The 115,343-nt window shown below is 35.7% G+C and carries 103 protein-coding genes, 2 tRNA genes and 1 riboswitch (1 of these 106 running past the window's edge); of the genes, 55 read left to right on the forward strand and 50 right to left on the reverse strand.

Annotated elements, in window-relative coordinates:
* Positions 1-167: 167 nt before the first annotated feature.
* The 24 genes from serS to ACTCAF_RS00975 all read left to right on the forward strand — a co-directional run bounded on the left by serS (position 168) and on the right by ACTCAF_RS00975 (position 21,941).
* Positions 168-1,433 (forward strand): serine--tRNA ligase, encoded by a 1,266-nt coding sequence (gene serS, locus ACTCAF_RS00860; RefSeq protein WP_463061413.1) that lies wholly within the window; start codon positions 168-170, stop codon positions 1,431-1,433.
* 19 nt (positions 1,434-1,452) lie between these two features.
* Positions 1,453-2,106 carry an SAM-dependent methyltransferase gene (locus ACTCAF_RS00865; RefSeq protein WP_463061414.1) on the forward strand — a complete coding sequence of 218 codons (654 nt, stop codon included), beginning with the start codon at positions 1,453-1,455 and terminating at the stop codon, positions 2,104-2,106.
* On the forward strand, positions 2,099-2,539 hold the full coding sequence (locus ACTCAF_RS00870) for a DMT family transporter (protein ID WP_463061415.1): 441 nt from the start codon (positions 2,099-2,101) through the stop codon (positions 2,537-2,539). The genes ACTCAF_RS00865 and ACTCAF_RS00870 overlap by 8 nt, the downstream gene beginning before the upstream one ends.
* A gap of 1 nt (position 2,540) precedes the next feature.
* Complete coding sequence (locus ACTCAF_RS00875; protein WP_463061416.1) at positions 2,541-3,134, forward strand: MarC family protein; 594 nt, start codon at positions 2,541-2,543, stop codon at positions 3,132-3,134.
* Between the two features lie 169 nt (positions 3,135-3,303).
* A tRNA-Met gene (locus tag ACTCAF_RS00880) sits at positions 3,304-3,380 on the forward strand.
* A 26-nt stretch (positions 3,381-3,406) separates the two neighbouring features.
* Positions 3,407-3,480: transfer RNA gene (locus tag ACTCAF_RS00885), tRNA-Met, on the forward strand.
* 142 nt (positions 3,481-3,622) lie between these two features.
* Positions 3,623-4,687, forward strand: a complete 1,065-nt coding sequence (gene buk / locus ACTCAF_RS00890) for a butyrate kinase (RefSeq protein WP_463061417.1) — start codon at positions 3,623-3,625, stop codon at positions 4,685-4,687.
* Positions 4,688-6,169 carry a phosphate acyltransferase gene (locus ACTCAF_RS00895; RefSeq protein ID WP_463061418.1) on the forward strand — a complete coding sequence of 494 codons (1,482 nt, stop codon included), beginning with the start codon at positions 4,688-4,690 and terminating at the stop codon, positions 6,167-6,169. It abuts the gene before it with no gap.
* A 116-nt stretch (positions 6,170-6,285) separates the two neighbouring features.
* Positions 6,286-6,651 carry an ArsR/SmtB family transcription factor gene (locus tag ACTCAF_RS00900; RefSeq protein ID WP_463061419.1) on the forward strand — a complete coding sequence of 122 codons (366 nt, stop codon included), beginning with the start codon at positions 6,286-6,288 and terminating at the stop codon, positions 6,649-6,651.
* On the forward strand, positions 6,644-7,990 hold the full coding sequence (locus ACTCAF_RS00905; protein ID WP_463061420.1) for an NOL1/NOP2/sun family putative RNA methylase: 1,347 nt from the start codon (positions 6,644-6,646) through the stop codon (positions 7,988-7,990). Before ACTCAF_RS00900 ends, ACTCAF_RS00905 begins: the two co-directional genes overlap by 8 nt.
* A 3-nt stretch (positions 7,991-7,993) precedes the next feature.
* Positions 7,994-9,274: a GGDEF domain-containing response regulator gene (locus ACTCAF_RS00910; RefSeq protein WP_463061421.1), complete on the forward strand. Its 1,281-nt coding sequence runs from the start codon at positions 7,994-7,996 to the stop codon at positions 9,272-9,274.
* Between the two features lie 16 nt (positions 9,275-9,290).
* Positions 9,291-10,355, forward strand: a complete 1,065-nt coding sequence (locus ACTCAF_RS00915) for a BMP family ABC transporter substrate-binding protein (protein WP_463061422.1) — start codon at positions 9,291-9,293, stop codon at positions 10,353-10,355.
* A 46-nt stretch (positions 10,356-10,401) separates the two neighbouring features.
* On the forward strand, positions 10,402-11,907 hold the full coding sequence (locus ACTCAF_RS00920; protein ID WP_463061423.1) for an ABC transporter ATP-binding protein: 1,506 nt from the start codon (positions 10,402-10,404) through the stop codon (positions 11,905-11,907).
* On the forward strand, positions 11,904-12,965 hold the full coding sequence (locus ACTCAF_RS00925) for an ABC transporter permease (RefSeq protein WP_463061424.1): 1,062 nt from the start codon (positions 11,904-11,906) through the stop codon (positions 12,963-12,965). The genes ACTCAF_RS00920 and ACTCAF_RS00925 overlap by 4 nt, the downstream gene beginning before the upstream one ends.
* A complete protein-coding gene (locus ACTCAF_RS00930) occupies positions 12,962-13,882 on the forward strand; it encodes an ABC transporter permease (RefSeq protein WP_463061425.1) in 921 nt (306 codons plus the stop codon). Before ACTCAF_RS00925 ends, ACTCAF_RS00930 begins: the two co-directional genes overlap by 4 nt.
* On the forward strand, positions 13,882-14,412 hold the full coding sequence (locus ACTCAF_RS00935; protein ID WP_463061426.1) for a phosphoribosyltransferase family protein: 531 nt from the start codon (positions 13,882-13,884) through the stop codon (positions 14,410-14,412). The genes ACTCAF_RS00930 and ACTCAF_RS00935 overlap by 1 nt, the downstream gene beginning before the upstream one ends.
* Positions 14,405-15,928: a sensor histidine kinase gene (locus ACTCAF_RS00940; RefSeq protein WP_463061427.1), complete on the forward strand. Its 1,524-nt coding sequence runs from the start codon at positions 14,405-14,407 to the stop codon at positions 15,926-15,928. The genes ACTCAF_RS00935 and ACTCAF_RS00940 overlap by 8 nt, the downstream gene beginning before the upstream one ends.
* A 12-nt stretch (positions 15,929-15,940) precedes the next feature.
* Positions 15,941-16,651, forward strand: coding sequence for a glycosyltransferase family 2 protein (locus ACTCAF_RS00945; protein WP_463061428.1), 711 nt, complete (start codon positions 15,941-15,943; stop codon positions 16,649-16,651).
* Positions 16,648-16,926 (forward strand): lipid-A-disaccharide synthase N-terminal domain-containing protein, encoded by a 279-nt coding sequence (locus tag ACTCAF_RS00950; RefSeq protein WP_463061429.1) that lies wholly within the window; start codon positions 16,648-16,650, stop codon positions 16,924-16,926. Before ACTCAF_RS00945 ends, ACTCAF_RS00950 begins: the two co-directional genes overlap by 4 nt.
* Positions 16,919-18,511, forward strand: a complete 1,593-nt coding sequence (locus tag ACTCAF_RS00955; protein ID WP_463061430.1) for an ArnT family glycosyltransferase — start codon at positions 16,919-16,921, stop codon at positions 18,509-18,511. The genes ACTCAF_RS00950 and ACTCAF_RS00955 overlap by 8 nt, the downstream gene beginning before the upstream one ends.
* Before the next feature lie 231 nt (positions 18,512-18,742).
* Positions 18,743-19,096, forward strand: coding sequence for a succinate dehydrogenase, cytochrome b556 subunit (locus ACTCAF_RS00960; RefSeq protein ID WP_463061431.1), 354 nt, complete (start codon positions 18,743-18,745; stop codon positions 19,094-19,096).
* 12 nt (positions 19,097-19,108) lie between these two features.
* On the forward strand, positions 19,109-19,426 hold the full coding sequence (locus ACTCAF_RS00965) for a succinate dehydrogenase, hydrophobic membrane anchor protein (protein WP_463061432.1): 318 nt from the start codon (positions 19,109-19,111) through the stop codon (positions 19,424-19,426).
* A gap of 21 nt (positions 19,427-19,447) precedes the next feature.
* Positions 19,448-21,217, forward strand: coding sequence for a succinate dehydrogenase flavoprotein subunit (gene sdhA / locus ACTCAF_RS00970; protein ID WP_463061433.1), 1,770 nt, complete (start codon positions 19,448-19,450; stop codon positions 21,215-21,217).
* A gap of 13 nt (positions 21,218-21,230) precedes the next feature.
* Positions 21,231-21,941 carry a succinate dehydrogenase iron-sulfur subunit gene (locus tag ACTCAF_RS00975; RefSeq protein WP_463061434.1) on the forward strand — a complete coding sequence of 237 codons (711 nt, stop codon included), beginning with the start codon at positions 21,231-21,233 and terminating at the stop codon, positions 21,939-21,941.
* A 24-nt stretch (positions 21,942-21,965) separates the two neighbouring features.
* Here ACTCAF_RS00975 and ACTCAF_RS00980 read toward each other — a convergent pair whose 3' ends face one another.
* The 10 genes from ACTCAF_RS00980 to acnB all read right to left on the reverse strand — a co-directional run bounded on the left by ACTCAF_RS00980 (position 21,966) and on the right by acnB (position 33,341).
* Positions 21,966-22,280 carry a succinate dehydrogenase assembly factor 2 gene (locus ACTCAF_RS00980; RefSeq protein WP_463061435.1) on the reverse strand — a complete coding sequence of 105 codons (315 nt, stop codon included), beginning with the start codon at positions 22,278-22,280 and terminating at the stop codon, positions 21,966-21,968.
* A gap of 47 nt (positions 22,281-22,327) precedes the next feature.
* Entirely contained in the window at positions 22,328-22,867 is a 540-nt protein-coding gene (locus ACTCAF_RS00985) for a 2-oxoacid:acceptor oxidoreductase family protein (RefSeq protein ID WP_463061436.1), read from the reverse strand.
* Positions 22,868-22,876: 9 nt separating this feature from the next.
* Complete coding sequence (locus ACTCAF_RS00990; RefSeq protein ID WP_463061437.1) at positions 22,877-23,686, reverse strand: 2-oxoacid:ferredoxin oxidoreductase subunit beta; 810 nt, start codon at positions 23,684-23,686, stop codon at positions 22,877-22,879.
* The gene (locus ACTCAF_RS00995; protein ID WP_463061438.1) at positions 23,687-24,823 is read right to left on the reverse strand and encodes a 2-oxoacid:acceptor oxidoreductase subunit alpha; all 1,137 of its coding nucleotides are present in this window, start codon (positions 24,821-24,823) and stop codon (positions 23,687-23,689) included.
* Positions 24,824-24,840: 17 nt separating this feature from the next.
* A complete protein-coding gene (locus ACTCAF_RS01000) occupies positions 24,841-25,044 on the reverse strand; it encodes a 4Fe-4S dicluster domain-containing protein (RefSeq protein ID WP_463061439.1) in 204 nt (67 codons plus the stop codon).
* A 13-nt stretch (positions 25,045-25,057) separates the two neighbouring features.
* Positions 25,058-25,927 carry a succinate--CoA ligase subunit alpha gene (gene sucD / locus ACTCAF_RS01005; RefSeq protein WP_463061440.1) on the reverse strand — a complete coding sequence of 290 codons (870 nt, stop codon included), beginning with the start codon at positions 25,925-25,927 and terminating at the stop codon, positions 25,058-25,060.
* 3 nt (positions 25,928-25,930) lie between these two features.
* Positions 25,931-27,106: an ADP-forming succinate--CoA ligase subunit beta gene (sucC, locus tag ACTCAF_RS01010; protein ID WP_463061441.1), complete on the reverse strand. Its 1,176-nt coding sequence runs from the start codon at positions 27,104-27,106 to the stop codon at positions 25,931-25,933.
* A gap of 147 nt (positions 27,107-27,253) precedes the next feature.
* Positions 27,254-28,228 (reverse strand): malate dehydrogenase, encoded by a 975-nt coding sequence (gene mdh / locus ACTCAF_RS01015; protein WP_463061442.1) that lies wholly within the window; start codon positions 28,226-28,228, stop codon positions 27,254-27,256.
* 82 nt (positions 28,229-28,310) lie between these two features.
* Positions 28,311-30,533 carry an NADP-dependent isocitrate dehydrogenase gene (locus ACTCAF_RS01020; RefSeq protein WP_463061522.1) on the reverse strand — a complete coding sequence of 741 codons (2,223 nt, stop codon included), beginning with the start codon at positions 30,531-30,533 and terminating at the stop codon, positions 28,311-28,313.
* Positions 30,534-30,800: 267 nt separating this feature from the next.
* On the reverse strand, positions 30,801-33,341 hold the full coding sequence (gene acnB, locus ACTCAF_RS01025) for a bifunctional aconitate hydratase 2/2-methylisocitrate dehydratase (RefSeq protein ID WP_463061443.1): 2,541 nt from the start codon (positions 33,339-33,341) through the stop codon (positions 30,801-30,803).
* A 265-nt stretch (positions 33,342-33,606) separates the two neighbouring features.
* Between acnB and ACTCAF_RS01030 the strand changes: the two genes are divergently transcribed.
* Positions 33,607-35,223, forward strand: a complete 1,617-nt coding sequence (locus tag ACTCAF_RS01030; RefSeq protein WP_463061444.1) for a fumarate hydratase — start codon at positions 33,607-33,609, stop codon at positions 35,221-35,223.
* A 53-nt stretch (positions 35,224-35,276) separates the two neighbouring features.
* Here the strand turns inward: ACTCAF_RS01030 and ACTCAF_RS01035 are convergent, their stop codons facing one another.
* From ACTCAF_RS01035 to thiC, 4 genes are all read right to left on the reverse strand, one after another.
* Positions 35,277-35,807, reverse strand: a complete 531-nt coding sequence (locus tag ACTCAF_RS01035; protein WP_463061445.1) for a hypothetical protein — start codon at positions 35,805-35,807, stop codon at positions 35,277-35,279.
* Between the two features lie 119 nt (positions 35,808-35,926).
* A complete protein-coding gene (thiL, locus tag ACTCAF_RS01040; protein WP_463061446.1) occupies positions 35,927-36,844 on the reverse strand; it encodes a thiamine-phosphate kinase in 918 nt (305 codons plus the stop codon).
* A complete protein-coding gene (gene thiE, locus ACTCAF_RS01045; RefSeq protein WP_463061447.1) occupies positions 36,837-37,478 on the reverse strand; it encodes a thiamine phosphate synthase in 642 nt (213 codons plus the stop codon). The genes thiL and thiE overlap by 8 nt, the downstream gene beginning before the upstream one ends.
* Complete coding sequence (gene thiC / locus ACTCAF_RS01050) at positions 37,451-38,716, reverse strand: phosphomethylpyrimidine synthase ThiC (protein ID WP_463061448.1); 1,266 nt, start codon at positions 38,714-38,716, stop codon at positions 37,451-37,453. The genes thiE and thiC overlap by 28 nt, the downstream gene beginning before the upstream one ends.
* A gap of 60 nt (positions 38,717-38,776) precedes the next feature.
* Positions 38,777-38,867: riboswitch (TPP riboswitch) on the reverse strand.
* 164 nt (positions 38,868-39,031) lie between these two features.
* Here thiC and ACTCAF_RS01055 point away from each other — a divergent pair.
* On the forward strand, positions 39,032-40,321 hold the full coding sequence (locus tag ACTCAF_RS01055) for a 4Fe-4S binding protein (protein ID WP_463061449.1): 1,290 nt from the start codon (positions 39,032-39,034) through the stop codon (positions 40,319-40,321).
* Complete coding sequence (locus tag ACTCAF_RS01060) at positions 40,318-40,701, forward strand: hypothetical protein (protein ID WP_463061450.1); 384 nt, start codon at positions 40,318-40,320, stop codon at positions 40,699-40,701. The genes ACTCAF_RS01055 and ACTCAF_RS01060 overlap by 4 nt, the downstream gene beginning before the upstream one ends.
* Here the strand turns inward: ACTCAF_RS01060 and amrA are convergent.
* Positions 40,698-41,261, reverse strand: coding sequence for an AmmeMemoRadiSam system protein A (gene amrA, locus ACTCAF_RS01065; protein WP_463061451.1), 564 nt, complete (start codon positions 41,259-41,261; stop codon positions 40,698-40,700). The genes ACTCAF_RS01060 and amrA overlap by 4 nt on opposite strands.
* Positions 41,262-41,483: 222 nt before the next feature.
* A complete protein-coding gene (locus tag ACTCAF_RS01070; RefSeq protein ID WP_463061452.1) occupies positions 41,484-42,482 on the reverse strand; it encodes a GGDEF domain-containing protein in 999 nt (332 codons plus the stop codon).
* Between the two features lie 132 nt (positions 42,483-42,614).
* Here ACTCAF_RS01070 and ACTCAF_RS01075 point away from each other — a divergent pair, with 132 nt between their 5' ends.
* From ACTCAF_RS01075 to ACTCAF_RS01115, 9 genes are read left to right on the forward strand one after another with little or no spacing between them, the layout of a single operon-like run.
* Positions 42,615-43,430, forward strand: coding sequence for a sulfite exporter TauE/SafE family protein (locus ACTCAF_RS01075; RefSeq protein ID WP_463061453.1), 816 nt, complete (start codon positions 42,615-42,617; stop codon positions 43,428-43,430).
* Positions 43,430-43,765 (forward strand): DUF1634 domain-containing protein, encoded by a 336-nt coding sequence (locus ACTCAF_RS01080; protein WP_463061454.1) that lies wholly within the window; start codon positions 43,430-43,432, stop codon positions 43,763-43,765. Before ACTCAF_RS01075 ends, ACTCAF_RS01080 begins: the two co-directional genes overlap by 1 nt.
* 48 nt (positions 43,766-43,813) lie before the next feature.
* Complete coding sequence (locus ACTCAF_RS01085) at positions 43,814-44,374, forward strand: TetR/AcrR family transcriptional regulator (protein WP_463061455.1); 561 nt, start codon at positions 43,814-43,816, stop codon at positions 44,372-44,374.
* Positions 44,371-45,654, forward strand: a complete 1,284-nt coding sequence (locus tag ACTCAF_RS01090) for a TolC family protein (RefSeq protein WP_463061456.1) — start codon at positions 44,371-44,373, stop codon at positions 45,652-45,654. The genes ACTCAF_RS01085 and ACTCAF_RS01090 overlap by 4 nt, the downstream gene beginning before the upstream one ends.
* A gap of 4 nt (positions 45,655-45,658) precedes the next feature.
* Positions 45,659-46,786 (forward strand): HlyD family secretion protein, encoded by a 1,128-nt coding sequence (locus ACTCAF_RS01095; protein WP_463061457.1) that lies wholly within the window; start codon positions 45,659-45,661, stop codon positions 46,784-46,786.
* A gap of 5 nt (positions 46,787-46,791) precedes the next feature.
* The gene (locus ACTCAF_RS01100; protein WP_463061458.1) at positions 46,792-48,372 is read left to right on the forward strand and encodes a DHA2 family efflux MFS transporter permease subunit; all 1,581 of its coding nucleotides are present in this window, start codon (positions 46,792-46,794) and stop codon (positions 48,370-48,372) included.
* Positions 48,362-49,120, forward strand: a complete 759-nt coding sequence (gene hisF / locus ACTCAF_RS01105; protein ID WP_463061459.1) for an imidazole glycerol phosphate synthase subunit HisF — start codon at positions 48,362-48,364, stop codon at positions 49,118-49,120. Before ACTCAF_RS01100 ends, hisF begins: the two co-directional genes overlap by 11 nt.
* 1 nt (position 49,121) lies before the next feature.
* The gene (hisE, locus tag ACTCAF_RS01110; RefSeq protein ID WP_463061460.1) at positions 49,122-49,406 is read left to right on the forward strand and encodes a phosphoribosyl-ATP diphosphatase; all 285 of its coding nucleotides are present in this window, start codon (positions 49,122-49,124) and stop codon (positions 49,404-49,406) included.
* Entirely contained in the window at positions 49,381-50,127 is a 747-nt protein-coding gene (locus tag ACTCAF_RS01115) for a Rossmann-like domain-containing protein (RefSeq protein ID WP_463061461.1), read from the forward strand. The genes hisE and ACTCAF_RS01115 overlap by 26 nt, the downstream gene beginning before the upstream one ends.
* Here ACTCAF_RS01115 and ACTCAF_RS01120 read toward each other — a convergent pair.
* The 11 genes from ACTCAF_RS01120 to proV form a co-directional block, all read right to left on the reverse strand.
* Positions 50,117-50,494, reverse strand: coding sequence for a response regulator (locus ACTCAF_RS01120; RefSeq protein ID WP_463061462.1), 378 nt, complete (start codon positions 50,492-50,494; stop codon positions 50,117-50,119). The two genes, ACTCAF_RS01115 and ACTCAF_RS01120, sit on opposite strands and share 11 nt — an antisense overlap.
* 30 nt (positions 50,495-50,524) lie before the next feature.
* Entirely contained in the window at positions 50,525-51,955 is a 1,431-nt protein-coding gene (locus ACTCAF_RS01125; protein ID WP_463061463.1) for a two-component system sensor histidine kinase NtrB, read from the reverse strand.
* 41 nt (positions 51,956-51,996) lie between these two features.
* A complete protein-coding gene (locus tag ACTCAF_RS01130) occupies positions 51,997-52,500 on the reverse strand; it encodes a hypothetical protein (protein WP_463061464.1) in 504 nt (167 codons plus the stop codon).
* Between the two features lie 9 nt (positions 52,501-52,509).
* Entirely contained in the window at positions 52,510-53,112 is a 603-nt protein-coding gene (locus ACTCAF_RS01135; protein ID WP_463061465.1) for a recombination-associated protein RdgC, read from the reverse strand.
* A 35-nt stretch (positions 53,113-53,147) separates the two neighbouring features.
* Positions 53,148-55,775, reverse strand: coding sequence for a pyruvate, phosphate dikinase (gene ppdK, locus ACTCAF_RS01140; protein ID WP_463061466.1), 2,628 nt, complete (start codon positions 55,773-55,775; stop codon positions 53,148-53,150).
* Between the two features lie 25 nt (positions 55,776-55,800).
* Positions 55,801-57,861 carry a glycine--tRNA ligase subunit beta gene (glyS, locus tag ACTCAF_RS01145; protein WP_463061467.1) on the reverse strand — a complete coding sequence of 687 codons (2,061 nt, stop codon included), beginning with the start codon at positions 57,859-57,861 and terminating at the stop codon, positions 55,801-55,803.
* A 179-nt stretch (positions 57,862-58,040) separates the two neighbouring features.
* A complete protein-coding gene (gene leuD, locus ACTCAF_RS01150; protein ID WP_463061468.1) occupies positions 58,041-58,643 on the reverse strand; it encodes a 3-isopropylmalate dehydratase small subunit in 603 nt (200 codons plus the stop codon).
* Positions 58,644-58,653: 10 nt separating this feature from the next.
* Positions 58,654-60,045, reverse strand: a complete 1,392-nt coding sequence (gene leuC, locus ACTCAF_RS01155; RefSeq protein WP_463061469.1) for a 3-isopropylmalate dehydratase large subunit — start codon at positions 60,043-60,045, stop codon at positions 58,654-58,656.
* Positions 60,046-60,188: 143 nt separating this feature from the next.
* On the reverse strand, positions 60,189-61,211 hold the full coding sequence (gene proX / locus ACTCAF_RS01160; RefSeq protein WP_463061470.1) for a glycine betaine/L-proline ABC transporter substrate-binding protein ProX: 1,023 nt from the start codon (positions 61,209-61,211) through the stop codon (positions 60,189-60,191).
* Between the two features lie 13 nt (positions 61,212-61,224).
* Positions 61,225-62,055, reverse strand: coding sequence for an ABC transporter permease (locus ACTCAF_RS01165; protein WP_463061471.1), 831 nt, complete (start codon positions 62,053-62,055; stop codon positions 61,225-61,227).
* Positions 62,048-63,274, reverse strand: coding sequence for a glycine betaine/L-proline ABC transporter ATP-binding protein ProV (gene proV / locus ACTCAF_RS01170; RefSeq protein ID WP_463061472.1), 1,227 nt, complete (start codon positions 63,272-63,274; stop codon positions 62,048-62,050). Before proV ends, ACTCAF_RS01165 begins: the two co-directional genes overlap by 8 nt.
* 227 nt (positions 63,275-63,501) lie before the next feature.
* Here proV and ACTCAF_RS01175 point away from each other — a divergent pair, with 227 nt between their 5' ends.
* From ACTCAF_RS01175 to ACTCAF_RS01185, 3 genes are read left to right on the forward strand one after another with little or no spacing between them, the layout of a single operon-like run.
* Positions 63,502-66,108, forward strand: a complete 2,607-nt coding sequence (locus tag ACTCAF_RS01175) for a tetratricopeptide repeat protein (RefSeq protein ID WP_463061473.1) — start codon at positions 63,502-63,504, stop codon at positions 66,106-66,108.
* Positions 66,081-67,199, forward strand: coding sequence for an ATP-binding protein (locus ACTCAF_RS01180; protein WP_463061474.1), 1,119 nt, complete (start codon positions 66,081-66,083; stop codon positions 67,197-67,199). The genes ACTCAF_RS01175 and ACTCAF_RS01180 overlap by 28 nt, the downstream gene beginning before the upstream one ends.
* 10 nt (positions 67,200-67,209) lie before the next feature.
* A complete protein-coding gene (locus ACTCAF_RS01185) occupies positions 67,210-68,616 on the forward strand; it encodes a sigma-54-dependent transcriptional regulator (RefSeq protein WP_463061475.1) in 1,407 nt (468 codons plus the stop codon).
* Positions 68,617-68,658: 42 nt separating this feature from the next.
* Here the strand turns inward: ACTCAF_RS01185 and ACTCAF_RS01190 are convergent, their stop codons facing one another.
* From ACTCAF_RS01190 to ACTCAF_RS01210, 5 genes are all read right to left on the reverse strand, one after another.
* The gene (locus ACTCAF_RS01190) at positions 68,659-69,477 is read right to left on the reverse strand and encodes a c-type heme family protein (RefSeq protein WP_463061476.1); all 819 of its coding nucleotides are present in this window, start codon (positions 69,475-69,477) and stop codon (positions 68,659-68,661) included.
* 24 nt (positions 69,478-69,501) lie between these two features.
* Positions 69,502-69,978: a hypothetical protein gene (locus tag ACTCAF_RS01195; RefSeq protein WP_463061477.1), complete on the reverse strand. Its 477-nt coding sequence runs from the start codon at positions 69,976-69,978 to the stop codon at positions 69,502-69,504.
* Positions 69,979-70,059: 81 nt separating this feature from the next.
* Positions 70,060-71,883 carry a sugar phosphorylase gene (locus ACTCAF_RS01200; RefSeq protein WP_463061478.1) on the reverse strand — a complete coding sequence of 608 codons (1,824 nt, stop codon included), beginning with the start codon at positions 71,881-71,883 and terminating at the stop codon, positions 70,060-70,062.
* A gap of 19 nt (positions 71,884-71,902) precedes the next feature.
* Positions 71,903-72,250 carry an STAS domain-containing protein gene (locus ACTCAF_RS01205; protein WP_242819459.1) on the reverse strand — a complete coding sequence of 116 codons (348 nt, stop codon included), beginning with the start codon at positions 72,248-72,250 and terminating at the stop codon, positions 71,903-71,905.
* 170 nt (positions 72,251-72,420) lie between these two features.
* Positions 72,421-72,564 (reverse strand): hypothetical protein, encoded by a 144-nt coding sequence (locus tag ACTCAF_RS01210; RefSeq protein WP_463061525.1) that lies wholly within the window; start codon positions 72,562-72,564, stop codon positions 72,421-72,423.
* Between ACTCAF_RS01210 and lnt the strand changes: the two genes are divergently transcribed.
* From lnt to truA, 5 genes are all read left to right on the forward strand, one after another.
* On the forward strand, positions 72,509-73,882 hold the full coding sequence (gene lnt / locus ACTCAF_RS01215; protein ID WP_463061523.1) for an apolipoprotein N-acyltransferase: 1,374 nt from the start codon (positions 72,509-72,511) through the stop codon (positions 73,880-73,882). The genes ACTCAF_RS01210 and lnt overlap by 56 nt on opposite strands.
* 73 nt (positions 73,883-73,955) lie before the next feature.
* A complete protein-coding gene (locus ACTCAF_RS01220) occupies positions 73,956-74,174 on the forward strand; it encodes a twin-arginine translocase TatA/TatE family subunit (protein ID WP_242819461.1) in 219 nt (72 codons plus the stop codon).
* 163 nt (positions 74,175-74,337) lie between these two features.
* Positions 74,338-75,180, forward strand: coding sequence for a DUF1786 family protein (locus ACTCAF_RS01225; RefSeq protein ID WP_463061479.1), 843 nt, complete (start codon positions 74,338-74,340; stop codon positions 75,178-75,180).
* A complete protein-coding gene (locus tag ACTCAF_RS01230; protein ID WP_242819463.1) occupies positions 75,177-75,911 on the forward strand; it encodes an energy-coupling factor transporter transmembrane component T family protein in 735 nt (244 codons plus the stop codon). The genes ACTCAF_RS01225 and ACTCAF_RS01230 overlap by 4 nt, the downstream gene beginning before the upstream one ends.
* Complete coding sequence (gene truA / locus ACTCAF_RS01235) at positions 75,892-76,638, forward strand: tRNA pseudouridine(38-40) synthase TruA (protein ID WP_242819464.1); 747 nt, start codon at positions 75,892-75,894, stop codon at positions 76,636-76,638. The genes ACTCAF_RS01230 and truA overlap by 20 nt, the downstream gene beginning before the upstream one ends.
* Positions 76,639-76,640: 2 nt before the next feature.
* On the opposite strand, the gene ACTCAF_RS01240 is transcribed toward truA, so the two are convergent.
* Positions 76,641-76,874 carry a hypothetical protein gene (locus tag ACTCAF_RS01240; RefSeq protein ID WP_242819465.1) on the reverse strand — a complete coding sequence of 78 codons (234 nt, stop codon included), beginning with the start codon at positions 76,872-76,874 and terminating at the stop codon, positions 76,641-76,643.
* Between the two features lie 147 nt (positions 76,875-77,021).
* On the opposite strand from ACTCAF_RS01240, the gene ACTCAF_RS01245 reads away from it, so the two are divergent.
* Genes ACTCAF_RS01245 through dapB form a run of 4 tightly spaced genes read left to right on the forward strand, consistent with a single transcriptional unit; the run spans position 77,022 to position 79,999 of the window.
* The gene (locus ACTCAF_RS01245) at positions 77,022-77,498 is read left to right on the forward strand and encodes a hydrogenase maturation protease (RefSeq protein ID WP_463061480.1); all 477 of its coding nucleotides are present in this window, start codon (positions 77,022-77,024) and stop codon (positions 77,496-77,498) included.
* 1 nt (position 77,499) lies between these two features.
* On the forward strand, positions 77,500-78,291 hold the full coding sequence (gene dapF, locus ACTCAF_RS01250) for a diaminopimelate epimerase (RefSeq protein WP_463061481.1): 792 nt from the start codon (positions 77,500-77,502) through the stop codon (positions 78,289-78,291).
* A gap of 15 nt (positions 78,292-78,306) precedes the next feature.
* Positions 78,307-79,188, forward strand: coding sequence for a 4-hydroxy-tetrahydrodipicolinate synthase (gene dapA / locus ACTCAF_RS01255; protein ID WP_463061482.1), 882 nt, complete (start codon positions 78,307-78,309; stop codon positions 79,186-79,188).
* A 10-nt stretch (positions 79,189-79,198) separates the two neighbouring features.
* A complete protein-coding gene (dapB, locus tag ACTCAF_RS01260; protein ID WP_463061483.1) occupies positions 79,199-79,999 on the forward strand; it encodes a 4-hydroxy-tetrahydrodipicolinate reductase in 801 nt (266 codons plus the stop codon).
* Between the two features lie 28 nt (positions 80,000-80,027).
* On the opposite strand, the gene ilvD is transcribed toward dapB, so the two are convergent.
* Entirely contained in the window at positions 80,028-81,860 is a 1,833-nt protein-coding gene (ilvD, locus tag ACTCAF_RS01265; RefSeq protein ID WP_463061484.1) for a dihydroxy-acid dehydratase, read from the reverse strand.
* A gap of 171 nt (positions 81,861-82,031) precedes the next feature.
* Here ilvD and ACTCAF_RS01270 point away from each other — a divergent pair, with 171 nt between their 5' ends.
* From ACTCAF_RS01270 to ACTCAF_RS01295, 6 genes are read left to right on the forward strand one after another with little or no spacing between them, the layout of a single operon-like run.
* Entirely contained in the window at positions 82,032-82,484 is a 453-nt protein-coding gene (locus ACTCAF_RS01270; protein ID WP_463061485.1) for a hypothetical protein, read from the forward strand.
* On the forward strand, positions 82,465-84,633 hold the full coding sequence (locus ACTCAF_RS01275; protein ID WP_463061486.1) for a methyl-accepting chemotaxis protein: 2,169 nt from the start codon (positions 82,465-82,467) through the stop codon (positions 84,631-84,633). The genes ACTCAF_RS01270 and ACTCAF_RS01275 overlap by 20 nt, the downstream gene beginning before the upstream one ends.
* Complete coding sequence (locus ACTCAF_RS01280) at positions 84,633-86,561, forward strand: hybrid sensor histidine kinase/response regulator (protein ID WP_463061487.1); 1,929 nt, start codon at positions 84,633-84,635, stop codon at positions 86,559-86,561. Before ACTCAF_RS01275 ends, ACTCAF_RS01280 begins: the two co-directional genes overlap by 1 nt.
* A complete protein-coding gene (locus tag ACTCAF_RS01285) occupies positions 86,558-87,568 on the forward strand; it encodes a chemotaxis protein CheB (protein WP_463061488.1) in 1,011 nt (336 codons plus the stop codon). The genes ACTCAF_RS01280 and ACTCAF_RS01285 overlap by 4 nt, the downstream gene beginning before the upstream one ends.
* The gene (locus tag ACTCAF_RS01290; protein WP_463061489.1) at positions 87,568-88,959 is read left to right on the forward strand and encodes a hypothetical protein; all 1,392 of its coding nucleotides are present in this window, start codon (positions 87,568-87,570) and stop codon (positions 88,957-88,959) included. Before ACTCAF_RS01285 ends, ACTCAF_RS01290 begins: the two co-directional genes overlap by 1 nt.
* Before the next feature lie 3 nt (positions 88,960-88,962).
* A complete protein-coding gene (locus ACTCAF_RS01295; RefSeq protein ID WP_463061490.1) occupies positions 88,963-90,339 on the forward strand; it encodes a CheR family methyltransferase in 1,377 nt (458 codons plus the stop codon).
* A gap of 42 nt (positions 90,340-90,381) precedes the next feature.
* Here ACTCAF_RS01295 and ACTCAF_RS01300 read toward each other — a convergent pair whose 3' ends face one another.
* From ACTCAF_RS01300 to ACTCAF_RS01375, 16 genes are all read right to left on the reverse strand, one after another.
* A complete protein-coding gene (locus tag ACTCAF_RS01300; RefSeq protein ID WP_463061491.1) occupies positions 90,382-90,675 on the reverse strand; it encodes a hypothetical protein in 294 nt (97 codons plus the stop codon).
* A gap of 70 nt (positions 90,676-90,745) precedes the next feature.
* Positions 90,746-92,209 carry an Asp-tRNA(Asn)/Glu-tRNA(Gln) amidotransferase subunit GatA gene (gatA, locus tag ACTCAF_RS01305; RefSeq protein ID WP_463061492.1) on the reverse strand — a complete coding sequence of 488 codons (1,464 nt, stop codon included), beginning with the start codon at positions 92,207-92,209 and terminating at the stop codon, positions 90,746-90,748.
* Between the two features lie 11 nt (positions 92,210-92,220).
* Positions 92,221-92,514 (reverse strand): Asp-tRNA(Asn)/Glu-tRNA(Gln) amidotransferase subunit GatC, encoded by a 294-nt coding sequence (gene gatC, locus ACTCAF_RS01310; RefSeq protein WP_463061493.1) that lies wholly within the window; start codon positions 92,512-92,514, stop codon positions 92,221-92,223.
* Between the two features lie 44 nt (positions 92,515-92,558).
* A complete protein-coding gene (locus tag ACTCAF_RS01315; RefSeq protein WP_463061494.1) occupies positions 92,559-94,613 on the reverse strand; it encodes an ATP-dependent helicase in 2,055 nt (684 codons plus the stop codon).
* Positions 94,603-96,345 carry a chloride channel protein gene (locus ACTCAF_RS01320; protein WP_463061495.1) on the reverse strand — a complete coding sequence of 581 codons (1,743 nt, stop codon included), beginning with the start codon at positions 96,343-96,345 and terminating at the stop codon, positions 94,603-94,605. Before ACTCAF_RS01320 ends, ACTCAF_RS01315 begins: the two co-directional genes overlap by 11 nt.
* A 100-nt stretch (positions 96,346-96,445) precedes the next feature.
* Positions 96,446-96,580, reverse strand: coding sequence for a hypothetical protein (locus tag ACTCAF_RS01325; RefSeq protein ID WP_463061496.1), 135 nt, complete (start codon positions 96,578-96,580; stop codon positions 96,446-96,448).
* Between the two features lie 140 nt (positions 96,581-96,720).
* Entirely contained in the window at positions 96,721-97,314 is a 594-nt protein-coding gene (locus ACTCAF_RS01330) for a peroxiredoxin (RefSeq protein WP_463061497.1), read from the reverse strand.
* A 93-nt stretch (positions 97,315-97,407) separates the two neighbouring features.
* Positions 97,408-99,891, reverse strand: a complete 2,484-nt coding sequence (locus ACTCAF_RS01335) for a BamA/TamA family outer membrane protein (protein ID WP_463061498.1) — start codon at positions 99,889-99,891, stop codon at positions 97,408-97,410.
* Complete coding sequence (locus ACTCAF_RS01340) at positions 99,860-103,201, reverse strand: translocation/assembly module TamB domain-containing protein (protein WP_463061499.1); 3,342 nt, start codon at positions 103,199-103,201, stop codon at positions 99,860-99,862. The genes ACTCAF_RS01335 and ACTCAF_RS01340 overlap by 32 nt, the downstream gene beginning before the upstream one ends.
* On the reverse strand, positions 103,201-104,847 hold the full coding sequence (locus tag ACTCAF_RS01345; protein WP_463061500.1) for an N-acetylmuramoyl-L-alanine amidase: 1,647 nt from the start codon (positions 104,845-104,847) through the stop codon (positions 103,201-103,203). Before ACTCAF_RS01345 ends, ACTCAF_RS01340 begins: the two co-directional genes overlap by 1 nt.
* Before the next feature lie 3 nt (positions 104,848-104,850).
* The gene (gene uvrA, locus ACTCAF_RS01350) at positions 104,851-107,652 is read right to left on the reverse strand and encodes an excinuclease ABC subunit UvrA (RefSeq protein WP_463061501.1); all 2,802 of its coding nucleotides are present in this window, start codon (positions 107,650-107,652) and stop codon (positions 104,851-104,853) included.
* Positions 107,642-109,177, reverse strand: coding sequence for a DUF342 domain-containing protein (locus ACTCAF_RS01355; protein WP_463061502.1), 1,536 nt, complete (start codon positions 109,175-109,177; stop codon positions 107,642-107,644). The genes uvrA and ACTCAF_RS01355 overlap by 11 nt, the downstream gene beginning before the upstream one ends.
* A complete protein-coding gene (locus tag ACTCAF_RS01360; protein WP_463061503.1) occupies positions 109,170-110,267 on the reverse strand; it encodes an ATP-binding protein in 1,098 nt (365 codons plus the stop codon). Before ACTCAF_RS01360 ends, ACTCAF_RS01355 begins: the two co-directional genes overlap by 8 nt.
* Positions 110,268-110,312: 45 nt before the next feature.
* Positions 110,313-111,353: a cyclic dehypoxanthinyl futalosine synthase gene (gene mqnC / locus ACTCAF_RS01365; protein ID WP_463061504.1), complete on the reverse strand. Its 1,041-nt coding sequence runs from the start codon at positions 111,351-111,353 to the stop codon at positions 110,313-110,315.
* Complete coding sequence (locus ACTCAF_RS01370) at positions 111,334-112,020, reverse strand: metal-dependent hydrolase (RefSeq protein WP_463061505.1); 687 nt, start codon at positions 112,018-112,020, stop codon at positions 111,334-111,336. Before ACTCAF_RS01370 ends, mqnC begins: the two co-directional genes overlap by 20 nt.
* Before the next feature lie 145 nt (positions 112,021-112,165).
* Positions 112,166-113,470, reverse strand: coding sequence for a pyridoxal phosphate-dependent aminotransferase (locus ACTCAF_RS01375; protein ID WP_463061506.1), 1,305 nt, complete (start codon positions 113,468-113,470; stop codon positions 112,166-112,168).
* 186 nt (positions 113,471-113,656) lie between these two features.
* On the opposite strand from ACTCAF_RS01375, the gene ACTCAF_RS01380 reads away from it, so the two are divergent.
* Positions 113,657-115,343: the 5' portion of a proline--tRNA ligase gene (locus ACTCAF_RS01380; protein WP_463061507.1), read on the forward strand. 26 nt of this gene lie beyond the right edge of the window; the window shows 1,687 of its 1,713 coding nt (coding positions 1-1,687); it begins with the start codon at positions 113,657-113,659; its stop codon lies off the right edge, out of view.

Below are 115,343 nucleotides of genomic sequence, written 5' to 3' on the forward strand. Positions count from 1 at the left end.
AAAGAAAATTTTGTGGAAGCATATGTTCACTTAGGTATTACTTACTTCAAAATAGGCTACATAGGATTTGCAATCTCTGCATGGAAAAAAGGGCTTGCAATAAACAGTGAAAACAAATTATTGAAAACTTTTATATATCTTGTTGAAGCTGCTAAGGAGGTAGATTGATGCTCGATTTAAAACTTATTACGGGTAATCCGGAATATGTTAAGAATGAACTTAAAAAAAGAAATACTGAAATAGATATAGAAAATATTTTAAAACTGGATGAAGAAAGACGCAAAATCATATTAAACGTTGAAGAGCTCAAAAAGCTCAGAAATGATACTTCAAAAGAGATAGGAATAATCAAAAAACAGGGCGGGGACATATCCGAGATTTCTGCTAGGATGAAAAAGGTCTCCGAAGAAATATCTGAGCTTGACAACATGTTGAAAAACGTGGAAGAAACGCTGAAAAATATTCTTCTTAACATCCCAAATATCCCTGACGAGACAGTACCTGTGGGAAGTGATGAAAATGCAAATGTGCTCTATAAAGAATATGGACATAAGCCTTCATTTGATTTTGAACCCAAAGCACATTGGGAAATCGCTGAAAGCCTTAATCTTGTTGACTTTGAAAAAGGGGCTACACTTGCAAAATCAAGGTTTTCCGTCTACACGGGATTTGGCGCAAAGCTTGAAAGGGCATTGATAAACTTTATGCTGGATGTTCAATCTGAAAACGGATACAAAGAAATAATCCCGCCGTTTCTTGTAAATGCAAATACAATGACAGGCACAGGACAGTTGCCAAAGTTTGAAGAAGAACTTTTTAAGTGCGAAAGAGATGAGCTTTATCTCATTCCAACTGCTGAGGTGCCTTTGACAAACCTTTATGCAGATACAATTCTAAGCGAAGAAGACCTACCCATAAAAGTAACAGCTTATACACCTTGTTTTAGAAGAGAGGCCGGAAGCTACGGAAAAGATGTGAGAGGGCTTATAAGACAACATCAGTTTAACAAAGTTGAGATTGTAAAAATAGCCCATCCTGAAAATTCAATGATGGAGCTTGAACTTTTGCTTGAAGATGCGGAAAAAATCCTGCAAATGCTTGGTCTTCATTATAGAGTTATGACACTCTGCACCGGAGACTTAGGATTTTCATCTTCCAAAACCTATGATATTGAGGTATGGCTGCCAGGGCAAAATTGTTATCGGGAAATTTCATCCTGCAGTAACTTTAAAGATTTTCAGGCAAGAAGAGCCGGTATCAAATTTAGAAATAAAAATAAAAAAGTGGAGTTTGCCCATACATTAAATGGCTCAGGCCTTGCGGTGGGGAGGACATTCCTTGCTATTTTGGAAAACTATCAGCAAAAAGACGGCAGTGTAGTTGTGCCGGAGGCTCTTAGACCATATTTAGGTGTTGATATTATAACAAAATAACATGCCAACACTTTATCTGATGCCAACTCCGATAAATGGTGACTTTAGCCTGTTAAATCACCTGGCTAAAGATTTACTTTACTTGGTAGATATCATTATCGGGGAAGAAAAAAAGCAAACTATCAGGCTTCTTGCGGCTAACAATTTGAGAGAAAAGCCTTTCTTGCTTTTGAACGAACATACAAACTATGAAGAAAAATTTAACATTGCAAAACTGATTTCAAATAAAAAATCTGCAATCCTTTTCAGCGATGCCGGAACACCTTGCGTAAGTGATCCGGGGTATGATTTGGTGGATTTGTGTTACGGGCTGAACATAAATGTAAAAACGTTATGCTTTGAGTCGTCTGTAATGGCCGCGCTGTCTGCTTCAGGTTTTTACGCAGAAAAATTTGTATATGCCGGATTCCCACCTATCAAAGGGGGCGAAAGGTTGCAGTTTTTTAAGAATCTGCCGGTTTCAGGCATGACAACAGTGTTTCTTGAAAGGCCTTACGCACTTAAAAAGGTAGTTGATGAATTAAAGCATGTTAAAACAAGAATATTTATCCATATAAATATCGGTTATAAAAATGAAACTTTTCTCAGGGGCTATTACAAGGATTTTGCTGCCAAAAAAGATTCCCTGCCAAAAGCGCCGTTTGCAGTAGTTATTGAAGGTAAAAATGAATAAGACATTCGTCATTTTCTTGTTAATCCTTGCAGGCTCTTTTGTGTCATTACAGGCAAGCATAAATGCAAGGCTTGCAAAACACGTTGGATTTCTTGAAAGTGCCTTTATTTCCTTTTTTGTCGGCACGATTACCCTTTTCATTTTTCTGATGTTAAAAGGTGACCATAATCTCAAAAACATTACGGATGTACCTTTTTTATACCTGACAGGGGGAATTTTGGGTGCAATTTTTGTTTACTCAATTACATATTCTGTCCACATCACCGGTGTAACAACCGCACTTGCAATAACAATTGGTGTCCAGCTTTTTGTAGGGTTAATTTTGGATAAATTCGACCCGATGAAAGTTATAAAATTAAATATTGGTCTTTTAAATGTGCTTGGAATAATTCTCATTATTTTAGGAGTAATCCTGACATCATGGAGGAAATAAATTGAGTGAACTCATTCTGATTTACACACAAGCAATAGTTACATTTTTCCTTGTTATAGACCCCCCAGGTCTCATACCTGTTTTTCTTGCAATAACAAAAGGGATGCAAGAAAGTGAGAGGGTAAACCTGCTAAACAAGTCCATAATAGTTGGATTTGTCCTCCTTATAGTATTTACTATTTTTGGAAGCACAATTTTGCGGCTTTTCGGAATAGATGTCCATGATTTCAGGGTAGCAGGCGGTCTTTTGCTTTTAATTGTAAGTCTTCAAATAGTTTTTACCAACCAGGAAAAAGAGTTCAGCACATCAAGGCCAGGTGTAGTACCTTTTGCGACCCCTTTAATGGTAGGACCAGGGGCTGTAACAGCTACCATAGTCTTAAGCGGTACAATTGGAATTTTAAAAACTTTGATAGCTGGCGCAGTAGCATTTGTCCTTGCTTACATTGTACTTTATTTTGGTAAAAAACTTTTTGATATATTGGGAAAAGACATAACTGAAGTAATCACCAAGGTGATTGGTCTTATCCTTGCGGCAATATCGGTAAGATACATCAGAGATGGTTTTTTGGGAATATTTAGCAGTTTTAACTAAATGTTCTTTCATTTTTTAAGAAAGAAAGCCTCAATATAACAAAAAAACCTCTGACAAATTATGCAAACCTTTTGAAAACCCTTAATTTTAAATAAAAATTAGCGATTAAAATTCTTTCAAAAAATTTCTTGACTTTTCATTTTTTATAGATATATTCTTTAACTCCTGACGCGGGGTAGAGCAGTTTGGTAGCTCGTCGGGCTCATAACCCGAAGGTCGTCGGTTCAAATCCGGCCCCCGCAACCAATTGATATTTATCTTTTTATATAAATGGCGGATTAGCTCAGGTGGTTAGAGCATGCGGCTCATATCCGCAGTGTCCGGGGTTCAAGTCCCTGATCCGCCACTCTGCTTGTTTCTCAATTAATTATTTAAAAGTAATCTTATTTTGAAAGCCACTTAATATACAAACTTTTTTATTCCAAAAAATATTTGATTTTTTCATCAAAATCTCTTATTTTAATATTACTAAACTTAAGGAGATGGCCATGAACATACTGGTAATCGACCCTGGTTCAACCTCAACAAAGATAGGAATATTCTTAGAAGATAAGCTTTTCAAAGAAAATATCAAACACGAACGCTCCGAATTAGACACTTTCAAAACAATATATGATCAGCTTGAATATAGGTTTAGTATAATTAAACAAATTATACAGGACAAATATGACCACATTACTTTTGATGGCATAATTGGTCGCGGCGGGTTAATCCATCCGGTGGAAGGTGGAATATATGAGGTAAACCAAAAAATGTTGGATGACCTTAAAAAGGGGGTTAACGGACAGCACGCTTCAAACCTGGGCGGGGTACTTGCAAAAATTTTTGCAGAAACTTACAACTGCAAAGCCTTTATTGCTGACCCTGTAGTTGTGGATGAAATGATGCCTGTTGCAAAGTATTCCGGATTAAAAGGGATTGAAAGAAAAAGTATATTTCATGCTCTAAACCATAAAGCTACCGCAAGAAAGGTAGCAAAAAAAATTGGAAAAAATTATGAGGACGTTAATTTTATTGTGGCTCACCTTGGCGGAGGAATTTCAATAGGTATTCATAGTAAAGGGAAAGTGATAGATGTAAACAATGCACTTGATGGTGATGGTCCTTTCTCACCGGAAAGAGCTGGCGGATTGCCGGTAATCGGGATTAAAGAATATTTGCACGACAACAATCTCACCATAGAAGAGCTTTCAAAAGTGGTTTCAAAAAAAGCAGGGTTGATGTCATATCTTGGTAAAGTCGATATGATTGAAATAGAAAAAGATATCGAAAATGGAGATAATTATACAAGGGAAGTTGTACAAGCAATGTGCTATCAGATTACCAAAGAAATTTGCTCACTTGCCGCCGCAACTTACGGAAAGCTTGATGGAATAATACTTACAGGCGGACTTGCTCACAGCAATTACCTCGTAAAACTGATAACCGAAAGGGTGTCTTTTTTGGGCAAAATATTCGTAGAGCCGGGTGAAAATGAAATAGAATCGCTTCTTATGAGTGCACAATTAGCCCTTGAGAATAAAATAGAAATCAAACAATATATGGAGCAGTAAATGGGAATAGGAAATAACATAGAAAAAAATCTCCAAAGCAAAAAAATTACAGTTGAAGAGCTGGCAAAATTTACAGGAATTGAAGTATCAAGACTTAAAGATTTTATAACGGAAAAACATACACCCTCTGTCTCTGACCTTTTAAAAATTGCCACATATCTTGACACAGATATTTACTCACTGATATATGGCCAGGAGTTTGAAAGCAAAAAAGCCCAAAAGACCGCAAAATCTTCCAGAGTAAAAATTAGCCGAAAAGATGCATATTCTTATGAAAGCCTTGCTCCGCTTTATCCTGGCAAACATATAGAGCCATTTATTGTAGAAATCCCCAAAAAAGAGGTTGTAGAAACAAGTATACACTCAGGTGAGGAATTTCACTATGTACTTGAAGGAAAGCTAAAAATTACTGTCGGTGAAGAAGAATTTATACTGGAAGAAGGTGATAGCCTGTATTTCGACTCATCAATAGCCCACACAATAAGTTCAATTACCGAAAAATCCAGAATCATTGCAGCCATTTATAACAGCAGTTCAATGGCACAATTTGCCAGGGGCTCAAAAATGAGAGCCCTTATTCAGGCAGCAAAATTGTTAAAAAAACAAGTAATTTGTCTTGTTTGCCCTGACAAAACTTCTGCCGAAGCATGTAAAGTAGCCATTGATGAAAATATAATAGACAGCGTTGTTTTTGTGGGGGACAAAAAAATATCCGAAGAATTAATCCAGATCCTTAACCTTAACCGTAACAAATTGACAATAGTAAATATTCCCTATTCAGACTCCTATGAAAACGAATGCGCAAAGAAAGGGGTGGAAATAATAAAAAAAGGCCTGGCAAGCCTCATAATGAAAGGGAAGATTAACACGGCAAACTTTGTAAAAGCTATTCTTGACAAAAACAATGGTATAGCTTCCGGCAGAAGAATGTCGCTTGTAAGCATATTTGAAGTCCCCAATGTAAATAGACTCATTTTCCTTACAGACCCCGGAATAAACCCTACGCTTTTTGTTGACAACGACTTAAATTACAGTATTGAAATTATTAAAAATGCAATAGATGTTGCAAAAGCAATGGGGGTAGCAAGACCAAAAGTTGCCCTTCTTGACGCTAACGAAGTCCCTTCTGCAAAACTTCCCACTACCCTTTATGAAGACAAACTTTCAAAAATGGATTGGGAAGATGCCGATGTATACGGTCCTCTATCTTATGATCTTGCTTTATATGAAGATGCGGTAAAGAAAAAGGGGTTAAAAGACAACAAAGTGGCAGGAAAAGCAGATATTATAGTTGTACCTCATATAGAAGGGGGTAATTTCCTTTACAAGGCATGGGTTATGACTATGGGCGCCGAGGTTGCAAACATAGTACTTGGAGCTACTGTGCCAATCATCCTCACATCAAGAAGCGACAGCGATATGACAAAGTTCCTTACAATCTGTGCAAGTGCAATTTATGGAGAATATCAGAAAAACAAGTAGCAACCAATATTGCCATATAAAATTATACATTAAGGCTTCTTTCGTAAAATTTTATATTGATAAATCTCTTTTTGTGTAATAAATTTAGCTTGCTATAATTTTATATTGGTGAAAATATGAATACACTTAAAATTACATCCAAAGTCTTGAAATCCCTCTCCGAGAAAAACAGGCTTAGAATCGCTATCATGCTTCTAAAGCGAAATCTCTGCGTTTGCGAAATAAATGAAGTGCTACATATTGCACTTTCAACGATTTCAGCCCACCTAAAAAATCTCAAATATTCAGGTGTTATAGAGGATTGCAAGGAGGGCAGATGGGTTGTTTACAAGTTGACAGATAATCAGGAAATAAGAAATTTTGTAAAATACCTTTACGAATCTGTAAAAGAAGATAAGACCATCAAAGATGATCTTTCAAAAATTGACGAAATAGACAGATATAGCTGTTCAACCCAGGCAACCAAGCCCGAAAATGCTTGAAGACTTTATCTCAAAATATAAAAGAATTTTTTCCGAAGATTTTGAGTTTTTTTTCGAATCCCTGAAAAAAACAAACAGAAAATATTTTAGGGTGAATACCGCACGAAATATAGATTACTTAAGCGAATTTGAAAATATAAGCTTAATAAAAAAAGTTGATGGATTTGAAGCCTACGAATATAATGAATCAAAAATGGATATTTCATCATCTCTGGGATTTCTCACAGGTGGACTTTACATACAAAACATCTCTTCACTTTTTCCACCCAGGATTTTATTCGAACATATAAAGCATCTAAAAAATCCCATTATTCTTGATTTATGCGCTGCCCCGGGCGGGAAAACCACTTACATCAGTGAACTTTTAAAAAGAAGTGGGCTCATTATAGCAAATGAAATTTCATCAAAAAGATTAAAAGCCCTTAATTTTAACATTACAAAATTTGGTAGTTACAATGTTAAAACAGTCAGTATCGATGGAAGAATTGCCGACAAAAAGCTGCCCCCTATTTTTGATGCAATTTTACTGGATGCTCCCTGCAGCAATGAAAATAAAATTTTAAAGAATGATACAGTTAAAAGTTTCTGGTCAGAAGAATTTATCAAAAATACGCAAGGTATTCAAAAAGATCTGATAAGAAGTGCATTCTCCCTTTTAAAGCCGGGAGGCTTTTTGGCATATTCCACCTGCACATTTTCATTGGAAGAAAATGAAGAACTAATAGAAGGTTTTTTGGCAGAAAATACAGATGCCATTCTCGTAGATATAAATGGTGGCGTTTACCCTGAGGGACTTTCAGGCAATCGGGAAATTGACAAAAAAGTAATAAGGGTATTGCCTCACATTATGGAATTTGACGGCTTTTTCATTGCACTTATTCAAAAACAGGGATGTATAACTGAAAATGAACAGATTAAAAGTAATGAAAAATTTAAAGAAGATATTGATATTTTTGACAATAATTTTATCAAAAATATTCCTCTACAATTAAAAAACAATAAGGTTTATATCAACCCTTTGCTACAACTTGGCAATAACTTATGTGATAAAATAAGATTTCAAAATACAGACTTTTTACTTGGGCAATTTATAAAAGATTTTGTAATTTCCACCGAAGCCTCATGGGAATTTGGCGCAAAAGTTAAAAACAAATACAGACTTCAAATTTCATACCAAGAAAGTGTTGAATATTTAAACGGTTATGATATAAACTTTTATCCTGATATTATAAAAGAAGGTATTTTGTATTATAAAAATATACCTGTCGGTCCTTTTAAGGTAGTTGACAAAAGAATAAAAAATAAACTTAGCAGATATTTCATATATAACAGGGTGTAAGTTTTGAAAAAAGTTCTTGTTGTAGAAGATAGCAAATTTTTCCGGAATATTCTCAAAAATGAGCTTGAAGATTTAAATTTAAAGACAACTCTTGCCTCCAGTATAAAAGAGGCGGAATATTATCTCAATAAAGAGCATTACGATTTTATCACAATGGATGTAAATCTTCCTGATGGAGATGGCCTTGATTTTTGCAAAAAATTAAAACAGAGCAGCAAATTTTACAAGTCTCAGATAATAATTATTTCATCTGAGGATTCTGATTATCTGAAAAAAGCAAGCTTCGACGCCGGTGCGTTCAGTTTTTTTCACAAAGATTATATCGAAGGCAATTTAAAAAAATTTCTCAAAACAACGATATCTATGGCACAGATTATCACCGGCTCTGCCAACCCGGTTGTTATTGTTGAAGATAGCGAATTTCAGAGCAGATACATAACAAGCCTCTTTGATCTTGCAAATATAAGTGTAATATCATTTAAAGATACGACAAGTGCATCTGACTTCTTTTCCAATGAAAATGCGATAGATTTAATAATAGTTGATTATTATCTTCAGGATAATACCTGCGAAAGCCTTATACAGCTAATAAGAAAAAATAAGTTTTACGACAAGGTGCCTATTATTGTAACAACAGTAATGGATGAAAAGGAAAAAAAATACGACCTTTTTCTCCTTGGAGTAAATGATTTTGTCGAAAAACCTTTTGACCCAAGCGAATTTTTCCTGCGAATAAGAAGCCATTTAAGAATAAAAAGTTTGATGGATATGCTTGATGCCAAAAACAAGCTTTTATCCATTAAGGCAATAACAGATGAACTGACAGGGCTCTTTAATAGAAGATTTTTCTGGGAAACATTAACAAGTGAAGACAATCGTGCCAAAAGAGCAAACCAAGCTTACTCAATATTGCTTTTTGACATTGATAATTTTAAAGATATAAATGATACTTATGGCCATATAAATGGTGATAAGGTATTGGTTACATTATCTGACACATTAAAAAAACATATCAGAAAATTTGATACACTTGCAAGGTTTGGTGGAGAAGAGTTTATTATGCTGCTGCCTGATACACCCAAAAATAAGGCAGAAGTTGTCGCTGCAAAAGTTTTGGAAGTTACAAGAAACATAAAGTACGATTTTACCGACAAAATGGTTACAGTAAGTATTGGAATTGCTGACTCTGCTGAATGCAAAGCATTTGAAGAGGTAATTCAAAAAGCAGACGAAAGACTCTACAAAGCAAAACAAAACGGTAAAAACCGTTATGAGATTGAATAAATACGGAGGATTATTTATGAAAAAGTTTTTCTTATTGTTTGCTACAGCTATTTTTTTAAGCCTGGCATTTAGTGGATTTGCAAAAGAAATCAAAGCTGGGTTTATCTATGTAGGTCCGGTAGGTGACGGTGGATGGACTTATGCCCATGACCTTGGCAGAAAAGAGATGGAAAAACTGCCATTTGTTGGCAAGTCCACCTATATTGAATCTGTCCCTGAGGGAAGTGATGCTGAAAGGGTAATCACCAGCCTTGCCAAAAAAGGGCATAATCTGATTTTTACAACAAGTTTCGGTTTTATGGATCCAACAATCAATGTGGCAAAAAGATTTAAAAATGTTGTTTTTATGCACTGCTCCGGCTATAAAACTGCTGAAAATGTAGGAACATATTTTGGTAGAATGTACGAACCAAGATATTTAAGCGGAATTATTGCAGGCAGTATGACAAAAAGCAATATAATAGGTTATGTGGCTGCATTCCCTATTCCGGAAGTCATCAGAGGGATAAATGCCTTCACTCTCGGAGTAAGATCAGTAAACAAGGATGCTGTGGTTAAAGTGGTATGGACACAGACATGGTTTGACCCCGGTACAGAAAGAAATGCTGCTGAAAGCCTCCTTGATGTAGGCGCTGATGTCCTTGCTATGCACCAGGATACTCCTGCTACTCTTCAGGCTGCCGAAAACAGAGGGAAATATGTAATAGGCTATAACTCCGATATGAGAAGTTACGCACCAAAAGGTTTTTTAACGGCGCCTGTGTGGAATTGGGGAGCAATATACAAATATGTTGCCCAAAAGGTAAACGATGGAACATGGAAAAGTGAGCAAATCTGGTGGGGTATGGACAAAGGTGCAGTAACTCTTGCTCCAATAAGCGATAAAGTACCAGCTGAAGTGGTAAAAAAGGTAATGACCGCAAAAGAAGACATAATAAATGGTAAATTCCAAGTATTTACTGGGCCAATTAAAGATCAGTCAGGCAAATTGGTACTTGAAGAAGGAAAAACCTTTACAGATGGAGAACTTTTAGGTATGAATTTCTTTGTGGAAGGAGTTCAGGGAAATTTAAACAACTAAGAATCCAGACACCCTGGTAATGCCAGGGTGTTTTTTTGAGGTTTTAATGTCATCCTGTATTTTAAAGATTGAAAATATAACAAAGTCCTTTGCTGGCTTTATTGCCAATAAAAATGTAAATCTTGAGATTTTTGAAGGGGAAATACACACAATCCTTGGTGAAAATGGTGCCGGCAAAAGTACTCTGATGAATATTTTAACGGGACTTTACAGGCCTGACAGCGGAAATATTTACATAAATGGCACCAGGGTAAACATTAAATCCCCAAAAGATGCCCTCAATTATAAAATAGGTATGGTTCACCAACACTTTATGCTTGTGAATAACATATCAGTTTTTGAAAACCTTTTGCTCAGCATGAAACTCGATTCTTTTGTTATAAATGAAAGAAAACTTAAATCAAAAGTCAAAGAAATTCTAAGAGAGTTTGAACTTGACATAGATATAGAAATGCCAGTATGGAAGTTGTCAATCGGCCAGCAACAGTGGGTCGAGCTTATAAAACTATTAATCAGGGATTCTAAAATTCTCATTCTTGATGAGCCAACTGCGGTTTTGACACCTCAGGAATCAGAATTTTTATTTACATTTCTGACAAAACTAAAAAGCCAGAATAAAGCGATTATTTTTATCTCCCATAAGATGAAAGAGGTCATGACACTTTCTGATAAAGTTACTATTTTAAAAAAAGGGGAAACAGTAAAGACGTTAAATAGAGGTGAATTTGACGAACAGCTTCTTGCAGAGCTTATGATAAGCAACAAAGAACATCTTAAACTTGAAAAGTCTGCCAAAGTTTTTAGTAAACAAATTTTGAAGATAAAAAATCTTAACGTAAAAAACGATAAAGGGTTGTCCGATCTTTCAGATTTTTCTCTTGAACTTTTTGAGGGCGAAATCCTTGGGATTGCGGGGATTACCGGCAATGGTCAAAAAGCACTTGCAGAAGTTTTGACAGGTCTAAAAAAACCATTATCTGGACAGATAATTGTAAATGATCAGGACATAACATATTCCACTTCCAAATCAAAATATATTTCCGGAATTGCCCATATCCCTGAAGACAGAAAAACTATGGGGATTGCGCCAGACCTTTCTGTTGATGAAAATCTTATCCTGAAAAACTATTCATCTGATAAGTTTACAAACTTTTTTTTCCTCAATAAGGAAAAGATTAAACAAAATGCAAGGGAGCAAATAGAAAAATATTCAATAAAAATGGGTTATGATGGAATACCGGTCAGGCTTTTATCCGGCGGCAATATTCAAAAAGTAATAATCGCACGGGAGCTTTCCGAAAACCCCTTGATACTTGTAGCGCTCTATCCGACAAGAGGGCTTGATGTAGGTTCAGCAGAATATGTCCACCAGGTGATACTTGATTCAAGAGAAAAAGGGATGAGTACTATATTGATATCGGAAGATCTGGATGAACTTCTTAAAATTTCTGACAGGATAGCAGTTATGTTCAGAGGGAAAAACATGGGATATCTGAGTCCCGAATCTGCAACAAAAACAGAAATCGGACTTTTAATGAGTGGGAAAAAATGAAATTTAAAGTTTTAAAAAAGCCTCCCGTTCAAGGCTATAAGTCTTTTTTGACAACACTGTTTTCAGTAATAATCGCACTTTTGATAAGTGGTGCTTTTCTGATGCTGGTAGATGTAAACCCGATTAGTGCATATAAGGATATGCTAATAGAGTCATTAGGCTCATTTTATGGTCTCACTGAAACATTGGTTAAAACTACTCCTCTCATTTTGTGTGGTCTTGGAGTAGCTGTTGCATTCAGGATGCAATTATGGAATATCGGTGCAGAAGGGCAACTTTATATGGGTGCATTTGGAGCATCACTTGTGGCATTGCACTTAAACGTAGAAAGTCATTTTGTTATGATAACATTGATGTTTTTGTCATCGATATTTTTCGGTGGTCTTTGGGCATTGATTCCCGGCGCTCTTAAAGCAATATACAATGTAAATGAAACCATTGTGACTTTATTGATGAACTATATTGCAATATTGTGGGTAGATTTTCTTGTATACGGAGCATGGAAGGACCCCAAGGGGTTCAATTTCCCTCTTTCAGCAGAGTTCTCCTCTGCAGCAAGACTTTCAGAATATTTTGATACAAGACTTCATACAGGTTTTTTCATTGCTCTTGTCTGTGCGCTTATAGTTTATCTTCTTATAGAAAAAACTATCTGGGGTTATGAAATAAAAGTCATAGGGAGCAACTCAAAAGCAGCTGCCTATGCAGGGATTAATATCAAGAAAAATATAATGCTGGTAATGTTTATAAGCGGTGCATTAAGTGCAATAGCCGGTTTTTCTGAGCTTGCAGGTGTACAACACCGCCTGCAACATGCAATTTCTCCGGGCTACGGCTACACTGCAATCATAATTGCCTGGCTTGCCAAAAGAAGTGCTTTAGGTGTGGTGTTAGTTTCCTTTCTTATGGGGGTGCTTTTTGTTGGAGGGGACTCTATGCAAATTTATTATCAATTGCCAGTTGCTATGGTTAGTGTATTTCAGGGGCTAATCCTGTTTTCCCTTATTGTAGCAGAATTCTTTAAGGAGCACAAAATTATAATGGTGAAGCAGCAATGATTTCAATAATTATAGATGCAACAATACGTGCAGGGACATCAATTTTGTATGCCACACTGGGGGAAATAATTATCGAACGCTCCGGTATAATAAATCTTGGAATTGAAGGGTTAATGCTAATTGGAGCTCTTTCAGGTTTTTACACTACCTACACAACAGGAAGCCTTTTTCTTGGAGTCATTTCTGCTGTCTTAATAGCTGGGATTGCGGGTCTGATTCATGGGATTCTGTGTACATATTTTAAAGGTAACCAGATTGTAAGCGGCCTTGCTCTAACTATGTTTGGGATTGGTATTACAGCTGTACTTGGCAAAAAAATGGTTGGGCAAACCATCGAAGGTTTCAAGAGAATCGAAATCCCCTTTTTGTCAAAAATTCCTGTTATTGGCAATTCTATTTTTAACCAGGACATTCTTGTTTATCTTAGTATTGTTCTTGTGTTTGTCATAACTTTTGTTTTGTATAAGACAGTGTGGGGACTAAACTTAAGAACTGTTGGCGAAAACCCTTATGCAGCCGATGTAGCAGGCATCAATGTAACTGCCTATAAGCTATGGGCAACTTTTATAGGTTCAGGCCTTGCAGGACTTGGAGGGGCATATCTTTCTCTTGCATACACCCCTTTGTGGATAGAAAATATGTCAGCAGGAAGAGGCTGGATTGCTGTTGCACTGGTAATATTTGCTTCATGGTCTTGTAAAAGAGCACTTTTTGGCGCTTATTTCTTTGGCGGAATAAGTGCTATACAGCTAAGATTGCAAGCGATGGGGACTACCATTTCAGCTCATATTTTGCAAATGCTTCCATATATATTTACCATTGTTGTTCTGATAATTGCCACTATAAAACTCGAAAAGGGATATTCAAGTCAACCTGAGTCTTTAGGACTTGTATATGACAGAGAGGATAGGAAATAATGACGGCAAGGGAAAAACTTTTTGAATTCATCATTAAACAAGGAAAAATAGATGGTGAAATTATAAATGTTGAGAAATTTCTGAATCATAAAATTTCTTATGAGCTTTATGATTTAATTGCTGAAGATTTTGTCAAACATTTTTCAGATGTCTGTTATGACAAAATTCTAACTGTTGAGTCCAGCGGGATTGTTCTTGCATCCGTTATCTCACTTAGAACACACAAGGATTTTGTTTTTCTTAAAAAGAAAAAGCCCATTACCATGCAAAACTATTACTGTGACAAGAGTTACTCGTTTACAAAACAGTCTGAAACAACTCTGTATCTTTCAAAAGAGGTAATAAACTCCGGTGATAAATTCCTTTTTGTTGATGATTTTTATGCAAAAGGGAATACGTACGCCTCTGCCTGCAAAATTGTAGAAAATGCTGGTTGCTTTATAACCGGTATGGGTGTAATTATAGATAAAAGCAATAGCGATAATATTTATTCCATTTTAAAGCTGAAGGATTTAATGCTGAATGGTTAACTTGCTAAAAACAAAACCAAAATACATAAGTTTAAAGCTTAAAATAAATGTACTTATCTTTGCTATAATGCTTTCCATCTCTTTTATAGTTTCTGCTTATTTGTCTTACAATGCTGAAAAAAAAGCACTAAATCTTGCCAAATCATATATCAAGACAATCCCTTCCATTATAGACAGTTCAATAAATAATTTTATGACAGCGGGGGATAAGCAGGTAGTCAGAAAACTTATTTTAGAACTTTCAAATGTAGAAAATGTTGTAGGAATACATATTTTTAACCCAAAAGGCGATATATCATGCAGCTATTCAAACTTTAAGAGTGAGAAACCTACCAAATATCTCGACCTTGTTTACAAAAACTTTACTCTTGAGGAGAAACTTCAGGGAATCAACACCAAAGATGTCAAAATGCTTTCATATTACAGACCATACCAGAATAAGCCTGAATGCAAAAAGTGTCACTTTGATAGTGGAGACATAATTGGTGTACTCAACATTAATGTAAACACCATGGGGCTGTCAAAAATGCTTCATAATGAAATCAATACTGTTAATATGATAATGCTTATTTCAGTAATTATTGTCAGTTTTGTTTTGTCAATTCTTGTAAATAAATTGGTCATAAACCCTTTGAAACTCCTTGAAACTGGTATGAAAAAGGTAACCGAGAATGACCTTAACAGTAAAGTCAAAATAGATTCTCGTGATGAATTTGAACTTATATCGAAATATTTCAACAATATGGTATCGTCACTTAAGAATGCAAATGAGACCATTGATAATATGCACAAAAATCTGATTCATTCCGACAGGTTAAGTACCATAGGGCAATTAACCGCATCGTTAAGCCATGAAATAAAAAATCCTCTCAACTCTATAATGATTGCCTCTGACCTTCTTGCGATGAAATGTGAAATGGCCAAAAAGGGTAAAAATGTTAATATTGAAGAAACTCTAAAACATATTGATAATATTGTCAACGACACTATCAGGATAAAAAACATTATAGACCAGACACTTAACTTCTCGAGATTAAATACGGACCAGAAGCAGGTAGTATCTGTGAGATCATTTCTGGAAACCATTTCAATATATGTAAAAAGGATTCTTTTTGACTATGAAAAAATCAAATTCAGGCTTGAGACAATGAATCCTGAAGGGGACTGTCTCTTAAATATAAATAAAACAAATATTGAACAAGTATTTATCAATATTTTAAAAAATGCAATGGAGAGTATCCCTGAAGACAGGGCGGGAGAGATTTTATTAAAAGTTTACTGCACGTCAGATCAAGAGTATATAGTCTTCAAAATTATTGACAATGGTTCGGGCATTCCGGATGAGCAGATGGATAAAATTTTCAATGAGTTTTATACTACCAAGAAAAATGGCACAGGTCTCGGGCTTCCTATTGCAAAAGACCTCGTTGAGCAACATAATGGCAAACTTATGATTGAATCAAAAGTAAATGTTGGAACTGAAGTTACCATCATGCTTCCGGTAGTTAAAATATAAAATGGAGTGAAAATGTACGATATTTCATTTGTAATACCCGTTTATAATGAGGAAGGCAACATAAAACCCCTTTACAAAGAGATAAAAAGGGTTGCTGATATAATTGCATCCTCTTATGAAATAATTTTTGTAGATGATTCAAGCAATGACAATAGTCTTCAAGAAATCAAAGAGGTAGCCCTAATAGACAGCAATGTAAAATATATATCTTTTCTTGAAAATAGAGGGCAATCTGCAGCTCTTTACGCGGGGTTTCAAAAAGCTAGCAAATCTGTCATTATAACAATGGATGCAGACATGCAAAATGACCCTGGTGATTTATTGGAAATGATTAAGCTGTATGGAAAATATGACATGGTAAACGGCTGGCGTAAAAACAGAAAGGACACCCTGTCAAAAAAAATAGGAAGTAAGATTGGCAACTTTGTAAGAAATAAAATGACAAAAGAAACAATTCATGATACAGGCTGTGCTTTAAAAATAATGCGGGCTGATATGTTAAAAAAAATTAAAATGTTTAAAGGCCTTCACAGGTTTTTACCGACACTTATGCGACTTGAAGGTGCAAAGGTCATTGAAGTACCTGTAAACCACAGAAAAAGGGAAATCGGGGTATCAAAATATAACAATTTTAACAGGGCCATTGAAGGTTTTTACGACCTTATTGCAGTTAGATGGATGATAAAACGTCATCTTGATATCAAAATAAAGGAAGAAAAATGAATATTACTGAAACAACACTTTTAATAATTGGATTTACCGGGCAATTTTTCTTTTTTATGCGCTTTTTTGTTCAGTGGATTTATTCTGAAAAACATAAAAAAAGTGTCATACCTGTTGCTTTCTGGTATTTTAGCCTGCTCGGGAGCATCTGCTTACTTGTTTACGCATTGCTTCGCAAGGATATAGTGTTTATAGTAGGCCAATCCACAGGATTTATAATCTATACACGAAATTTATACTTCATAAAAAAAGAGAGGCAGAAATTAAATGCATAACAAAAAGATTTACTGGTTTATTGCAATATATTTTGTAATTGCAGCTTTTCCTATAAATTTTATTCCCCTTTTTGAAACTACTGAGGCAAGGTACGCAGAAATTGCATGGGAAATGGTAAAAACCGGAGATTTTGTAGAGCCAAGATTCAATGGTATCAAACATTTCCACAAACCTCCCTTTGTTTACTGGATAAATGCTATTGGTATGAAATTATTTGGAGTTAACGGGTTTGGAGCAAGATTTTTTGAAGTATTGGCTGCCGGATTAATTCTCTTTGTAACCTACAGGTTATCTGAAATTTTACTTAAAAATAAAAACAAATCCGAGGCTTCTGTTTACATCCTTTCATCAAGCATGCTTTTTATTGCTGTTTCAAGAATTGTATCCACAGATATTTACCTTACGCTTTTTACTATTTTGGCTCAGTATGTTCTTTTCAAGCAAATCTATTATAAAAAAGCTACAAGTAACTCTATTTTTTATGGAATATTTTTAGGCCTTGGTTTTTTAACTAAGGGACCAATTATATTTTTATTTACAATTTTACCATTCATTTTATGTAAATTTTTTGACAGTTCTCATAGAAAAGTTTTTAGTTTCAAGGATGTAATTTTATCAACTTCAACCTTTTTAATAATATCTTTGCCCTGGTATATTGCTGTTATTATAAAAAATCCTGAGCTACTGAACTACTTCTTAAAGGTGCAAACCGTTGACAGAGTTGCAACCAATAGATTTCACAGATATCAACCTTTTTATTTCTTTTTTGCAATATTTGCAGGCACTTTTTTTCCTTATATTGTCCCTTTCATAAAGGGTTTGAAAGATAGTTTGAAAGCTTTTAGACAAAAGATTTCGCTTTTTGTATATATAATTGTGCCTTTTATTATATTTACCATCTCCAAAAGCAAACTGGCAACCTATATATTACCTTTTTATCCTCTTGCAAGTATTATTGCGGCCGAATATTTGGATGCAAATATGATAAACTCCAGGCTGTTTAAGTCATTGTCAATAATTTATGCCTGTATATTCCCTTTGGTACTTTTAGTAGCCCCATTTGTATATGTTGACCTTAGAGAATACTATATCCCTATAGCGGCATATCTGATTTTAAGCATTATTTTACTAGTCAATATTATCAAGAAATTCAACCTTTTAAACTTTACAATGTTTATAATTTTCAGCTCCTTCTGCATATACAGTTTGCTTCCTGTCTTGGGCCCAAATATAAAAGGATACAAAAAGATGACCGAACAAATTATCTCACTTGACCCGCAAAAAAAGCATGAAGTCCTTACTTATAAATCATTTATCCCATCCATTTCATTTTACAGGCAGAAAATTACTGTCGCCGCACTTGGCAAAGAGCGTGAAGTACAATTTGAAGACAACAATGAATACAAAAAATATTATATAGATTCCAAAAAAGATTTGGAAAATTTTTTCTTGGACCACAACTCTTTTTTTCTTGTAACAAATGATAAATACATAAACGAAATTGAGTCTTATGGTTATAAATGCACTCTTCATTTCAAACAAAGAAAGGATTCAATGTATTTTTGCGAAAAACAAAATTTATAGTCTGTATTATTTTAAAACACAGTTTATACAATTTATATTAATTATTTTTTATCATAACTCTTTAGTGTGTATTAAAGTATACTAAACTTATCGCATATCTGATTGATAATTATGGTCTTAGGTTTGTATATTGTATACAATCCTGTTGACACTAACAATATTTTATGTTATCCATATATTGGTCAAATTTAACGCTGTTTGTTTGTTAAATAAAATTAGTCGAGGTGTATGATGCCAAGAAAAGATTTAATCACCTATCCAAAGAAAGTTTCCTACAGGAAACACACAGGAATGGTGGCCTGGTTGCTCCACAGAATCTCCGGAGTAATCATAGGCCTTTATCTGATTTTCCATATTTTAGGAAAATCCGGTGTAGCAGAGTGGTTTACATCCCTTACCGCTAACCCTGTAGCAAGAGTTATAGTGCTTCTTGCTTTCACTTTCCACGCATTTAATGGGTTTAGAATCGTCTTAATTGACTTTGCTTCGGGCGCAGAAAAGGATGTTTTTTCAAAACAGTTTATGGTTGTTCTCTTCCTTACTGTTGTAGTGCTGATTATTGGCGCTTTCCCAATATTTTCTTAAAGGAGGGATGTAATGAGACAATTCAAGTTTAACGGTTCAAGTGATAGCGGCGTTTTCGAATGGCTGCTTCAGAGAGTTTCAGGTGTTATTCTGATACTTGTAATTTTTATCCATTTTTTCTCAATGCTTAAGTCCGGCGATTGGGGGCTTAAAAAGATTGTTTTAGGACCTCTTTTTGCTTTTGGAATATTTCATACATTAAACGGTTTTAAGATGATAACTGATGATTATGTGTCCAGCACAATATGGAGAGCAATAATACTTGCTATCTACTGGATAGTAGGTGTCACTCTAACAGTCCTTGCTCTCGGCGTTGTTTCAAGCTTATAAAAAATTTAGAGAGGTTAAGTTATGTCTGTAAAAATCGAGTATCATAAATTTGATGTTGTAGTTTTTGGAGCAGGTGGAGCCGGTCTCAACGCAGCTCAGGTTGCTTCTCAATATTGCAGCACTGCTGTTATATCTGAAGTATACCCAACACGTAGCCATACTATTTCTGCTCAGGGTGGTATCTCTGCTGCTCTTGGAAACCTTGAAGAAGACCACTGGCACTGGCATATGTTTGATACTGTAAAAGGGAGTGACTATCTTGCCGACCAGGATGCATGTGAGTACATGACAAAGCTCGCACCACAATATATAATTGAGCTGGAACACATTGGTGTACCTTTCAGCAGAACTCCTGAAGGTAAAATTGCTCAAAGGCCTTTTGGTGGGCATACTGCTGAGTTTGGAAAAAGACCAGTCAAAAGAGCATGCTATGCCGCAGACAGAACAGGCCACGTTATGCTTCAAACTCTTTATGAAAAGGCAGTTGCACAAAAAACACAGTTTTTCAGTGAATTTTATGTTCTTGAGCTTCTTGTAAATGATGGTGCAGTAAACGGTTTACTTTGCTGGGATATTCAAAATGGTGGATTCCACATCTTTCATGCAAAAGCTGTTGTTTTTGCAAGCGGTGGTTGTTGTAGAATTTTTAAAACTAACTCCAATGCACATATAAACACCGGTGATGGGCTTGCCGTAGCTATGAGAAAAGGTTTCTCATGGTCTGATGCTGAATTTATACAGTTTCACCCGACCGGTATTTACCTTGCCGGTAACCTTATTACTGAAGGTGTTAGGGGTGAAGGTGGTATCCTTCTTAACGCCAACGGCGAAAGATTTATGGAAAAATATGCACCTACCATTAAAGACCTTGCGCCACGTGATATTGTTTCCCGTTCTATGGTAAAAGAAGTTTTGGCTGGTCGCGGTGTTGGCCCAAAAAAGGATCATGTTCTCTTGAAAATTGATCACATTGGTGCCGAAGCTATTATGGAAAAATTGCCCGGTATTCATGAACTTGCTCTCGTGTTTGCTGGTGTTGACTGTACTAAGGAGCCAATACCTGTAATGCCTACTGCCCACTATCAAAACGGTGGTATTCCAACAAACTATAAAACTCATGTAATCAAAGGATTTGGTTCAAACCCTGAAGAGACTGTTCCTGGCTTTTTTGCTGCCGGTGAGATTGCTTCTGCTTCAGTTCATGGTGCAAACAGACTTGGTACAAACTCACTCCTTGACCTTGTAGTGTTTGGAAGAACAGCTGGCGAAGAAGCAGCAAAATACGCCAATTCTATTTCATTCGTACCTCTGGCAGAAAATGCTGGTCAGGAAGGTGTTGAGTTGTTGCAAAAGTTTTTAAACAGCAACGGTGAAAATACCTTTGGTCCGGTATATGAAGAGCTTAGGACAGTTATGGAAACAAATGTTGGTGTTTTCAGGACGGAAGAGTTAATGACTGAAGCAAAAGAGAAACTTCAGGTGATTAAAACAAAAATGGATAACTTCAGGGTTAATGATAAGTCTTCCATATACAACCTTGAATTAATTGAGGCCCTTGAATTAAATAATATGATCTTGGTTTCTCAGGCTCTTACTGAATGTGCACTGCTCAGGAAAGAGTCAAGAGGCGGCCATGCAAGAGAGGATTATCCTGAAAGGGATGATGCTAACTTCCTTAAACACAGTGAGGTTACTCTCGATAAGGATGGCAACATTGTTGTCGGTTACAGACCTGTAAGAATGAAGCCTCTTACGGTAGAACCTTTCCCTGTAAAACCAAGGGTATATTAATTAGGAGGACAAAATGAGCAAATTCGTTACTTTTGAAATATTCAGATATGACCCTGAAAAAGATAAAGAGCCTTACTACCAGACATATAAAGTTGAGATTAGAAGGCCTGGCATGCTCATGCTCGAGGGTCTCAACCAGATAAAATGGGAGCAGGATACTACACTTGCGTTTAGACGCTCCTGCCGCGAAGGTGTTTGCGGCTCTGATGGTATTAATGTTAACGGTGTCAATATGTTATCATGTATGACAAAAATTGAGGATTTAGGATCTGATCATCTTGTTATTCAGCCGCTCCCTGGCATGCCTGTAATGAGAGATCTTGTTACGGATGTGGATGATTTTTTTGAAAAGTTTATCACAGTTAAACCTTATCTAATCAGAAAATCTCCTGCTCCTGACAAGGAATTTTATCAGTCCCCTGAAGATAGGAAAAAACTCGACGGACTTTATGAATGTATACTTTGTGGCTGCTGCTCTTCTTCTTGTCCGTCATACTGGGCTGACAAAAAGTACCTTGGGCCTAATGCTTTCTTAAGAGCTTACAGATATTTAATTGACTCAAGGGATGAAGGTGCTGAGGAAAGATTACCTATATTAAATGATAAAAACGGTGTTTGGCGTTGTCACACAATTTATAACTGTGTTGAAGCTTGCCCAAAAGAACTTAACCCGACAAAAGCAATTGTTGGCATACGTCAGATGCTACTTGAAAGACAATATTAAAAAAGCCCGCTTACGCGGGCTTTTTTACTCCTTTATTATTTTTTTCTTCGCATTCTCTCTTACATTTTTAGAAAACTCTTCCATGTCCTTTAAAAATTTATATTCATATTTATCCTTATAGTCTTCAGCAGTTTTGTTCCCCATGATTACATCAAATAAATCATTATCAAAGATTTCCTTAAGAAATACATTAAGTCTTTTTATATCATCCAAATTGTACTTCTTTATGACAACTTCTTCTAAAAAGTCCTTGAGGAAATACTCATTTTCAAGCATTGCTCTTCTTGCACACTGAAATACACATTTTTTGAATTCAGGATTGTTTCTGATATCTTCCATCAGGCCTCCAAAATAAAAAAGTCCGCTTTTAAAGCGGACATTCATAACTACTTCATATTTTTTACCAGGTCTACTCCTGCTTTAAGAGCCTTTTTATTAAGCTCCTCAGTACCTTTTGGCACTTTACTTAACACACCTTTCTCAAGCTTATCATAGTCAAGCAGTTTGGTAATTTCATTTACAACACCGAGTGTAACAATATTAGCAACCATTGATTTACCTATATCCTCAGCAGCAGTCTTGATAATAGGGAGCGCATACAGTTTAAAGTTCCCTTTAGGTAAATCTTTAACCATCATACTGTCCACTATTACAACACTTCCCTCTTTTGCATCCTCTATAAATTTATCACATGCTTCCTGAGTAAGTGCAACAAGTACGTCTGACTTTATAACCTTAACGTAGTTTATCTCTTCATCACTTATTACTACTTCACCTCTTGCAGCTCCACCTCTTGCCTCAGGGCCATATGATTTAGTTTGTACGGCGTTTTTACCTGCATACACTGCTGCATAACCCAAAATTGCAGCAGCAGTAATCGTACCTTGACCACCAGAACCACCTAATCTTATATCTACTCTTGCCATTGTTTACTCCTATTTTTTTAATCCAACTGTAGCATCATAAGTTTCAAGATATTCAGGCTTTTCCTCTTTATGAAGAACCCCTATTGTAAACTTGCCAGCGAGTTCTTCAGGACTCATATTTTTAGCCTTTTCCACATTTACAGCACTATCTTTCATCCAAAGAAGCATTGATGTAGGAGTTTTAAACTTATTCTTCCTTCCAAATCCTGTAGGACAAGCATTGATAATTTCAACTACACTGAGACCCTTATGTTCAAGAGCCTCTTTTATCATCTTTTCACAGTGTGTTGCATGATAAGCAGTAGTTCTTGCAACAAAGCTTGCGCCTGCACCAATTGCAAGACTGGTAATATCAAAGTTATTTTCGGTCATTCCATATGGTGCAGTTGTTGCCCATGCACCTTTTGGTGTAGTTGGAGAGTATTGCGCACCGGTCATGCCATAAATATTATTGTTGAAAACAAAGACAGTTATGTCAATGTTTCTTCTACAGGCATGGATAAAGTGGTTACCACCGATTGCGGTCATATCACCATCACCGCCAAGTGCAATAACTTTCAGCTTTGGATTTGCAACTTTCACACCGGTGGCAAATGCAATTGACCTTCCATGTGTTGTATGAAGGGTGTTGAAATCCACATAACCAGGAAGCCTGCTACAACAACCAATACCTGAAGTAACTACAACATCATTCTTATCATAATTAAGGGAGTCAATAGCCCTTATCATTGATTTCAAAACTATACCGTATGTGCAGCCGGCACACCATATGTGTGGCAACTTACCGGGTCTTAAATATTTAGCGTAATCGTAAGCCATTTATACAAACCTCCTGATTTTTTCAACTATTTCCCCAGGAAGGATAGGATCAAGCATTAAGCTGAAGAGTCCCTCTACCTGACAACGACCTTTTGCTACTCTTTGAACCTCAAGTGTCATCTGACCAAGGTTCATTTCCGGAACAACTATCCCTTTAACATTGCCTTTATTCAAGATATTATCAATGTGCTTGTCAGGGAATGGCCAGATTGTAAGTGGCCTTAATAAACCTGCTTTTATCCCCTGATTTCTTGCTTCAATAACAGCATGTTTTGCAGACCTTGCAGAAACACCTATGGCAAAAACAAGTACTTCAGCATCATCTGTCATAAATTCTTCTACTTTCATAATATCATCGTAGTTTTTGTTTATTCTCTCAATGAGTCTGACAGTATTTTTTGTGTGAAGTACAGGGTCATTTGTTGGAAAACCGTCTGAATTATGGTGAAGACCAGTAACGTGATATCTATAACCTGAGCCAAATGCTGCCAATGGCACAAATTCCTTATCCATATCAAATGGCAGGTATTCTTCAGGTTTGCAATCAGGTTTTGGTCTTTCAATAACCTCAAGCTCACCTGGCTCTGGAATTTCAAGTTGTTCCATCATTTGACCTATAATAGCATCTGTTAAAACATATACTGGACAACGATATTTTTCAGCAAGGTTAAATGCTCTTACTGTTTCATTAAATTGTTCCTGAACTGATGCCGGGGTAACAGCAATCACCGGATGATCTCCATGTGTCCCCCATTTAGCTTGCATGATATCAGACTGGCTTGGACCAGTAGGCATACCAGTTGAAGGACCTCCTCTCATAACATCAACAATAACAACTGGAATTTCGCAAAGCATTGCATAACCAATATTTTCCTGCTTCAAAGAAAGCCCAGGTCCACTTGTTGCAGTTAAACTCTTGACACCGGCAAGAGATGCACCAATTACTGATGCCATTGCTGCAATTTCATCTTCCATCTGGATAAATCTACCACCTACCTTTGGCAATCTTTCAGCCATTCTTTCTGCAACCTCTGTTGAAGGTGTGATTGGATAACCGCCGTAGAACTTACAGCCTGCATAAAGTGCGCCTTCTGCCACTGCATGGTTACCCATCATAAATTCTAATTTTTTAGCCACGTGTATCCCCCTTAATCTTACTCTTTCTCTTTCTTATAAACAACAATTGCAAAATCTGGACATCTAAGTTCACACTGCATACACGCAATGCATTTTTCAAGGTCTTTTACTGCAACCTTGAAATCCACCATTTCAAGTGCATTTGTTGGGCATAGCTCAACACATATTTCGCAACCTTTGCACCACTTTTTATTGATTTCAATTCTCTCTGCTTTTGCCATTTACTACTCCCTATTATTTAAGAATTTTAGCAACAGTCTCCCCTATATCAGCAGGGCTAACCACGACATGAACACCTGCCGCTGAGAGAGCATCCATTTTTTCTTTCGCTGTACCTTTGCCGCCTGAAATAATTGCACCTGCGTGCCCCATTCTCTTACCCTTTGGAGCAGTCTGCCCAGCAATAAATGCAACTACCGGCTTTGTTATATTTTCTTTTATAAATTCTGCTGCCTCTATCTCCAATGTACCACCAATTTCACCAATCATCACAATAAGTTTAGTTTCTGGGTCTTTTTCAAAAAGAGGAAGCAAATCTTTATAACTTAAACCTATTATAGGGTCACCACCAATCCCAACCGCAGTGCTTACACCATAGCCTGCTTTTACAACCTGGTTACTTGCTTCATAAGTTAACGTGCCTGATTTGGATATAAGCCCAACTGGCCCTTTTTTGAAAATAAAGCCTGGCATAATGCCAATCTTGCACTCTTCTGATGTAATAATTCCTGGACAGTTAGGTCCAATCATCTTCATACCTTTTTTTACAGCATAAGCCTTAGCATACATCATATCTTTAACAGGTGTGCCTTCAGTAATGGTAACTGCCAATTCAATACCCGCATCGGCCGCTTCCATCACCGCATCAGCAACAAAAGCAGGTGGAACAAAAATCAAGCTTACGGTTGCCCCGGTTGCTTTAACAGCTTCTTCCACTGTATTGAAAACCGGCTTATCAAGATGAGTCTGGCCCCCTTTTCCTGGAGTTACTCCACCAACTATTTGTGTTCCGTATGCCATACATTGCTCAGCATGGAATGTACCTTCTTTTCCGGTAAAACCCTGTACAATTACTTTTGTATTTTTATTAACCAATATACTCATTTTTTACCCCCTGTTTGCAGCTTCAACGACCTTTTTGGCGCCGTCTTTAAGATCTTTGGCTGAAATAATATTTTTTATACCAGAATTATTAAGAATTTCTGCAGCTTCTTCCGCATTTGTTCCATCCAGTCTAACAACAACAGGCACTTCCACCTTTGTAAGCTTGGTAGCCTCAAGGATTCCGTTTGCAACCCTATCACATCTTACTATACCACCAAATATATTTACAAAAATGGCTTTTACATTAGGATCACGAAGGATAATTTCGAAACCTTTGGCAACAGTTTCGGCACTTGCACCACCACCTACATCAAGGAAGTTGGCAGGCTGTCCGCCCTCATGCTTAATGATATCCATTGTTGCCATTGCAAGGCCTGCGCCATTAACCATACAACCAACATTTCCGTCAAGCTTGATATAACTGAGTCCATATTTACCTGCTTCAATTTCAGTTGGTTCTTCCTCAGTCAAATCGCGCATTGCCAGAATTTCTGGTTGTCTGTAAAGGGCATTATCGTCAAAACCCATTTTTGCATCAAGTGCAAGAAATTTTTTGTCCTTTGTGCGAATTAATGGGTTTATTTCGATAAGGTTTGCATCGTAATCCATATACACATGATAAACTGCCTGTGCAAAGCTGATAAACTTATTTACCTGCTCTTTTGGAAGACCAAGTCCAAATGCAAGTTTTCTGCCATGAAATCCCTGAAATCCGATTGCAGGATCTATTTCAACCTTAATAATCTTTTCGGGGGTTTTTGCAGCCACTTCTTCTATTTCCATTCCGCCTTCAGTAGATGCCATCATAACCGGTTTTTCAGAAGCCCTATCTAATACCATCCCAAGATAAAACTCTTTTTCAATTTCAGCACCCTCTTCAATATAAATTCTGTGAACCCTTTTCCCTTCCGGTCCGGTCTGATGAGTAACCAGTGTTTTACCTAAAAGTTCTTTTGCATACATTCCAACTTCTTCAGTTGACCTTGCAAGCTTGACACCACCGGCCTTACCTCTACCACCAGCATGTATCTGAGCTTTTACAACCCAGACATCCAGATCGCCGCCAAGTTGCTGAGCAGCCTTAACTGCATTTTCAGGTTTGAATGCTACAAACCCTTTGGGAGTTGGAACCCCGTACTTACGAAAAATTTCTTTTGCCTGATGCTCATGAATGTTCATAACTCACCTTCCTATTATGATTGTTGTTTCGAATACCAATTCAAATTTTGCTTTTAATACCATATTTTCACTCTTTCAACCATAATTTTAAGGTGAGCTATTTTTAAAACGGGGTGTCACTACACCCCGTTAACCCATTATTAATTTTTAAAGAAATCCTAACCTTTTCATGTCCTCAACAAGATTCTTAACTGCATTTACAGAGTTATCAAACATTGCCTGCTCTTCGTCGTTGAGGTCAAGTTCGATAACCTTTTCAACACCGTTGCCGCCAAGAATGACAGGAACACCAACATAAAAATCTTTAACGCCATATTCGCCGTCAAGATAAGCACATACCGGAAGAACTCTCTTCTGATCCTTCAGTATTGCTTCAGCCATCTGAATTGCAGAAGATGCTGGAGAATAAAAAGCTGAGCCTGTTTTGAGAAGCTTAACAACTTCACCACCAGCCTGCTTGGTCCTTTCAACCATTGCAGTCATTACTTCTTTTGCTTTTGCTTTGTCATTATATTTCTTTTCAAGAAGCTCCATAACAGGACAACCATTAACATTGGCATAGCGAACAAGTGGAACCATAGTGTCTCCATGGCCACCAAGTACAAGTGCATTAACATCTTTAACAGACACACCAAGCTCCCAAGATATAAATGTTGCAAATCTTGATGAGTCCAAAACGCCAGCCTGCCCCATTACCCTGTTTGCAGGAAATCCTGTGACTTGTTTCATAAGTGTTACCATCGCATCAAGCGGGTTAGAAATAACAATTACATATGAGTCCGGCGCATACTGCTTGATCCCTTCAGCAACCGATTTGATTATTTTAGCATTTGTAGTAAGAAGATCATCCCTGCTCATACCAGGTTTTCTTGGCAATCCGGCAGTCACAATAACAATATCTGCGCCTTCAATGTCCTTGTATTCGTTTGTCCCCTTCAAGCAAACATCAAATCCATCTACCCTTGATGCTTCGGCAATATCAAGAGTTTTACCCTGAGGCATATCCTCAACGATATCAAACATTACAACATCACCAAGCTCTCTCAGAGCTGAAAGCTGAGCCAAAACTCCACCAATCTGTCCACCACCTATCAAAGCTATTTTAGGTCTTTTAAAAGCCATATTAGCCCCCTTTTATATTTTTTTACCTGCGAAATACAGGTTGTGTTCCCAAATTTCAAATAGAGGGGCAACCCCCTCTACATTACATATTGTCAATAATTTCATTGTAAATACTACTTGGCCTCATTGCTGCTTCTGCTTTTGCAGGATCTGGTCTGTAGTACCCACAAATGTCAACCGGCTTGCCCTGACACTTAATCAGGTCTTCATCAATTTTTGCAGCATTTTCAGTCAATGCTTTTGCAACCTTTTCAAATTTTGCCTTCAACTCTGCGTCATAATTTTGAGCTGCCAGAGCCTGTGCCCAATACAGCGAAAGATAGAAACTGCTTCCTCTGTTGTCAATTTCCATTACCTTTCTTGAAGGCAGTTTCTGATTCTCAAGATACATCCCAATTGCCTCGTCAAGAGTTTTTGCAAGAACTTCTGCCTTTTTATTATTATAGTTTCTTGCAACAAGTTCCAACGATGGCACTAACGCACAATACTCGCCAAGTGAATCCCAGCGCAAATGACCTTCTTTTAAAAATTGCTGGACATGCTTTGGTGCTGAACCACCTGCACCAGTCTCAAAAAGACCTCCACCTGCAAGAAGCGGAACAATGGATAACATTCTTGCAGAAGTGCCAAGCTCTAAAATCGGAAACAGGTCTGTAAGGTAGTCTCTCAGAACATTACCTGTGGCTGATATTGTATTAAGTCCCTTTCTAATTCTTTCAAGAGAAAATCTCATAGCCTCCACAGGAGCCATAATATGCCACTCAATCCCATTAGTATCAAATTCAGGTAAATATTTTTCAATTTTCTTAATTATCTCGGCATCATGCGCTCTGTTTTTGTCAAGCCAGAAAACTACAGGTTCACCGGACTCTTTTGCCCTTCTAAAGGCAAGGCCAATCCAGTCCTTAATTGCAACGTCCTTGGTCTGACAGGAACGATAAATATCACCTTTCTCAACATCCTGTTCCATCAAAATAGAGCCATCCTCTGCAACAACCTGAAACTTACCCTTTGCCTCTGCTATAAAGGTTTTATCATGAGAGCCATACTCTTCTGCTTTCTGAGCCATCAATCCGACATTTGAAACACTACCCATAGTTGCCGGATCAAATTGGCCATTTTTCTTGCAGTCCTCTATTATTTCACTGTACATTGTTGCGTAACATCTGTCAGGAATCATGGCAATCGTGTCTTGCAACTCATCATTTTTATTCCACATTTTGCCGCCATCTCTTACAACAACAGGCATTGAGGCATCCACAATTACATCATTTGGTACGTGTAAGTTAGTGATATTGTTCCTTGAATCAACCATTGCAAGCGCTGGACCCTTCTCATAGCATTTATCTATGTCAGCAAGAATCTCCTCTTTCTTATCTGCTGGCAATTTTTCAAGTTTAGCCAATATATCCCCAAGGCCGTAATTTGGATTTGCACCAATCTGCTTCAATGTTTCACCATGTTTTTCAAATACATCTTTAAAATACACAGACACTGCATGACCAAACATTACAGGGTCTGATACCTTCATCATGGTAGCTTTAAGGTGTAGTGAAAGAAGCACATTTTTGTCTTTTGCCTCTTTGGCAGTCTTTTCGTAAAAATCCCTCAATTTTGCAACATGCATTACAGAGCTGTCAAACACCTCGCCTGCAAGAAGTTTGACCTCTTTTTTTACCTGAACATTCCCTTTTTCATCAACAAATTGTATTTTAACAGTCTGAGCTTTATCCGTAGTTATAGATTTTTCAGACCCGTAAAAATCACCTTCTTCCATATGGGCAACTCTGCATTTTGAGTCCTTTGGCCACTCTTTCATCATTTTATGAGGATTTTTTTGAGCAAATTTCTTTACAGATTTTGCTGCCCTTCTATCAGAATTACCTTCACGAAGGACAGGATTAACAGCTGAGCCCAAAATCTTTGAGTATCTCTCCTGAATCTTTTTCTCCTCCTCAGTTTTAGGCTCTTCAGGATAATCAGGAACATTATATCCTTTCTCCTGAAGCTCTTTAATAGCTGCTTGCAGTTGTGGTACAGATGCACTGATATTAGGAAGCTTAATAATATTTGCCTCAGGCTTTTTCACAAGTTCGCCCAGCTCAGCCAAATAGTCCGGTATCCTTTGCTCCTCTTTTAAATAATCAGGAAAAGCCGCAATGATTCTTCCTGAAAGCGAAATATCCTTCAGCTCAACTTCAATACCTGCTTCCTTTGCAAACTTTTTAACCACAGGATAAAAAGCATAGGTAGCAAGAGCAGGTGCCTCATCAATTTCTGTCCATATTATTTTTGGAGTTCCCATAGCCATAAACATCTCCTTCTCACTTTTTTATTTGTAAATCTATAACAGTATTTCAATTTGGAACACACACAATTTACACTGTATACAGTATACAGATATAAACCATATCCCTTTAATTGTCAAGAAATATTGAATAATTTAATAGTGAGGTTTAACATGCCAGTATAACGAGTTTTTTCAAGAAACAGTGTATTAAAAAAATCTATACCACACATAAACCAATGTTTTACAAAATTGGGGAGCACATTTCGTGCTCCCCAAAAGCTGTTATGAATACTGAAGAACTACCTTTTCCATTTTATCAAATTCAAGATACCTGTAAATCTCGCCTTTTTTCGGAGTAATTTTTTCATTAAATATTTTAAAGTACTCATCAACTGTAGGGAGTTTTCCAAGGAGTGCGGCAATAGCTGCAAGTTCAGCTGAACCTAAAAATACCTGCGCCCCATCGCCAATCCTGTTATCAAAATTTCTTGTTGACGTTGAAATTACGGTTGAATTTGATCTTACCCTTGCCTGATTACCCATACAGAGTGAACACCCGGGAATCTCCATCCTTGCCCCTATTGTTGAGTAGATAGAGTAATAACCTTCACTCATCAATTGAGCCTGATCCATTTTGGTAGGAGGTGTCAACCAGATTCTGACAGGCGCTTCTTTACTGCCTTCCCAAATTTTGCCTGCTGCCCTGAAGTGCCCTATATTGGTCATACATGAACCTATAAACATTTCATCTATCTTTGTGCCTGCGACTTCAGATAACAGCTTAACATCGTCTGGATCATTTGGACATGCAAGAATAGGTTCTTTTATATCAGCAAGGTCTATTTCTATTACAGCAGCATATTCAGCATTTTCATCCCTTGAAAGAAGTTCAGGTTTCTCAAGCCACTTTTCACAATTTTCAATCCTTCTTTTCAATGTATCAGCATATTGATAACCATCTTCGATCATTTGCTTCATCAATGCAATATTGCTTCTCAGAAAGTTTGCAACAGTTTCTTCAGAAAGCTTAATTGTGGCTGCAGCAGCAGACCTTTCAGCAGAAGCATCTGTCAATTCAAAAGCCTGTTCAACAGTCAGGTTAGGCAACCCTTCCATTTCTAATATACGACCATTGAAAACATTCTTTTTACCTTTTTTCTCAACGGTTAAAAGTCCCTGCTTAATAGCATAATACGGAATTGCATTTACTACATCCCTTAGCGTTATCCCCGGATTTAAATCCCCCTTAAACTTGACAAGTACCGATTCAGGCATATCAAGAGGCATAAATCCCAATGCACCTGCAAAAGCTACAAGACCTGAGCCTGCGGGAAAAGATATACCTATTGGGAATCTTGTGTGTGAATCGCCACCGGTACCAACTGTATCAGGAAGCAGCAATCTATTAAGCCATGAATGAATTACCCCATCACCAGGTTTAAGAGCCACCCCTTCCCTTTCAACTACAAATTGAGGTAACGTTTTATGCATTTTAACATCAGCTGGCTTTGGATAAGCTGCAGTATGACAGAATGACTGCATAAAAAGATCAGCCTGAAATTTCAAACAGGCAAGCTCCTTCAGTTCATCTGCAGTCATCGGACCTGTAGTATCCTGAGAGCCAACAGTTGTCATCACTGGCTCACAAGATGTACCTGGTAGTACACCCTCAAGGCCGCAAGCTTTTCCAACAATTTTTTGTGCAAGGGTATATCCTTGATTTGGCTTTGGTTTTGGATTTTCTGCCCTTATAAATATATCGGACTCAGGAAGCCCAAGAAATTTTCTCGCTTTGGCAGTAAGTGCCCTACCGATAATAAGATTTAATCTTCCACCGACTCTGAACTCATCTCTTAATGTAGGTGGTTTGATTTCAAATGTTGAAACCACTTCACCTTTTTCATTTCTTATTTCACCTTTTTTGGTGTCTATGGTTATGATATCACCTGTATTAAGTTTTGTAACATCACACATTATGGGAAGACCACCGGAATCCTGAGTAGTATTAAAGAAGATAGGAGCGATAAGACCGCCCAAAATAACCCCGCCTCTCCTTTTATTAGGAACATAAGGGATATCATCACCAATGTGCCACATTACTGAGTTACAAGCTGATTTTCTGGAAGACCCAGTACCTACAACATCGCCTACAAAAGCAACTTTTAACCCTTGCTTTCTAAACTCCGCTATTTTTTCATTTCCACCAGGAAATCTTGTTTCTCCCATTGCCAGAGCATGAAGAGGGATATCAGGCCTGCTCCAAGCATGTTTGGCAGGTGAAAAGTCGTCTGTATTTATCTCTCCGTCAACCTTATAAACAACCACCTTAATCTCATCTGCCAGAGGTTCTTTAGAGGTAAACCACTCGGCATTGGCCCATGACTGTATAACTTCTTTTGCAAACTTATTAGACTTTGAAAGTTCAGCCACTTTATCAAAAGAATCATATACCAGTATAGTATTTTTCAATCCTTTTGCTGACTCTTCTGCGAGCTCATTATCGCTTAAAAACTCCACCAGATACTGGACATTATATCCACCAAGCATTGTACCCAACATAAAAACAGCATCTTTTTTTGACACGACAGGGGATTTCACTTCACCCTTTGCCACCTTGTGAAGCCACTCAGCTTTAACCTTTGCTGAAGGGTCAACACCAGGCGCAACTCTGTCCCTTAAAAGTTCAAGATAAAATTCCTCTTTCCCGGGTTCTGGATTTTCAAGCTTCTTGCACACAAACTCAGTCATCTCAGGGCTTAATGGAAGAGGGGGTATATTCATCTTTTTTCTTTCTTCAACATGTTCCAAATATTTTTCCAACATAACCATACCTCACAAAAGTATTTTGTATTCTGTATACAATTTTATTTTCCATTTGTCAAAAATTTTTTAAAACATCTTTTTGAATAAAAACTTAGGGGAGAAAGATTCGATTCAAAATGATAAAAATATCTAATACGCATTATTACATTTAACAATATTACCATTATTATCAATAAGTAAAGCAAATATTTACTCGACAAAATGATTTTTTTGAAATAAAATGATGTTAAATTTGCAGCAAAATAATTCTAAACGGAGGTAACTTATGGCAACACCAGATTTTTTTTATCAGGAACCTTTTCCTTTAGGAAAAGAAAAAACTAAATACAGACTCCTTTCAAAAGATGGAATTTCCGTTAAAGAATTTAACGGACAACAAATGCTTGTTATCGAACCTGAAATGCTCACCTTTTTAGCCAATCAGGCTATGAGGGATGTTTCATTTCTGCTGAGGGCAGAGCACAATGAAATGGTAGCAAAAATATTATCTGACCCTGAGGCTTCTGAAAATGACAAGACAGTTGCGCTTGCATTTCTGAAAAATGCTGAAATATCTGCCAAGTTTGAACTTCCTTTTTGTCAGGACACAGGTACAGCCACTATCGTTGCCAAAAAGGGGCAAAATGTCTTTACAGGTGCAAATGACGCCGAGTATTTAAGCAAAGGTGTTTATAAAACCTATACCGAAGAAAACCTCAGATACTCTCAGACTGTTGCCCTTGATATGTACAAAGAAAAAAACACGGGTACCAACCTACCTGCACAGATTGATATTTACGCAACCGAAGGGGATGAATATAAATTCCTGTTTGTGGCTAAAGGTGGTGGAAGTGCCAACAAAACATACCTTTTCCAGGAAACCAAAGCACTACTTAACCCTGAGAAACTTGAAAAATTTCTTATAGAAAAGATGAAAACAATTGGTACTGCAGCCTGCCCGCCTTATCACCTTGCATTTGTTATAGGCGGAACAAGTGCTGAAGCAAACCTGAAGACTGTCAAACTTGCTTCAACCAAATATCTTGATGAACTTCCTACCACCGGGAATGAACACGGAAGAGCATTCAGAGATCTTGAACTTGAAGAAAAACTTTTAAAAGCAGCCCAGGAACTTGGCCTTGGCGCTCAATTTGGTGGGAAATACTTCTGCCATGATGTGAGAGTAATCAGACTCCCAAGACATGGAGCGTCATGTCCTGTTGGAATGGGGGTATCTTGCTCAGCAGATAGAAATGTAAAGGCAAAAATCAACAAAGACGGTATCTGGCTTGAAGAGCTTGACAGAAATCCGGGAAGACTCATACCTGACGAATACAGGACAAAAGAGGAAGCAGGTATTCCAATCGATCTTAATAGACCAATGAGCGAAGTTTTGGCAGATTTGAGCAAATATCCTGTAGGGACTGCGCTGAGACTAAACGGTACTCTTATAGTTGGAAGAGATATAGCACACGCAAAATTTAAAGAAATTATTGACAGTGGCAAAGAAGTACCTGAATACCTTAAAAAACATCCGATATACTATGCCGGTCCAGCCAAAACTCCTAAAGGAAAACCTTCAGGTTCATTTGGTCCTACAACCGCTGGTAGGATGGACTCCTACGTTGATCTTCTTCAATCCCACGGTGCGTCAATGATTATGATTGCCAAGGGGAATAGAAGTCAGCAGGTAACAGATGCATGTAAAAAATATGGCGGTTTTTACCTTGGAAGTATCGGAGGTCCAGCGGCACTTCTTGCAGAAAAAAATATCAAAAAAGTTGAATGCATAGATTTTCCTGAGCTTGGAATGGAAGCAGTATGGAAGATTAAAGTAGAAAATTTTCCTGCCTTTATACTTGTGGATGACAAAGGGAATGATTTCTTTGCAAAGTTTAAATAAACAACAAAAAAAGGCGGCCGATTGGCCGCCTTTTTTATAGTAATTTTCAATAATTATTTTAAAACAGAACCTTTAAGACTTATAGCATAATCTTCGTCAACAAAAGGGTGCATATCCGGAAAGTTTTTAAAAAGCCACCCGTCAAAAACAAGTTCTTGAGCCTTATAAATTTTAACTTTTGCAGCAGGATTGTTTTCATCTGCAGACTTTGAAGTCATAAAACTATTTGCATCCATTACAAAATCAGGGAGGTAATACTCAACCTCAATAGTAAGATTTGTCCCAACAGCCTGAGCCTTCTGACCTATCAACACTTCAGTTTCAAAGTCTTTATTGGATTTTTTATCACTAACAGCGATAATAACACTTTTAAATTTCTTTACAACTTCCTCAGGTACACTGATTCTTTTTTCCTGAGGTACTTTTTGACTACTTTCCTGAGATGAAACGGCAGGCTTTTCAGACTGTTGCGTCTGAATTGGCTGCCCATTGGTAGCACTATTTTCTGTATTTTCATCTTTCACAGTATTCTGAGAACAAGCAAACAAAAACATTCCTAAAACCACTACAATCAACTTTTTCATTCATTCCTCCATATTCCATCTCTAAGACATCTGTATATCTTGAAGTATATAAAAGTGTATAAAATGAAATACACCTAAAATCAAGCATTTTTTATATCTCTTTAAAAAAATATCACAATTTACAAAATATGCTCAAAGCCCCACTTAGATATATCAATAAACATATTTCTTCTTTTCAAAAATACACCACTTCCTTCAGCTACAACACCAATTTCACGAATCCTATCTTTAAATTGATAAGTCAAATGGCTGAAATTTTCCTTCATTTCACTATTTACAGTAAACATTAAAGCAAACTCCTCTCCGGAAGAGATGGCATATTTAATTTTGTCGGATAAATCAAAGTCATTGAATATTGTAGTATCAAGCATATCCTCATGAATAATTATCTTAACCCGACTCATTTCTGCCACATGCAAAGCATCTCTCCCCAAACCATCACTTATATCTATGCAACTTGTAACCATTCCTGAATTTCCAAGTAACCTGCCCAACTCAATCTCCGGCTCATTATTATAATGTAGATATGGGTTTATGTCCCACTCTCTTACTCCAAGCTCCTTCTCAAGGGATAACTTTGACAAACCAACAGACCTTGACAAATAAACCAAATCACCCGGTTTTGCCCCGCTTCTTTTCAGGACATCTTTATAAGACTTACCAATTACTGTTAATGATAAAAATAGACCTGATAAGCTGCTGGTAGTATCTCCGCCTATCAGGCAAATGTTATATTTTTCTGTCATTTCGTTAATTGAAGAAATAAGTTCATCCATATAAGGATAACCAGAGGGGATTGAAATACCAAGCAAACAATATTCAGGATAGCCACCCATTGCACATATATCGCTGATATTTGACACAAAAAGTTTTTTTATAACAAACTTAATCGGGGTAGATGGTAAAAAATGAACATTTTCAACCAGCAAGTCCTTTGCAATCAATAAACCTTCTGCATATGCTGCATCATCACCTATTGATAAAATATCCTTTTCAGGTTTTTTCTTGAGCTTGTTTATAAATTCAAACTCATCCATACAAAATATCCAGAAATCTTTTAACGGTTTCCCCCGGATTTTCCGCAGAGCAGATTGCACTTGATACAGCCACACCAGAAAGATTCGTACCTTTAAAAAACTTTACGTTTTCAAGATTAATGCCCCCAATTGCAACACCGGGCAAATCGGTTTCACTTTGTAGAGAAATAACCCCACCAGGGCCTATGACATTTCTTAAGTCGTTTTTAGTGCCGGTATAAAATGCCGGGCCAATACCTATATAATCGGCACCGGCATCCTCAGCAACCTTAACATCCTCATAATTGTTGCAGGAGTAACCTACAATTATATCAGGAAAACTCAATTTCACAACTTTAGCAGGAATATCTTTTACCCCCAGGTGGACACACCCTGCACCAACTGATAATGCAAGATCAAGTCTATCATTCACCACAAACATAGCGTCATAATATTTCAATACTTTTAAAATCTCTTGAGCGATATAGTATCTTTCATTAGCAGTTTTGTTTTTATCCCTCAGCTGTATTGCAGTAACTCCCGCAGCTAAAACTTCCTCAAGAAAATTTTCAAGTGGAAGTTTTAACATCTCTGTCTCAAGAACAAGATAAAGTTTCAGGTATTTTTTTATTTCCTGTCTATATTTACTGCACATAATTTTCCGCACATTGTACAGGAATTTACATCGCTATTTTTCTGAAATTTTTGCCTTGCTCTTACCGGGTCAATTGCAAGAGAAAACATCCCTTCCCAGTCAAGGTTTTTTCTGTAAATACTCATCTGTATATCCCTTTCCATTGCTCCGGGATACCCTTTTGCAATATCAGCAATATGGGCTGCAATCTTTGACGCTATAACCCCTTCCCTGACATCTTCCATATCGGGCAAACACAAATGCTCAGCAGGTGTAACATAGCATAGAAAGTCTGCACCGGCAGCACCAGCTATCGCTCCTCCTATTGCACTCGTGATATGGTCATAGCCAGGAGCTATATCTGTTGGCAGTGGACCTAAAATATAAAAAGGCGCCTCATCACAAAGCCTTTTTTGAATAATCATATTGGCTTGAATCTGGTTAAGCGGCACATGACCTGGTCCTTCAATCATTGCCTGAACATTTTTCTCTTTTGCCCTTGCTGCAAGCTCACCCAAAATTATAAGCTCGTCAATCTGACCTCTATCGGTCGCATCGGCTATTGCCCCCGGCCTGAAACCATCACCAAGGCTTAAAGTAACATCATATTTATATGCTATATCAAGCAAATCATCATAATATTCAAAAAGGGGATTTTCTTTTCCATTCTTTCTTATCCAGTCAGCTAAAATCGAACCACCACGGCTTACAATACCACATATCCTGTTTGACCTGTCCATTCTTGCAACCGACTCCTTTGTAACACCGCAATGTACAGTTATATAATCAATCCCCTGCCTGCACTGTTCTTCAATAGATTTTAGCAACGCATCCCCATCCATTTTATGTGTAGGCATATCTTTTTCTGCAAGTCTTGCTGCAACAGCATAAATAGGCACTGCCCCAACCATTACAGAAGAATTTTCAAGAATCATTTTTCTGATTTTATCAAGGTCGCCACCGGTTGAAAGGTCCATAACACTGTCAGCGCCAGCATCAATTGCAACTTTAAGTTTTTCCATCTCTCTTTCATAAGTCGGGCAGTCACCGCTCGTGCCGATATTTGCGTTTATCTTAGTTCTCATTTTTTTGCCGATAGCCATTACCTTTTCAAATTCTCTGTTTTTATTCTTCGGGATTACAATCTTCCCCTGAGATATAAGGGTCATCAATTCTTCAATTTCAATATTTTCATCCTGCGCAATTTTTTTCATCTCCTCGGTGGGAGTTTTAAGTTTTGCTGCCTCAAGCTGTGTCATTTCAATCCTCCGAATTTATACTAAAAAAGCCACCCGACGCAAAAACGGGTGGCTTAATTATCTAAGTCATACTCCGTTTCCTACGCCGGCATTACCCGGTTCAGGTTCAGGGGTATCTCTCAGCCTTTTTAAGGCACCCCCACGGAAATTTTAGAATTATTATAGACAACTTTTGTTTTTAAGCAAGTTTTTTTATGTGAGAAATAACTTTTATCTTTAACAATAAAAATTAATCGGTACTTTTCTACTGACAATCGGTGTACCTGCTTTAAAATTCTGCTTGAATTTAATCTGGAAAAAATCTATTAACTCCCCATGAATTTAATTTACAAGACCACTAAAGAAATTTTGATAGAATTTATAGACAGAGCAAAATTTGACATAGTCGCTGTGCAACATAATTTTCTGTTGAGACTGGAGGGGACAGTAGATTTTCTAAACCCCGTAGAAATTGTAGAATCTCTTGGCACATCGGCAATTTTTGGAAAAAAATGTATCGCCTTTATGGATAAGCTCCCATATTATAAAATTAAAAATCTCTTGAGCGGCACATTTATTATTGTAAGCACTAAAATACCTGACGATATAACCATCCCCACTTTATTTTGTAAAAATACTGAGCAATTAGGCTACTTCCTTGAGACAGCGTATGAAATCTCGCTGGACACACGTCTGCCTATAAATATTGTTTTATCTGAAACATCTGTTATAAATTTTGCAAAAGAATATTCATTTGCCATAGACAATCAGCAAAGCAGGCAAAATATTACAAAATCAAATTTAACTCAGGCTGAGGAGTATGTTATTGAGGAAAAACTTTCACTTGCAGAGGCAATACTGAGCAATAAAATGCCAAACATTCTTGAGCAAAAAATATTATCTTTTAAATTTGAAGGCTCTTTTTTTAACTACATAATACCTCACTTAAAACCTCCTTTCAAACATCAGATTTACAATGCATATGACTCGGAAATAAAAGAATTTGCGAATATAATTGGTAAACTGGGGATTACTTGCGAAGTTATAAAATATAATGACAATATCAATGATATAAAGACGAGGCCTTCTCTCTGTCCCGGTTGCCCTTTTGTAAGTATTTTCAGCAAAATGAATCTGAAAGAATACTTTGTATTTTCAGACATAAACTGCAAGAGCATATATGAAATATTTGATATTATCCCCTTGAAAATAAATGAGTTTTACGGCATATTGATATCGGAAGTAAAGCAAAATTTTCTTTTTATAACCAATTATTCCAGCTTTAGCCAAAAATATCTTAAAAATGTAAACATTGACGGCAAAGTAATATTACTGAAAGATACCGATATCGACCGCGAATTTTTCAAGTTTATAAAATATCCTTTTAAAATATCAAAGGCAAATTTTATTTTTCCATACTCATGCGACAATATCGCCTCGTACAAAATACCTAAATTAAAATTAGAAAAGTGCACTTGCGCAGCAAATTCAAAAATTCCCGTTTGTATAGATAACACATATTGCCCCGCATTAAAAATCAAAGGGGGCAAAATTGATATAGACTCTTCATTTTGTACTGGCTGTAGGGCGTGTGTTTCTTATTGCACAAACGGAGCCTTAAAATGAATTATAAAGTTTATATAGTCGGCAACATGAATGACAACAAACTGATAGATATTATAAAACTTATACTGACTACCGCAGAAGAGTCAGATTATTCAATAAAACTATATTCTGCAACACCTGATAACCCTTTTTCTTACGGAAAAATTTACATAGAGCTTAAAGGGAGCAATAAAGAAATTTATAAAAATATAATTGCTGATTTTGAAAATGCAGTCATTGAAGCTGATAGCCTTGAAGTATTAAGGGACGAAAATCCTTTTGGATTGCTTGGAAAATTATTAAAAATGATTGAAGACATTAATCCTTCTTATATTATAGGATATCTCCTCAGCAAAAATATGTCAAAAGAGCTTGAGATATTTAAAGGCAATTTTTATTAAACAAACTGCTTTTCAGAAAAAACAAGTGCCTCAAATCTAAATATTTTTGCGTCCTTACTCTTCCAGCAATCACCTGCAAGTCCGGCCTTCAAGCATGTATGCGTCAAAAAAGTCTCTCTGTCGAAATTGTGCTCAACTGCCACCTGCGGCAGCAAGACTCCCGAATAAAAACCTTTTCTTATATAAATTCCATCCCTACCTATTACAATATCATCCGGAGCACATAAAATCATAGGGGACAAAACGGATATTTCTATATCACACCGATTTAATTCATTAATATCAGAAATAGGTGGAAATCTTGGGTCACTAAAAGCCGCGCTGACCGCCATCTCCGATACATTTTTAACTATATTTACATCATCCCTGAAATTTCCTATACACCCTCTGAGCATCCCTTCAAGATGCAAGGTAACAAAACACCCCGAATTAAAGTTTAGATTTAATGGTATCTCCTTTATTTCATACTTCTTGCCAGAGAGTCTGCCTTCAATGCTTTTTCTGGCAATTTTCAGCAAAAAAACCTTATCTTCCTGTGTAATTTTAAACTCACCATTCATTGTTGAAAACCTGTTGAAAAATTTATTCTACAATGAGTTAGCAGCTTTCTCAAGAATTTATTGCAGTAAAAAACTATTCTTTTACAACAAGTTACAAAAGATGTTGATATTTCCTGAATTTCTTTGTCAAGCATTTTTTTTATTTTATTTTTGTTGAAAACTTGTTTAATAAATCCACAAAATACCAAAAAGGCTTTAGATTTTAAAAATGTACCGATAAGCTTAATTTTTAAGCACATATTTCACCCTATTTTTCCCATCATTTTTAGCCATATACAATGCCCTATCTGCTGACTCAACTATCTCATATAGCTTATCTCCACTTTCAGGAAAACCCGAGATACCCACACTCACCGTAACTTTGAAATCTTTACCCTTGTCAGTAAACAGTGACTTTAACTCAATTGTCTTTCTCAGTCTTTCAGAAAACTCATATGCTGCCCTGATATCAGTTTCAACAAGGCAAATCATATATTCGTCACCACCATATCTTCCTGCAAAGTCCGTTCGCCTACAACTATCCCTGATAATATCGGCAATAAGTCTTATCACCATATTACCATATTTATGCCCGTAACTGTCATTTATTTTTTTCAAATCGTCAGAATCAATCATTATCAGACAAAAAGATTTTTTATATCTCAAAGATCTGTAAAATTCCTCTTCAAGCTTTTTAAAAAATCCTTTCTGGTTTAAGAGTCCGGTCAGCCCATCGGTTATAGACAGCTCTTCAATCTTGATACTCATTTTATTTATCCTGTCTTTTAAATACATAGCAATGTAAAAAACAAATAAATACGTAACAAAATATGCTTTAATAAATCCATTATCAGCCTGACTGCTCAAAAAATAAATATCAAAAAATAAAATCATTATATTCAAGGCTATTACAGCAAAATTAGATGGTATTCTTAAAATTAAAAAAATACCGGAGAGTTGAATCATCAACAGCAGATAAACCAAACTTTTTACAGAAAAAAATGCTATACCAATAAACACATAAAATATTACAATGTGCAGCAAATCATTTATTGTCTGATTTTCAGGCCTATATCGGAGTATAAAAACAGTCAGCAGATAAGCAATATTATAATACAGAAAAGAAACAGATGTCTGACTTGCATCAACAAGAATATTCAGCCCGAGAAAATAAATACCTGTAATCAGACAGATATTATTACTCAAATTATCTAAAAAATTATTTGGAAGCACTTCTTTCATGCTAAAATAATATCACAATTATTTGCCAAAAAAAATACTTATTATCTTGCAAAACATTTTTTGCCGGATTGAACATTCCAAACAACGGCAATTTCAATTGACAAGTGATTTATAGAGACTTAGAATTGCAAAATGTTTGTATTGACAATTTTGCTTGCAGGCTTTTTCGTTGGCTTTCTGGGTGGAATATTGGGTATTGGTGGCGGCTCCATAATGATACCTCTACTTGTTTTATGGTTTAAATATCCTATTCACGTTGCCATAGCCACATCACTAATTACAATTGTAGCTACAAGCTCAAACATTACCGGTTTTAATATCATATCAGGGCTTACCAATATAAGATTTGGTCTTTTTCTTGAAATAACTACGGCTCTTTTTGCAATATTTGGCGGCCTTTTAAGTGTTTCAGTCAATGAAAAGCCAATTATACTTATTTTTTCTGTAATACTGGCACTTATTTCTATGCTCTATTTTTTAAGAAGAAATACAAATGACAGTTATGCCACTGATGAAAATTGCAAAAGTTTTTTTGCTTCAACATACTTTGACGAACTAAGAAAAGACAACATAAATTACCATCCTGTAAAAATATGGTTAACTGCCGCCATATCAGCCTTTGCAGGACTTCTTTCCGGAATGCTCGGTATCGGCGGGGGAGTAGTAAAAGTCCCTGCAATGAATATCCTGGCAAGAATGCCCATTAAAGCCGCTACCGCAACAAGCAATTTTATGATAGGACTTACCGCTGCTGCCGGCTCAATGGTATATTTCAAATCAGGCTATATAGACCCTCTGTTAACTTCTTTGATGGTAATAGGGGTAACTTTTGGTTCAAAAGCAGCTTCCAAAAAGTTTAACAAATTGCAGGACAAAAGGATTAAAACACTATTTATGATATTTTTATTATTTGTAAGTATTCAAATGTTTATAAAAGGAATTAAATAATGGATATCCAGAAAGTTCTCATTGCAAAGGTTTATAAGTTGGGGACAAGGTTAAGTTTTTTTATAATTATTCTTGGCATTCTGGAAATTGTTGTCTTAAATAACAGCACAAAGCCTTCTTCTATGGATATCACTTATTTAATAAATCAGACAATTCATCTAAACCCTTATGCCACCCTTTACATAGGCCTGATATTTCTTATTTTAACCCCTTTTGCTGCGGTAGTTGCAATATCTGTTTTAAGCATTCTAAATAAATCTTACAAAGAATTTTTTTTATCATCAGCAATAATATTGATACTTATACTTGCAATACTATTGGGTATCGGTAGATAAAAATAAAAATCCATTGACTTTTTTATCATGGCAAATATTCTCTGACTGATGAGTCAGTCAGAGAGTACTAAAAATAAAATTTTACAGTCTGCTGTTAAAATTTTTGCCGAAAAAGGTTACTGGAAAACAAAGGTATCTGACATAGTTACAAATGCCGGATTTTCCCAGGGGAGTTTCTATAACTGTTTTTCCAGCAAGGAAGATTGTTTCAAAGAGATTCTTTTATCCACACATAATGAAACAATTCAAAACATAGAGGCTCTTTTACAATCAAATAAGGGCAAAGATAACGTTTCTTCCCTTTTAAAATATCTCAACAGAAGATTCAGAGAAATAAAAGATATTGCTAAAGTGTTTATTTATGAAGCAGTTACATCAAGCCATGAATTAAGAAAAATATACCAATCCTTTAAAACAAAAAATTTTGAAATAGTTTACATGATTTTAAAGGAAACTGATGCTGAGTACGCCTATGAAAAAGCATTTCTTATTAGCGGATTTATAAAAAATATGGTAGAAACACTTATTATTGAAGAAAATGTACCTGTGGAAAAAATAGATTTAATGATTGAGAATATCATCAAAATTATCTGCAAGGAGTCTGTATGAAAAAGATACTCATGTTATTACTCATATCATCCAATATTTTCGCCCTGACAATAGATGAGGCAGTTGAGAGTGCCATCAACAATAACCATTTACTGAAAGCATTAAAGTCTGAAACCAAAAGCAGCCAGTATGAAACAGAAGCAGCAAAGTCACTTAACATGCCCTCCATCTTTTTTGACACATCTTACACGCTTCTTGATGATGAAAAAAAACTTACCGTCCAGATGGCTCCGGGAATATCTACAAGCGTCACACAGGTTAAGGATAACTATTTTGATGCTAACGTAGGGGTTAAGTACAACATTTACTCCGGAGGTGCTATAAGCTCAAATATAAATATAAAAAGGCTACGCGAAAAGGCTACAAATGAAAACTTCCTTGAATTCAAAAACAATCTCATATTTCAGGTTAAAAAAAGTTATGTTGAAACATTGAAACTGATTGCACTCAAAGATATAGCAATCAGCCATTACAACGCACTTGAAAGCCATTATAACGATATCCAGAAATTTTATGCCCAAGGGCTTGTGGCCCAAATAGACCTACTACAGACAAATGTAAAATTGAAAGAGGCAAAACAATACCTGACAAAAATTGAAAGCCAGATTAATGTAGCAAAATCATCTCTCAGTATGTTGATAAGGGATAACATAGATTCGAAGGATATAGAAATAACCGAAATTAAAGTTTTTGACTATGATGACGTTACTTTCAATCTCCAGGATTTATATGAAAAAGCTGTAAACAACAGACCTGTCATAAAACAACTCAACACTGAAATAGCAGCCCTGAAAGAGTCCAAAAACTTAATCAAATCTGACTTTAATCCCAAAATTTATGTAGCAGCCGGATACTCATACAGTAACCAGAATGATGACATCGAACCAAAAGGGGGATTTTTTGGTAAATTGGGTTTAAACTTTGATTTACAGTGGAATAAACCTTCAAAAGAAATAAGTGCGGTCAGCGAAAAGATTATAGCATTAAATCAAAAAAGATTAAATACAATTTTGCAGATTAAATTAGAGGTAAAAGATGCCTTTGAAAATTACATCACAGCCCGGGAAAATCTTAAAGTTGCAAAAACTGCTCTTAAGGAAGCTGAAGAGTATTTTCGCATCGTAAAGCTCAAATACAGCAATTCACTTGCCTCAAATAGCGACGTCCTTGATGCAGAGGCAATGCTCACAAGCGCTCTGAATAATGAGAAAAACGCCTATTATGACCTTATAATCTCATATTATCAGATAGAAAAAACAATTGGAAACAATTTGAGGTGATTAGATGAAAAAACAGGTAAAAATAGCTCTTGTTATACTTGTAATAGGTCTTATAACAGCCATTTTTATTGGTTACAGATGGCTCAACGAACGAAAACTTTATGCTTCAACCGATGCCTTTTTTGTTAAAAGTGACCGATTATCCAATGTTTCGTTTAAAAGAATTTCCGGCAAAATAATAAAGATGAATTTTAAAGAAGGTGAGCCTGTAAATAAAGGGGATATCCTTGCGGAGATTGATGATTCTGATTACAAAACAAACCTTGAAAAAATAAAGCACAGGATAAAATCCCTTGAAGCCGAAAAGAAAGCACTTATTGAAAATAAGGAAAAGACATTAAAGTCCCTTTACATAGAAAAAGATATTAAAAAGAATTATCTTCTATCAATTGAAAAAGAGATAGAAGCATATAGACAAAATATCAATGAAATAGACATTCAGCTTGAACAAACCGGCAGAGATTATCAAAGATACAAAAATCTTAAGGATGAGAAGGCAATTCCTCTTAGAGATTTTGAAGATATATCAACCAAACTTAAATCTTTACAATCTAAAAAGGCCTCTTTAAAAGCAAAACTTGACTCATTAAACGAAACAATAAAAGTTGCGCAAAAAGAGATAGAGCTTGTTGAAACAAAAATGAAAACGGTGTCTGAGCTCACCAATAAAATTGAATCACTCACAGAACAAATCAATGCCCTGAACAAAGACAGAGAAGACATTGAAAGCATGATTGATGACTGTAAGTTAAAATCCCCTTTTGCAGGTATTATTGGACAAAAATTTGCTGAGATAGGCAGTGTTGTAAAGGCGGGTAGCTATATTTATTCCATTGTAGATACAAAAGAACTATATGGTTATGTGCTTATGGAAGAAGAAAAAATAAAAGGTGTAAATCCAGGTGATTTTGCTGAAATTAAGATTGATGCATATCCGGATGAAAAATTTGAAGGTGAAGTTGTTGAAATTTATCCGGCTTCTGCTGCAACATATGCGCTTGTACCAAGGGACATTTCAGCAGGTGAATTTACAAAGGTTTCCCAGAGAATCCCTATAAGAATCAAATTCACATCAGGAAATCTACAACTATTAAGAGTTGGCCTCGGCGGAGAAATAAAAATTAAAAGATAATACTTATGGTAATAAATAACGATAAACCTATTTATGAGCAAATTAGTCTTGTAGGTCGCCTGCTTATTACCTTTATAGTAATGACAGGCACATTTATGGCGATTCTTGACACTACAATTGTGGATGTTGTTGTTCCAAAAATGATGGCTCCCCTAAAGACTGATCTGTATGGTGTGCAATGGGTTATTACATCATACATGGCCTCAGCGGCAACAGCGCTTTTGCTTGTAGAATCCCTTGACAAGGTTCTTGGGCTTAGCAAACTTTTTCTTACCGGAATCATTATCTTTACATTGTCAAGCTACCTTTGCGGAATTTCATCCGATTTATCACAGATGATAATTTTCAGGTGTATGCAGGGAACAGGTGAAGCATTTGTAGTGGCTTCAGCCCAGGCAATTCTTTTTTCCCTTTATCCACCCCACCTTAAAGGGCTTGCTATGGGAATATACGGTATGGGGGTAAGCTTTGCGCCTGCTCTCGGTCCAACTCTTGGTGGATGGCTGACTGAGCATTTGGGCTGGAGGAGTGTTTTCTTTGTTAACCTGCCGATTGGTGCAATGGTAATAGTCCTTGGAATGTTAATTCTACCGTCATATGCTAATATTAAAGAAAAATTTAAATTTAATTTTATCAGTTATTTTTTCATGGCTTCTTTTACAATCTCTCTTTTGATAATGCTTTCAAAAGGGCAGCAAAAGGGGTGGCTACAATCTGATTTCATTGTTTTGCTTCTTATCATATCGGTTATTTCTCTACTTTCGTATATTATTTTCGAGCTTATCAGCAAACACAAGCTTATAGATTTTTCAATATTTAAAATCCCTCAATACAGATATGCCACATTGATATACTTTTTTACTCTTGGACTTTCAATTTATCAGCTATTTTATCTTATCCCCCTTTACTACGAAAATCTGAGACACTTTACCACCCTTCAGACCGGACTTCATATGCTCGGATTTGCCATATTTATTGGATTTACATCACCTATTGCAGGGCTTTTGTCAGATAAAATCAGCGAGCATATTGTACTTATGTTTAATGCTTTTTTATATATAACAACAAGTGTATTTTTGATTCCAAGACTCAACTATTATACCCCTTCCGTTCAGACAATCTTACTTACAATCCCACTGGGATTTTCACTCGGAAGTTTTTTTGCGCCAATAACTACACTTGCCATGAGACATTTAAAGGAAAAGACCAGTCTTGGGGTTGGTCTTTTACACTACCTGAGATTTATGGGTGGCTCTTTTGGGACGGCTATTGCAACTAATACTCTGCAGTCAAAATATAGTTTTCACTTTGAAGAGATAGGCAACATACAAAATCATTCAACTGTTTATCACTATGTTGGCACATTGAAAGAACAACTTTCAAACCTGTTGCCTTCAAACATTCTAGATGTCAAAATCGCCGCACTGTTAGGAAAGGCTGTCTCTGTGCAGTCGCTGAGTCACGCTTTTCAGGATGTTTTTCGTCATGCCGGTTATTTTGGCATTTTTGGACTTTCCTTTTTGACTTTTGTATTTATTCATGAGATAAAGACGAAAAAAGCTCAAAAGGTGGAAGATGCTGACTAAAAGAATTATCCCTTGCCTTGATGTCAAAAATGGGCGTGTAGTAAAGGGTACAAAATTTCTTGACTTAAAGGATGCAGGAGACCCGGTACAGGTTGCTGAGGAGTACAACAGGCAAAAAGCTGATGAGCTAACTTTTCTTGACATAACAGCAAGTCACGAAAACAGAGGCATAATTCTTGATATCGTGGCAGAAACAGCAAAAAAAATTTTTATGCCTCTTACCGTCGGTGGCGGAGTAAGAACCATTGAAGACATCAGAAATCTTCTCAATGCAGGTGCTGACAAGGTATCTATAAATACCGCTGCAGTAAATAATCCTGAATTTGTTAAACAGGCAGCCCGCAAATTCGGCACACAGTGCATAGTGGTGGCGATTGATGCAAAGAAGGTAGCTGAAAATAAATGGGAAGTTTTCACACACGGAGGAAGAAACCCTACCGGGATTGATGCGGTCAAATGGGCTTTAAGGATGCAGGATTATGGTGCTGGGGAGATACTTTTGACTTCAATGGATAAAGATGGTACTAAGGATGGATACGATATAGAGCTTACAAGATGTATTTCAGAGGCTGTGCAGATACCGGTAATTGCTTCAGGTGGTGTGGGTAATTTACAACATATCTTGGATGGCTTGACAAAAGGGAAGGCTGACGCTGCACTTGCTGCAAGTATTTTTCACTTTGGGGAATATACCGTTGGGGAAGTAAAAAAATATCTAAAAGACAACGGTGTAAATGTGAGGTTATAATATGGATTTGTCATTTCTTAAAAATTTGTGTGAAATAATTCATGACAGAAAATTACACCCTTCAGAAGGCTCATATACAGCCAAACTTTTTGAAGGGGGCAACAACAAAATAATAAAAAAGCTTGGTGAAGAAAACGCTGAGTTTATACAGGCTTTTTTGGTTCAATCAAAAGACAGAATTATTTCTGAGGCAGCCGATTACCTTTATCACCTGATTGTGGCTTTGGAATTTAAAGATATCTCTTTTCAGAGTGTAATAGATGAACTTGAAAAAAGACATAAATAAGCTGTTAATTGAAAAAATTCTTGATGAAGCTTATGGATATCTTAAAAATGTAACAATAATCGACTACGTAATCGGAGTTAATTATGTGGCAGTACAAACTGAAACCGGAGTAGGCCTTGCGTACAACTTTCCTGAAACAAAGTCCGATGATTGTTGCATCAACATTACTGAATTGACAGGCTATTCTGGAGCTAAGATTGCAGATTTTATTTACAAAAAAGATTTTCTCCTTAACAGTATCCTTGTAGCTACAATAAATTCTGTATTAAAAAATGGACAGCCTGACAGTACTTCTTTATATGAAAAATTTGACTTTACTGATAAAGTAGTTGGTATGGTAGGAGATTTTAAACCCCTTACAAAAAATATCAGGGATAGAGCAAAAAGACTTGATATTTTCGAGCTTAAAAATATTCCGGGGACAATAAGACCAAGTTTTGCAAAATTTCTCCTGAAAGACACCGATTTTTTTATAATTACAGGCTCAACTTTTGTAAATTTCACAACAGATGACTTTATTCACTTTGTCAATGACAGATGTAAAATTATATTTGTAGGCCCAACTACGCCACTTTCAAAAGCCCTTGCCGAACTGGGCTATATTGCAGGAGCAATGGTTAGTGACGGGGAAGTATGCCTTAACCTCGTTAAAAAAGGTGCAGGGATGCACGCTCTAAAAAACTGCATCACAAAGATGTGGGTAGATAAATCTAATTTTTAATTTTTGCCTTTCTTCTTTCTATAGCCTTTTTCATTCTTTCAAGGATTAATGAAGGTTTTTTTGTCTTAACAAAGTACTCATCGGCATAAAGGGAGGCAAAATTTCTTTTATGCTCTTCATAAGCTGTCAACAAAAATACAGGGATGTCTTCATCAACTTCCCTTATCTCCCTTAACACATCAAGGCCATTTTTTTGGGGCATACTTATATCAAGAAGGATAAGATCAGGTTTGTTATTTTTGAAAACTTCATAACCTTCATTTCCATCTTCTGCAGTCAATACTTCATATCCGTTTTCCACAAGAAAGGTTTTATAAAATTCCCTCACACTATAGTCATCATCAATTATCAACACTTTGTTTTTCATAATTACCCCTTATTACATTTATTCATTCTTTTAAAGGGGCAGCTCCACAGTAACTTTTGTCCCGCTGCTGCCACTTTCCATATAAATATTACCGCCGTGTTTACTTAATATCTCTTTGCAAATAGCAAGCCCAAGCCCGGTCCCGTGGTCTTTGGTGCTAAAAAAAGGCTCAAATACCTTGTTTATAATATCAGGAGGGATTCCTGGCCCGGAATCTTCAACATTTATTATCATCCTGTCCTGACAATGCTTTGAAGATATTTTTAAAACACCACCTTCTTCCATAGCATGGATCGCATTTTCAACAATATTTAACAACACCTGTTTCATTCTTTTTTCATCAACATATATGAATTCATCTTCATTTTCCATATTAAGTTTCACATCAATACTATTGATACTCAATTTTTCCGATACAAGCTCAATTACCTGATTGACAATATTTCCTACTGTTGTATTTACAAAATTTAGTTTAGTCTGCCTTGAATACCCTAAAATATCTGACACAATCCTATCCAGTCTTTCAATTTCCGTATTTACAATATTAAGATAAGTCCTCCCTTTTGAATTGGTGATATATTTTTCAAGTTTTGAAGCAAATCCACCAATTGCAACCAGTGGGTTTTTTATTTCATGCGCCACCGTGGCAGCAAATTTTCCAACCTGAGCAAGACTGTTTGTCTTTGCCATGTTTTCTTTGAAATATTTTATATCTTCCAGAGCAAAATCATACATTTTAAACATTTTGTTAAGCTCAACCGCCAGAGAAATAATTCTCAGATAAAATTTAAACTGTTCATCTACACTTTTATCATAGTATGAAGGCTCAGCTATTACTACCCCTGTTGGACCGTTCTTTGAATAAATATTGCCAACCAGCACATCATTTTTAAAGCATTTTTTAATTTCATCATAATATTCTATGTTTTCATATTCCACATATTGAACTTTATTATAAAAAAGCACATCTGTCAGAATACTTTTACCATCAAGGTGTATTGTGACACCTCTTAAATCTCTATAGCTCTCATCAATCCCCTCACTTATTACATAAAGCACACATCTTAAGCTCATGACAGCTTCGTTAAACAACATAAGACCAATTCTCTTAAATTTACCGGTAGATATAAGCTGGTCGGTAATAAGTCTTAGGCTGTCATCAAGTGTTTTGTTTTCAAGAATCCCAAGAAGAATGTCAGAGCATTTGAAAATATTTTCTGGACAACTTAAGCTAAAATTTTTTAGTTGATATTCAAAAAACTCTGCAAGCAAATCTCCATCTAAATCTTCAGGCATGATATTAAGTCCGAAATACATATCATATATGCCTCTTTTGATGTGTATTTCCCTATGTGCCTTACTTCCGTTTGCGTAACGAAAAACTATCTCTTTATCATCAGTAATTTTTATATCAGCAAACTTTGTTTTAAAGATTTTTTCCGCAAGTATTACATTTTCCATGTCCAATTATAGCATATTTGACAATTTAAAGGGGATAAAAATTAAATATTTGAAATAAATTCTCTAAACTTTCTTATGAATATATACCAGTCATCGGTAGTCCTGCTTTTTACAAAATTCGCTATAAGCTCATCATAAATCTCATATATCTCTTTTAGGTAAAGCGAGCGTTCTACTACCTTATCATAAATTTCTTCACCAATACTTTTAGGGGCAGTAACCCTAACAATTCTTAAAGGGTCTGTCCTGAAAGTAATTTCGTACGAAATATTATCTTTTTTTACCTTTAGAGTCAGTTCGTATACCTTTTTACCATCCTTGAGAGATGCATATATTTCTTTGCAATTATTAAAGTTTTCAGACTCTACCGAAATCTTTTCCTCGCTACCAGCGTCAAAAAGAACTATATGTTTTGAAGCTTCAAAGTAAAAGCTGAAATTTTCCGTATCGACAATATTTTCGCCAAGATAATATTTCCCCAGAAGATATGTAAGAAACTCAGACTCAATAAATGAAATATCTTTTTTATCAGTATAAAGTTTCAATATACGCTCCTAAAAATTATATGGAGATAGTGTCATAAGACTGTCAACAAGTTTTGCATCCATTGTTTTCTTTCTTACATTTTCAACAATATTTTCCCGGTATATCGCTATATCAAAAGCTATTCTGAACAAATTTTCCAATATATCCATTACTTTTGCGCTAAGTATACTTGAATAGATGCACTTTTGTTTCTGATCCAATATTACTTCAATAAGAGATGTGGATGGTAAAGTGCCCTTAAGCAGCTTTGTATTTAGGGCATTTTTGATGAACTCCTTATCCATTTTGGTAAGAAAGTTCTTATTGTTTTCTTCCTGAAACTTTCTCTTCATATTTTCAAATTCAATGTCAAAATACTTTTTGTTTATCTTTTTTTCATCCATTCTGACTGCAAATATATCCATCCCTTCAAAATTGACCTCGGCCACATCAAAACTACTAACAGCTGGAAAGTTGAAAGGTACAAAACCATAATTAACAAGTTTTTCATCATCATAAAGCCTTTCAAAGCTATACTCTTTTAAAATTTCTGCAACTTCACCGGCAGAAAAATTTATATTTTCCTTAAAATATAACCTGAAAAAAGTTAAACTGCCAGAGACAAGCCCCATATCAATCCCAAAAAATAAGGGGGGGGATCCCCCCTTTATTTACCATTTAAAGCAGCATGCGCAGCTGCAAGTCTTGCAACAGGAACCCTGTAAGGTGAGCAGCTCACATAGTTAAGACCTACCTTCTGGCAGAAGTAAATTGATTCAGGGTCTCCACCATGTTCACCGCATATTCCGGTTTTTAAATTTGGTCTTGTTTTTCTACCTTTAGTCACACCCATCTCAACAAGCTGGCCTACACCGGAAACATCTATGGAAACAAATGGGTCTTCTTTATATATCCCCTTATCCACGTAATCGGGCAAAAATTTACCGGAATCATCACGGCTCAGACCAAGAGTAGTCTGTGTAAGGTCATTAGTACCAAATGAGAAAAATTCTGCATATTCAGCAATTTCATCTGCAGTGAGCGCAGCTCTTGGAAGCTCTATCATTGTCCCTACAAGGTATTCTATCTTTTCATTGTATGAGTTCATTACCTCAGTGGCAACAGAGTTAACCATCTCTTTTAATATGGCAAGTTCTTTGTAATGCCCAACAAGAGGTATCATTATTTCAGGAAATACCTTCACCCCTTCTTTTTTGACTTCGCAGGCAGCCTCCATTATCGCATACACCTGCATTTCATATATTTCAGGGTAGGTAATCCCGAGCCTGCACCCTCTATGGCCAAGCATAGGGTTAAACTCTTTTAATTCCTCAGCCTTCTTCTGAAGTTTTTCAAAGGAAACACCTGACGCATCTGCTACTTTCTGTATATCCTCATCGGTATGAGGAATAAATTCATGAAGTGGCGGGTCCAACAACCTGATAGTAACAGGCAGCCCATCCATAGCCTTGAATATACCAATAAAGTCTTCTTTCTGGTAAGGTTTTATCTTTTCAAGAGCCCTTCTTCTGCCTTCTTCGTTTTCTGCAAGAATCATCTCTCTTACGGCATCAATCCTGTCCCCATCAAAAAACATATGCTCGGTTCTACAAAGCCCGATACCTTCAGCCCCAAAATCTCTTGCCACTTTTGAATCGTGGGGGGTATCCGCATTGGTTCTTACACCAAGCGTTCTGAATTCATCAGCCCACTTAAGAATTTCTGCAAATTCACCAGACAATTCAGGCTCCACAAGGGTAACTTTCCCCAATATTACCTCACCTGTACTACCATTTATTGTTATAAAATCACCTTCTTTGACTACATTATCTCCAACTGTAAGAATCTTTTTGTGCTCATCTATTTTAAGCGCACCACAACCTGCAACACAGCATTTACCCATACCTCTGGCAACAACTGCAGCATGGCTTGTCATCCCACCTGTTGCTGTAAGTATCCCTTCTGAAGCGTGCATACCCCCAATATCTTCAGGGGAAGTCTCATTTCTAACAAGAATAACCTTTTCGCCTGCCGCTGCCATTTTCTCAGCATCATCAGCAGTAAAAACAACCTTCCCTACAGCAGCACCGGGAGATGCAGGCAATCCTTTTGCAATTGCGATATATTTTTCTTTCGGGTCAATCATTGGGTGCAGGAGCTGGTCAACCTGCTCAGGTTTGACTCTCAATACTGCTGTTTTCTTATCAATCAAGCCTTCCCTGTACATGTCGTAAGCTATTTTTACCGCTGCCCTTGCAGTCCTCTTGCCACTTCTTGTCTGCAACATGTAAAGTTTTTTCCTTTCAACTGTAAATTCTATATCCTGCATATCCTTATAGTGAGTCTCAAGCTTCTTGTACACTTCCTCAAGCTGGGCAAAAACCTCAGGCATTTCATCCTTTAATTTTGCAATCGGCTCAGGTGTCCTTATACCTGCCACCACGTCTTCCCCCTGAGCATTTATCAAAAATTCACCAAAAAACTCTTTTTCACCTGTAGAAGGATTCCTCGTAAATGCAACACCTGTACCGCAATCATCACCCATATTACCAAAAACCATTGCAACAATATTGACAGCAGTACCCCAGTCATCAGGAATTTTATTGAGCTTTCTGTATGTTTTTGCCCTCTGGTTATCCCATGAGTTAAATACTGCGTTAATAGCAAGTTTAAGCTGCTCTGTAGTATCCTGTGGGAAAGGCTTACCTGTTTCATCCTCAACAATCTTTAAATATTCCTTTACCAGTTTTTTCATATCTTCAGCATCAAGCTGAGTATCACTTTCAACCTTTTTATCTTCTTTCATCTTTTTTAATACTTTTTCAAACTTGTGATGTTCGACACCAAGAACAACATCACCAAACATCTGAATAAATCTTCTGTATGAGTCATAAGCAAACCTTTCATTACCAGAAGCATTAGCAAGCCCTTTTACAGTTTCATTGTTAAGCCCAAGATTAAGCACAGTATCCATCATACCTGGCATAGAAACCCTGGCACCACTTCTTACGGATACCAATAGAGGATTTTCTGTATTTCCAAATTTTTTACCCACGGCATCCTCAAGTTTTTTCATTGCTTCAAGTGTTTGCTCCCACATCCCTTCAGGATAGTCATGATTTTTTTGATACTCAATACAAGCCTCTGTTGTGATGGTAAATCCTGGTGGCACTGGTATTCCGAGATTCGTCATCTCAGCAAGGCCAGCCCCTTTGCCCCCCAATAGATTTTTGTCCTTACCATCTCCCTCAGCACTACCGTTACCAAAAAAATATACAAATTTTTTAGCTGACATCAGCTACCCCCTTTAGTTATTAATACTAATTTATCTTATCAAACTTTAATAACTTATCAAAAGTACCTTTTAACGATGCAAGCAGCCCAAGCCTGTTATTTTTTATCTTTTCATCCTTATCCATCACCATCACATTGTCAAAGAAAGTATCAATGACATTTCTCATTTTTAAAAGTTCTACGATGGCGCCATCAAAATCCTCTTTATCTATAAGCAATTTTAAGCTACCTGAAACATTTTCAAGGGATTTGGCAAGTTTGGCTTCATGCTCTGTTGCAAAAAGATTGGTGTCAAAATCTTCGTTTACATGGTCAGCTTTCTTTAGAATATTTGAAATCCTTTTATAGCTTGCAGCTACTGTCATAAAATCTTCGGAATTTCTTTTTGGTGTAATCTCCTTTGCTGCCTTTTCTACCATCAAAATATCAGAGTAGTTATCAACAACAGACTCAAATATTTCCGCATCAACCCCTTCAGAAACAAGAATCTGTTTAAATCTCTGCATTATAAATTCATAAACCTTCTCTGTCACATCATTTATATCAAATTTCGCCTTTTCAGTGAGATTGCCAAGTGAGTATTTAATTAACTCCCTGATATTAATTCTCAGCTTTCTGTCCCTTATAATGTTCAAAATACCAATTGCATTTCTTCTAAGCGCATATGGGTCATTGTTCCCTGTGGGGATCAGTCCTATCGAAAAGCAGCCACAAATTGTATCAATCTTGTCTGCTATCGAAACAACAGCACCTTCAAATGTTGACGGAAGATTGTCTCCTGCAAACCTTGGCATATAATGCTCATTAATTGCAAGAGCAACAGACTCTTCTTCCCCCTGAAGTCTTGCATAAATCATCCCCATATAACCCTGCAACTCAGGGAATTCGTAAACCATCTCTGTCATCAAGTCTGCCTTGCAAAGCAAACATGTCCGTCTGACAGTATCAAGTCTTGTTTTATCAAAATCATTTGCCAACTTCTCAGCAATTTTAGTAAATCTTTCCACTTTTTCCCAGGAAGTACCAAGTTTTTCTTGATACACAACCTTTTTTAGCGCTTCGGCCCTTTTCTCAAGATGAATATTTTTATCATTTTCATAAAAAAACATGGCATCAGTCAGTCTTGCCCTTAAAACTCTTTCATAGCCATTTCTCACATTTTCATTTACAGGTCTGGTATTGGAAATACCTATAAAATAATTTAAGATATTCCCCTTCTTGTCTTCCACATAAAAATATTTCTGGTGAACTTTCATTGAAGTTACAAGCACTTCTTTGGGCAATTTGAGAAACTCTTCAGAAAAACTGCCGATAACAGCATACGGATACTCTACCAAGTTTGAAACCGTATCAAGCAAATCCTCATCGACCGGGATTGAAAATCCTCCTTCCTTTTCTACTTCTTTCAACTGCTTTAATATTTCACTCTTTCGCTCCTCAAATGAAACTATAACATTTCTCTCTTTGAGACCGTTTATATAACCACTAAAACTATCCACCTCAAACCCTTCTTTACCCATAAACCTGTGGCCATATGTCATATTGGAAGCAACAATGCCGTCTATTTCAAAAGAAAAAGGTTTTCCGTCAAAGACAGACAAAAACCAGTGTATCGGTCTTGCAAATCTGATATTTTTATCTCCCCACCTCATAGATTTCTTAAAAGGTATATTGAGGATAACATCTTTAATATTGTTTATTATAAACTCAGTAACCTGAATCCCTTTTATTTTTTTAATCCCTTGCAGATACTCACCTTTTTCAGTAGTGATTTTAGACAAATTGCTTTCATCTATCCCTTTGGATTTTGCAAACCCGATTGCTACTTTTGTCAGATTGCCATCTTTATCAAAAGCTATTGATGCAGGCGGTCCAATTACAATCTCTTCCCTATCATTCTGCATTTCCGGCAAGCCTTCTATGTATAAAAAAAGTCTTCTTGGGGTGCCGTTTGCAATAATCTTATCAAAATTTATATTGTTTTGCTTGAATAGTTTCTCAAATTCATCCCTCAAAAAGGTATAGGCCGGATTTATAAGACCAGCAGGAATCTCTTCAGTTCCAATTTCCAAAAGAAAAAACGACATATCGCCTCCAAAAGCATCTTTAATAGGATTTAATCGGGCAAAACCTCAGCATAAGCCCGTGAATATTGCTGAAGAGTTATAAACCCAAGAGCATATATTTTCAAGGGAAAGTTTACAGTTTTCATATATTAAGTTCAACACAAAAAAGGCCGACAATTTATTCTGCAGGCCTTTAATGTTTACACAAAACTGTATTTTAGACTCTTTTCAAGCTCTTTTACTTTATCAATATTTTTCAGCAAAATCCCAAGGCTGTCATATTCCCCGTCAAGAAGCGCCTTTTTTGTAGAAGGCTTAATTTCACATTTGTAATTTTTGCCAGCCAACCTTACGTTTTCAGCTTCAATATCTATCTCCAAAACTGTCTCAGGAGCACTCTTTACAATTTCTGCCAATTCATTAATGTCACTTCTTGACATAGTCACACAGACAAGGCCAAGCGTTGTGGAGTTGCCATAAAATATTTCGGCAAAACTTTCCGCAATAATAGCAGAAAAACCGGCTCTTTTAATAGATTGTGGAGCGTGTTCCCTCGATGAGCCACACCCGAAATTGTTGCCGGAAATAATAATAGAGGCGTCTTTATATTTCGGGTCGTTCATTGGATGATTTGTGGGCTTTCCATTTGCGTCAAACCTTTCATCATAAAAAGCAAACTCACCAATACCGTCAAAAGTCACACATTTTAAATATCTTGCCGGAATTATTCTGTCCGTATCTATATCATCACCTAAAATAGGAACTGCTTTACCTGTCACTTTCTTTATAGGATTTATAGACATCTTTTCCCCCTTATTTTATATCAAAAACTTCTCTTAAATCACTAATTTCCCCTGTTACTGCAGCTGCAGCAACCATTGCCGGACTCATGAGAATAGTCCTTCCGGATGATGATCCCTGCCTACCCTTAAAGTTTCTGTTTGAAGTGGAAGCACAAATCTGATCACCAATGAGCTTATCTGGATTCATGGCAAGACACATAGAGCAACCGGGATTTCTCCACTCAAAACCTGCTTCAATAAAAATTTTATCAAGCCCCTCAGCTTCAGCTTTTGCTTTCACGGTAGCAGAGCCAGGCACAGCAAGCGCCTTTACGTGTTTTGCCACCTTTTTGCCTTCAAGATATTTTGCCGCTTCTCTCAAATCTTCAATCCTGCCGTTTGTGCAGCTCCCGATAAAGGCCACATCAATTTTTGTCCCTTTTATAGATGTTCCTGGAGTAAACTTCATATATTCATAAGCTTCTTGAAATGATGGATTGTTATTTTCGGGCAATTTTTCAGATATTCCGATTGCCTGCTCAGGGTTAATCCCCCAGGTCACCATAGGTTCAATATCTTCTGCATTAAAAACAACCACATCATCATATTCAGCATCTTTGTCAGACTTTATGCTCTCCCAATAAGCCACCATTTCATCCCATCTGTCACTTTTTGGCGCATATTTTTTACCTTTCAAATATTCATAGGTCTTTTCATCAGGATTTATATAGCCAACCCTTGCGCCACCTTCTATTGCCATATTACAGATAGTCATCCGCCCTTCCATCGACAGCCCTTCTATTGTACTACCTGCAAATTCGTAAGCATAGCCTATACCGCCATTTACACCCAATTTTCTAATAAGATACAAAATAACATCTTTTGCATAAACACCTGGCCTAAGATTTCCATTAACCTCAACTCGTCTAACTTTAAACGTATTCAGTGCCATGGTCTGGGTTGCCAAAACGTCTCTCACCTGGCTTGTACCTATTCCAAATGCAATCGCACCAAATGCCCCATGGGTTGCCGTATGAGAGTCTCCACAGGCTACGGTAATCCCTGGTTGTGTCAGCCCAAGCTCAGGCCCTACAATATGAACAACCCCCTGATAACCTGATTCGGGACCAAAAAATGTTATGCCATGCTCTTTTGTGTTTTTTTCCAGAGCCTGCATCATCTCCTCAGCAAGTGGATCCTGAAAAGGCCTTTTTGTATCATCTGTCGGAATAATATGATCACAGGTAGCAAATGTCCGATCAGGAAAGGCCACTTTTAAACCCATTTCTTTTATCATTGCAAAGGCCTGCGGGCTTGTTACCTCGTGAATAAGATGAAGACCTATAAACAATTGCACCCTCCCTCCAGGGAGATCTGCGACCTTGTGCAAATCCCATACTTTTTGAAAAAGATTTTTACCCATCAAAAACTCCTAACATTTTATTATTTCGGTATAAGTGATATAATATAAAAAAATAAAATTTTAAAGAAAAAAGTTTAATTTAATTAAATATTTTTAAGTAAAACAAAAAAGCCCGTCTTAAAAGACGGGCTGTAAAGTTAAAATCAGTTTGCTGCCTTTCTGGCAGTCTCAAGCCACAAGTTCCACTTTTCCTTATTCTTGGCAATCCACTCATCGACATGTCTGGCAATATCTTCTTCAGACTTTTCCCCTTCATACATTTTTGTATTTTGCTCGTTAATATCTTCAAGGGGTAGAGAAAATACACTAAAAAATGCTTTAATAGCGGGATTCTTTTTCATAAATTTGTGATTAGCTACGATATTAATGTCACTTACCACAAAACCAGCCTTTAGAGGATCCGTAACCGCCCCTTTTACTCCACTGACTGTCATTCTGTCTTCAGCAGCTTTCTGAGACGATCTTGGTATTATTTTGGGAACATTTATCCACATAACATCTTCACCAGGCTTTAATTTAAAGATTGTCCAGTTGGGAGCCCATGTATAAAAGAAAATAGGTTCCCCTTTTTTATGCTTTGCCATAGCTTCTGCCATACTTGCCGCATAGGACGCTTTTATTAGATTTATGTGTTCTTTCAACCCATAAACATCCATATGATGATCTATAACCAGGGCGCAACCCCATCCGGGAGGACAAGCTACCAAATCAGCCTTTCCATCACCATTGGAATCAAAAGCCTTTTTGACCTCAGGTCTTTTGAAATCATCAAGTGAAACTATATTATACTTTTGGACAGCACTTTTTGAAACAAGGTACCCCTGAAGTCCACCAGCCTTCACAACTGTCCCATAAATCCCTGCTTTTTCTTTAAAGTTTTTTGGAGTTTGCCCCCAATGATTTGGAAACCATCCATTAGCCCAGTAATCTACATCTCCGAGAGCAACAGATTTATAAAACAGTGCATTTTGCAGCTCTTTAGGTTTTTTGACATTGTAACCCAATTCTTCAAGTGCCCTTCTTATTAAAGCCTCTTGAAAATATCCGGTATCCCATGTCGCCCTTGCCGGCTTCACTGTAATACCTTTTCCCGGATACTTTTCATAAGCAAATACCGGCAGACATAAAATAGCCACCAAAATAGTCGTCAAAATAGTTTTTTTCATCTCATCCTCCTTGTTATTTTTTTTTGCTTATATTTTGACTTACTCTGTCAAGCACAATTGCCAACAGAACAATACTAATGCCCCCTATAAAAGCAAGTCCTATATCAAGATTGTTCAAACCCTGAAAAACCGGTTCACCAAGTCCGCCAGAACCGATTAGTGCTGCAATTACTACCATCGATAGTGCCATCATAATTGTTTGATTCAGCCCTGCCATAATTGTAGGCAACGCTTGAGGAATCTGCACTTTTACTAATAGTTGCCAGCTTGTTGCACCAAAAGCTATACCGGCCTCAACAAGCTCTTTATCCACCTGCCTTATACCAAGGCTAGTTAATCTAACGATAGGCGGCAGTGCAAAAACTATTGTAGCTATAACTCCTGATACCGTGCCAATACTAAAAAGCATTACAACGGGTATCAGGTATACGAAAGCCGGAGTTGTCTGCATTGCATCAAGTACTGGTTTTAACATATTTTCAAATTTATCACTTTTACCGGAAATAATACCAAGAGGAATGCCAACAATTACACAAAACAAAACAGAAGCCGTTATCATTGCCAAAGTAGTCATAGCTTCACTCCAAAGCCCAAGCAAACCTATAAAAATTAGAGAGATAGTTGTAAAAACAGAAAGCTTCTTCCCTGAGATTTTTAGTGTAACCAGTGCAAATAAAATTATCATAACAACAGGATTAACCACGTTAAAAAGCCAGTCCAACCCCTCAAGTGTTTTTTCGATTGGCAACTTTATTGTCTGAAAAACTTCTCTGTAATTTTCTACTACATAGTCAATCCCGTTTTGCACCCATTTATCAAGAGGTATCACTTTTTTATCAAACATTTTCCGCCCCCATTTCAACTTTGCTTGAATACAATGATTTCAGAAAAGAATTCCTTGAAATAACCCCTTTAAACCTGTTTTCATCATCAACTACTGGTATAGGGATATTAGTTTTAGTTATAAGCTCCAGTATATTCTGCATAGGCTCATTTATATTAACAGGCTCAATCTTTTCAAGGATAGCATCCAACAAGTTAGTATCACCTTCTCTGTCCATCTCCTCTTTCAACCTATCAGCACTTATTACTCCTACAAACCTTCTTTCTTTGTCCAGCACATATCCATAATCTTTATCATAGCTGATAAGCCTTTGTAGCGCCACTCTGGGGCCATCCCCCGGGTGTCTTATTATGGTAACATGAGTGTCCTTTCTTATTAAATCTCCCGCCGTCAATATACTTGTAGGATCTACCCCTTTAAAAAATGCTCTAACATAATCATTGGCTGGATTTTTCAAAATCTCCTCAGCGGTCCCAATCTGTACAATTTTCCCCCCTTCCATTATAGCTATTCTGTCACCTAATTTAATAGCTTCGTCCAGGTCGTGGGAAATAAAAACTATTGTCCGTTTATGCTTTGCCTGCAATTCCAATAATTCATCCTGCATTTCACTTCTGATTAGTGGGTCAAGAGCTGAAAAAGCTTCATCCATCAAAAGTATCTGAGGATCAACAGCCAGAGCTCTTGCAAGTCCAACCCTTTGCCTCATACCTCCTGACAATTCATCAGGCATGCTGTTGGCATATTGAGCAAGGCCAACCTGTTCAAGAGCTTTGAGCCCTCTTTCATATCTTTTGTTTTTTTCAATTTTAGATAACTCCAGACCAAAACACACATTGTCTATAACATTTAGATGAGGCAAGAGCGCAAAAGACTGAAATACCATGCTCATTTCACTTCTTCTCATATTTATAAGCTCTCTATCACTCAGCTTTGTAATATCTTTGCCGTTTATTATTACTTCCCCACTCGTGGGCTTGATAAGTCTATTAAGCATTCTCACAAGCGTTGATTTTCCTGAACCGGATAAGCCCATAACAACAAAAATCTCCCCTTCATTAATTGAAAATGAAGCATCCTGAACTCCCACATTATTCCCTGTCCTTTTAAAAATTTCATCCTTTGAAAGGCCTTGATTTAAAAGCTTCATAGCCTTTTCCGGAGTAGGACCAAAAATTTTGAATAAATTATTCACAACTATTTTTTGACTTTGACTCATTAACCCTCCAATTATGAGATATTAATTTTTTGGCTCTAACTTGAACTTTTTAGAAGAGATACAACGATTACTTACCTCTAACATAACAATCAACCATAACATATATATCACATTTGTCAAGTTTGCCACCCGAGACAAACCTTTTTGAAAAAGAGTCAGACACATTTTGCCGGCAACATTCGCATTAAAATATTTCAATATCTTGATTTTTCTGCTATAATTTCTACATGCGAACAATACTTTTAGTTTTTGTTATTTCAGCATTCAGCCTGATGTGTTTTGCCGGGGAAATACTTATAAAACAACTCGACTATGCCACAGAGCTTTACATTAAGGAAGACAAAGTAGAAATACTGTCTTCACAACTAAATGATAAAAATGCAACAATCACTTTTAATAAAAATATAGATATTAACGTTGAAAAGCTTTCAGACATTTTTATAAAAAACATGACTTCTGACAAAAATAAACTTTATATTTCACTAAAAATGCCTGCAAGTCTTGACACGGCAAAAGTTTCTGACGGAGTCAAAATTATTTTTTCCAAAAAAATCATTAACAACAATGCCAATGTAAAAAATGTAATAGAAAGTCCCAAGGCAATCACAGGAAAGAAAATTTTAAAAGACCCGCAGGCAGAAAGTGATATTTTGAAAATAAAAAATGCAATTAACAATGAAGATTATCAAAATGCCATATTGCAAATAAATGATTTTTTGTCAAAACACGGAGACGATATTTATGGACAAGAGGCATATTACCTTCTCGGGATAGCTTATATGGGGCTTGGAAAAATATCAGACAAAAATTACGTACAGGCCTCAGCAATATTTGAAGACTTTGCCAAAAGATTCACAAATAGCTATCTTTACATTGACGCATTATGGAATTCTGCTACTGCCAAAGAAAAAGCAGGCCTTTACTATGAAGCGATTTTCGAATACAGGAACATCATAAGCGCAATGCCTGAAACAGATATCGCAAGAAAGGCATACGAAAAAATAGGGTTAATTTATGAAAATATCGGGCAGTTTGATAAGGCAATAGAAAGCTACAAAGAAATGCTCAGCATATTCAAAATTGATAATGTAAAATTTTATGCAAAAATAGGTATGCTTTACAGCCAACTGAAAGATATAAATGCTGCATACGAATACTTTTCAAAGATAATTGATAAAGATATTGAGTACAATGAACTTGGGGAAGATATACTGTTCAGTCTTGCTGAAATTCTTGAAAAAAAAGAATTTTATAACAGGGCAATAGATGTATACGAGAAAATATACAATCTATTCCCCGATGGTAAATTTGCTGACCTTGCAATGTATAATGCTGCAAAAATATTTGAAAAAACCGGCAAAGATAAAATCGCCGACCAATTATACCTTGATACAAAAAACAAATATTACAACAAAAAAGGTGGTCTGCTGGCTGCTTTAAGATACGCCGACAAGTACCTTGATAAAAATATCACGGATTACTGGGTGGAATTTTTAAATTATGTTATCAATACCGATATAGACGTAAACATAAGAGCAGAGGGATATTTGCTTATAATCAGTTCTTACTTCAGAGAAAAAATATTTGACAAAACATTGGAATACATAAAAATATTTGAAACAAATTTCTTTGATTCACCATATCTTCAGCAGGTTTATGAAATAAAACAAAAAATTTACATGGAAAATGCAAAAAATTTCTTTATGCAAAATGACCTGAAAATGGCAAAAGCTGAAATTGACAAACTGCTCACGGAGTTTCCTGATACAAAATTTAAAGATGAAATAGGCAAGATACTTGAATATATAAAATTTACTGAAATCAACTCACTGCTTGAACAAAAAAAGTACCTGGATGCAATAAAATCATCTGAAGAGTATCTTGCCTCAAGAACTTCTTCCACAGATATTAAAAGATGGAAAAAACTCCTTGATAAAGCATATTACGAATACATATTGTCACTTGAAAATTCAGGCAACTTTGATGCTTCAGAGCTTTTTACAAAAGAATATTTTATAAACATACGTGAAGGGGAAAGCAGTAAAAAACTTCAGGATATACTCAACAGAAATCTTGTGCGCAAATTTTCAAAGCTTGCAGAAGACAGAAACTACATTGACATACTCAAATCGTACAATGACAATAAATCCTGGATAAAATATCTCTATCAGGATGCAAAAGAATCAATCTTCAGTTACGTTGCATACGCATATTACTCACTTGGCGAAATAAAAAGGGCAAAAGATATCATAATTCAAATCAAAGATGTAATAAATAATGAAGTTTTTATCATAAAACTCTTACTGAATGAAGACACCTTTAATTATGATATAAACAAATTAAATCAGGAGCAGTTGCAGTTTCTCGCCAAGGAGTTTTACAAAAATGACCCCAAAAGAGGTTTTAATGAACTCAAAAAATACAAGCAGGACTATAAATTATCTGTAATGTTAAGAAATATACTCACGGAAAAAATAACCGATGATGCGATTCTTAAGGATTTTTATACCGAAATTTTTAAGTTCAACATTTCAGAAGACAATGAACTCTCAAGAATATTATTTAAGGCAGGTGTATACTATTTCAACAACAAGAATTATCTTCAAGCCAGAAGCTTTTTTGAAAAATTATTTAACCTGAACAATATAGACAACAAAATAAAAGGGGATGCTGCATTTTACCTTGGTAAGATAGCCTTAAATGAAGGTAACAATGATGAGGCAATTAAATATTTTCAAAATGTGGCAGATAATTTCAAAGAGTCTGAATATTACGATAAAGCAACTGTTGAGTTGAGGGATTTAAATTGGAAAAAGAAACTAAGAAGTCAATAGATATAAAAGAGCTTCAGGAAGCATTTAAGATATTCAGCGAAGCATCATCCTCACTTACTGCAAGCTATGAAGCACTTAAAACAGAAGTTGAGAGGTTAAAGGATGAATTAAAAGAGAAAAACAGGCAGATAAAGGAATATGGAGAGCTTGTAGATACTATTTTAATGAACAGTAGCAGCGGAATACTGACAGTAAGCAATACATATGAAATTCTTCTGAAAAACAAAATTGCCGACAATACCATTAAAAATTTCGGCAAGGATTTTTTAAACAACCTTTACTCCTTCACTGAAAGTGGTATCTATGAGTTTAATATAAAAGAAAACTATTTCAAACTCAGTGTAAGTAAATTTAATATGAACAATATTTTTGGCCTTATCTATATATTTGATGACATCACAACTCTGAAAATTACGGAAATTGAGAAAAGCCGCAACGAAAAGTTGACCCTTATGGGCGAAATGGCAGCAAATATTGCCCATCAAATAAGAAATCCGCTCGGCAGCATCGAACTTTTCACATCAATACTGCAGAGAGATATTTCCGCTGACACCGAAAAAACAAAACTTACCGGCGCTATTTTGAAAGGGGTAAAGACTATCAATAATACCATCTCAAATATTCTTTTATTTACCAAGGATGTAAAAGTGAACAAACAAAAATGTTACATTTCTGACATAATTGATGATGTTGTGTTGTATCTTATGCACCTTATGAAAGATAAAAACATTATTTTTCAAAACAAAATCAATGAAGAAGATACTGCTTATTGCGATGTGGAGCTTATAAAGCAGTGCATTATGAACCTTATACACAATGCAATCGATGCAGTGGATGAAAACGGTAAAATTGTTGTAACATCTTTTTGCAATGAAAAACATTCAGTAATTGAAATCACTGACAACGGTAAAGGGATACCTGAAGAATTTTTAAACAGGCTGTTTATACCATTTCAGACTACAAAAGCAAAAGGGACAGGTCTTGGATTATCAATTGTCTATAAAATCATAAAAGCTCATGGTGGCAACATTATTCCTGAGAGCAAACAAAGAGAATACACCTCTTTCAAAATTATACTGCCAAATAAATAGTGAGGGGATTATGGTTGACAAAAAAAGCATTCTTATAGTGGATGACGATGACAATATGCAAAGTGCGCTTTTTGAGACGGTAAAAAGGATGAATTTTGATGTGGATGTGGCATCGGATGGAAGTGAAGGGTTTGATATGGCAATGAAAAAGCCTTATGATTTGATAATTTCCGATATCCGTATGCCAAAGATTGACGGTCTTAAAATGTACGAAATGCTCAAATCCGCCGGGATAAATACCCCAATATGCTTTATTACTGCCTACGGAACTGTGGACAATGCCGTAAAAGCCTTAAAAGAAGGTGCATTCGATTTTATCATAAAACCATTCCCTATCGAAGCTATTGAAGAGATGATAAAAAGGGTATTTGAAATAAAAGATGCCATAAAAACCCCATCCGATAACCCAACCAACCTTGTCTATAAAAGTAAATTCATGGAAGAAGTATTTAACATTTCAAAAGATATTGCCCCTACTGAGGCAACAGTTCTTATTACAGGGGAATCAGGGACTGGCAAAGAGGTTGTTGCCAGATTTATCCATGAAAACAGTAAAAGAAAAGGGGAATTTGTTGCGATAAATTGCGCAGCTATACCTGAAAGTCTTATTGAAAGTGAGCTTTTTGGTTATGAAAAAGGTGCCTTTACCGGGGCTGTCAGTAAAAAGGCGGGAAAATTTGAGCTTGCTGACGGTGGGACGCTCCTTCTTGATGAAATTGGAGAAGTCCCTTTAAATCTACAGGCAAAACTGCTTCGTGTGCTGCAAGAAAAAGAGATAGAAAGGCTTGGGTCCACCACCAAACAAAAAGTAAACGTAAGAATTATAGCTACAACCAACAGAAACCTGAAAACAGAAGTGGAAAAGGGAAATTTTAGAGAAGATTTATATTACAGACTAAATGTTATAAATATAGAATTGCCCCCTTTGAGAAAGAGAAAAGAAGATATAATCGCTATGACAAGTTTTTTTATAAAAAAATACAGCGAAATAAATTCAAAACCTTTAAAGAAGCTTTCTCAGGAAACAGTAAACCATTTACTAAGTTACGATTGGCCTGGAAATGTCAGGGAATTAGAACATACGATTGAGAGAGCTGTAATACTTTCCAAAGAAAAATACATCACCCCGAGAGATTTATTTTTACACGGCATAACATTCAATGACACACTCTCAAGTGAGCAAAAAATCCAACCGATAGCATATGAAAATAATATTCATGAAGAGCATGATAACATAAAATTAGAAGCCGGTGTCACAATCTCTCAAATGGAGCAAGAGCTTATATTAAAAACCTTAAGAGAAGTTGACGGCAACCGTACCAAAGCTGCAGAGCTGTTAGGGATCACTGTCAGGACTTTGCGCAACAAGCTCAACGAATATAGAGAAAAAGGTATTGATTTGACAGGTATCGATTAAGTGTATTGTAAAAAAAAGGGAAGCCCAAGCTTCCCTTTCAATTTATTTTAAGTTCATCATCTTTTTGAAACTGATTCTTAATCTTTCGATTGCTTTTGAAAGCTCTCCAATTTCATCTTCCCGATGGATTTCGGCAGATACATTTATCTCGCCCGTACTAATCTTATCTGCCTGATCAGTCAGTTTTTTTATAGGCTTAACGACAATTACATTCATCAAATAAACCATAATTACAAGCAAGACTGCCATGGTAATCCCAAAAAATGAAGCATAATAAATACGGTTTTGCTTAATTTGCTGAATGATATCCTCTATCGGTATTGTAATACTTATTCCACCCTCAATGCTGCCAAGCTCATAATTAGGATGACATTTAAGGCAAAATTGTGAAGTAACCATCGGTTTAACATAACGTAGTATTTTTTTATCAAAATCAAACTTATATATCTCAGCATCAGGACTCATTGCTCTAAATTTCATCAATGCCTGGTTTTCAAAAGCATCAGATAAATTTTTAGGATTAAGTGGCTTTGGACTCACAACCCTAAATTTGTAATCTTTATTACCCAAACTTGCATCGGAAAGCTCTGCCAGCACAATAGATGTATTTTTCCTCGCATATCTTCCTTCTTTTACAATATACCTGTCATCTTTTATATCTTTAATCCATATACCGCCATTCTTACCAATCCATGTTTTCAAATAATCTAGCTGTTGATAAATAACCTGTGCTTGTTTCAGCTTTTGATCCATAATTTCTGTTTTTTTCTGCTGATCCATAATAAAATAAAAAGCACCAAAAATAATCAGTAATACAATAAAAATTGCAAAGTTAATCTTGGATTGAATACTTTTAAACATAACAACCTCCGGTTATAATAAAATCTAATCCTTCAATTTTTCAGTTATCTTCCCTTTCATCAAATCAATAAACTTTTTTCTGTCCTCAATCTTATCTATCTCTTTGGAAAGGTTTTCTATAATAGTGTGCATCTGATAAACATTCATCTTCTCTTTCTTTTGAACATTCTTCTCAACTATCAGTGATGCAACAGGCCCTATAAATAAAGATAAGGACTTAATAAGGCAATCATTAAAATCTGAACATTCAAGACTATATTCATCCAGTACATCCCCACCACTTGAACCTGATAGTTCATCTTCATCAACATCAACGGCAGAGAGCTTTTTTAGTTCATTTATCTTTTCAACACATTCCTGCAAATCCATATGACACGAATCTGCCAGCTCATTCAAGTCCTTTTTCCCATCAATCAATATAAAAAGCCTTCTAAGTTTTATATCATTTACCTTGAGCTCATTAAGACCAATTAACTTTCGGGGCACAACATTTGGATTCATTACTTCCTCCATTAAAATAAACTATGCACATTTTAATTTTAACACAATTTTATAAACATGCAATAAAATCAAATAGTTTAATTAAATTTTTTCAAAATCCTGAATATTTCCTTTCAAAGAACCTTTAATCCAAATAACCTGATAACCTTCAATCAAAAAATTTTGATTCAACAAAATTTCCCTGCCCGATACGATATCAATATTTTTATCAGAACAAAAATATTTTCTAAATTTTGATAAATCAATTTTAATTATATCGTCAGACACATTTGTTATACTCAAAATACATTCATCTTCATCATTCAGATATCTGAAAACACAAAACAGTCTGTTGTCTATCTCAAAAATTTTTTGCTTAAAATTTGGACTAAAAGCTTTCTCACTACTTCTAATAGCAATTAGCCTTGTCAACAAATTCAGAATTTTTGATTGAATGGCATCTTTATCATCTAAAATCTCTTTTATCTCTTTATATTTAAAAACTTTTCTATTAATACTCCTTGTTTGTTTCTCTTTTAACACTGCTTCCCCGTCATTTTTTGTGCCGAGAAGCCCATGAATATAGATACCAGGCACCCCCACTAAGCTGAGTGCAATAGCACGAGAGGCAATAAATTTTTTTATCCCCTTATCTTCGACTGTGGAATCACCATTTAATGCACTGTACCAGGTGATATTTAGCTCATATGGAACCTCTTCACCATTTTGGTCTGTCCTGTAGGAGATATATCCACCATTTTCAATAGTTTTCAACACCATGTAGTTTATTTCTCTTTCATCCAAGATACCGCTTACAGGCAAAACCCCTATTCCATCATGAGAATCAAGGAAGTTAAAAAAAGTTGCGTAATCGTTAAGGCTGTCTATAGTAGAAGCCCATTTTGATAAAACAGTAGTATCTTCCCTTAAAAACGCATGCAAAACAAGTGGCGGAAGAGCAAAATTATATACCATCTGAGCTTCATCATACCCATTTCCAAAATATTGTATGTTTTTCTCATGAGGCACATTGGTCTCTGTTACAAGTTTTACATATGGCGCCGTTATATCCAATATATCCCTAAAAAGTTTAATTATTGCATGAGTTTCCTTCAGGTGAGCACACTCTGTCCCCAACTCCTCCCAAAGATAAGTAACAGCATCAAGCCTTATAAGACTTGCCCCCATCCTGACATAAAAAAGTAATATTTGAATCATTTTCGTGAGTACCTTAGGATTCCTAAAGTTTAAATCGATTTGGTCACTGCTAAAAGTTGTCCAAACAAGTTTTGGCCCGTCAATGGTAAGAAATTCAGTAAATAAAGGAGTTGTCCTTGGCCTCACAATAAGCTTCAGATGCTCTTCAGATATCATCTTTGAGGTTGAAATCGTGATAAAAAAGTCTCTAAATTCGGGGTCACCGTTTAAAAATGACTGAAACCATGCACTTTTTGATGAAATATGGTTAAAAACACCATCAAACATGAGTGAGAACTCTTTGCTCAAATTATGTATATCTTCCCAAGTGCCGATTCTGTGGTCAACTTCGGTAAAATTCTTAACAGAAAATCCTCTATCAGAGCTGTAAGGGTAAAAGGGTAAGATATGAACTGAATTAAACACATTTTTAAGATATTTTTTGCAAAAATCAGCTATATGTTTTAGGGGCTTTTTATTCCCCCCTACAATCATATCTCCATATGTTATGAGAACAGTATCACGGGAAGTAAACTTTTCTCTGTTCTCGGGAATAAAATCAAATCCTTTTTTTATGTAAGCATGATGTACCTTTACAAGCCTCTCTATTTCACCATAAATCTTTTTACCTGTATCACTACCATACAGCAAAAAAAGTCTGTTTAATATTTTCCCCTTATATTTTGGCGGGATTAAGAAAAGTTCTTTAGAATAATCAGGCTCATTCAAGTAAACAGGTCTAATAATATCAACCCTCCGTAAAGCTTGCTATCGCCTCATCTACCGTTTTATATAACTTTAAAATCTTATTTAAATGGGTAATTTCAAGTATTTCCAGTACTCTGTCACTCAAAACCACAAGCCTGACATCCCCATTGTTATTTTTACAAATAGATATTTTAGACACAAGCGCACCCAAACCGCTTGAATCGATAAAGTTTGTCTTACTCATGTCAATTACTATCTTAAAAATCCCCTTGGAAACAGTATCTGAAATCATATCTTTCAACTCAGGAGAGTTTGCAGCATCAATCCTCTCCGGTGTTTCAACAACAAAAATTTTTTTATCTTCCAATAATTTTGAAGTAAAGCTCATCAACTTGCCCCCTTGTGCATTGTATATAATTTTACACTTCATTAATTATAGACACATATTAATATTAAAGCTTCATAGATAATATTACCTTGATTTATTTTAAAATTCAATTAATGATTTTTGTTGCCCCGCTAATTATTTTGGAATATAGAAACAGGGCAAAATAATATTCAATTATATTTAGGGAGAATAATGAAATTAATATTTTTACCCCTTCTAAGTGCTATACTGCTCACACTCTCATCACCGGGGTTAGATTTGTGGTGGCTAAGCTTTATCAGTTTTATTCCTGTATTATTTTCTCTTAAAGACAAAAAATATTTTTTTACTAAGACACTGATTTTTTCAACCACATATTATTTTTTCAATCTGTTTTGGATTAATTCCTCCGTTAGCCACTTTGGAGGGGCGCCGCTAATCATAGGGGTTCTTGCGGTATTTGGATTATCCCTATACATGTCTATATATCTTTTGCTCTTTTTTTATCTGAATTTAAAAACAGATAAAATTGTTATTTCAGCTTTAGTGTTTGTAGTAATCGAAATCTTAAGGTCAAAAATTTTTACCGGATTCCCCTGGCTTAACCTCGGGCTAATACCATATAATTCTCAAATCTTTACAAATTTCTACTCAATATTTGGCGAATACGGCGTATCTTTAATAATTATTCTTGTCAATCTATCCCTTTACAAAGTGCTTTCACAAAAAAATACCAAGCAACTTATCCCGACCGGTATCGTTATCTTATTGCTGATTACATCAAATGTAATTAAGCCAGAAATAAAATACAACAAATCATTAAATATATCTATAATACAGCCTGCCTATAAACAGGAAGAGAAGTGGCTACCTGAAAAAAGGGAAGAAATAAAAAATTTGGTAATTTCAATGATAGAGATTGCATCAAAATCAAAATCAGATTTAATCCTTTTACCGGAATCTGTTTTCCCTTTTTTTATTCAAGCTGACAATTTAACTTTTAGCTATATAACAGAATCTTCACTAAAAAAAGATTTGCTGCTCGGAAATATCCGCTATGACCAAAAATTAAATTACTACAATAGTGCTTTCTTTTTCTCAAAAGGTAGCTACCAATATTATGACAAAATGCACCTTGTCCCATTCGGCGAGTATTTCCCGCTTAAAATAATCACAGCCCCTATCAGCAGATACTTTTTTGGGGATGCAAAAGATTTTTCAAGGGGAAAAGTGCACAAGGTATTTAACTCAAACAATATCAATATACTCCCTCTGATATGCTATGAAAGTGCTTTTTACGATATAATATTTAATGCTTTTAAAGATAAATCACCTGACATGCTTGTAATACTTTCAAATGACAGTTGGTTTGGGGAAACATTAGGCAGGACTCAACATTTTGCCATTGATATCGTGAGGGCTAAAGAGTTTATGAGACCGGTGATAAGAGTAACCCAATCGGGCATATCAGCATATATCAACGAAAAAGGTGAAATAATAAATAAAATTGGCAACAATAAACAAGACATAATAGAAGCTAATGTCAACATTGATAGCAATAAGAGAAGCCTTTTTTCAAAATACGGATACCTCTGGCTTGGTATTTATGCTTTAATTTCTCTTATTTTCAGTGTGAAAAGGGAAAGATATTAAAAACATATAAGAAACCTATTGATTTGAAAAAGAAAAAGATATAATAATGTGAAACCCAAATTTGGAGGTTGATATGTTTGGACTTGGAACACAAGAAATTTTAATAATATTAGTAATAGCACTTGTTATTTTTGGTGCAGGAAAACTCCCTCAGATTGGAGAAGGGATGGGGAAAGCCATTAAAAACTTTAAAAAGGCGGCTAAAGAAACCGAAGATGCTATAGACATCACTCCTGAATCTGACAAAAAAACTGCAGAGAAAAAGGAAGCCGACAATAACAAAGAAGCGTAAGTTTTCAGTTGCAATAGACATTGGTGCTGGCACACAGGATATTCTAATATACTGTGATGGCCAGCGGCCAGAAAATTTTATCAAATTAGTCTATCCATCCCCTACCAAAATATTCGCTGATAAAATAGAAAATTATAGCAGAGATATTTTTATTGGTGGCAGTTTGATTGGAGGAGGCCCGATAGTCTCTGCACTCAAAAATCATCTTAAAAAAGGGTTTTCCGTGTTTGTAGAAAAAAAGGCGGCAAAAACCATTAGGGATGACCTAAGCGAAGTAGCTGACTTGGGCTTTAATTTGGTTGAAGCTGTTGAAAATCCGGATATATTTTTATCAGAAATAGATTTTAACCTTATAGATACTCTTTTGAAAATATACGACAATTATGATTTAGAGTATAATGTTGCCGTACAGGACCATGGATATATTCAGGGGCAGTCTGACAGAGTCACAAGAATGAACTTCTTGGAAGATTTCTTGAAAGACGGTCTTAAAAACGCATTTTTCCCTTCAAATCACGAAATACCAAATACTTTTTCAAGGTTTAATAGTATTTACAATGAGCTGGTTAAGAAAGGGATAGAAAATTTTAGCATCACAGATACGGCAATTATCGCAGCACTCGGCGCCGTTTACAATAATGAAAAATGGCCTGCAGTGACAGTTGATATTGGAAACGGACATACATTTGCCTGTTTGGTAGACAAAGATTATAAGGTTTTAGGTTTTTTTGAACATCATACAAAAATGTTAACCCCCGAAAAGTTTAAATATTTTATTGATAAGCTCATTGAAGGAAGCATTACTAACAAAGAAGTATATGATGACAAAGGGCATGGTGCAAAAATATTCAAACCTTATTCATACAAAAATCTTCCTATTTTAGTTACCGGCCCCCAAAGAAGGAGTTTGGTAAATGAAGGTGGAAACATCGTATTTGCATCCCCTCTCGGTGATATGATGATTACCGGGCCTGTTGGAATATTCATGCAACAGAATTTGTTATGAACAAAGTAGTAATCGGAAAATATATTCATAGAAACTCTTTTATCCACAGACTAAACCCTATTACAAAATTTTTATCTACAATTGTATTTCTAATTTTTATAGGGCTTAAATTTGACCTACTAAGCTTTATATTTTATACGATAATAGCTGTCGCAATAACCTTACTTTCAAGAATAAAGCCAATGGAAATACTTACACTGCTAAAACCTTTCAGATACCTTTTGATATTTACTTTCGCTATTCAGCTTTTTTATGACAATAATAACGGTTTAAACTATATAGCTGCATTTTTATACACTTGTAAATTTTCCCTTATGATTATAATATCTTCCCTTTTTACAATAACCACAAAACCAATTGATATAGTTAAGATAGTATATATAATTCTTAAGCCGTTTAAAGTTTTTGGGGTAAATCCAACAGAAATGGCCACATCATGTATAATTGCAATAAGATTCATCCCACTTATCTTTGAAGAGGCAGATAAAATAATAACTGCTCAAAAACTAAGAGGGATAATCCCTAAAAAGGGTTTAAGACTATTATTCTCCCTTCATACATTTTTAATACCTCTTTTCAATAGGGTTTTTTATTATGCTGAGCAGATATCGATTACATTAAATTACAGAACAAATTGGGAGCATATATTGACCATTGATAAAATGAGAAAATTAGATATTCTCTTAATCACTTCGATAATAGCAGGATGTTATGGAATCAGTATACTATAACAAAAAGTGTATAGTAGAATATGACGGCACTAATTTTCACGGATGGCAAATCCAAAAAGATTTAAGGACCGTCCAAGGTGAAATAGAGGAAAAGCTCACAAAAATATTCAAAAAAAGGGTATGTATAATCGGCTCAGGAAGGACTGATACCGGAGTTCATGCATTAGGGCAGGTTTTTAATTTCAGGGCTGAAAAATACATCAACAATGACTCTCTTAGATTGGGGCTTAACAGTCTTTTAAGTAATGACATTACAATACTTAGCTGTGAAGATGTGGAACATAACTTTCATGCTCAAAAAAGTGCCAAATCAAAAACATACGTTTATAAAATACTCACAAGGGAAAATAGGTCATCTTTATTGAGAAACAGAGTGTGGTGGTTTAGGAGAAAAATTGATATTAAAAAATTAAAAGGTTATTTGGATTATTTTGTAGGGGAGCACGACTTCTCAAGTATGTGCACTAAAAAAAGTATCAAAGACAACAATATTCGCACAATAAACTTCATCAACATAAACATGGAAAACGAAATTATAAACCTTGAAATCAACGCAAACGGTTTTTTGCATAACATGGTAAGAAATATTGTCGGTACAACAATATTTCTGTACAAAAAAGATGCACCATTTAGCGAAGTAAAATATATTTTGGAAAAAAAAGATAGGGAGTTTGCAGGACCTACTGCTCCCCCGCAAGGTTTGTACTTAAAAGAAGTTTTTTACTGACTTTAACCCTCTGATAGCCTTATTGTTGTCATAACCTCATACACCATATATCTTTCATACCATCTTGAAAACTCTTCATCCGCCCATCTTAAATCTTCCTCAAGGATACTCTCTTTCAACAAATCATATTCCTCTTCATATTCTTTTAACTTTTCTCTGTAAGATAATGGCAGATGCTCAAACATATCTCTAAATCTTGTTATCTCTTTTTTCAAAAAAAGATATCTTTCTCTCATACTATCCTCCAATTTAGAAAAATTCTAATATAAATACCTTATTTAATCAAGACAAAAAATATCCTATTTTAGCCCTTTTAACAGAAAGCTCAGATACACTACCTTAAATAATGTTGAATTTTAAATTATTTAGTGTTATTTTCGGGTATGAAAAATATTTTAATCCTTGGACTTGGCAATCTGCTTATGGATGACGACAGCGCCGGTGTCGTTATCACTCAAGAGCTTAAAAATGAAATTCTGGAAGATGAGCAATTAAAAATTGTCGAAGGTGGAACTCTAGGGCTTGACCTCCTAAACTATATTGCATGGGCAGATAAGTTGATAATTGTAGATGCAATAGATATGGGATTTGAGCCTGGAACAGTTATCCGTGCAGAAGGTCAAGATATCGACCCAATATTTGAAAGTAAGCTTTCCCCCCACCAGATGGGGCTGAAAGATATACTTTTAGCAGCTGAGCTCATCGGTGACAGACCCGAAGAAATAGTACTTTTTGGAATTCAGGTAGAAAGTATTCAAATGAATATGACACTATCTGAAAAGGTAAAGAAAAACATGCAAAAACTTAAAAGTAAAGTCATTGAAGAACTTAATATAAGTAAAAACTTTTCAAGAGGTTAATATGATAAAATTCACAAAAATGAGTGGCTCGGGGAACGATTTTATCCTTATAGATAACAGGGATAAAAAGATTGATTACAATAAGAACTTTATTGAGAAGGTATGCAAAAGATCACTTTCAGTGGGGGCAGACGGGATAATCTTTATAGAAAAGTCAACAGTGTCAGATTTTAAATGGGCTTTTTTCAATTCTGACGGATCAGAAGCGGAAATGTGTGGTAACGGCTCAAGATGTGCTGCCAGATTTGCCTACCTTAATAATATAGCAGGTAAACAGATGAAATTTGAGACTCTCGCAGGCATAATAGAAGCTGAAATAAAAGAAGGGGTTAATGTTAAGGTACAACTTACGCAACCTTTTGATGAAAAATTAAATTTTAATGTGGATGATTATAAGTTATCTTACATAAATACAGGTGTCCCACACGCTGTCATTGAAACTGATAATACCGAAAGTGTTGATATTGTAAAATCAGGTGCTTTTTTGCGTTATCACAATCATTTTGCACCTGCAGGGACAAATGTGGATTTTTATGAAGTAGTCAATGACAACACTGTAAAAATGAGAACATATGAAAGGGGTGTTGAAGCTGAAACGCTTGCCTGTGGCACGGGTGCCGCAGCCGTTTCAATAATTGCTTCTAAAAATAATAAGTTAAAATCTCCTATAACTGTAATCACAAGAAGTGGACTGAAGCTAAAAATTTATCTTGAAAATGAAAAAGTATACCTTGAGGGTGAAGCAAGAGTTATTTATACAGGTGAATTAGACAGGGAAGCTTTTGAATACTAATAGATGGAGGATGTTATGTTTAAGGGAAGTATTGTAGCAATTGTAACACCGATGAAAAATAACAAAGTTGACGAGGAAGCTTTAAGGCGTTTGGTGGAATTTCAAATTGAAAATGGGACTGACGGCATTGTTCCTTGCGGGACCACAGGTGAATCAGCAACACTTACCTATGAAGAGCATTGCCAAGTAATCGATATAGTAATCGATCAAGTCAAAAAAAGAGTACCCGTAATTGCCGGGACAGGTTCAAACAGCACGCATGAAACAATATTCTTAACTGAACATGCTAAAAAAGCAGGAGCTGACGCAGCTTTGGTAATAACTCCTTATTATAATAAACCGACCCAAGAAGGTCTTTATCAGCACTTTAAGGCTGTGGCCGAAGCTGTCGATATACCGATAATTTTATACAATGTCCCCGGAAGGACAGCTTGCAATATGTTGCCTGAAACTGTCATTAGACTTTCAAAGATAAAAAATATCGTGGGCATAAAAGAGGCAAGCGGCTCACTTGACCAGGCCACAGAAATTATTCTTAATACCGACGATGAATTTGCACTTTTAAGCGGGGAAGACTCTTTATCTTATCCACTATACTGTATCGGAGCAAAAGGGGTAATCTCAGTTGCCACCAATATAGTCCCTGACCTTATGGCAAAAATGTGCGACTCATTTGAAGCCGGTGACTATAAAACTGCCCTTGAAACACACTTAAAGCTCTTCCCTCTTTTTAAAGCAATCTTTTTTGAAACAAATCCTATACCTGTCAAAAAGGCAGTATACTTAATGGGGCTTATTGAGGATGAAATTAGATTACCTCTAGTAAAAATGACCAAAGCAAATGAGGACAAACTTAGAAAAGTATTAATAGACCTTGGAATAAATTTAAAGAATTGAGGGATAATGTATGGTTAATATAGGCGTAATCGGTGCAGCAGGAAGAATGGGGAGAAGAATAATAGCCCTTAGCAGTGAAGATGCTAATGCCAACGTCACTGCTGCCTACGAATATTCAGAGTCCGAGTTTTTGGGACAAGATTCAGGGATTTTGGCAGGGATAGGCGAAACAGGTATAAAAATTGAGTCCGACATAGAAAATGCAAAAAATAAGTGTGATGTCCTAATAGACTTCACAGGTGCCAAACCGACAATGAATAACCTTGAAAAATACAGGGTAGCAAATATACCGCTTGTAATCGGCAGCACTGGTTTTGAGCCGGATGAAATTGAAAAAATTAAAGAGCTTTCAAGGGATATTCCTGTTGTATTTGCCCCAAATATGAGCCTTGGGGTCAATCTTACACTAAAAGTCCTTGAAATGGTGTCAAAAGCCATTGGAAATATTTATGATATTGAAATCATAGAATCTCATCACAGGCTTAAAAAAGATGCTCCCAGTGGAACTGCAATGAAAATGGCTGAAGTAATAGCAAATGCCCTTAACAGGGATTTGGAAAAAGACGCCGTATATTGCAGAAGAGGTCTTATTGGGGAGAGAACTGACAAGGAGATCGGTATACAAACTATAAGAGCAGGCGATATTGTAGGTGAACATACGGTTATGTTTTGTGGCCAGGGGGAAAGGATAGAAATTACCCACAAGGCTCATACAAGGGATACATTTGCAAAAGGTGCAATTTCAGCTGCAAAGTGGTTAAAAAATCAAAAAGCTGGACTTTACAGCATGTTTGACGTACTTGGTTTGTAAAAGAAGGCGACCAAATGGTCGCCTTCTTTTATTCAAACTTAGAAATATCTCTAACCGCACCCCTTGCGGCGCTGGTTGTAAATATTGAATAAGCTTTTAGTGCAGCAGAAATTTTTCTATCTCTGTCTACTGGTTTAAAGCCTCTCTTTTCGATTTCTTTTCTTCTTCTTGAAAGTTCATCGTCTGTAATATCTATCTCAATCTTTCTGTTTGGGATATCTATTTTAATTATATCCCCTTCATTTACGAGCGCTATATTTCCACCCTCAGCAGCCTCTGGAGAAACATGACCTATCGACAGTCCTGATGTCCCACCTGAAAACCTACCATCGGTAATTAACGCACAAACCTTGCCAAGCCCTTTTGATTTAAGATAGCTTGTGGGGTAAAGCATCTCCTGCATTCCTGGCCCACCTTTTGGCCCCTCATATCTTATTATCACCACATCGCCAGGCACTATTTTATCAGATAAAATGGCATTTACCGCATCTTCCTGACTTTCAAACACTCTTGCTTTGCCTGTAAATTTCAAAATACTTTCGTCCACACCGGCAGTTTTTACAATACACCCATCATAAGCCAGATTTCCATAAAGCACGGCAAGCCCCCCATCCTGACTGTACGCATTTTTCTTATCCCTTATACACCCCTTTTCTCGGTCGGTGTCAAGCTCCCAATATTTATCCTGTGAAAATGGCTCAAGGGTCGGCACATTTCCCGGTGCTGCAGAATAAAACTTAAGGGCATCAGCATCTTTATTTACAATATCCCATTTTTTAATGGCATCTTTTAGTGAATCTGTATGAACAGTCTTTACATCTGTGTGTATCAGGCCTGCCCTGTCAAGCTCACCCAAAATCCCCATTATTCCACCTGCTCTGTGAACATCTTCAATATGGTATTTGTCAGTAGAAGGGGCAACCTTGCAAAGATGAGGGACTTTTCTTGACAATCTGTCAATATCAGCCATTGTAAAATCAACACCTGCTTCATAAGCTATTGCAAGAAGATGAAGCACAGTATTTGTTGACCCACCCATTGCAATATCAAGGGTCATTGCATTTTCAAAGGCTTTAAAATTTGCGATAGACCTTGGCAACACCGACTCATCATTATTCTCATAATAAGCCTTTGTAAGCTCTACAATTCTCTTGCCAGCACTTACAAAAAGCTCTTTTCTTAATTTATGTGTGGCAACCAAAGTGCCGTTTCCAGGAAAAGCAAGACCCAATGCTTCTGCAAGGCAATTCATGGAATTTGCAGTAAACATTCCGGAACAAGAGCCACATGTTGGGCAGGCTGAGCGTTCCATAATGACTGTCTCTTCATCCGTCACTTCATCACTTACAGCAGCTACCATAGCATCCACAAGATCCATTTTTTTGGGCTTGCCCCTTAATTCTGCCTTGCCAGCCTCCATAGGTCCACCTGAAACAAATATGGCAGGGATGTTTAATCTCATGGCGGCCATCATCATCCCAGGGGTAATCTTGTCACAATTTGATATACACACCATAGCATCCACACAATGGGCATTGAGCATGTATTCTACAGAATCTGCAATCAACTCCCTTGACGGAAGACTGTACAACATCCCATTATGTCCCATTGCAATCCCATCATCAATAGCTATGGTATTCATCTCTTTGGGCACTCCACCAGCCTCACGGATTGCTTCGGCAACGATATCACCTATATTCTTCAAATGTACATGACCTGGAACAAACTGGGTATATGAATTAACTATTGCTATAATCGGTCTGTCAAATTCATTTTCCTTAGTACCGGTAGCACGCCAGAGGGCTCTTGCTCCGGCCATATTCCTTCCTTGAGTTGAGGTAAAAGATCTGTATCTTGGCATAACTCCTCCGTTATTTTTTATAGCAGTTTATACTATAATTGAAAAATATCACAAAGGTTTTTCAAAATAAAGTTATTATTTGACATTTCACCGCATCAATAAATTTATATTTTCTGTATTATTTTTATAAAATTTTATTGTCATTCGTTTTTTTTATGCTAAAATTTGTTCATGCACATAATTTTCAGACAACATGATCAATTTTTCAGTGTGGAAGATAATTTTGTTGAAATGTTTATGTTATCAAAGCATTATTACACTATTTCTATCGTACCGGATTTTATAAACGGCTTTGAAAACATAAAGGGGGATATTTACCCTATAATCAGCATTTTCGGCATTGTTAATAAAGAACCGCAGAAAGAGTCCCCACTTTACCTTCTAAAACTTAAAGAGCCATACAATATGTTACTATACAGCACTGTAAAGCCAAATCTTATTGAAATTCTGGAAAACACACCAAAAGTTGAAATGCAGGCAAATCTGAAAGGGGTTTGCAACTTCGCATTCAGAATGGGCAATGATACTATTTACAATTTAAATCTTAATAAAATTGAAAATTCACTTATAGATTACCAAAAGTACAATATGAACGGAGATGCTTATGATAAAAAAAGTATTTAGCCTAAAAACTATTGTCTACTCAAGGCTTATTTTCCTGTCAGTATTATTTTTTATATTTATGCTTTCAATATTGGCACTGACATCCAATCTTATAAACAAGCTTTATGATAAACATACCTATTTAATCCAGGAAAACATCGTAGAATTGATTGAGTCAAAAATCGATGCTGAAGTTAGCAATATTGAAAACACCTTTACCAAAATCCATCTCATGGCTGATAAAAACAATGGAAATATTTATGAGGTTATAAAAAATTCCTCGGCCGGAAATAATACCAAATTTAATCTGTATGAATTTTCTGATCAAACGTATCTTTTGATATATGCAAGCTCGGAAAAACCGGCAAATACTATTAAATTTAATCCGGAAATAACAACGGCTGTTTATGCAGGTGGAAGCAAAATATACAAATCCCTTTCAAAAGACAATATCATTTTGAACGGATATTACGGATATGAATATAAAGACAAAAAATACGTTTTGCAAGTATATAAGACTGTGCCATTAAAACTTGCTCAGGTTGAAAATCTTGAGATTTTAAATGACGCTTCTTACAAATTTGTTGGATTTGATAATGAAGAAATCGGGGCATCCACCAAAAATATCAATGTAAACCCAAATACACATTTTGTATCAGCCACAAAACAATTTATAAAAATATCTTTTGACACAAGCAAAGATACTGCAAACGCAAGCACACTAATAATCGTTGGTCTTTTAATACTTTTTATATTCTGGCTTATAACAGAAATTTTCTACTATAAATTTTCCAACAAGCCTATAATAGAAATCACCAACTCACTTACCAGCATATTGAATAATGAAAGACAGGTAAATTTTAGTGAGCAGCATATTGAAGAATATGACAGGGTTTCAAAAACAATTCAGGCTGTAATTGATAAATTGTCATCCCAGCAGCAACAAATGGAAGTACTTCTTAACAGATTGCCTATCCCTGTAACGGTAATAGACAATAAATTTAATTTTATTTACAGAAACAGTTTCTTCAACAATATGCTTTCCCTGCCTGATGATATAGGTGACCAGAATTTTCTTGATATAATTCCAGAAACATTAAAAGTAATTGAAACAAATCTCACAACTTTTATGAATTCTCCAAAGCAAAAAGATAAATTTGAACTGTATGACCCGAAAAAAGATGAATACTATATCGTAAGATTTGGGAAAATTTCAGATGAAAAAGGGAAAACCGTTAATACCATTATCCTCTTCAATGATATTACTTTCCAGAAAAAAGAGTTTGAAAATCAGAAAAAGAGAAAAGAAGAGATTGAAAATATTCTTCTAAACATTGAAGAGTCTGTAATGAGGCTGTCTGCATCATCTTCAGAATTAAAAACTTCTGCAGAGTCCCTTAGCACAATGCTTGCACAGCAAAACACAAGCCTTGCTGAAACAAATGTTGCTATACAGGAACTTACGACCTCAGCAGACAACATTCTTACAAAAACAAAACACATACTTGATGTCTCAGGAAAGGTTGACAACGCCTCACAGGTTGGATTCGGAGAGGTGGAAAAGTCTGTAGTGAAGTTAAACTCCGTAATTAAAATTACCGACGAATTGACAGATACAATCTTTCAACTTAATAAAAAAACACACAATATAAATAAAATATTGAAGACAATATATGAAATTTCCGAGCAAACAAATCTGCTTGCCTTAAATGCATCAATTGAATCAGTTAGAGGGGAAACCAACAGTATGGCATTTAAAATCATTGCTGAAGAGATAAGGGAGCTTTCAGACAAGACCTACAGTTTCAGCAAAGAAATAGAAAAAGAGGTCGAGGAAATAACTGATTTCGGCTCAAAATCTGTTATGACAGTTGAAGAGGCAGAAAAATTAATTAAAAACATGCTGGAACATATGCAGGAAAACAAAGGAAATTTTGAGTTTATCAAGAATGAAGCAGACCATATAAACAAACATTTAATAGAAATAAATGAAGTAATAAAAGATTTGAACAATGCTTCAAATGACATTCTGACCACGTCAAACGACCTGTCTCTTGCTATGAAAGATGCTCTTAAATCAGCAAAAGAATCTCAGGATGCAAGCCAGGATGTAGACAGCGTTATCAAAAATTTAAACGAAACACTGGCTCATTTGGGTAAACTTAAGTAATGATAGATGATAAGAAACTAAGAGACCTATTTGTTGACGAAGTTTTGTATCATATAAGGTCAGCCCGTGATTTTTTGAACAAGTCTTTTGAATCATCTCAAGTCAGCAATGAAGTCTTTAAAATTGTCAAAGTTTTTCACACCATCAAGGGCTCTGCAGGCATTATGGGGCTTGAGAGGTTTGGAGACATTCTTCACAAGTGTGAAAATTTCTTCCAGACTATATCAAATAAAGGGTTTACGCCTGACAGCAAAATAAAATCTATTCGCATAATAGATGAAATAGAAGCCCTTATTACAAACTTCCCTAAAAACTTTGATGAGTACCTCGACAAACTGGAAACATTAATAAATAGTAATGAGGTACCGGACATTGAGAAAGAGCCCATAACAAACACCGAAATCAAAGAAGAAACCTCCTCAATTAAAAATGTAAATGAGGATATTATTCGCCAGGTCAGGGATCTTACAGAGGAGCTGACCCAAATCGTAGAATTTAGCTTTAAACCTAACAGCTCCAGGGAGAAAGAAAAGTATAAAGAAAAAATATCGGAACTTTTTCACTATATTGAAAGCATAACACTATTAAACCTCGAAGAAATTGCTCCCAAAATAAAAAACATTGCCCATTATACCGCTACAAAACAGAATAAAAATATTAAAATTGAAATAAACTTCAACAAAATAGGCGTAGATAAAAATTTTTTCAGCATTGTCGAGGAAGCACTCATTCACCTTGTCCGAAATGCAGTATCTCACGGCATTGAAGTCCCCGATATCAGATTAAAAAAAGGTAAAGAGAAAGCAGGTATAATAAAAGTCAATGCGTCAAGCACGGGCAGTAAAATAAAGATTCTGGTAGAAGACGACGGCGGTGGTATTGATTCAGGCAAAATTGCAAAAAAAGCAGTAGAAATGGGGATTATAAGTGAAAATGAAGCAAAGACTTTACCTGAAACGAGACTACTTGAATTTATCTTCACACCAAACTTTTCTACTGCTGAAAAAATTGACAATATCAGCGGAAGGGGAGTTGGGCTTGATATCGTAAAGGAAAGGATTGAAGCTATCGGTGGAATTGTCAGAGTTAAATCTTCTGAAAAAGGCACTGTCTTTACTCTTGAAATCCCGGTATCGTTTAACATTCTACACTGCATTGTAATATCAACCGAAAAAGAAAAAATAGGGATACCGGTATATTTAGTTGATAAGTTTATTAAAATAAATAAAGATAATTTTGATTCCGTAAGTGGCAGGCTAATATACAATGACAAAGAATACAATATAGTTCATACCGGTAGTCTGGTCCAAAAAAATGTGGGCAATGAAAGCCTGGCAGTTATAATCAGAAACAAAAATACTATTATCACTTGTGAAAACTATGAAGGCGAAAAACTCTTTACTGTAAAGGAGGTTCAAGGTATTTTAAAAACTATTCCCCATATAATCGGGTTTGCAATAGATGACGATTTAAGACCCCTTGCGATAATAAATCCCCTTACAATAGGCTCAAAGAACAATTTTGTGCCAAATAACGTAAATGATAGCCCCTCAGTAAACTCCAAAAACAGGCAATATAAGGCACTGGTAGCTGACGATAATGCACTTATAAGAGAAATGATTTCAGACTTTTTAAAAAGTATTGATATAAAAACCGTTATTGCAAAAAACGGCAAAGAGGCCCTTAAAATATATAAGTCTCAAAAATTTGATTTAATAATCACTGACATAGAAATGCCTGAAATGGATGGGATATCTCTTTTAAAAGAGATAAGAGAATCTGACAAAATTGTGCCTGTACTTATACTAAGCTCACGTGGTGAAGATAATGATATTACACTTGCTTTCAAAAGCGGTGCAAATGGGTATTTTGTAAAAAAATTCTTTTCCAGAGAAAACTTTATTAAAAAGGTAAAAACGCTAATATGACTGACAAACTAAAACTATTCATTGTTGATGATTCTGCATACATTAGAAATTACCTCAAATCTAACCTTAAAGATACATTTGAAATTGTGGGTGAAGCAAAAGATGGTGTGGAAGCACTTAAGATTGTTTACTCTATAAACCCTGACATAATCGTTCTTGATCTGATGATGCCAAAAATGACTGGCGATGCTGTTGCAAAAGCTATTATGTCTACAAAACCGATCCCAATTATACTGCTTACATCTTTAACTGATGCTGAAATAAAAAAATCGTTTAATCTCTTAGAAAATACCGTTGTTGATATTATTAAAAAACCGATAGAACTTGATGAAAACTTTATTGATAATCTCAAAAGAAAAATAAAAATCTGTGCCAATCTCAAAATAAACAAAGTTGGTGAAACACTCGCTCAGGCACTAACAACACCCAATATCGAACATAAAAGTAAATATATACTGACTATTGGGGTTTCAACAGGTGGTCCAAAAACATTAAAAAATATTATCCCATTTCTTACATCTATAAAAAACCTCCCCTTGATAGTTGTTCAACACATTGAGCCAGACTTTGAAGCCGGTTATTTAAACTGGATAAAGGATTTTTCCAATAAAGAAACTGTTTTGATAAACAAAAAACTAAGGCTTGATGACAGGCTGTTTATTTGTTCGCCGAAATTCAATGTTGAAATAGAGTCAAAGGGGGAAACTGCCTATCTTTTTCCTGTGGAAACGACGCCAAACCAACTGTTTTTCCCAAGCATTGACAACATCGTATCAAATATTGCATATAAACTGAAAAATAGACTTATTCATATTCAACTTACAGGGCTTGGAAATGATGGTCAGCATGCCTCAAATTTGGTTAAAAAGCTTGGGGGTATCGTAATTGCACAAAAACCTGAAGCCGCCATTGCAAGCTCAATGCCAAGAGCAGTAATGGACATAGCAGACTATGTACTTGATCTTACACAAATAAATGAAAAAATAATGGAGATATTAAGGGTATAATGATTTTGGCGCTTGTAAAAAAGCCTTTACTTAAGGCTCAGTTAAAAAACTATTTCGATGAAATATCATTTTACGACTCACCTATTGAACTTGCCCAGGATATCCACAAACATCCCGAAATAGCGCTGATTATTGAAAATACAGGTTTTGAAATCAGCGGATTTTTATTTTCTGCCATAATCGACAATTTAATACCCGATAGGGTATTTCACATCTATCTTGTTACAAACGACACATCCAAATCGTTTCTTGTCAACAAGACTTTCCATAACATACATACCGTTTCATACAATAACATCAACGGACTTCTAAACGAAATAGTTTTTGACAAATCAACAACTGTAAAAATAGACCACGAACTTTTTTATGATACTTTTGAGAAAATTTTTATTACCGAGAAAATAAAAACATTTATTATGGACTATTCAAGCCTTGTTTTAGAAAACATTTATGAACCAAATATATGGTTTATGGAATATTTTGAACTTATAAAGCTTATAACAGGGTTTGATAAAATAATTATCAAAATCACCCATGATGACAAGCATATTATATTTTCAAGTATTAACAATTTTAGAGAATATCACATTCTTATGAACGAAATCTCAAGAGATTTAAATGACTCAATTTTAATCACCCCTGACAACTTTTACCAGATTGAAAATGAAGATAGCTTTGTAAAATACAATATTGAATCATTCAATGAAAAAATAGGTGAAATTATCTTCTTATTTTATAAATCAGCCTTCAGTGAGGATTTTCTGAAGTCTGTTTTGAAATTTCTCCTCAATCCTATTAAAATTTTCAAATGGTATAACTCATACCAATATCTTAAAAACAGGGTAGAATCCAAAAATAACATAACAAGAATCTTTTCAAATATCCTGAAAAATCTTGGGAAGAATATGCCTATGGCAAAACATATTGCGATTGTGGCTGAAAAATCTACATGGCTCAGTCTCAAAGCACAAAATGATATTTACTATATTATCACTACTTCTCCGGCTGAAATATGCTCAATCCTTTATATACACCTCAACAATCTACTGTCTGAAGGCGAAAAAGAATTTAAAGATATTATCTATTCCTTAAACAGCTTTATACATAAAAATATACTTCACCTTTACCCAATGCCTCTTGGAATACTTAAAGTTGATGAAGATAAAATAACTTTTTCAGCTACTGAAGGAATAATAGGGCTATATAAATCAGCTACCTCAAAAAAAATTATTGAAACAGGCATGCAATATTTCGGAACATATGATATAATAAATCCGGTGATTAAAGAATTTTCTTACGATGATGAGACAAAAATTCAAATTTTACCTGACTTATTTTTTTGTACATTTAATGAGAGAAAAAAAATAATAAATGACTTTTTAAAAGGTTAATCTATGAATGCAGAAAAGATAGACGAAATAAAACATCTCGTTAAGGTCTATTCGGGACTTCTGATTAAAGAAAGTCTCGAAATGAAATTTGATGAAACATACAAAACCTGGGTGGCCAGGACAGGGAATAATCCTTATAAGCTTGCCGACCTTTTAAAAAACAATACGGAAATGTTGCGGGAGTTTATTTCAGATTTGACTATAAATGAGTCTTATTTTTTCAGAAATGCCGAGCAATTTAAATGTATTGACCAAATTGTATCAACCCCTATCAATAAAAAACCTGAGATTAAAATTCTCTCAATAGGGTGTTCGAATGGGTGCGAACCTTATTCCATTGCAATTTATATACATAAATATCTCCCTGAAATATTTAAAAAAATATCAATAATCGGTATCGATATCAGTCAAAAGGTAATTGATATAGCCAAGAGTGGAGTTTATCAAAGCTGGTATTTGAGACATACCAGAAAAGAATTTCAAGAAGAATATTTTGAAATGACAGAAAACAATCAGTTTGCTGTTGTTGACAAAATAAAAAACAAAGTGCAGTTTGAGACAGCAAACTTTCTGGACTATGAAGCGGCCGAAAAGTACCAAATAATCTTCTGCAGGAATTTTCTTATATACTTTGAACCGGATACTGTTAATAAGATTTGCGATAAAATTGCCAATTTAATTGACAAAAATGGTATCGTCATATTTGGCAACTCAGATGCCCTTCTTGTCAACCAATCCGATTTAATCAAAAAAGGCTGCTATTATACAATAGATGTAGCTACCGAAGAAAATATTAAAAATATTAACGATATATCAGTGCGTGTATCTTATGACATCAACTCAAAAGTCAACAGGCCCAAAAAAGATGAGTCGGAAGTGTTTAAAAAAGGGGTGCAGTTTATAAAATCGGAAGACTACGTTGAGGCTGCAAAGGAATTTGAGTTTATACTGACAAATATTAACCCCAAAAATATAAGGGCAGCTACATTCTTAGGTTATTCATATTACAAACTAAACAATCTAAGTCAGGCTAAGGCGGTATTAAAAAAGGTATTGGACACCGAATCCTTATCCTATGAGGCATATTTATTGTATGCCATAATCCTTTACGAAGAAAAAAACTGTGCAGAGGCACTCGAATACTTAAGAAAGGCACTTTTCATTAACCCTCAAAGTGAAATAAGCTGGTTTTATCTGGGTAAAATATATGAATGTCAAAAAGAAACTTCTTCTGCAGTAAATGCTTACAAAAAAGCCCTGTCCTTTCTTGAATTGCTGCCTGAAAATAAGAAGTACCCTTTGTCACCCGAGATTTCATCAGGTATGTTAAAAGAATGGATTACCAACAAAATCAGTGAGATTGAAAAAGGCAGTCATTAAAAAATATTAGGAAATATTTGGGCATTTAAATGCAAAAATCAGTTAGAAAGACTTTAGTATATCCTTTTTAAGCTCATCAAGCTCTTCATCGGTAGTTTTTCCAAAATCCACATTGCCAATTAATTTGCCAACTTTCTGCAAAATTTCTTTGTCAGAGTTTCCTATTTCTGCAAGAATATCAGAGATAAAAGCAAGTTTTTTTGCATCAGTAGAAATACTTACTTTATCAAGACTTTTTTCGGGGGAAGATTTTTCCTGGGCAGATGCCTTACTGTATTTCACCTGCTTGTTATAAGTCCTCAAAATGTCATAAATCTTTCCGCCCTGTATAGTCATATGGACCGTCCCTGATATATTTCTACACTAACGTAATCGGCACTCCCAAAAAAAACTTTAGAAAAAATTTTTATTTTAAAAATTTTTCAGGAAACATTTTGTGCCAATTGGTATTTTTTTGATAACAGTGCGCAAAATTAATTATCTTTTCCTCTTCAAAATAGTTGCCAAGCAGCTGAAATCCAACCGGTAAATTATTTTTATCAAACCCGCAAGGGACAGACACCCCGCACCCGCCAAACAAATTAAGAGAAATAGTAAATATGTCGCTGAGATACATACTTATAGGGTCATCCATTTTTTCACCAAACTTAAATGCAGTATTCGGAGAAGTAGGCGCAAGTATCACATCAACCTTTTTATAGGCTTCTACAAAGTCCTGCTTAATCAATGACCTTACTTTTTGGGCTTTAAGATAGTAGGCATCATAATATCCGGCACTGAGCACATACGTACCCAACATAATCCTTCTTTTTACCTCTTTTCCAAAACCTTTTGACCTCGTGGATTCATACATATCAATCAACCCTTCGGCTTCACTTCTGAAAGCATATCTTACACCATCATATCTTGCCAGGTTGCTTGAAGCCTCAGCTGTTGCAACGATATAGTAAACGGCCACCGCATATTCTGTATGAGGCATGCTAATTTCAACCATATCAGCCCCTTGCTTTTTGTAAAAATCTATAACTTCATTCACCCTGTTTAATACGTCAGGTTCTATACCACCTTCAAAATACTCCTTCGGTATGCCAATTTTCTTACCCTTGATACTGGTATCAACATTTTTTGTATAATCCCTGCTTTCTATATTTATTGATGTGGAATCTTTAGGGTCATATTTACCGATTACTTTCAACAAGTGAGCACTGTCAACTATATCTCTTGAAAAAGGCCCTATTTGATCAAGACTTGATGCAAATGCTACCAGTCCATATCTTGAAACCCTTCCATAGGTGGGTTTGAAGCCACAAACTCCACAAAGAGAAGCTGGCTGTCTTATTGAACCACCGGTATCACTCCCAAGACTTACTGGTGCAAGTCCGGCAGCAACGCTTACTGCCGCTCCGCCACTGGAGCCTCCGGGAACCCTTTCTGTATCCCATGGGTTTTTGGTTTTTTTATAATATGATGTTTCTGTAGAAGAACCCATTGCAAATTCGTCCATATTTAATTTTCCAAGAATTATAAATCCATTTTCTTTCAACAAGCTGGTAACAGTAGCATCATAAGGAGGATTAAAATGTTCAAGAATTTTTGATGAACAGGTTGTATCAATCCCTTTCGTAATGATATTATCTTTAAGCGCCACAGGAATCCCTGCATACTCAGGCAAAACCTCACCTTTTGCTCTTTTTTCATCAATAATTTTTGCCTCATCAAGGGCATTTTCGTTCAGGGCAAGAAACGAGTCAAGCTGTTGATCATATTTCTCAATTCTATCAAGATAAAACTTTGTCAGCTCAAAGGCAGAAATTTTCTTGTCCTTAAGATAATTAACCAGCTCATTTATATTTGTCTTCAGTAAATCCATATTATTCACCTCTAATCAATTACTCGTGGAACCTTAAAATGGCTATGCTCACTCTGGGGTGCATTCTTGAATACATCATCTTCATCAAGTCCTGGCTTTTGCACATCATCCCTGAAAACATTTACGACATCAAGGGCATGTGATGTCGGCTCTATACCTGCTGTATCAAGCTCATTCAATTTGTCTATATAGTTTAAAATATTGTTAAGGTCTGTCCTCAAACCCTCAATCTCGTCCTCTTCAAGTCTTAGTCTTGCAAGTTTTGCAATTTTCAAAACCTCTTCTCTACTCAATTTTTCGGCCACAAAATTCCTCCGATTTTTTTATTGCTTATATTATACCAAATTATCTAATAGGTCAAAAATCTTTTTACTATTTTTTTCAAACCGCAAAGTTTAAAAAACACATCTACTTTGGCGTCGTCACCACTTCCTGTAACAGATATAACTATCCCTTCACCAAATTTTTCGTGTCTTACCTTTGCACCCTCTCTTATCTCTTTTGTGATATTTTCATTTAGGCTAACCGCTGGAATTCTAAATTCACTTATAAATGTAGAAGCAGATGAATTTACCCTTTTTCCATAATGAAGTCTTGATAATGCATGAGTCAGGTAAAGATTTCTTTTCGCCCTGGTAACCCCAACATAGCATAATCTCCTTTCCTCTTCAAAAGCCCTTTCATTATCCATGCTCCCGTAAAGAGGAAAAAGACCTTCTTCAAGGCCTGTCAAAAATACCGTGTCAAATTCAAGCCCTTTTGCAGCATGTATAGTCATTACATTCACATTTTCACCGGCATCTTCATCAGTAGCAGTTACAAGGGTAATATTTGCCAGAAATTCTGTCAAACTAATCCCCCCTTTTTCTTCCATAGCTGCGGCTGAGTTTATCAGCTCTTCAAGGTTTAAAAGACGCTTTTCAAAAACAGCAACCTCTTCAAACTGTTTTAAATATTCTTCATATTCCGTTTTTTTAATAACATAATCTATCATTTCTGATACCAAAGTAAGTTCCTTCAAACCTTCAAAAATTCTAAGATAGCCTTCCAGATTTTCTCTCTGCTTTGAATTAAAGCTACTTAAGTTTGCACTTATTGCCTGAAAGATATTCACATTATTCTCAAAAGCATAACTAATCAATCTATCAATTGTGGCATTGCCAAAACCCCTTGAAGGGTTTTTTATACTCCTTATAAACGACTGAAAATCATAAGGGTTTTCAAATAATCTCAAATACGACAGGATATCTTTTATTTCTCTTCTCTGGTAAAAACCTATACTCCCTATAACCTTGTAAGGGATATTGTGTTTATTAAACTCCACCTCAAAATTTCTTGACTGGGCATTTGTCCTGTAAAGAACAGCAATTTCACTGTATCTACAACCCTCTTCATTCACGAGTTTTTTAATTTTATTTGCAACCCAGGCGGCCTCCTCCTGTTCGTCGTAACAGCTTTTGGTTAAAATTTCACCTTTTAAGTTCAGGGCTGGAATAAGTTCTTTACCCCTTCTAAATCTGTTGTTTGAAATAAGCTTATTGGCTCCTATAAGAACATCCTGCTGGCTTCTGTAATTATTTATAAGTTTTATAACTTTTGTATTTTCAAAAAATTTGTCAAAATCAAGAATATTGTTTATGTCAGCGCCCCGCCATCCGTAAATAGACTGGTCATCATCACCCACAGCGCATATATTGCCGTTTTTACCGGTAAGTTGCTGTAGAAAAATAAACTGCAGCGCATTTGTATCCTGGTATTCATCCACCAAAATATGCTTGAAACAATTCTGATAATAACCTGCAATACCAGGATTTTTCAATAAAATTCTTACCACCAGGGATACCATGTCGTCAAAATCTACCATATTTAGAAATTTAAGGTTTTTATTATATTCTTCAAACACCTCTGAAGCCATATAATACTCTTCGTTTAGAGGCAGATTTTTTACATACGAAAGGGTATTTTTGAAACTGCTTATCATATTCAGATAAACTTTTGGCGGATACTTTTTGGAGTCAATGTTAAGTTTTTTCAAAATATCTCTGATTAGTGCCAATCTGTCTTCCTGATCAATAACACCGAAGTTTTGTGGTAATTCTGCATTTTCACACTCTATCCTCAAAAGTCTTAATGCAATGGAGTGAAATGTGCCAAGCCAAAGGTTGTTTACCTCTTGCCCCACGAGTGAGCTAAGTCTATGCTTCATTTCAGATGCGGCCTTATTGGTAAAAGTAACCGCCATAATTTTTTCTGGTTCAACAGATTCATTTTTAATAAGATTGTATATTCTGTAGGTGATTACCCTTGTTTTCCCGGTGCCTGCTCCAGCCAGTACCAAAAGCGGGCCATTGGTGTAAGTAACTGCTTCATACTGCTCATCATTTAACATATCTTTAAGATTCATATTTAACGTCCGCTACCGCCCTGTTATAAGCATAGGCAATATCGCTTCTTCTAAGCAGTCCCAAAAACTTCAGTTTGCCTTCCGGTGTTTCTTCAACCACAGGCAATGCCCCCAAATCTTTCCTGTTGAATTTTTTTATCGCCTTTGCAAGATCCTCTTCGGGCAAAAGATAGACAATATTTGATTTTGTAGCTATTTCTCCTGCTACAACAATATCTTCTATCCCTTCTTCAAATATTACACTTCTTATATCTTCAATGGAAATAATCCCGATAAGAGTGTCATTGTGGTCAAGTACAGGGAAATAGTTGTTTCTTGCTCTCTTAAAACTTTCTTTTATCTGTCTAAAAGGTGTATCTTCATGAAACGTTACTACATCCTTCTCCATTATTTCCTTCACTTTTATCCCTTTTAGTATACTCTCTTCGGCACCTTTCTTTATATTTATCCCCTGCTTTTTGAGAATCCAGGTAAAGATCGACTCCTTCTCAAGATAATTTGCCACTACATTTGCTATGATCGCAGAAAGCATAAGCGGCAAAATAATTTGGTAGTTTTGCGTAATTTCAAATATAATAAGAATCGAAGTAAGAGGCGCTCTGATAGTAGCAGCAAGCATTGCACTCATTGCAACAAGCCCGTATGCTCCGCTGTATGCAGTAATATCAGGAAAAAGCAGTCCAAATAGCCACCCCATAAATCCTCCGGTAGCGGCACCTAAAAACAGTGAAGGAACAAAAAGTCCTCCTGAACCACCAGAACCAAGTGTAAGAGATGTTGCCACAATTTTCAAAATGAGAATAACAACAAGGAATACCCCAACCCTTTCTGATATTAAAATTTCGTGAATAGTGTCGTAGCCTACGCCAATAATTTCCCTTGAAAAAATAGCGATACCACCCATTAAAAGTCCGCCAATAGCAGGTTTTACATATTTTGGAATTTTGAGCTCTTCAAAAAAATCTTCAAATTTATAAAATATTCTTATAAATGCTACACCCACAACTGCACAAACAATCCCAAGAATCGCATAAAGTGGTAATTCGAGAAAACTCTTCAAAACATATGAAGGTGCCTCAAAAGTCACGTGGTTACCAAGATATGCCCTTGAAACTGTTGTGGCAATTACTGATGAAATAATTATAGGACTAAAGGTTTTTAATCCAAATTCACCAAGCAACACTTCTGCAGCAAACATTGCACCACCGATAGGAGCGTTAAATGTTGCGGCAAGACCACCTGCTGCTCCACAGGCTATTGCCCCCTTCATCCTTTCTGAAGAATATTTAAAGACCCTTCCTATCCCTGAGCCAATTGATGCTCCTATCTGGACAATTGGCCCCTCCCTACCTGCGGAACCACCGGTACCAAGAGTAATTGCCGAAGAGACCGTTTTAACAAGCGCAACTGATGAGCTAATCTTTTTATTCAGTGCAATAGCTTTTATTACATCCGGCACACCATGCCCTTTGGCCGATTTAAAAATAAGCCCTATTATCCCGACGGCAAGGCCGCCAATAGCCGGAACAAATAAAACTTTGTAAAAAGGTTCGGTTTTTAAAAGATACAATATGTATTCATCTTTACTGCCGTAAAAAAATTGCTGTACGACACCTATCAAATATCTAAAAAGAATATTTCCGTAACCTGCAGCAAGACCTATCAAAACAGCCACAACAGATATCTTTATCTCTTCATGCTCATCAATAAAATCCTGAAAAAAATTTTTCATGCCAAATCCTCAACATTACACATATGTCTATCTGCAAAGTGTTTCTAATAAGACTTAAACTAAAATCAGTCAAGAGTTATCAGCTCAACTTTATAATATTTTAATTTTTTTGAACTTGACTCAAAATAACCATTACGCCAGTATTTGGTAGAAAAAGCTCCCTACTTAATATGCGCTCTTCATATCGTCTCTCACTTAAATTTATGTAAAGATATTTACCGTAAAATGGCAGCATGGCTATACACCCCCTTTTTTAAGATAAATTTTAACATAAATATGCAGCCAAATCAAATCACCAAAATAAAAAAGCCGCCTAAAAAAGGCGGCAAAACTTGGGAGGTTTTATGTTACGCTTTAAGATAGTCTTAAAATTTTTTACTGATGCCCCTGTGGATTTTTCTTAAAATATTCTTTCATTTTAACAGGGTCTGGCTTCATAGTATCCTTGCCAGGCTCCCAGCCGGCAGGACAAACTTCACCATGCTCCCTTACATATTGAAGGGCATCTATATTTCTTAAAATTTCCTTCACATTTCTACCGATTCCCAAATCGTGAATAAGTTCAAATTGAACTTTTCCGTCAGGGTCGATTATAAACGTAGCCCTTAATGCCATTCCACCTGGCAACAGCACACCGTAGCTTTCAGAAATTTCCTTTGTAAAGTCAGCTACAAGCGGATAATTAAGCTGCCCAAGGCCACCTTCTTCTCTCGGTGTGTTCACCCAGGCAAGGTGAGAAAATTTACTGTCAGTAGAAACACCTATTATTTCTGTGTTTCTTTTCTTAAATTCTGGATATGCATCTGACAGAGCAGTAATCTCTGTAGGGCAAACAAAAGTGAAATCAAGTGGATAAAAGAAAAGAACAACCCACTTACCCTTATAATCTTCCAGCTTAATTCTTTGAAAACCTGTACCTACTACTGCTTCTGCATCAAAAGCAGGCGCTTGCTTTGTCACCAAACTCATCTTTTTCCTCCTTCACAACCTTTATTATAGAATTATTCTAAATTCAGAATCAGAAATTGTCAAGAAAAAAATAAGACCTTTTTTATCTTTTTTTTAAAATCTTCCCCTAAGGGTGATATAAAATGCACTGCTTGTTTTTCCCCACTGACTAAAACTTTTTGCATATGAGATACTTATATCCCCTATTCCCATATCTACATTAAACATTAGACCGACATCCTTATAAAAAGGAGTGCTGCCGCTTTCATAATAAACTTTACCAGCTTCAAAAAAAGGACCTATCATAACATTTTCAACAATCTCGTATGGCATTCCAAAATTTAAGTGAAAGTATCCTGTGCCACCATATACATTTCCAAGTTCATCCTCAGGCCCTAATTCTCTTAATGAGAAAGCTTTCATCATCTTTTGTCCGCCGAGAGTAAACCTATAAAGTAATGGAGTAGACTCAGTATTACCTAAAATTTTTCCTGCATTTAAGTCCAGACTCGTATAAAAATTCCCCCAGATTTTCTTTTGCAAAAAAAAGTTCGTTTCCACAGTAAGAAGACTAAAATCTGACTCCAATAACATGTTATTGTCAATACTGACACTAAAAGGGAAAAGCAATAGGTTGGAATTTAGTTTATTAAATGAATACTTGAGAGGTATTTTAAGAAATCGGTATTTTTTGTTGTAGTGGTTATTTGCAAAATTGGCATCATATATTTTTAAATTTTCAGCAAATAAACCGTAATCAAGCCTGAAGCTTTCACCGTAAATGCTCTCCATATATCCAAACCTCAGACCTTTATATTTAAAATCATCCATATCTTTTTTGAAATAATTGGTACTGTAGTTAATTTTCAATATATTGTCGTATAATTTTGAAAGCTTAGAAAGTCCTAAAAGGTAACTTTCCTCTTTTTTTGAAAACGTTACAGATGAATCCAACACATACTCGGTACCTAAAACACCAAATCTCTTATAACCTAATGATAATATAAACTGGTCGACATTGTTGTACTGCAAATCGATAAACATTAAGTTCTTTTTGGCTTTTTTAAAGCCGAATACTATATCGGCATCTTCATTATCCTGAATTACACTTAACCTGTAATCGTTTATGTTGAGACTGTTTTTAATCACATAACGGATATTTTCTATTTTTTTTATAGTGACAACTTCACCCCGTTTTATCCTTTTTAAAATAATTTTCGTTATTCTTTTGTCCTCTGTCAGGACATCTCTTAGGTAAAGTTTTTTAAAATCACTTTTAAAATAGATATCAACCGTATTGTTATCTTTATTGTATACAACTTTATCCTCTATAATGTAATTATAATAGTATTCCTCTCTCAATTTATTTTTAATTTCATTTAAAATTGCATTTTTTGCCTTATTACTGTAAAACTCATTAAAATTAGTCAAAAATGTTTTATCATTTAGATAAACATTACCGATACGTGCCTTGTCTTTTAAATTAATATCTATCAAAAGACTGTTTTTTTCACGACTGATTGTCAAATCATATAAATAATAACCAATCCCGTTTAATATATTCTGTAGCAGATTTTTTATCTCAGGAACATCAGACAGTTGCTCTTCATTTAAAACACTGATTATACTATCCGGATTAACTCCACCATTTATTTTGACATCATATTTATATTTCTCTTTCTGCTTGAGTGAATTAACATTTACAACTATTTCATTGTCATCTAAATTAAAAAACAGATCACTCCCAAATTCGTCTATTAATGCAAGATATGTTTTGCCCACACTGTAGCTGTCAGGGTTTTTCAGATTCTTAACAACAATATCAATAGCCTTATCAATCAAATTTTCAGGAAGTCCTTTAATGTTAAAATTATATCTTTTTGATTCGTTTATTTTGATTACAAGGCTAACCGTTTTATGAAAAGAAGGTAAAATCGACAATATGGAATTAAGCGGAAAATTTAAATCTAAAAATGGTCTACCGGTAGATTTTTCGTAGTAGATTTGATAATCAGGAAAAAGTATGCCATCTTTCTTTATTTTTTTAAGCTCCTGCTCTTTTATACCATCAATTAGCTCTTGAGTAAGAATTTTTGGAATGATAAATTTTTCTGAATATATTTCTTTATCTTTATAATATACTGCCATTTCAGTTAAAACATATAACTTTCCTTCATTTATAAAAATATCAAGTATGCCATTGTTAAACTTATAATAAACTTCCACATCAAGAAAACCGTTATCTTTATAAAATTTTCTTATTTTATCTGTATAATTTTCAAAAGTATCAAGGTATACCGGTGAATTATCATAAAATGCCGCAGCCGAAATTATAGTGCTATCCAGAAAATTAATATTTCCGTGAAGTCTCAGTTTATCAACATTTAAAGATTCGAATATTTCAAGCTTTTCTTCGTTAAGCTCATATGAATAGACATTTAACGATTCCAGAAGTGTCTTGATATCATCATATCTTTTCTTATTAGCGTATTCCTCTATTTTAAGACGTATATTCTCATTTATATCCCCTTCAATCTCAAAAGAGTACGCCAGATTACACACAAGATTAAAAAGAATAAAATATACTAAAGCCCGCACCGTTGCTCCCGTTGTTATTTGAAATTACATTAAAATTTAACCAGTCAAACAGTGTGTAGTAACCAACAATTTCATCCCCTTTCTCACCACTTTTAAGCCTGTATACTACTTTCAACCTATCCGTGAACGTCCTGCCGATAGAAAAATATCCAAGACTCTGGTAGTCATTATCAATTCCTATGCTGTTTATCCCAAAAAACTTATTTGTAACAGAAAGTATGTTTGCAAATGCTTCACCACTAAAAAGGTCACCTATCAGGTTTCCGGTTGCATTATTCTTTGACTTAAGATTTGCAAAACCAGCTCCACCGGGGGAAATATCTCTTATTTCAACACTGTATTCGGGCAGAAAACCCTTTATGTTTAGCAAAATATATTTATAATTGCCTGTGCCTTTAGAAAATATGTTCAGAAAAGGTGGTTTTTTCTCAGACAGAGTGAGCTTACCCTGCAAAATGTTAAACCTCTCACCACCCAAAACCAGATATGAATCTGTTGATTCAAGGTAACCCGTAACTGTAAGCTCTTTATTATATTTTAAACGCAAATTAAAGCTCAGTTTTGAATCAAAATATTTATTTTTAGTTGTCACAGGGTTTACACTTTTAATTGTCAAATCGATATCAAATGGAATTTTTTTATTTCCACCGGATTTCCTGAATTCTTTAAATTCGTAATCCCCTTTAATTATATTCACGTCACCAGACAATTTATTTTTTGAGTACTGAACATACCCTTTTACTGTACCGGTAAAGTTTGCAGCATTTACAAATACATTGTCAAACACAATGCCCAGGAAACTGTCAGAAACTCTTCTGAAATCAGGCACACTAAAGCTTCCATCAATATTGCTATCAAGATAGTTCATTGAAAATACACCAGATATCCCCTTACCTTTAAAATTTGTTTCCAGGCCGATATCATTTAAATTTACCCCATAATCTGGGATATATAACCTGAATTTCCCTTTCAGGTTTCCATATAAATTTAAACCATTCGATTCATTATCCATGCTAAATTTTACATCCCCTGTCAATGAATGCTCTTTTATACCATGAAAATTCACTGAAACGTTATCAACAGTTATCATACCTTTAATTGTTTTATCTTTATAATCAATATTGTGAATCAGCAGATTTTGAATCTCATTTGTACTAAGATGAAAAGAAGCATTGTTAACAGAAAAATCATGCAAATTAAAGTTTGAAGAAAAACTGCCTATATTAAAATTTCTTCCTCCAAACAATCCTTTGAAAACCCCATTTTTAATCTCTATATTTTTAAAATCTTCGGAGCTAAACTTGAAATCTCCACTTAACCTATTGATATCTTTAAAGTCAAACTCATTTATTGTGCCATGGCCTTCAAGTAGGCTTTTTAAAGGAAATATCACCACTTCAAAAATAGCATTTTTGCTTCTGGCAGATAAATTTAATTTTTCTTTTTTGCCATTTAGCCTTATATGAAATGCTTCTTTAAGTTTATCCTCTTCAGCATCAGCTTGAAAAAATATTTCCGGATCGTTTATGTTGCCATTTATTTTTAAAGAGATATTTTTCAGGTTAATGATCGAATCTATAAATTGCCCTTTATCTATATCCAGATTTATCTTTTTACTGTCAAATTCAAATGTACCTATGTCAAAATATTTATTGTTATCGATTTCAAGCTGGCTAAAAATCAATTTTTTGTTTTTTATTCTGCTTTTAAAATAAACTTTTCTGTCGCGAAAATTTGATGTGCCGTCAATCGTACCTTCAAGCACTTTGTTATAGCCTATCTCATAATGACCTATGATATTTTCATTTCTGCCTTCATAAATGCTGTTTAAATTTAAAGTATAACTACCCTCAGTAAAATATGAAAAACCGCTGTCGCTTCTCTCAGCATAGCCTGACCCTTGCGCCATATTATTATCTCTAAGCAAAGAATATTCAAAAGACAGTTTATTGTTATTAAATAAAAAGTTAACATCCAGACTGTCAAAAGAAAACTTTTTGTAAGTCAGACCTTTATTTGTGCTTATTTCCCCTCTCACTTTCAAGTTTCCGTCGTAATTGATATCAATTGCGGTATTCAATTCATGTTGTATGCCTGTCAGATTTTCAAGATATGGGTTATTTGTAACCTTGCCTGTAAAATGAAACTCATAGCGATTTTTATCAATTATCTGGCCGCCACCTGAAACATCAATACTTTTTGATTTAATAGACAAATCTTTTAGAAAAATCATATCTTTTATAATAAGACCGGAGCTGATAACTATTTTTTCGTTCCAGAATATTTCGGCATTAAGCCCAAATTTCTTCGTGCCATAATCCCCTGATAATTTAGCCTTTTCAATAAAAACTTCCTGGTTATAAAATCTGAAAGTTTTCCCCTTTATGTCGTCAATCAGAATACTGATATCTTTTTTTTCGGGCTCAATAGCTCCTTTGGCAAAAAATGTAAAATTATCAAATGTTATATTATCACTGTCAAAGTAAAATTTTTTACTATCGCCATTAAAATTGAGCTTCCCTGTAAAGGACTTATCATTAAATCTCAACAAACTTAAATTGGCTTCTGCATTCAGCTTGCTATTTTCAAATTTACCCGTTGCAACTATTTCACCACTTAAACCACCATGAATCAATTTTAAAATATCATCCCTTGCATATAAGCTGAAATTACCGTTCACAGCCCCCTGAGACAGGTTTAAATCATTTAACAAAATAAAAATATTCTTGCCTCTAACTGTCGCCTTTTCAATATTTACAATATTTGAACCAACTGCCCCCTGCATATCAACATTAAATTCTTCATTTATATGTCCATTTTTAATGCTTACGTTTTCAATATGTGCATTTATCCTTTTACTGTCATATTCTCCTTTTTTTACATTACCTGTAAAGTGATAATCTTTATACTGGCCGTTTACAATAATGTCTGAAAGTATTATCTGTTGAATAAAATACGGCTCAAAATGTTTTTGGCCACCCCCTACCTTATTGAAACTAAACTCCCCCTTTGAAATTTTTAATCGCAAAAAACTTGAAAAAATGCCTTTTAAGTCCACGTCAGCCCTAACTTCCTCAAAATAACCATCCATGTCATCAGAATGAATTGAAAGATTTGAAACATCGATAAAAAAAGGGAAAAAAACAGTATTGATTTTACCAATCTCTACAAACTCTTTTTTAATATTAAAAAAAGAAAGTATCTTTTCAGGGTATCTGGCAATGACTATATTAATAACTATAAGAGCAAATGATATTACAATCGTTAACCAGAGGAGGACTCTGAAAGTCCTCTGTAAAATTTTTGTCATCAGTTTTTGCCATTATATTTTTCGATATACTCTTTTATACCCTCAAAAATATTCTCTGCAATGGCCTTCCTATAGTCTCTACTTTTAAATTTATTTAGATATTTTTTATTTGATAAAAAGCCGCACTCTACAAGAATAGATGGCATTTTAGCGCCAACAAGGACATAAAAAGGTGCTTGCTTTACCCCAAGGTCCTTATCTTTTAGTCCGCTGGAAAGGTTATTCTGGACATATTTTGCAAGCATCAATGATTCTTCAAGTTTTGAATTAAGCATAATATCCTTTAAAATACCCTGCAAATCAGACAACGATTTTTCAGTTGCCTGGTTTTCAAATGCGGCAACTTCAAGAGCTGCTTTATCATTGGTCACGTTTAATACGTAAGTTTCCACGCCGTATGCACTTGTATTTCTGCTGGCATTGATATGTATTGAGACAAAGAGGTCTGCCCTCTTTCTGTTTGCAAAGGCTGTTCTTTCTTCAAGAGGGATAAAAACATCGGTGTCCCTTGTCATGTACACTTTGATATCTTTAAAATTGGATTCAATAAGCTCTTTCAAATAAATTCCAGCATCAAGCACGATATCCTTTTCTTTTAAACCATAATAGGTTGCTCCGGGGTCATGTCCACCGTGTCCAGGGTCAATTACTATAGTTTTTACTTTTAAACCAAAAACACTTGCAAGGGTGCCTGTCTTTTCGTCATACTTTGAATCTGAAACATTTGATTTTGCTGAGTTGCCTTCCTGACCATTACTGACATCTATAACAATTCTGTCCGGGTTACTCATTGTAAATACAGTAAAATCTTTAACATTCTGACTATCAAGAACAATTCTTGTAGTCCCCCTGTCAAAAATACCCCACCTCACAGATTTTAACAAACCGTCTTTTATATCAATCACTTTAGGAATAGATTTATTGATATCTGTATCAAACAAATCAATAAACAATCTTGGTGGTTTATTATAGTCCGGATTTGCCCTCAGCCAGTGCTTTTCAAATTTTGGGATATCATTCACATCAATTACTACCCTTGTATAGTCATCACTACTGTAATATCTAATATTTTTTACCTGTACCCCACTGTTTTTACTTTTAGACGATTCAGCTTTGTTATCTTTATTTTTAACTGCCCTAATCTCCTGCTCTTTATAAAATTTTGCATCTATCTCTTTCAACTTTTTCTCTGCCTTTTTTGCTTCGGGCCTTGATTTGAATTTGTAAATAAGTTTATTTAACATATATTTTGCCGAAGCATAGTCCCCCAACAAAATATAAATATCTGCAGCATAAAGATAAGATTCCGCTGCCCATTTTGAATTATAATTTACTGCAGCAAGTCTGAAATATTTGAGCGCATTTTTTAGGTCATCTTTGTTTTTAAATCTTTCATAACTTCTCAAGTATGTCTTGCCACACAGGTAAAGGGAATCATCCGCAAGTTTTGATCTTGGGGATTTTTTGTATAAATTATAAAACTTCTCAGCCACAATTGCATAAGAAGTCCTGGTTGCACTTTTTGATTTTTCAATATAGTTAAAGTCATTTTTTACGCCATTGTATTCATTTATCGAAATAGCACCAAATGAACTTGCATTTATTAACAAAATTATAAATAAAATTTTGATTATTTTTATAAACATAATTTATAATTTGCCTTTTAAATATTTCCCTGTATGGGATTTTTCACATTTCACACAGTCCTCAGGTGTGCCTGTAAAAATAACCTCTCCACCTTTTTCACCACCTTCTGGACCCAGGTCTATTATATAGTCTGCACATTTTATTACGTCAAGGTTATGTTCAATAATTACTACCGAATTATTACCATCAACAAGCCTTCTGAATATTTTTATCAGTTTGCTTACATCGTCAAAGTGCAAACCTGTGGTGGGTTCATCAAAGATATACAACGTTTTTCCGGTAGAACGCTTCATCAATTCCTTGGCAAGCTTTATCCTTTGCGCCTCACCACCTGAAAGGGTTGTCGCAGCCTGACCAAGTTTTATATAACCAAGCCCCACATCCCTCAGCACTTCTAATTTATTTAAAAGTTTTGGTATATTTTCAAAAAATTCATATGCCTGGTTTACTGTCATATCAAGCACTTCAGCAATATTTTTCCCTTTGTACTTTATATCGAGCGTATCTCTGTTGTACCTTTTACCACCGCATACGTCGCATTTTACATACATATCAGGTAGAAAATGCATTTCAATTTTTATGTACCCTTCCCCCTGACAATTTTCACATCTGCCACCTTTTACATTAAAGCTGAATCTTCCCGGCTTATATCCTCTTAATTTCGAATCGGGCAGTAGAGCAAATATTTCCCTTATATCATTAAAAATGCCTGTATAGGTAGCAGGGTTCGACCTCGGAGTCCTGCCGATAGGGGACTGATCTATGTCTATTACTTTGTCTATGTAATCTACCCCTTTTATATCTTTGTGCTCTCCAGGTTTCTGTGTCCCAAAACCTATTTTCCTTTTTAACCCCTGATAAAGCACATCCATTATTAATGTAGATTTGCCAGAACCGCTTACACCTGTAATACAGGTCATCACTTCAAGTGGAATTTTTACATCTATATTTTTCAGATTGTGCGCACTTGCTCCAATTATCTCAAGGAATTTTTCAGGCTTTTTTCTGACACCTGATATTTCAATTTTTTTTCTTCCAAAAAGATAATCTGATGTTAAAGAATTGGAAACTTCCTTAAGGCCATCGATACTGCCCGCATATACCACTTCACCACCTTTCCTGCCAGCAAATGGCCCCATATCTATAATATAGTCCGACTGCAAAATAGTATCCTCGTCGTGCTCTACAACTATCAATGTATTTCCTATATCCCTCAAACCTTTCAATGTTGCAATAAGTCTGTCATTATCCCTTTGATGAAGCCCAATGCTTGGCTCATCCAAAACATAAAGCACCCCTGTAAGCCCCGAGCCTACCTGGGTAGCAAGCCTTATTCTCTGTGACTCACCACCGCTTAAGGTAGATGCTTTCCTGTCAAGAGTGATATAATCAAGACCAACGTCAATCAAAAACTTTAATCTTCTTTTTATTTCTCTTAAAATCTTTTCTGCAACTTCCGCCTTAAAGCCCTGAAACTTCAGATTTTCCACAAATTCCAATGCAGAGAAAATATTCATAGAGGAAAATTCTGCGATGTTAATCCCACCAATTTTAATAGCAAGACTGCTCCTCTTAAGCCTTGTTCCATCACACAAATCACAAGGCATCTCAGACATAAAACTTTTGGCATATTCGACATCACTATACTTATTGGAGTTAAGCTTATCCCTCAGATAACCAGCCACTCCATTAAATTTTGTTTTATATTTAACCTTTTTCTCCCCTTTAAAGGTAAACATTTCGATCTCTTCGTCACTTCCATTAATCAATATATCTATCTTTGACTGTTCGATATTTTTTACAGGGACATTCAGGTCTATAGAATATTTCTCCGACAAAGCAAGAAGCATTGAATAGAAATGAAAGTTGTCAAAGTGAGCCCATGGCTTTATTGCTCCTTCTCTTATACTCAAGTTTTTATCTGGAATTATTGCATCCGGGTCAAAAACAAGTTTCTCCCCCAGGCCATCACATTTGGGACATGCACCATAAGGGTTGTTAAATGAAAATATTCTTGGTTCCACTTCAGAAAAACTTATATTGCAGTCAATACATGCGAATTTTTCACTAAAAAGATACTCTTTTTCTTCAGTTTTTATCTTGACAAGACCATCAGACAGCTTAAGAGCAACCTCTATTGAATCTGTTAGCCTTCTTGCAATCTCACTTCTGATTTTCAACCTGTCAATCACCACATTGATATCGTGTTTGACATTTTTATCCAGCACAATATCTTCATCAAGCCTCACAAGCTCCCCATCAACATAGCACCTTACGTAGCCTTCCTTGAGAAGATTTTTAAACAACTGCCTGTACTCCCCCTTTTTACCTCTGACTATAGGGGATAAAATTTCAATCTTTTCATCTTCAGGAAGTTGCATTACATTATCGACAATCTGTTGCACAGAGTAGCTTTCAATCTGCCTGTCGCAGGAAGGGCAATAAACATCCCCCACTCTTGCATACAACAGCCTAAGGTAATCGTAGATTTCAGTAATAGTGCCAACAGTTGATCTTGGATTTTTGCTAATAGATTTTTGCTCAATACTAATCGCTGGAGAAAGATATTCAATTGAATCAACGTCAGGCTTTTCCATTAACTCAAGAAATTGCCTTGCATATGCAGACAAAGATTCCACATACCTTCTTTGCCCCTCCGCATACAAAGTATCAAAGGCAAGAGTAGATTTCCCTGAGCCACTTACACCGGTTATCACAACAAGTTTATTTTTTGGGATATCCACATTGATATTTTTTAAGTTGTGCTGCCTGGCCCCTCTTACAAGAATAAAGTTACTGCTCAAAATTATCAACCTCTTTTAAACTAATCCAACCTATATCTTCATATTTCGGCTCAAGAAAGAACAATACCGACTCCATCCTTTCTCTTATTTTTAATTTTTTTTCATACATCTGTATAATAACACCCTCGAAAACAGTATCTTTAACCCTGATTTTCGGTTTTTTGAATCTAAGTTGCCTTTTCAGATTTTCAATCTCTCTTAAAACTTCCTCTTTTTTGTTTAAAAGTTCTTTTTTATACTCAAGAAGTTTGATAATTTTGGGATTCGAAATAACTGCCCTTGATTTGAGATCGACTTTTGAAAGTGCCTCTGAAGCTTTTTCAATTGCCTGGCTAATTTTCTCGTAATATTCCTCTTTTTCTGCGACCTTATCTTCAAGTGTATAGTCATCTCCTACTTTCACAACAAAGTTTGAAACCCCCTTTGCCCCGAGATTGATACATTCTACCTCAGTAAATGCCTGAATATAACCGCCGGCAAGCACACCTTTATTCTCCGTTGCCAATATTCTGGATTTACTATACAATTTGCTGTTATAGCAATATTTTCTAACAATAATATCACCTTCACAGTACACATTTGCATTTTCAATATAGCCGCATGTAAATTCTTTTTTGGCCTTGAAAAGGTTTTTCCCTTTCCCCTTTATCCCACCTTTTATTACAATACTTTCACCTGAAATAATTGTACAGTCGTCACAGACGCCATCTACAATCACGTCTTTTTTTGCTTCTATCCTAAAACCGAACAATACATCTCCGGTAACATATACAGTTCCGTTAAAGTTAATATTTCCGCAACTGTAATCAACATTTTTAACTTTAAAAAGCGGATAAACTGCCAATCTATTGTTTTTAAAATCAACATAACCGTCTATTTCAGCATAGTATTTCCCATTTTCCTCTCTTACACCTTCAACAAGTTGTATCTCTATGTCTTTACCTTCCTTCGGAGCTATCTCCGTATTTTTTACGGTTACGCCAGGCACTCCTTTGGTAGCTGCTTTTTTAGTTATAAGAAGCTCGCCAGCCTGCACATTTATAATATTAAAGACATTTTTATAATCGACTTTCTCATCAGCCTTTAGTTCTCTTTTTTCAATTTTATCCTCATAATGCTTTATAAGTAAAGCATCTTTGCCATTTATAGGCTCAACTCCTGAGGCAATTAAAACATCTTCAATTATATTCCCAAAATCAGAAATCGTAATTGACTCTTTAATTGTCTCTTTTTTCAGCCCCACCTTAATCCCATGTGTCTCAGCCTCGTCAAAAATATCTGTAACAGTAACCTTTTTACCATTATTAACAGGGGGATAAAGGGACAAGTAAGCTTTCATTTCGTCATTTGAAATATAAATCCTGAAAATACCCGGAATATCTCTGTCGGCCTTTATTTCTGCCTTAAACTGTTCATCTGCTTCATTGATCACATATTCATTGTCTTTGAGATGATATATATCCTTTAAAATCTTTTCAAATTTTGCTCTGTCTGTCCTGGAGACAATACCTATAATATCAGCCAACGGGTAACCTCACAATAAACCTTGTATATCTATTTTCCTCTGACTCAACAGCTATATCACCATTATGTGCTTCAACAATTTCCTTAACCACCGCAAGCCCCAGTCCAGTCCCCTTAAGTTTTCCCGTAGTAAAAAACGGATCAAAAATTCTGTTTAAATTTTCTTTTTTTATCCCTTTACCGTTGTCCTCAATTATAAAAATCAAATTTCCATCCTGCAAATAGGCTTCAAATAAAATTCGACCATTCTCACCCACAGCTTCTAATGAGTTATTTATAAGATTAAAGAATACCCTGAAAAGCTTATCCCTATCGCACATAAACTCAATATTTTCCGAAAACTTAAGCTCAAAAGTAACAGGTGTAAGTTTTAAAAGAATATCGACATGTTTCTTAATCTCCTCAAGAAACTCTTTAAGATTTACTTTTGATTTTTGCAAAGCTATCTGCCTGTTTGCAAAGTCAAGAATATCAAGGGTAAGTCCATGTATCAGTTTCACCTCGGTACAAATTGAATCTATATAAAATTTTATCTCTGAGTCCCCTTTCATTTCAATTTCCATAAGCTCAATATAGCTTTGAACAATCTGTAAAAGATTTTTGATATCGTGAGCAATTGAGCTGGTAAATTTGCCTATTACCTGGAGATGCTCCGCCTTTTTCTTCTCTTCATAAAGAGTAAACCTGTTTATTGCAAGAGCACACTGGGATGCTATATAGCCTGCTATCTTAACATCTTTATCACCAAAAAAGTCATCCTCTTTATCGGTCAGATTCAGTACACCTATAATTTTTTCTCTAACCTTCAATGGGAAAGAAAGATATGACTTTGCTTGATACCCAAGCTCATCCTCGCATACATTTTCATTGTTTACAATCACAGGCTTTCCTGTTTTTGCAACCTGGCCACTAATCCCTTCCCCAAGAGGGACTTTGATATCATTGTAATTAACCGGCAAATTGGTAGCTGAAATTATTTTAAGATAATCCCCTTCTGTAAGCATCAGTGAAACTCTTTTGACTTTAAGAAATTTTTCAGTTATATCAAGTATTTGAGGGATAAGTTCATCGGTATTAAATACTGAGTTCATAATTTCAGAAATTTCAAGCAATATATCAAAAATATCCTTTTTCAACTAAAATTCCCTCAATATATTATATTGCATATCCCTTTGAGCCGCCTTAAATCCAGCCTTTTCTATATTATTTACAATTTCTTCAACAGTTATACTGTAAGTGGCACCACAAGCGGCCACTACATTTTCTTCAATCATAAGGCTACCAAAATCATTTCCTCCAAAAAAAAGGCCAATCTGACCAATTTTAGGACCCTGCGTAACCCATGACACCTGTATATTTTTTATATTATACAGGAAAATTCTTGAGAGCGCCAATATTTTTAAATACTCAGTTGCAGTGACAAAATCGCCTCCAAGCTCGGTGTTAAGAGGCTGAAAAGGCCATGGAATAAATGCAGTAAATCCTCCGGTCTCATCCTGCAAGTCTCTTATTTTCTGAAGATGCTCAAGAATAAATTCAATCGGATCATTTTTTTTGAACATCATTGTAGCTGTAGTCTTAAGCCCTAACTTGTGTGCTTTTTTCATCACATCAAGCCACTTATGGGAGTTTATTTTATTGGGGCTTACACGTGTTCTTTCACTATCCACCAACAGCTCAGCTCCTCCGCCGGGGATTGAATCCAATCCGCTATCTATTAGTCTCTTCAAGACATCTTCAACACTCATATTGCTCACATCGGCTATATGACAAATTTCAGGAGGTGAAAATCCATGAATCCATATGTCGTATCTATCCTTTATTTTTTTCAGCAAATTTTCATAATAATCAATTTTCAAGTTTTTATTCAAACCACCCTGCAAAAGGATTTGCGTACCGTTTAGCTGTATTGTTTCATCAATCTTTTTAAATAAATCTTCGTCAGTGATTACATAGGCACCATCTTCATTCTCTCTCTTATAAAAGCCACAAAATCTGCACTGGCAATAACATATGTTTGTGTAGTTAATATTTCTATCAATAACAAACGTAACTTTGTTATCTGAATGATTTTTTCTTCTGACATCGTCTGCTATTTTTCCGATTGTAAGCAGGTCGCTTGACTCAAAAAGCTCAATAGCTTCCTTTCTGGATATTTTATATTTCGACTGATTCATCAATGCCAAGACATACTCCTTTTATTTTTTTAGTTTCAGCACCTTTCAAAAATTTTTCAATATCTGCATTAATAACAGGCCATGTATTGTAATGCATGGGGATAACTATTTTAGGTTTTATCAAATCCAATGCATAAAGTGCCTCATCCACATCCATAGTGAAGTTTCCGCCCACAGGCAAAAGGGCAACATCTATTTTATTTAAATCCCCTATAAGCTTCATATCGTAAAAAAGCGCTGTATCTCCAGCAAAATATATTATTTTTTCAAAAAAATTAATAATAAACCCTGCCGCAATGCCACCATATATCCTTCCATCATCTTCCATTATACTTGATGAATGAACAGCCTGGCACATTTTTACGTAGCCAAATTCAGTATTAAGTTTCCCGCCAATATTCATAGGTGCAATATTTTCAACCCCTTTTTTTGAGAGATAAGTTGCCACCTCAAAAATTGAGACAACCCTGGAATTATATTTACTTGCAAGATTCACAGTATCACCAAGGTGATCAGGATGTCCGTGACTTACAAGAATATAGTCGGCTTTCACATCACAATTTAAATTATTTCTTACAGGGCTTTCAGACAAAAAAGGATCCGTTAACACATTTAAACCGTTTTCAGATAACATAAATGCAGCATGACCCAGATAAGTTATTTTCATAAAAACCTCACTGATCAATTGATTAATTATTATAAGGCAAAAAAACTGAAAATTAAAGGATTTTTATATTTAACAATACAATATTGCAGAATCAAGGGGCCAGCACGAATCTAACCTTACAGCCCCTATTTATTTTTATTCTCCATTACTTTGCCGATTCAACATACTCCACAATTGCCTTAGCAAGACGTTTCATGTTTGCCTCAAATTTTTCAACATCTTTTTCAAGAAGGGTCATCCTGAATCCAGGAAGGTGTGTAAAAAATGATGTCAGTGGAACCACACAAATACCCGTAGCACCCAATAAGTAATAAACAAACCTTTTGTCATATTCAATATTTTCAGTCGTTATCTTCTCGACAAATTTCCTAACTGATTCATCATCTATTTTCAAAAATTGCTTATTGTTGAGAACTGCCTCATTGAAAGCTACCGTCATATAGAAAGCACCATTTGTCCTGTTTACTATCGTATAAGGAACATCCTTCAATACATTATAAGCAATATTGGAAAGCTTTTCGTAGTGAACAACCCTTTCATGCAGATATTTTTCATACTCAGGATGACTCATGAGTTTAGGGATTGCCATCTGAGGCAATGTAGTAGAACAAACTTCAGCCATTTTCTGATTCAGTATGGCATCTATCAGTCTTTTAAAAGCGGAGTCTTTGTCAGCATTATAAACTTCAATCCATCCGCATCTTGCTCCGGGCCATGGGCACTCTTTTGATATCCCTTTCATACTGATACCTGGCACATCCCCGATAATTTCACACAAAGAGAGTGTTTTCTGGCCATTGTAAGTCATATTGTTATAAATCTCGTCAAAAATAAGAAACAGGTCATACTTTTTAGCAATTTCCACTATTCTTCTAAGTGTCTCTTCAGGGTAAACAAAACCGGTAGGATTATCCGGATTGATGACCAGAATCCCCACTATTGAGTTGTGGCTCTTGACTTTTCTTTCCAACTCATTCATATCAGGATGCCAATTGTTATAAGGGTTCATCTTATATGTATTTGGAGGGAAAGACGCATGAAGCACTTCGGCGAGCAAATGCGTAGAGTAGGTTGGCTCAGGCATTATAACCCTCGCATCAACCCTCATGGAGCTATAGCTTCTGGCAATAGCATCGCCAAGACCATTGAAAAATATTATATCATCGGCAGTAATCTGCACCCCACCCTTTTTATTAACCTGCTCTGCCAAAAACTGTCTTGTACTCAAAACACCTTTTGTAGGGGAGTACGCAAACGATAAATCATCATCTACAACCTCTTTTATAATACCTTTCATCCACTCAGGAATTTTCTCCCCCTTTATTACAGGGTCCCCTATATTTTCAAAATAAACCTCTCGTCCATTTTTGATTAACTCATCTGCCACTTTGACAATGTTTCTTATCTCATAAGTCAAACCGCTGCCACTTTTTGCAATATCAAACTTCATAGACTACCTTCCCCTTTACACATTTTAATTTGCGATTTATAATACATTTCGGGGAAAAAATCAGTAAAAATTTACATATTTAACAAAATAAGTAAAAATCATTTGATAAAATTGAAAAAAACTGTTAAACATACAAGGGGATTTTTCAAATAAGTTTTTGACTATAAAAAGTTAAGAGGGATTTTAATGAAGTTGTCACAATATTATATTCAAACGCTAAGAGAAACACCTTCTGATGCAGAAGTTGTTAGCCATAAACTGATGCTGAGAGCCGGCATGATAAAAAAGGCTGCAGCAGGAATTTATTCGTACCTGCCGCTTGGCCTAAGAGTCATAAGAAAGGTGGAAAATATCGTCAGAAAATACATGAATGAGGCTGGCGCAATTGAAACGCTTATGCCTTCTGTTGTTCCTGCTGAATTATGGAAGGAGTCTGGCAGGTGGTTTGTTTACGGCAAGGAGCTTTTAAGATTCAAAGACAGACACGACAGGGATTTTTGTTTTGGACCTACCCATGAGGAAGTGATTACTGATATTGTTCGCAACGACATTAAATCCTACAAACAGCTTCCGGTCAATCTGTATCAGATTCAGACCAAATTCAGAGATGAAGTAAGACCAAGATTTGGACTTATGAGGGGCAGAGAGTTTATTATGAAGGATGCCTACTCTTTTGACATTGACAATGAAGGTGCTGAAGTCAGCTACAATAAAATGAAGGAAGCATACTGCAAAATATTCGAAGCTTGCGGGCTAAAATACAGAATGGTTGATGCAGACAGCGGTGCAATCGGCGGTTCTTTTTCACATGAGTTTATGGTTTTGGCCGATACGGGAGAAGATTTTGTAATCTCATGTGACAACTGCAACTATTCTGCCAACATTGAAAAGGCTGTCGTTGTTGATAAGCCTGAGGAAAACACTGAGGCACTTGCAAGCGTAGAAGAAAGGCTTACGCCTGGCCAAAAAACTGTGGAGGAAGTTGCAAAGTTTTTAAATTTGCCTACAAAAAAAATCGTCAAAACAATGATTTTAAAAGTGGACGAAAATGTCGTAGCCGTTATGATAAGAGGCGACCATGAGTTAAACCTGCCGAAAGTTAAAAATTATCTCGGTGGCTCAGTCATAGAATTTGCTGACAAAAATGATATAGAAATGGTTTCAGATGGCCCAATGGGGTATTCGGGACCTATCGGTCTTAAATGCAAGGTTTATGCTGACAATGCAATCAAACATCTTAAAAACTATGTAGTAGGCGGCAATAAAAAAGATTTACATCTTTTAAACGTAAATCATGAAAGAGATTTTAAAATAGAAGCTTTTGGAGATTTCAGAAATGCAACCCCTGGTGACACATGTCCTGAATGTAATAAGGGGAAATTTCAATTAACAAAAGGTATTGAAGTAGGCCATATTTTCAAGCTGGGGACAAAATACTCTGAAGCAATGAACTGTGTTTTTCTGGACAAAGATGGGAAGGCAAAACCTATGATAATGGGGTGCTATGGTATAGGTATAGGAAGAACAGCCGCTGCTGCAATAGAGCAAAATCACGATGAAAAGGGGATTATCTGGCCTGTACAGCTTGCACCTTTTGAAGTAGTTGTCGTTCCTCTAAACACCAACGATGAAGATGTTATCAAAACTGCCGATAATATATATACAAGGCTTTTAAACAAAGGGGTTGACGTCTGTATAGATGACAGAAACGAAAGAGCTGGAGTAAAATTTAATGATGCAGACCTCATTGGCTATCCCGTAAGAGTCAATGTAGGGAAGAAGGCGCTTGCAGACGGCTGTGTAGAAATACATATTAGAAAAAGTGGTGAGCAAATTAATGTTTTGATTGATGATGCTTGTGATAAAATAATAA

The organism is Deferrivibrio sp. (assembly GCF_055117995.1).

Bases quoted from the DNA above. Each gene is read 5' to 3' on its own strand.
- serS (WP_463061413.1), top strand. From the start codon at position 168: ATGCTCGATTTAAAACTTATTACGGGTAATCCGGAATATGTTAAGAAT.
- ACTCAF_RS00865 (WP_463061414.1), top strand. From the start codon at position 1,453: ATGCCAACTCCGATAAATGGTGACTTTAGCCTGTTAAATCACCTGGCT.
- ACTCAF_RS00870 (WP_463061415.1), top strand. From the start codon at position 2,099: ATGAATAAGACATTCGTCATTTTCTTGTTAATCCTTGCAGGCTCTTTT.
- buk (WP_463061417.1), top strand. From the start codon at position 3,623: ATGAACATACTGGTAATCGACCCTGGTTCAACCTCAACAAAGATAGGA.
- ACTCAF_RS00895 (WP_463061418.1), top strand. From the start codon at position 4,688: ATGGGAATAGGAAATAACATAGAAAAAAATCTCCAAAGCAAAAAAATT.
- ACTCAF_RS00900 (WP_463061419.1), top strand. From the start codon at position 6,286: ATGAATACACTTAAAATTACATCCAAAGTCTTGAAATCCCTCTCCGAG.
- ACTCAF_RS00905 (WP_463061420.1), top strand. From the start codon at position 6,644: ATGCTTGAAGACTTTATCTCAAAATATAAAAGAATTTTTTCCGAAGAT.
- ACTCAF_RS00915 (WP_463061422.1), top strand. From the start codon at position 9,291: ATGAAAAAGTTTTTCTTATTGTTTGCTACAGCTATTTTTTTAAGCCTG.
- ACTCAF_RS00920 (WP_463061423.1), top strand. From the start codon at position 10,402: ATGTCATCCTGTATTTTAAAGATTGAAAATATAACAAAGTCCTTTGCT.
- ACTCAF_RS00925 (WP_463061424.1), top strand. From the start codon at position 11,904: ATGAAATTTAAAGTTTTAAAAAAGCCTCCCGTTCAAGGCTATAAGTCT.
- ACTCAF_RS00930 (WP_463061425.1), top strand. From the start codon at position 12,962: ATGATTTCAATAATTATAGATGCAACAATACGTGCAGGGACATCAATT.
- ACTCAF_RS00935 (WP_463061426.1), top strand. From the start codon at position 13,882: ATGACGGCAAGGGAAAAACTTTTTGAATTCATCATTAAACAAGGAAAA.
- ACTCAF_RS00940 (WP_463061427.1), top strand. From the start codon at position 14,405: ATGGTTAACTTGCTAAAAACAAAACCAAAATACATAAGTTTAAAGCTT.
- ACTCAF_RS00945 (WP_463061428.1), top strand. From the start codon at position 15,941: ATGTACGATATTTCATTTGTAATACCCGTTTATAATGAGGAAGGCAAC.
- ACTCAF_RS00950 (WP_463061429.1), top strand. From the start codon at position 16,648: ATGAATATTACTGAAACAACACTTTTAATAATTGGATTTACCGGGCAA.
- ACTCAF_RS00955 (WP_463061430.1), top strand. From the start codon at position 16,919: ATGCATAACAAAAAGATTTACTGGTTTATTGCAATATATTTTGTAATT.
- ACTCAF_RS00960 (WP_463061431.1), top strand. From the start codon at position 18,743: ATGCCAAGAAAAGATTTAATCACCTATCCAAAGAAAGTTTCCTACAGG.
- ACTCAF_RS00965 (WP_463061432.1), top strand. From the start codon at position 19,109: ATGAGACAATTCAAGTTTAACGGTTCAAGTGATAGCGGCGTTTTCGAA.
- sdhA (WP_463061433.1), top strand. From the start codon at position 19,448: ATGTCTGTAAAAATCGAGTATCATAAATTTGATGTTGTAGTTTTTGGA.
- ACTCAF_RS00975 (WP_463061434.1), top strand. From the start codon at position 21,231: ATGAGCAAATTCGTTACTTTTGAAATATTCAGATATGACCCTGAAAAA.
- ACTCAF_RS00980 (WP_463061435.1), bottom strand. From the start codon at position 22,280: ATGGAAGATATCAGAAACAATCCTGAATTCAAAAAATGTGTATTTCAG.
- ACTCAF_RS00985 (WP_463061436.1), bottom strand. From the start codon at position 22,867: ATGGCAAGAGTAGATATAAGATTAGGTGGTTCTGGTGGTCAAGGTACG.
- ACTCAF_RS00990 (WP_463061437.1), bottom strand. From the start codon at position 23,686: ATGGCTTACGATTACGCTAAATATTTAAGACCCGGTAAGTTGCCACAC.
- ACTCAF_RS01000 (WP_463061439.1), bottom strand. From the start codon at position 25,044: ATGGCAAAAGCAGAGAGAATTGAAATCAATAAAAAGTGGTGCAAAGGT.
- sucD (WP_463061440.1), bottom strand. From the start codon at position 25,927: ATGAGTATATTGGTTAATAAAAATACAAAAGTAATTGTACAGGGTTTT.
- sucC (WP_463061441.1), bottom strand. From the start codon at position 27,106: ATGAACATTCATGAGCATCAGGCAAAAGAAATTTTTCGTAAGTACGGG.
- mdh (WP_463061442.1), bottom strand. From the start codon at position 28,228: ATGGCTTTTAAAAGACCTAAAATAGCTTTGATAGGTGGTGGACAGATT.
- ACTCAF_RS01020 (WP_463061522.1), bottom strand. From the start codon at position 30,533: ATGGGAACTCCAAAAATAATATGGACAGAAATTGATGAGGCACCTGCT.
- acnB (WP_463061443.1), bottom strand. From the start codon at position 33,341: ATGTTGGAAAAATATTTGGAACATGTTGAAGAAAGAAAAAAGATGAAT.
- ACTCAF_RS01030 (WP_463061444.1), top strand. From the start codon at position 33,607: ATGGCAACACCAGATTTTTTTTATCAGGAACCTTTTCCTTTAGGAAAA.
- ACTCAF_RS01035 (WP_463061445.1), bottom strand. From the start codon at position 35,807: ATGAAAAAGTTGATTGTAGTGGTTTTAGGAATGTTTTTGTTTGCTTGT.
- thiL (WP_463061446.1), bottom strand. From the start codon at position 36,844: ATGGATGAGTTTGAATTTATAAACAAGCTCAAGAAAAAACCTGAAAAG.
- thiE (WP_463061447.1), bottom strand. From the start codon at position 37,478: ATGTGCAGTAAATATAGACAGGAAATAAAAAAATACCTGAAACTTTAT.
- thiC (WP_463061448.1), bottom strand. From the start codon at position 38,716: ATGACACAGCTTGAGGCAGCAAAACTTAAAACTCCCACCGAGGAGATG.
- ACTCAF_RS01055 (WP_463061449.1), top strand. From the start codon at position 39,032: ATGAATTTAATTTACAAGACCACTAAAGAAATTTTGATAGAATTTATA.
- ACTCAF_RS01060 (WP_463061450.1), top strand. From the start codon at position 40,318: ATGAATTATAAAGTTTATATAGTCGGCAACATGAATGACAACAAACTG.
- amrA (WP_463061451.1), bottom strand. From the start codon at position 41,261: ATGAATGGTGAGTTTAAAATTACACAGGAAGATAAGGTTTTTTTGCTG.
- ACTCAF_RS01070 (WP_463061452.1), bottom strand. From the start codon at position 42,482: ATGAAAGAAGTGCTTCCAAATAATTTTTTAGATAATTTGAGTAATAAT.
- ACTCAF_RS01075 (WP_463061453.1), top strand. From the start codon at position 42,615: ATGTTTGTATTGACAATTTTGCTTGCAGGCTTTTTCGTTGGCTTTCTG.
- ACTCAF_RS01080 (WP_463061454.1), top strand. From the start codon at position 43,430: ATGGATATCCAGAAAGTTCTCATTGCAAAGGTTTATAAGTTGGGGACA.
- ACTCAF_RS01085 (WP_463061455.1), top strand. From the start codon at position 43,814: ATGAGTCAGTCAGAGAGTACTAAAAATAAAATTTTACAGTCTGCTGTT.
- ACTCAF_RS01090 (WP_463061456.1), top strand. From the start codon at position 44,371: ATGAAAAAGATACTCATGTTATTACTCATATCATCCAATATTTTCGCC.
- ACTCAF_RS01095 (WP_463061457.1), top strand. From the start codon at position 45,659: ATGAAAAAACAGGTAAAAATAGCTCTTGTTATACTTGTAATAGGTCTT.
- ACTCAF_RS01100 (WP_463061458.1), top strand. From the start codon at position 46,792: ATGGTAATAAATAACGATAAACCTATTTATGAGCAAATTAGTCTTGTA.
- hisF (WP_463061459.1), top strand. From the start codon at position 48,362: ATGCTGACTAAAAGAATTATCCCTTGCCTTGATGTCAAAAATGGGCGT.
- hisE (WP_463061460.1), top strand. From the start codon at position 49,122: ATGGATTTGTCATTTCTTAAAAATTTGTGTGAAATAATTCATGACAGA.
- ACTCAF_RS01115 (WP_463061461.1), top strand. From the start codon at position 49,381: ATGAACTTGAAAAAAGACATAAATAAGCTGTTAATTGAAAAAATTCTT.
- ACTCAF_RS01120 (WP_463061462.1), bottom strand. From the start codon at position 50,494: ATGAAAAACAAAGTGTTGATAATTGATGATGACTATAGTGTGAGGGAA.
- ACTCAF_RS01125 (WP_463061463.1), bottom strand. From the start codon at position 51,955: ATGGAAAATGTAATACTTGCGGAAAAAATCTTTAAAACAAAGTTTGCT.
- ACTCAF_RS01135 (WP_463061465.1), bottom strand. From the start codon at position 53,112: ATGGGGCTTGTCTCTGGCAGTTTAACTTTTTTCAGGTTATATTTTAAG.
- ppdK (WP_463061466.1), bottom strand. From the start codon at position 55,775: ATGTCAGCTAAAAAATTTGTATATTTTTTTGGTAACGGTAGTGCTGAG.
- glyS (WP_463061467.1), bottom strand. From the start codon at position 57,861: ATGTCGTTTTTTCTTTTGGAAATTGGAACTGAAGAGATTCCTGCTGGT.
- leuD (WP_463061468.1), bottom strand. From the start codon at position 58,643: ATGTCTATAAATCCTATAAAGAAAGTGACAGGTAAAGCAGTTCCTATT.
- leuC (WP_463061469.1), bottom strand. From the start codon at position 60,045: ATGGGTAAAAATCTTTTTCAAAAAGTATGGGATTTGCACAAGGTCGCA.
- proX (WP_463061470.1), bottom strand. From the start codon at position 61,211: ATGAAAAAAACTATTTTGACGACTATTTTGGTGGCTATTTTATGTCTG.
- ACTCAF_RS01165 (WP_463061471.1), bottom strand. From the start codon at position 62,055: ATGTTTGATAAAAAAGTGATACCTCTTGATAAATGGGTGCAAAACGGG.
- proV (WP_463061472.1), bottom strand. From the start codon at position 63,274: ATGAGTCAAAGTCAAAAAATAGTTGTGAATAATTTATTCAAAATTTTT.
- ACTCAF_RS01175 (WP_463061473.1), top strand. From the start codon at position 63,502: ATGCGAACAATACTTTTAGTTTTTGTTATTTCAGCATTCAGCCTGATG.
- ACTCAF_RS01185 (WP_463061475.1), top strand. From the start codon at position 67,210: ATGGTTGACAAAAAAAGCATTCTTATAGTGGATGACGATGACAATATG.
- ACTCAF_RS01190 (WP_463061476.1), bottom strand. From the start codon at position 69,477: ATGTTTAAAAGTATTCAATCCAAGATTAACTTTGCAATTTTTATTGTA.
- ACTCAF_RS01195 (WP_463061477.1), bottom strand. From the start codon at position 69,978: ATGAATCCAAATGTTGTGCCCCGAAAGTTAATTGGTCTTAATGAGCTC.
- ACTCAF_RS01205 (WP_242819459.1), bottom strand. From the start codon at position 72,250: ATGAGCTTTACTTCAAAATTATTGGAAGATAAAAAAATTTTTGTTGTT.
- ACTCAF_RS01220 (WP_242819461.1), top strand. From the start codon at position 73,956: ATGTTTGGACTTGGAACACAAGAAATTTTAATAATATTAGTAATAGCA.
- ACTCAF_RS01230 (WP_242819463.1), top strand. From the start codon at position 75,177: ATGAACAAAGTAGTAATCGGAAAATATATTCATAGAAACTCTTTTATC.
- truA (WP_242819464.1), top strand. From the start codon at position 75,892: ATGGAATCAGTATACTATAACAAAAAGTGTATAGTAGAATATGACGGC.
- ACTCAF_RS01240 (WP_242819465.1), bottom strand. From the start codon at position 76,874: ATGAGAGAAAGATATCTTTTTTTGAAAAAAGAGATAACAAGATTTAGA.
- ACTCAF_RS01245 (WP_463061480.1), top strand. From the start codon at position 77,022: ATGAAAAATATTTTAATCCTTGGACTTGGCAATCTGCTTATGGATGAC.
- dapF (WP_463061481.1), top strand. From the start codon at position 77,500: ATGATAAAATTCACAAAAATGAGTGGCTCGGGGAACGATTTTATCCTT.
- dapA (WP_463061482.1), top strand. From the start codon at position 78,307: ATGTTTAAGGGAAGTATTGTAGCAATTGTAACACCGATGAAAAATAAC.
- dapB (WP_463061483.1), top strand. From the start codon at position 79,199: ATGGTTAATATAGGCGTAATCGGTGCAGCAGGAAGAATGGGGAGAAGA.
- ilvD (WP_463061484.1), bottom strand. From the start codon at position 81,860: ATGCCAAGATACAGATCTTTTACCTCAACTCAAGGAAGGAATATGGCC.
- ACTCAF_RS01270 (WP_463061485.1), top strand. From the start codon at position 82,032: ATGCACATAATTTTCAGACAACATGATCAATTTTTCAGTGTGGAAGAT.
- ACTCAF_RS01275 (WP_463061486.1), top strand. From the start codon at position 82,465: ATGATAAAAAAAGTATTTAGCCTAAAAACTATTGTCTACTCAAGGCTT.
- ACTCAF_RS01280 (WP_463061487.1), top strand. From the start codon at position 84,633: ATGATAGATGATAAGAAACTAAGAGACCTATTTGTTGACGAAGTTTTG.
- ACTCAF_RS01285 (WP_463061488.1), top strand. From the start codon at position 86,558: ATGACTGACAAACTAAAACTATTCATTGTTGATGATTCTGCATACATT.
- ACTCAF_RS01290 (WP_463061489.1), top strand. From the start codon at position 87,568: ATGATTTTGGCGCTTGTAAAAAAGCCTTTACTTAAGGCTCAGTTAAAA.
- ACTCAF_RS01295 (WP_463061490.1), top strand. From the start codon at position 88,963: ATGAATGCAGAAAAGATAGACGAAATAAAACATCTCGTTAAGGTCTAT.
- ACTCAF_RS01300 (WP_463061491.1), bottom strand. From the start codon at position 90,675: ATGACTATACAGGGCGGAAAGATTTATGACATTTTGAGGACTTATAAC.
- gatA (WP_463061492.1), bottom strand. From the start codon at position 92,209: ATGGATTTACTGAAGACAAATATAAATGAGCTGGTTAATTATCTTAAG.
- ACTCAF_RS01315 (WP_463061494.1), bottom strand. From the start codon at position 94,613: ATGAATCTTAAAGATATGTTAAATGATGAGCAGTATGAAGCAGTTACT.
- ACTCAF_RS01320 (WP_463061495.1), bottom strand. From the start codon at position 96,345: ATGAAAAATTTTTTTCAGGATTTTATTGATGAGCATGAAGAGATAAAG.
- ACTCAF_RS01325 (WP_463061496.1), bottom strand. From the start codon at position 96,580: ATGCTGCCATTTTACGGTAAATATCTTTACATAAATTTAAGTGAGAGA.
- ACTCAF_RS01330 (WP_463061497.1), bottom strand. From the start codon at position 97,314: ATGAGTTTGGTGACAAAGCAAGCGCCTGCTTTTGATGCAGAAGCAGTA.
- ACTCAF_RS01340 (WP_463061499.1), bottom strand. From the start codon at position 103,201: ATGACAAAAATTTTACAGAGGACTTTCAGAGTCCTCCTCTGGTTAACG.
- ACTCAF_RS01345 (WP_463061500.1), bottom strand. From the start codon at position 104,847: ATGTTTATAAAAATAATCAAAATTTTATTTATAATTTTGTTAATAAAT.
- ACTCAF_RS01360 (WP_463061503.1), bottom strand. From the start codon at position 110,267: ATGAACTCAGTATTTAATACCGATGAACTTATCCCTCAAATACTTGAT.
- mqnC (WP_463061504.1), bottom strand. From the start codon at position 111,353: ATGAATCAGTCGAAATATAAAATATCCAGAAAGGAAGCTATTGAGCTT.
- ACTCAF_RS01370 (WP_463061505.1), bottom strand. From the start codon at position 112,020: ATGAAAATAACTTATCTGGGTCATGCTGCATTTATGTTATCTGAAAAC.
- ACTCAF_RS01375 (WP_463061506.1), bottom strand. From the start codon at position 113,470: ATGAAGTTTGATATTGCAAAAAGTGGCAGCGGTTTGACTTATGAGATA.